We start from the raw sequence: 81,644 nt of genomic DNA on the forward strand, positions 1-81,644 counted from the left end.
GGTTCTTCTTGGTCGAACAACCCATCTACCAGGGGCTTCACCAGTTCGTCAGCCCAACTGCCAAGCTGACGCAGCAGGTTGGAAAAGCCTCAATGTCCGGCAATACCCCCACACGCATTTCTCTCCCCCGAGGACTTGAAGCGGGGATCACTGTGCACTTCGGCACCGCACGAAGCCACTCGCTGTGCAGGACTTCCCTTCGCCATTTCCGCCCTCGCCATAGATTCAGCGATGTCCGCGGACGGAACCGGCCTGCCGGTGCCGTGACTTGAGAATTCCGAGAGCTTACCGCGGTCGGCGATCTCCACCACTTGTCAAGCATAGATGTAGCAGGGGGAAACGAAAATGAGCCTGAAGTCCAAGCTCGCCAAGGCCGGTGTCGTGGCTGCCGCCGTACCGGCGCTGGCGCTCGCCACCACGGGCAGCGCGTACGCCGACGGGTACAAGATCACCTGGAACTCGAGGGGCACTGGTCACTGCCTTCTCTGGAACGGGAGCGCTGACCACGGCTACCAGCTCAGTAACAACTACTGGTGCGTGAACACCAACGACGGCTCCCAGGGAGACACATGGGATGATGTCCAAGGGGGCCTGGAGGACCAGACCGGCGAGTTCTGGGCGGAGAAGGTCCACGGCACCAACGTCTGTCTCACCGCCTACTGGGCTCCCAAGGACTCCAACACCGGCGCGGCGTACCTGGAGAACTGCAGCGGACCCGTCAACTACTACGAGCAGTGGAAGGAAGTGTGGGTCGGCAACGGCTTCCACCTGGTGAACCGCGAAACCGGCGCGTGCCTGGACGGCAACGGCAGCGGGAACATGTACACCACGCCGTGCGACCCGTACAACAAGAACCAGTACCAGATCTGGTACTGACGGAGCATCGGATGCCGCCCCGCCCTCTCGACAGGAAGAGGGCGGGCGTCGTCATCCACCCTGTCGCGGGGAAACCGAGCACCGTCCCCCGCGCGGCGTCGTACTCTCCCCCCATGCCCATCACGCTCACTGTCCTCGGTACCGCCTCCCCGCACCCGGGCCCGGACCGTCCCTGCTCCGGGTACCTGGTCTCCGGCGGCGGTGCCGAGGTGTGGGTGGACGCGGGGCCGGGATCGTTCGCCGCGTTGCAGCGGTACACGAACCCCGCCCGGCTCACCGCGATCTGGATCTCCCATCTGCACGCCGACCACAGCGCCGACCTGCTCTCCGCCGCCTACGCCTTCGCGTACGGCGGGATGACCCCGGCCGCCCCCGTCCCCGTGTACGCCCCGCAGGACTGCGCCCTGCGGCTGGGCGGCTTCTTCGGGCGGGCGGACGTCGACTTCCTCAAAGAGGTCCTCGAATTCCGGCCTCTCTACGACGGCCACGACGTCCGGCACTGGAACCTCCGGCTGACCACCCGCGCCGTCGCCCACGGCACCGAGGCGTACGGGCTGCGCGCCGAGTGCCAGGGCAGTGTGCTCGCGTACTCGGGAGACAGCGGGCCCTGCCCCGCCCTCACCCAACTCGCCACCCGCGCCGACCTGTTCCTGTGCGAGGCGGACATCGACGCGCATCACGGAGGCGAACAGGTGCATCTGACCCCGGAGGACGCGGGGCGGGTGGCCCGGGAGGCGCATGTGCGCGAACTGCTCGTCACCCATGTGGGGCCCGGCCTCACCCGCGAGGAGGCCACCGCCCGCGCCGCCGAGTACTCCGACCGGCCCACCTTCGCCGCCGTCGAGGGTGACGTCCGGACCTTCTGAGCGGGCAACCCCCCGTCGGACGGCGGCTCCCTGCCCTGTATCATGCTCCTGACCACGGGCAGTACGAACACCGGCGTGACGGTGAACTGTCGGCAACAGGCAGGTGTGCGAGGCCCGTTCGGACCCCGCGAAACCCATGGCTTGATATCGATCGGGCAACGAGTCTCGCGCTACCCATGGTGACGCGCGTAGAAAACCTGTCATGCATAAATCACTTCGCATCGCGGCCGTCACCGCCGCCTGCGCCCTCGCCGCCGGCGCCCTGTACGGCGCCGGCGCGGCCACGGCCGACCAGTCGACGGCCAACTCGACGCAGGAGCCGTACAACATCGGCCAGCTGGTCAAGGACATCGACGCCTACTACGGCACCCACGCCGACGCCAACGGTGTCTACCAGGCCTCTTCGGACAGCCAGTACGCCCAGGACCTGGCGGACATCGACGCGGACGCCAAGCGCTACATCGACAAGGCGGCCCGCAAGGCCCAGCGCTGGGGCGAGAAGCCCGCCGTCGTCTTCGACATCGACGACACGCTGCTGCTCAGCCTCGACTACGAGAAGCGCTACAACTACACGTTCAACCCCACCACCTGGGCCGACTACGTGAACCGCGCCGACCGCCCGGCCGTCTTCGGCAGCCCCGAGCTGGTGCAGTACGCCGAGTCCAAGGGCGTCGAGGTCTTCTACAACTCCGGGCTCGGCGAGTCCCAGCGCGCCGCCGCCGTCGCGAACCTGAAGAAGATCGGTGTCGACGTGAACCTCGACACCGACCACATGTTCCTCAAGGACAAGGCCAACCCGCCGGCCTACCTGAGCGACTGCGCCACCCCGGGCAACTGGACCTGCACGACGGTCCAGTACAAGTCGGGCACCCGCGAGCACATCGAGGACGACCTCGGGTACACGATCATCGCCGACTTCGGCGACCAGTACTCGGACCTCGACGGTGGTTACACCGGCCGCACCTACAAGCTGCCGAACCCGACGTACTTCGTGTCCTGACGCGCTCGGTCAGTCAGCCGTGGGCGGCTTCGCGCCGCCCACGGTGGCGTTGACGGCTGTGCCCACGGGTCTCTCCTCACAGCGGTCTGTACGGGTAGTCGAACGGTGTACGGGGATTCGAACCACATTCCGTAACACGGTGAAAACCTGAAACGGGTTCTGTGAGGGAACAATCCAGCCAGCATCCGCACACTGTTCAACTGGCAATGAGGAGTTGGCCATGTCCCAGACGCAGAAGGTGGACCAGCGGCCGGGCGCCCTGCCACCTGCCCGCAACGGACTCGACCGGTACTTCAGAATCTCCGCACGGGGATCCGGCTTCGGCCGGGAGATACGCGGCGGCTTCGCCACGTTCTTCACGATGGCCTACATCCTTGTCCTGAATCCGATCATCCTGGGCAGCGCCAAGGACAAGTACGGCCACTCCCTCGACACCGGCCAACTCGCCACCGCCACCGCGCTGGTGGCCTGCGTGATGACCGTCGCCATGGGCATCGGCGGCAACCTGCCGCTCGCCATCGCCGCCGGACTCGGCCTCAACGCCGTCGTCGCCTTCCAGCTCGCCCCGCTGATGACCTGGTCCGACGCGATGGGCCTGGTCGTCCTCGAAGGCATCGTCATCTGCGTGCTGGTGCTCACCGGACTGCGGCGGGCCATCATGGACGCGATCCCGCATCAGCTGAAGCAGGCCATCGGCGTCGGCATCGGCCTGTTCATCGCCTTCATCGGCTTCGTCGACGCGGGCTTCGTCAGCCGCATCCCGGACGCCGCGCACACCACCGTGCCCGTGCAGCTCGGAGCCGTCGGCCGTCTCACCGGCTGGCCCGTGCTCGTGTTCTGCCTCGGCGTGCTGCTGACCGTCGCGCTGCTCGCCCGCAAGGTGAAGGGCGCGATCCTCATCAGCATCGTGACCATGACGGTGGTCGCGATCGTCATCAATGCCGTCGCGGACATCAAGAGCTGGGGCCTGACCACCCCGAAGGTCCCGGACAAGCTCGTCGCCGCCCCGGACTTCGGGCTCATCGGTCACTTCAACCTGTTCGGCGGCTTCGCGAAGGCCGGCGTGCTCACCACCGTCCTGCTCGTCTTCACCCTGATCCTGTCGGACTTCTTCGACGCCATGGGCACCATCGTCGGCATCAGCGCCGAGGCCGGGCTGCTGGACGAGCGGGGGCAGGTGCCGGGCATCGGCCGCGTCCTGTTCATCGACGGTGCCGCCGCCGTGGCCGGCGGGCTCGGCTCCGCCTCCTCCAACACCGCCTACATCGAGTCCGCGGCCGGCGTCGGCGAGGGCGCCCGCACCGGCTTCGCCAACCTGGTCACCGGCGGAATGTTCGGCCTGGCGCTCTTCCTCACCCCGCTGCTCACCATCGTCCCGCTCCAGGCGGCGGCGCCCGCGCTGATCGCGGTGGGCTTCCTGATGATGACCCACGTCAAGCACATCGACTGGGACAACTACGAGATCGCCGTCCCGGCGTTCCTCACCATCGCCGCCATGCCGTTCACCTACTCCATCACCGACGGCATCGGCGCGGGCTTCCTGGCCTACGTCGTCATCAAGACGGTCCTGGGCAAGGCGAAGGAGGTCAACTGGCTGCTGTGGGGCGTCTCGGCGCTGTTCCTGGTGTACTTCGCGATCGATCCGGTGGAGCAGATCCTCGGGGTCAAGTGAGGTCCGAGGGGGCAGCCGCTGCCGCGAACCGCCCCCTCCCGGCGCTTACTTCAGCGCCGCCTTCATCATCGCCTTCGCCACCGGCGCCGCCAGCCCGTTGCCGCTGACCTCCGAACGGGCCGCATCCGACTGCTCCACCATCACGGCGACGGCGACCTCCTTGCCGCTGGAGTCGGACTTGCCGTAGGACGTGAACCAGGCGTACGGCGTCTTGCTGTTGTTCTCGCCGTGCTGGGCGGTACCGGTCTTGCCGCCGACGGTCACCCCGTCGATCAGCGCGTTCGTACCGGTGCCGTCCTTCACCACCGTCTCCATCGCCGACTGCAACTGCTCGGCGGTGGAGGAGCTGACGATCTGCGAGGTGTCGGCGTCGTCGTAGTTCTTCAGCACATCACCGCCACCATCGGTGAGCTGCGACACCATATGCGGCGAGACCAGCTTGCCGCCGTTGGCTATGGTCGCCGACACCATGGCCATCTGGAGCGGGGTCGCGGTCACGTCGAACTGGCCGATGCCGGACAGCGCGGTCTGCGGCTTGTCCATGTCCGACGGGTACACGCTGGCGTAGGCGCGCACCGGGACGTCCTGCTTGTCGTCGTTGAAGCCGAACTTCTCGGCCATGTCCCGGACCTTGTCCTGGCCGAGGTCGACGGCCAGCTTGCCGAAGACGTTGTTGCAGGAGTACTGGAGGGCGACCCGGATCGAGGCGTTCTTGCAGGGAGCCGACTTGTTCTCGTTCACCAGCGGCCGTGTGGTGCCCGGCGGGGTGTACGGGTCCGGGCTGTCGGTCGGGTCGTCCACGTTCTTGTAGCGGCCGTCCTCCAGCGCGGCTGCCGCCACGACCAGCTTGAACGTCGAGCCCGGCGGCAGCGGCTGGCGCAGCGCGCGGTTGGTGAGCGGCTTGTCCTTGTCCGCGTTGAGGCTCTTCCAGGCGGAGCCGGCCGTGTTGGCGTCGGTGAGCGGCGTGGGGTCGTACGACGGGGTCGACACCACCGCGAGGATCCGGCCGGTCTTCGGGTCGATCGCGACGGCCGCGCCCTTGTTGCCGCCCAGCGCGGCGTACGCCGCCTTCTGTACGGCCGGGTCGATCGTCGTCACCACGTCGCCCGGGTCGGCCCGCTTGCCGGTGAGGGTGTCCATCACCGTCTTCAGCCGGCTGTCCGTCCCGTTGAGCACGTCCTTGTAGATGCCCTCCAGCTGGGTCGGGGCGTACGCCTGCGAGGCGTAGCCCGTCACCGCCGCGTACAGCTCGCCGTCCTTGTAGGTGCGCTTGTACGCGAGGTCGCCCCCCTTCGTCCGAGCGGAGCCGGTGATCGCGTCTCCGGCCACGATGATGTTCCCCAGCGGCCGCGAGTACGTCTCGATCGCGTTGCGCCGGTTCTTGTTGTCTTCCGCGAGGGCCTTGCCGTCGTAGAACTGCACCCAGGTCGCCCTGACCAGCAGAGCGAGCACGAGCAGCAGCGCGAAGACGGACGCCCGCCTGATCGTCTTGTTCATCCCGCCCGTGAAGACGACCGGGACGGGCAGGATCGTTCCCGTACGCCCGGATTTCTCATCGCGCGTTCAGGAACCAGCTCCTAGAGCCGCCGCGTCGCCAGGGCCAGCCGGTCCCGGGCGTCGAACAGGGTGTCCTTGATCATCTGTTCGTGGGTCGGGGTCAGCCGGGCCACCGGGACCGAGCAGCTGATCGCGTCGCGGGCCGGGGTGCGGTAGGGGATCGCGACGCCGAAGCAGCGCAGGCCCAGCGTGTTCTCCTCCCGGTCGACCGCGAAGCCCTGCTCCCGGACCTGGTGCAGCTCCTCGATGAGCTTCTCCCGGTCGGTGATGGTGTGCTCGGTGAGCGCGGGCAGGGTCTGAGGCAGCAGCTTGCGCACCTGCTCGTCGGTGTACGTGGCGAGGATCGCCTTGCCGAGGGAGGTGGAGTGCGCGGGCAGCCGGCGGCCGATCCGGGCGAAGGGACGCAGATAGTGCTGGGACTGGCGGGTGGCGAGGTAGACGACGTTCGTACCGTCGAGGCGGGCCAGGTGGATGGTCTCCGTGGTGTCGTCCGACAGGCGGTCCAGCGTCGGGCGGGCCGCCGCCACCACCTCGTCGCCGTCGATGTACGACGTGCCGACCAGCAGCGCACGCACCCCGATGCCGTACCGGGTGCCCGTCGCGTCCGTCTCCACCCAGCCCAGTTCCACGAGCGTGCGCAGCAGCATGTAGAGGCTGGACTTCGGGTAGCCGACGGCCTCCTGGACGGCCGCGAGGGAGTGCATCCCGGGCTTGCCGGCGAAGTACTCGAGCAACTCGACGGTCCGCACCGCGGACTTGACCTGCGCCCCGCCTGTCTCGCCTGCCGTCATCGCCCCTTGACCCCTTCAAACGCCGGGAAATAGTCTCCGAGCAGCGTATTCATCATCAGAGACAGTGTTCAGCATATCGAACACTGTCTCTGGCCGACCTGGGCAATGCGGCCTTGACTGGAGGGACCCGCGGTGGCAGCTGCACCAGTCTGGAGTGTCGACCCGCGCACCGGGAAGCAGCGCGAACAGGTTGCGGTCGAGGCCACAGCCCAGGAGGTGGACGAGGCCGTCGAGGCGGCCCACGCCGCGCGCGGCGCCCTCGCCGACCGCACGGTCCGCGCCGCCTTCCTGCGCTCGGCCGCCGCGGGCCTGGTCGCGGCCCGGGACCAGCTGGTCGAGGCCGCCGACGCCGAGACCGCCCTCGGCCCGGTCCGGCTGACCGGTGAACTGGCCCGCACCACCTATCAGTTGCGGGCCTTCGCCGGCATCGTCGACGAGGGCGCCTTTCTCGACGTCGTCATCAACCACCCCGACGACACCGCCACCCTGCCCATCCCGGACCTGCGCCGCTACAAGGTCCCGCTCGGCGTCGTCGCCGTCTACTCCGCCTCCAACTTCCCCTTCGCCTTCTCCGTCGCCGGCGGCGACACCGCGAGCGCGCTGGCCGCGGGCTGCCCGGTCGTCGTCAAGGCCCACCCCGACCACCCGGCCCTGTCCGAGCTGGTCGCCAAGGTGCTGCGCCGGGCCGCCGCCGAGCACGGCATCCCCGCGGGCGTCGTCGGCCTCGTCCACGGCTTCGGGGCGGGCGTCGAGCTGATCCGGCACCCGAAGACCGCCGCCGCCGGCTTCACCGGTTCGGTCCGCGGCGGCCGGGCCCTCTTCGACGCCGCCGCCGCGCGCCCGGTGCCGATCCCGTTCCACGGCGAGCTGGGCTCGCTCAACCCGGTGATCGTGACCGAGGCCGCCGCGGCCGAGCGTGCGGAGGCCATCGGTGCCGGGCTCGCCGGGTCCATGACCCTCGGTGTCGGCCAGTTCTGCGTGAAGCCCGGCCTGGTCCTGGTGCCGGCCGGCGCGGCGGGCGACGGCCTGGTCAAGGCCCTCACCGACGCCGTCAGCGACACCGAGGCCGGGGTGCTGCTCGACCACCGCATGCGGGACGACTTCCTCTCGGGCGTGGCCGAGCGCGGCGCACTGCCCGACGTCGAGTCCCCGGTCACCCCGGGCGCCGGCGGCGCGCACACGGTCAGCGCCGGGTTCCTCACGGTGCCGGCGAGCAGGCTGGCCGAGGGAGGCGCGTACGACGTGCTCCTGGAGGAGTGCTTCGGGCCGGTCACGGTGGTGGCCCGCTACGAGGACGACACCGAGGCCGCCGCCGTCCTGTCCCGCCTGCCCGGCAACCTCACCGCGACGGTGCAGCTGTCGCGGGAGGAGGCGGCCGGCGCGGGCCGGGGCGCGGAGATCCTCGCCGAACTCACCCCGCTCGCCGGCCGCGTGCTCGTCAACGGCTGGCCGACGGGCGTGGCGGTGGCCCCCGCCCAGCACCACGGCGGGCCGTACCCGGCGACCACCTCCACCTCGACCTCCGTGGGCGGTACGGCCATCGAGCGGTGGCTGCGGCCGGTCGCCTACCAGAACGCCCCCGAGGCCCTGCTGCCGAAGGAACTGCGCGACGACAACCCCCTCGGGCTTCCCCGGCGGTTCGACGGGGTTCTGGAGCGGTAGCGCAGGCTCATGAAGAGAGGCGCGTCGGCGAACGGGCCTGGGCCGCGGTTCTGCCCGGAGTACTTCCCGGACGGAACCGCGGCCCAGGCCCGCTCGTCCTTCCCTGCATGATCAGTGAACGCGTGACCGGTGCCCTGGTGATCCGCACGGCCCTGCCCGCCGAAGCCGAGGTCATCGCCGATCTGCATGTCCGGGCGCGCTCGACCTACTACCCGGACGGGCTCCCGCCGGCCGACTTCGACTGGGTCGAGGCCTGGCGCGGTTCCATCGAGCGCCCCGAGGCACATGTGCTGTGCGCCGTGGAGCAGGGCCGGATCGTCGGCATCGCCTGCTTCCGTACCCCGGACGGCGCACCGGTGGAAACGGTCAAGCTGTTCCAGTTCCACGTCGACCCCGGCCACTGGCGCGCCGGCATCGGTACGGCCCTGCACGCGGCCTGTGTGGAGGAGTGGCAGGTCGACGGCAAGCGGACGGCCGTACTCGACGTCCATACGGACAACGCCCGAGCCCAGGCCTTCTACGCCCGCCAGGGCTGGATCCCCGACCCGGAGAACCCGCCGGCCGAGGGCGACCACCACCTCTTCCTGCGCTTCTCCGTGCCTGGGGAATGAACGTGGCTGATTGAACGTTCACGTACTGGGCGGAGAGAGCCTCCGTGCCCGTACGACCTGGAGAGAGCCGAAGACATGCGCGTCGAGATCTGGAGCGACATCGCCTGCCCCTGGTGCTACGTGGGCAAGGCCCGCTTCGAGAAGGCGCTGGCCGCGTTCCCGCACCGCGACGAGGTCGAGGTGGTGCACCGCTCCTTCGAGCTGGACCCGGGCCGCGCCAAGGGCGATGTGCAGCCGGTGCTCACCATGCTCACCCGGAAGTACGGCATGAGCGAGGCGCAGGCCCAGGCCGGCGAGGACAACCTGGGCGCCCAGGCCGCCGCCGAGGGCCTGGACTACCGCACCCGGGACCGTGACCACGGCAACACCTTCGACATGCACCGCCTGCTGCACTTCGCCAAGGAGCACGGCAGGCAGGACGAGCTGATCCAGATCCTGTACCGGGCCAACTTCGCCGAGGAGCGGTCGGTCTTCAGCGAGGGCGACGAGCGGCTGGTGGAGCTGGCCGCCGAGGCCGGTCTCGACGCCGAGGCCGTCCGCGCGGTGCTCGCCGACCCGTCCCGGTACGCCGACGAGGTCCGCGCCGACGAGAGCGAGGCCGCCCAGCTCGGTGCCACCGGCGTGCCCTTCTTCGTCCTCGACCGCACCTACGGCGTCTCCGGTGCCCAGCCCGCCGAGGTCTTCACCCGGGCGCTGACCCAGGCGTGGGGCGAGCGCTCCCCGCTCAAGCTCGTCGACCAGGGAGACGGCGACCGGGGCGACGCCTGCGGGCCGGACGGGTGCGCCGTTCCGCAGCAGTGAGAAACCGCAGGTCGCGGCCGATATATAAGCCGCGCTAAGCGGATCCGCGTAAAAATTCGCAATGGACGGGGAGTTCCGCGGGCCGCAGAGTGGACTCATGGAGACCACGGAGATCACGGAGACGTTCGACAGCCTCGTCCGCGCCGAGTTCACCCCGAAGAACACGTATCTGAACACTGCGAGCAGCGGCCTGCTCCCGGCGCGTACCGTGGCCGCCCTTCAGGAGGCCGTGGCGATCCGGGCCGAGGGCAGGCCGCTGGACCCGCTGTTCGAGGACGTCGAGGTCGCCCGGGCGGCCTACGCCCGGCTGGCCGGCGTCCCGGTCGCACGTGTGGCGGCGGGCGCCTCGGTCGCCGCCCAGACCGGGCTGATCGCCGCGGCCCTGCCCACCGGCGCCGAAGTCCTCACCGCCGAGGACGACTTCACCTCCGTGGTGAACCCCTTCCACATCCGCGGCGACCTCAAGGTGCGCGCCGTGCCGCTGGAGCGGATCGCCGAGTCCGTCCGCCCGGGCACCGCGCTCGTCGCGGTGAGCGCCGCTCAGTCCGCCGACGGCCGGGTCGCGGACCTGCCCGCACTGCGCGAGGCGGCCCGCGCGCACGGGGCGCGCACCTACGTCGACTTCTCGCAGGCCGCCGGCTGGCTGCCGATGGCCGCCGACGCGTACGACTTCACCGTCTCCACCACCTTCAAGTGGCTGCTCGGCCCGCACGGGGCGGCCTTCCTCGTCGTGCCGGAGGACCTTGGCGAGCTGACACCGCTGCTGGCGGGCTGGGTCTCGGCGGAGCAGCCGTGGGACAGCTGCTACGGCCCGGTCCAGGAACTCGCCCACTCCGCCCGGCGGTTCGACGTGAGCCCCGCCCTCTTCACCTTCGCCGGGCTGCGCCACTCCCTCGCCCTGATCGAGCAGCTCGGCGTGGATGCCGTGCACGCCCACGACCTGGCCCTCGCCGACCGCTTCCGCGCGGGACTCGCCACGCTCGGCCACGAAGCCCTGCCGGCCCCCGGTTCGGCGATCGTGTCGGTGCCCGGACTGGGCGATCGTCAGGGGGAGTTGAGCCGCGCCGGCATCGAGGTGTCCAACCGCGCGGGCAACCTGCGCGCGTCCTTCCACCTCTACAACACCCCTGCGGACGTGGACCGTCTGCTGGACGTGCTGTCGGGCTGAGACGAGCCCGGGCCGGAGCCTCCCGTCCCACACGAGGAGGCCCCGGCCCGGGGTTCGGGGGGAGTTGTACGGCGGCTACCTCACCGGGGTGAAGTCCCTGGCGCCGATGAACTCCGGCCTGCGCACCGGTGCCGCGAACGGCTCCACGGCCTTGTTCTCCACGCTGTTGAACACGATGAAGACGTTGCTGCGCGGGAACGGCGTGATGTTGTCGCCGGAGCCGTGCATGCAGTTGCAGTCGAACCAGGTCGCCGAGCCGGCGCGGCCGGTGAACAGCCGGATGCCGTACTCGCTCGCCAGCGAGGTCAGCGCCTCGTCGGACGGGGTGCCCGCGTCCTGCATCTGGAGCGACTTCTTGTAGTTGTCCTCGGGCGTGGCCCCGGCGCAGCCCAGGAACGTCCGGTGCGAGCCCGGCATGATCATGAGCCCGCCGTTGGTGTCGTAGTTCTCGGTCAGCGCGATCGAGACGGACACCGTGCGCATGTTCGGCAGGCCGTCCTCGGCGTGCCAGGTCTCGAAGTCCGAGTGCCAGTAGAAGCCGCTCGCGCCGAAGCCCGGCTTGACGTTGATCCGGGACTGGTGGACGTACACGTCCGAGCCGAGGATCTGCCGGGCGCGGCCGACCACCCGCTCGTCGCGCACCAGGTTCGCGAACACCTTGCTGATCCGGTGCACTTCGAAGACGGAGCGGATCTCCTTCGACTTCGACTCGACGATCGAGCGCGCGTCGGCGCGGATCGCCGGGTCGGCGACCAGCCGGTCCAGCTCCTGCCGGTAGACCTCGACCTCGTCGGGGGTGATCAGCTGGTCGATGGCGAGGAAGCCGTCACGGTCGTACGCCTGGAGATCGGCGGCCGGGATCGGGCCCGGTGTGTCCGGGGAGCCCCAGAAGACCGGGTCCTGCCGGGGCACGGTGACCTCGGTGGTGCCGCGGGTGGGGTAGAGATCGCTGACGGTGGTCATGGGATGTCACACCTCCTCGGGCTCGGTGAGCAGGGGATAGACGCCGTTCTCGTCGTGGTCCTCCCGCCCGGTGACCGGCGGGTTGAACACGCAGATGCAGCGGAAGTCCTCCTTGACGCGCAGCGTGTGCCGCTCGTGCCCGTCGAGGAGGTACATGGTGCCGGGCGTGATCGTGTGCGTCTGCCCGGTCTCGTGGTCGGTGAGTTCGGCCTCGCCCTCGACGCAGACCACGGCCTCGATGTGGTTGGCGTACCACATCGACGTCTCGGTGCCGGCGTACAGGACGGTCTCGTGCAGGGAGAAGCCGACCCGCTCCTTGGCGAGGACGATCCGCTTGCTCTCCCAGGTGCCGGACTTGGCCCTGACGTGCCGGTCGGTTCCTTCGATGTCCTTGAACGATCGGACGATCACGGTGCTGTGCTCTCTCCTGGTCGGTCTGACGGTCTGGGTCGGACGGTCGCGGTCAGACGGTCGCGGTCAGACGGTTTCGCGGACGGCGCGGGCGAGGACGCTCAGCCCCTCGTCCAGCTCGTCGGCGGTGATGGTCAGTGCGGGCAGCAGCTTGACGACCTCGCCCTCCGGGCCGGACGTCTCGATGAGCAGCCCGAGTTCGAAGGCCCGCCGGGCGATGCGCGAGGCCCGCTCCTTCTCGTGGAACTCCAGGCCCCACACGAGCCCGCGTCCGCGGTACTCCTTCACGTCGGCGAGGTTCTCCTCGGTGATGGAGATCAGCCCCTGCTCGACCTGCTCGCCGCGGGCGCGGGTCTGCTTCTCCATGGCGGAGCCGTCGGTCCAGTACGTCTCCAGGGCGGCGGTCGCCGTGACGAACGCGGGATTGTTGCCGCGGAAGGTGCCGTTGTGCTCGCCCGGCTCCCAGAGGTCCAGCTCCGGCTTGAACAGGCACAGCGACATCGGCAGCCCGTAGCCGCTGATCGACTTGGACACGGTGACGATGTCGGGCGTGATGCCCGCCTCCTCGAATGAGAAGAAGGCGCCCGTACGGCCGCAGCCCATCTGGATGTCGTCGACGATCAGCAGCATGTCCTGCCGCTCGCACAGCTCCTTCAGAGCGCGCAGCCACTCGGGCCGGGCCACGTTGATGCCGCCCTCGCCCTGCACGGTCTCCACGATGACCGCGGCGGGCTTGTTGAGGCCGGAGCCCTGGTCCTCCAGCAGCCGCTCGAACCACAGGAAGTCCGGGACCGTGCCGTCGAAGTAGTTGTCGAACGGCATGGGTGTGCCGTGCACCAGCGGGACGCCGGCCCCGGCCCGCTTGAAGGCGTTGCCGGTCACGGCCAGGGAACCGAGGGACATGCCGTGGAAGGCGTTGGTGAACGACACGATCGCCTCGCGCCCCTTCACCTTCCGGGCCAGCTTCAGCGCCGACTCGACGGCGTTGGTGCCGGTCGGCCCCGGGAACATGACCTTGTACGGCAGGTCGCGCGGGCGCAGCACCAGGTCCTGGAAGGTCTGCAGGAAGGTCCGCTTGGCCGTGGTCGACATGTCCAGGCCGTGGGTGACGCCGTCCCGGGACAGATAGTCGATCAACGCCCGTTTGAGTACGGGGTTGTTGTGGCCGTAGTTGAGTGAGCCGGCCCCGGCGAAGAAGTCGAGGTACGCATGGCCGTCCTCGTCGAACATCCGGCTGCCCTGCGCACGGTCGAACACGGTGGGCCAGCCGCGGCAGTAGCTGCGCACCTCGGACTCGAGGGTCTCGAAGACGCTGAGGTCGGGCTGGGTGATGGTCACGGTGAATCGCTCCTCAGTGCGAGGTATGGGGGGTCAACGGGCCGATGCGATACAGGACTTCGGGGTCGTGCAAGCCGTCCGGGAACAGGGCGGCGGGGAACAGCACCTCGCGGGTGAGCTGCGCCCCGTGCCGGGCGGCGTACGAGGTGAACAGCCGCTCGGAGGCCGTGTTGCCGGGCGTGATGGTGGTCTCCACGTCGGTGATGCCGTGCTCGGCGGCGAGCCGGGCGGTCAGCCCGTCCAGCAGCGCGGCGGCGACACCGCGGCCTCGCTGGGCGGAGTCCACGGCCACCTGCCAGACGAGCAGGGTGCGGGGTCGGTCAGGCCGCACGTACCCGGTGACGAAACCGACCGGCTCCCCGTCCGCCCCGCGCGCCACCGCCGAGGTGCCGGCGAAGTCCCGGCACCACAGCAGATAGCTGTACGAGGAGTTCAGGTCGAGGGTTTTCGAGTCCTTGGCGATCCGCCAGAGCGCGGCTCCGTCGGACACCTCCGGTCGGTCGATGAGCAGGTCTGCGGGTGCGGCAGTCATGCGGCACGAATTTAGCGAGGCAAATTCAGAAATGCACGGGCGTGGCGATCGGCATGACAGTAGGGCAATGCGGAATGTCCGCATTGCCCTACCAAATATCGGGACAAAAGCCCACCGTTGTGGAGTGTGTCACAGCCCGGAAATTCGCCGGAAAACTCCCCGGTTTAGCCTCGAAAAAAGCGGGCAGAAGGATACGGGAAGCTGTCGTCGGTGAATTGATGAATCGATGGTAATTGTGAAGCCTATTTGAATTCAGGCCTCGGTGATTTCACGCACGGTTCGCCGGGCCGCCTCAAGGTCCACGGTCAGGCCCCGGTCGGCCAGAGCCGTTCCCAGAGCCGCCAGGGAGCGCTCCACGGCTTCCGGGGCCGCGTCGGGGCCGTAGTGGTTGACGCGGATCATCTCCTTGGACAGGGCGCCGCCACCGGCGGACAGGGGGAGGGCCGGGTCGTGGGCCAGGGCCTGAGCCACCAGCTCCGAGGCCGCCACGGCCGGCGGGACCCGGAGGGTCGTGGCCACCGGGGCCGCGTCCGCCGCCTCGTGGACGTACGGCTCCAGGCCGCCGCCCAGGGCCACGGCGCCGGCCCGCGTGGCCAGCGATGCACTGCGGTGGCGGTTCATGACCGTGGCCGGGCCCGCCGCCTCGATCCGCTCCAGGCACGCCTCCAACGCCAGCATCTCCAGCTGGGCCGGAGCGTGCAGCAGGGCCTTGCGGCCCCCGTCGATCCAGCGCTCCTTCCAGTCGAGGAGGGAGAGGTAGGAGCGGCGCGGGGCGTTCGGGTTCGCCGCCATCCGGGTCCACGCCCGCTCGCTCACTGAGATCGCCGAGACGCCCGCCGGGCCGCCCATCGCCTTCTGTGCTCCGATCACGCACAGGTCCACGCCCCACGCGTCCGGCAGCACCGGCTCCGCCCCGACGGAGGCCACCGCGTCCAGATAGAACAGCGCGCCGTGCTCCCGCACCACCTCACCGATCTCGGCGACCGGATTGGTGTTGCCCGTCGCCGCCTCCGCGTGCACGAGCGACACGAAGTCGATCTCCGGGTGCTCGGCGAACGCCTCCCGGATCTGCGCGGCCGTCACCGCCGTGTGGAAGGGGACGGCGAGGTCGTGCACCGTGGCGCCGCAGCCGCGGAGCCAGTTGCCGAAGGTCTGCCCGTACGGGCCCGTGATCACGTTCAGGGCCACGGTGCCCGGGCCGGCCGCCGCGCGGATCGCCCCCTCCAGCGGCAGCAGCGCCTCGCCCTGCGTGATCACGACGTCCTGCCGGGTCTCCAGCAGCCGGGCCACCGGTCCTCGATGGCGGCGAAGCGCTCGGCGCTCAACGGGGGCAGGTCGAGGAGGGGGTGCGTCACGGCGGTGCTCTCTCTTCGTTCTTTTCGTTCTCTGTTCGCGGCAGTCGATCTTCGCTCGCGGGAGTCGACTCCATCGATCCTAGGTCCAAGGCCTCCATGACCATGGGTTTGATTTGAGGTACTCAAACACATCCTTATAATCGGAACCAGTAGTTCACCTGGAGGAGAAGCTCATGCACACGCTGTTCGGGCGCCGGACCCGCCTACTGGCCGCCACCACCGCGACCGCCGCGCTCGCGCTCGTCGTGGCCGGCTGCTCCTCGGACAACGGGGGCGGCAAGACCACCGTCAAGGGCGTTCACCTGGTCAAGGGCGGCCAGCTGACCACCTGCACCCACCTGCCGTACCCGCCGTTCCAGTCGGAGATCAACGGCAAGGTGCAGGGCTTCGACGTCTCCCTCATCGACCTCGTCGCCAAGAACCTCGGCGTCAAGCAGGAGATCGTCGACACGCCGTTCGAGAACTTCAAGACCGGCGCCTTCCTGAACTCCGGCCAGTGCGACCTCGCCGCCGCCGGCATGACGATCACGCCCGAGCGCAAGAAGAACGTCGACTTCTCCGACCCGTACTTCGAGGCCACCCAGGCCGTCCTGGTCGACAAGAGCAGCGGCATCAACTCGCTGGCGGACGTCAAGGCCAAGGGCAAGAAGCTCGGCGCCCAGGCACAGACCACCGGCGAGGACTACGTCAAGGGCAAGGGCTACGACCCGGTCTCCTTCGAGTCCTCCGACGCCGTCCTCAACGGCCTGCGCACCGGTCAGGTCCAGGCCGTCGTCATCGACTACCCGGTCGTCCAGGGCTGGCTGAAGGACAAGGCCAACGCGGACAAGTTCAAGGTCGTCGACAACCTCAAGACCGGTGAGCAGTACGGCTTCACGGTCAAGAAGGGCAACACGGCGCTGCGCGAGGCCATCAACAAGGCCCTGAAGGACGCCAAGGCCGACGGCACCTACAAGAAGCTCTACGAGCAGTGGATCGGCCCGTACAGCGCCTCCGTGGCCTCTCCCGCCGCCTCATGACCGATACGGACGTACAACTCCAGCCGAAGAAGAAGGGGCTGACGCGACGCCAGAAGCGTCGGCTGTCGCGCGGCATCCAGTACGTCGTCTTCGTCGCCGCCGTGATTGCCCTCGCGGTCACGGCGGACTGGGGCCGGCTGCGGAACCAGTTCGCCCAGGGCGGCATCGCCAAGCAGATGTGGCCGGACGTCATCACGCTGGCGCTGAAGAACACCGTCCTGTTCACGGTGTCCGGCTTCGTCCTCGGAATGGCGCTCGGCCTGGTCATCGCGCTGATGCGGCTGTCCACCGTGGGCCCGTACCGCTGGCTGGCCGGCATCTACATCGAGATCTTCCGCGGCCTGCCCGCCCTGCTGGTCTTCGTCTTCATCGCGGTGGCCGTCCCGCTGGCCTTCCCGGGCACGGAGATCCCCGGCGGCACCTACGGCAAGGCCGCCCTCGGCCTCGGACTCATCGGTGCCGCCTACATGGCGGAGACGTTCCGCGCCGGCATCCAGGCGGTGCCCAAGGGGCAGATGGAGGCGGCCCGTTCGCTGGGCTTCTCGCCCGTGAAGGCCATGATCTCCATCATCATCCCGCAGGCGTTCCGGATCATCCTCCCGCCGCTCACCAACGAGCTGATCATGCTCTTCAAGGACTCCTCCCTGGTGCTGCTGCTCGGTGTGACCCTGGAGGAGCGCGAACTGTCCAAGTTCGGCCGCGACCTGGCCAGTACGACCGCCAACTCCACGCCGATCCTGGTCGCGGGCCTGTGCTACCTGCTGGTCACCATCCCGCTCGGCTTCGTCGCCCGCCGTCTGGAGGCCAAGGCCACGAAGGAGATCAAGTGACCCGCCCCGAGATCCGTGTCCAGGACCTGCACAAGTCCTTCGGCGACAACCAGGTGCTCAAGGGCATCGACCTGGAGATCAACCAGGGCGAGGTCGTCTGCGTCATCGGCCCCTCCGGCTCCGGCAAGTCGACGCTGCTGCGCTGTGTCAACCTGCTGGAGGAGCCCACCGAGGGCCAGGTCTTCGTCGGCGGCACCGAGGTCACCGACCCGGACGTCGACATCGACGCCGTCCGCCGCCGTATCGGCATGGTCTTCCAGCAGTTCAACCTCTTCCCGCACCTGAGCGTCACCGAGAACCTCACGCTGCCGCAGCGCCGGGTCCTCGGGCGGGACAAGGCGACCGCCGCGAAGATCGCCGCCGAGAACCTGGCCCGGGTCGGCCTCTCCGAGAAGGCGGAGGCCTACCCCTCCTCCCTCTCCGGCGGCCAGCAGCAGCGCGTGGCCATCGCCCGCGCCCTCGCCATGGGCCCCGAGGTGATGCTCTTCGACGAGCCGACCTCCGCGCTCGACCCCGAACTCGTCGGGGACGTCCTCGCGGTGATGCGCATGCTCGCGAACGAGGGCATGACGATGATGGTCGTCACCCACGAGATGACCTTCGCCCGCGAGGTCGCCGACCGGGTCGTCTTCATGGACGGTGGCGTGATCGTCGAGGACGGCAGCCCCGAGCAGGTCATCGGCAACCCGAGCCACGAGCGCACCCGCCACTTCCTCTCCCGACTCCTCGACCCGGCGATGGCGGAGGTGGAGGAGGAGACCCCGGACCAGGTGGGGAAGACCGAGTCCTAGCTCACTATCAGGACCGAGCGGTAGCTCATTAAGGTGCGGTACATGAGCGATCACGCGGTACTGCACGTGAAGGGCCGGGTCCTGGTGGGGCCCGAGGACGTCCGTGACGAGCTGTGGGTGGTCGGGGGGCGCGTCTCCTACGACCGCCCCGCCGGGGCCCGTGACGTCCGGACCGTCGAGGGCTGGGCGCTGCCCGGCCTGGTCGACGCGCACTGCCACGTGGGCCTCGACGCGCACGGCCCCGTGGACGCGGACACCGCCGAGAAGCAGGCCCTCACCGACCGGGACGCCGGCACCCTGCTCATCCGGGACGCGGGCTCGCCCTCCGACACCCGCTGGGTCGACGACCGCGAGGACCTCCCGAAGATCGTCCGGGCCGGCCGGCACATCGCCCGCACCCGCCGCTACATCCGCAACTACGCCTGGGAGATCGAGCCGGACGAACTCGTCGCGTACGTCGCCCAGGAGGCCCGGCGCGGCGACGGCTGGGTCAAGCTGGTCGGCGACTGGATCGACCGCGACCTCGGCGACCTCTCCGCCTGCTGGCCCCGCGAGGCGGTCGAGGCGGGGATCACCGAGGCCCACCGGCTCGGCGCCCGCGTCACCGCGCACTGCTTCGCGACCGACTCCCTGCGCGACCTGGTCGAGGCGGGCATCGACTGCGTCGAGCACGCGACCGGCCTCACCGAGGACCTGATCCCCCTCTTCGCCGAGCGCGGGGTCGCGATCGTCCCGACCCTCGTCAACATCGCCACCTTCCCGCGGCTCGCGGACGGCGGCGAGACCCGTTTCCCGCGCTGGTCGGCGCACATGCGGCGGCTGCACGAGCGGCGCTACGACACCGTGCGCGGCGCCTACGACGCCGGGATCCCGGTGTACGTCGGCACGGACGCGGGCGGCTCGCTGGCCCACGGCCTCGTCGCGGCCGAGGTCGCCGAACTGGTCACCGCGGGCATCCCGCCGGTCGACGCGCTGTCCGCGACGAGCTGGGGTGCCCGCGCCTGGCTGGGCCGCCCCGGCCTGGAGGAGGGCGCCCCGGCCGACCTCGTGGTGTACGAGGGCGATCCGCGGGAGGACGTACGGGTGCTGGCGGCTCCGCGCCGGGTGGTGCTCAACGGGATGGTGATCGAGTAGGGGGAGCCGAGTGGGGGGAGCCGAGTGGGGGAAGCCGCGCAAGGGAACGCGTGTGCCCGATGATTCGAAGAAGTGTGCGGAAACTCCACTATCGAGTGAAGTAACCCAGGATCGCTGACCGTTCACCCTCCGTGCGCAAGAGTTGACGGGTCCCAAGCATGTCCCGTCTGGGGGGTCCCACACCTTGAACAGCAACAACTTCCGCATGCCCGCACGCCGTCTCGCCACCGTCGCGACGGTCACCGCTCTGGCCGCCGGTCCCGCGGTCCTGGGCGCGGGCGCCGCGCACGCGACCGCGGACCACGGCCGCGCCTCCGCCGTCGTCCTGCGCACCGGGCTCGACGTGTCCCTGCTCGACAAGACCGTCGACGTCCCGCTCGCGGTCTCCCTCAACGAGGTCCACGCACCGCAGAGCGCCGACAAGACCGTGCTGTCGGCCCGGCTCGACGGCGTGAACGGGGGCAAGCCGTTCACCGTGCTCGGCGCGGACGTCGCCAGCGCCAAGGCCACGGTGACGCACAAGCGCGCCGAGGGCTCGGTCCGCCTCGTCCACGCCAAGCTGCACGTCCCCGGCCTGCCCCTGCTGTCCCTCATCGAGGCCGACGCGGTCACCGCCCGCGCGACCTGCGAGGTCGGCAAGCGGCCCGTCGCCTCCGCGAACGTCCTCGGCGCCGTCACCGTCCTCGGCAAGCGCATCACGCTGACCGCCGGCGGACCGACCGAGGTGAAGGTGCCCGGCGTCGGCGAGGTCCGCCTCGACCTCGCCCAGCGCCGCACCACGACCTTCACGGCAGCGGCCACCGCCCTCGAACTCAAGGTCTCCGTCAACCCGTTGAAGCTGAACGTGGCCGACGTGGAGGGCACGGTCACCCTGGCCAAGGCGACCTGCAAGACACCGGTGGCCCCACCTACCGGGCATCCTGTGCCGAGCCATGACCCGGCGGCCGACGTCCGCCCGCAGGGCGCGCCCGCCCAGGCCGACCTCGCGGAGACCGGCGGCAGCTCGGCGACGCCGTACCTCGCGGGCGGCTCGCTGGTGCTGCTGCTGGTGGGCGGGGGAGTGGCGACCCTGGCCCGCCGCAAGAAGGGCTGACGGAACCCCTGGCGGGGCCGACGGGACTGGCGGGCTCAGCCCAGTGCCCGCTCCAGCTCCGCCAGGAATCCGTTCACCGTGGCCCTGTCCCGTACAGCCACCCGTACCCAGTCCTCGTCCAGCCCGGGGAACGTGTCCCCCCGCCGCACCGCGTAGCCCAGCTCGCGCAGCCGGTGCCGTACCGCGGCGGCATCCGGCATACGGACCAGGACGAACGGCCCCTCCGCCGGACCGGCCACCCGTACACCCCGGTCGGCGAAGGCGGACAGCCCCGCCACCAGGTGACCCCGGTCCGAGGCGATCCGGTGCGCCGCGTGCGCCGCCTCCGCGAGCGCCTGCGGCGCCACGCACGCCTCGGCCGCGGCCAGCGCCGGCGTGGACACCGGCCACAACGGCTGGGCCCGCTCCAGCTCGGCGATGGTCTCCGGCGCGGCCAGCACGTAGCCGATGCGCAGCCCGGCCAGACCCCAGGTCTTGGTCAGGCTGCGCAGCACGACCAGGCCGGGCACGTCCGTCCGCCCGGCCAGTGCCTCCCGCTCGCCCGGCACCGCGTCCATGAACGCCTCGTCGACCACCAACGTCCGCCCCGGACGGGCGAGTTCGGCGATCGCCCCGGCCGGATGCAGCACCGACGTCGGATTCGTCGGATTCCCGATCACCACCAGGTCGGCGTCCTCCGGGACGGCCGCCGGATCCAGCCGGAAGCCGTCCTCCGCCCGCAGCAGCACCCGGTGCACGGTGTGCCCCGCGTCCCGCAGCGCCGCCTCCGGCTCGGTGAACTGCGGGTGCACCACGGTGGGGTGGCGCACCTTCAGGGCGCGGGCCAGCAGCACGAACGCCTCCGCGGCGCCCGCCGTCAGCAGCACCCGCTCCACCGGCAGCCCGTGCCGCGCCGCCACCGCCGCCCGCGCGGCCCGCCCGTCCGGGTAGGCCGCGAGGGACGACAGTGACGCCGCGATCTCCTCCCGCAGCCACCGCGGGGGCGTGTCCGCGCGGACGTTGACGGCGAGGTCGACCAGCGCCGCCCCGCCGTCACGGATCTCGGCGTCCCCGTGGTGGCGCAGATCGTGCTCAGTGGGCATGAGCGTGTCCGTCGTGGTGGTGATGGTGGTGCGCGGGTCCGTGGTGGTGGCCGTCGTCGTCCGGGTGGAAGTGCGGCTGCTGCGGCAGCCCCACCTTGTCCGCGAAGCCCGGCAGCGCGATCCGGTACACGCACGAGTCGCAGTTCATGCGCAGATCGCCCTTGACCGCCTCCTCGTACCGCTCCATCACGAGGTCCAGCAGCTCCGGCTCGGGCCCGATGACGTCCGCCGACCGCACCTCGACCTCCGGATGCGCCGCCGCCCAGCCCTCGGTCTGCTGCCGCACCCGGTCCGGCAGGATCCCGGTGAACAGGAAGTACGGCAGGACGACGATCCGCTTGGCGCCCAGCTTCGCGCACCGGTCCAGGCCGCTCGGCACGTCCGGCGCCGCCAGCGACACGAATGCCGTCTCCACGCCCGCGTAGCCGCGCCCCTCCCACAGCAGCCGCGCCGCCTTGTGCACCTCGGCGTTGGCGTCGGGGTCGGTGGAGCCGCGCCCGACGAGCAGCACGGTGACGTCGGCCCGGTCCGCGGGCGTACGCACGGTGCCGCCGAGGGCCTCGTCCAGCCGCCGCTCCAGCACGCTCAGCAGCGCCGGATGCGGGCCCAGCGGGCGGCCGTAGGTGTACGAGACGCCCGGGTGCCGTTCCTTCTCGCGGGCCAGCGCCGCCGGGATGTCCCCCTTGGCGTGCCCGGCGGACACCAGCATCAGCGGCACCGCGGCGAACCGCCGTACGCCCCGCTCGACCAGCTCGGCGACCGCCTCACCCAGTGGCGGCGAGGACAGCTCGATGAAGCCGCCCGCGACGGGCAGTCGGGGGTGGCGGCGGCCCAACTCCCGGACGAAGTCACGGAAGGCCTCGGCTCCTGCCTCGTCCCGGGTGCCGTGGCCGGCGATGAGCAGGGCGGGCGGCGGGGTGGTCACGATGTCTCCTCGAACGGTGAAACGGGGTGGTACAGCAGGGCGTTGAGCGCGGCGGCGGCGACCGCCGAGCCGCCCTTCTCGGACACGTTGCTCACGGCGGGCAGCCCGCTCTCGCGCAACGCGGCCTTGGACTCGGCCGCGCCGACGAAGCCGACGGGCAGGCCGATGACGAGCGCGGGGGAGGCGTCCAGGGTGAGCAGCTCCTCCAGGGCGGTCGGCGCACAGCCGATCACCCACAGGGCGCCCGGCCCGACCTCCTCGTACGCGAGCCGGATCGCGTGGGCCGAACGGGTCAGCCCGGGACCGGCCTCGGCGTCCTTCAGCCGGCACACGGTCTCCCGCCGGGTGATCCCGGCGGCGACCATCTCGACGTCCACGACGACGGGCGCCCCGGCGTGCAGCGCGGCGTGCGCCTTCACCAGGCCGTCCTCGTCCATGACGAGATCGGACGCGTACTCCAGGTCGGCGGCGGAGTGGATGACCCGCTCCACCACCGCCCGGGTCAGCGGCGGGAAGTGCGAGGTGTCCAGGCGGGCACGCAGCCGCCGGAAGGACTCCTCCTCGATGGGATGGACCACACGGTTCATTTCGGCTCCTCCTGCCAGCGGTAGCCGCGCGGGGTCACCATGCGGCCCGCGATGGTGCGGGTCGCGGTGTTGCCCACGGTGACGACCGTCATCATGTCGACCGATGCCGGATCCAGTGCGCCGAGGGTGGTCACCCGGCTCGTCTCGTCCGGCCGCGAGGCGTTGCGTACGACCCCGACGGGCGTGGCGGGCTCCCGGTGCTCGGCGAGGATGCCGAGCGCCTTGGGCAGCTGCCAGTCCCGTCCCCGGGAGCGCGGGTTGTAGAAGGTGACCACGATGTCCGCCTCGGCCGCCGCGCGCACCCGGCGCTCGATGACCTCCCACGGCGTGTGCAGGTCGGACAGGCTGATGGACACGTGGTCGTGGCCCAGCGGCGCGCCCAGGATCGCCCCGGCGGCCAGCGCGGCCGTCACGCCCGGCACCCCGACCACGTCGATGTCGTCGGACGCCTCGGCGAGCGCGGGGGAGGCCATGGCGTACACGCCCGCGTCCCCGCTGCCGATCAGCGCCACCGCGTGCCCCTTGCGGGCCTCGGCGACCGCCGTGCGGGCCCGCTCCTCCTCGGCGCCGAGCCCCGACTCCAGCACCAGGGTGCCCGGCCGCAGCAGATCGCGGATCTGGTCGACGTACTGGTCGAGCCCCACCAGCACGGAGGCCCGCCGCAGCTCGGCCGTCGCACGCGGGGTGAGCAGGTCCCGGGCGCCCGGCCCGAGCCCGACCACCGCGAGCCGCCCGCGCCCCGGCCGCCGTACGACCGCGCAGGTCGCCATGGCCGGCTGCCCGTCCGCACGCTCCGACTTCCGCTTGGGCACGAGGAGTTCACCACCGCCCATCAGAGCGGCGGCCTCGGCGACCGAGGGCGTCCCGACCGCCGCGAGCGGCGCGTCCGAGGGGTTGGGCACCTCGACGGCCGCCAGCTCGTCGGCGGAGTACGTCACCAGGGGCACCCCGAGCCGCTCGGCGGCGGCCACGATGCCCGGCTCCTCGGCCTTGGCGTCCACGGTGGCGAGTTCGGCGACGGACTTCGGCGAAAGCCCCGCCTCACGCAGCGCGCCCTCGACCAGCCCCAGCACCTCTTCCGTCGGCGCCCCCTTGGAGGCGCCCACGCCGACCACCAGGGACGGCGGGCGCAACAGCACCTCGCGCTCGCCCGGTTCGACGTCCCGGTCGGTCAGCCGGATCGTGTACGCCCCCTGCGCGGCCGTCGGCAGCGGAGGCAACGGCCACGCCAACTCGGCTTCCAGGGCGACCGGTTCGCCGTCCAGCAGGGCCCGCGAGACCGCCGCGACCGAACCCTCGAAGGGGAACCCGAGCGTGTCCAGACCGGGCAGCCCGACGGAGTCCGTGGCGGTCGTCACGACCGGCTCGGCTCCCAGCAACGCGCCCACCTCGCGGGAGAGTTCATTGGCGCCGCCGCCGTGCCCGCCGACCAGCGACACCGCGAACCGGCCGCCCTCGTCCACGCACACCACACCGGGGTCGGCGGCCTTGTCGCCGAGCAGCGGGGCGAGCAGCCGTACCACCGCGCCGGTGGCGAGGAAGCACACCAACTGCTCGCACTCCGCGAACGCGGCCCGTACGGCCTCGCCCACGGGCCCGTCGTACACCCGCGCGCGCTCCGGCCACGCCGCGGCCAGCCGGTCGCGCGCCGCCGCCCCCGCCGCGGTGGCGGAAATGAGGCCGATCACTGGGACACTCCTTCATTAGACGCACTGGATGCCAGGGGTCTGACGCCCCACAGCAGGAACACAGGATTGGTCGCCGCGAGCCGGGTCACGTCCCCGGGCAGCGGCGCCAGCCGCGACGACTGGAGCAGCACTCCGTCGCAGCGGAAACCGGCAGCGGTCAGGGCCTCGCGCGCCGCCGGCACCCGGTCGAGCGCGGCCATCGCGACGACCACGCTCCGCCGCGCCCGCAGCGCGCACGCGGTGACGATGGCGGGCAGCTCGCGCCCCCCGCCGCCGACGAACACGGCGTCGGGATCGTCGTGCGGCCCGGACAGCCCGGCCAGCGCGTCCGGGGCCGCACCGTGCAGCACGCGCACATCGACGCCGTGGGCGCGCGCGTTGGCCCGGATCCGCTCGACGCCGTCCGGGGCCTTCTCGACGGCGACGACAGCCGCGCCGAGCCGCGCGCACTCCACGGCCACCGAGCCCGAGCCCGCGCCGACGTCCCACACCAGGTCGCCCAGGCGCGGCGCGAGCCGGGCCAGGGCGAGGGCCCGCACCTCGAATTTGGTGATCATCGAGTCCCGGTGCGCGAACTCGCCCTCCTCCAGGGCCCATTGGGCGGGCGGCTGAGGAACCCCGGCGACCGTGCGCACGGCACCGAGCGCCCGGTCCTCGTCCAGGCACAGCACGACACTCACCGCCGTACCCCAGTCCCGGGCCGCCGCCTCGGCGGGCGTCACGCGCTCCACGCGCTCGCGCCCGGGGTCGCCGAGCGCGCTCGCGACGACGAGGACACGGTCGTGCCCGGCGAGCGCGGCACCCAGCTCGGCCGGCCCGGACCCGGGCCCGGTCAGCACGGCGGCCTTGGGCCGCGCCCGGCAGACGTTGACGGCCGTGCGCAGGTCCCGGCCGTGCGCGCTGACCACGACCGCGTCGTCCCAGGGCAGCCCGAGCCGGGCGAACGCCGTCGCCACGGAGGACACCCCGGGCCGTACATCCAGCCGCCCGGCCCCGAACCGCTCGGCCAGCACCCGCACGATCCCGAAGAAGCCGGGGTCCCCGGAGGCCAGCACGACGACCGGCAGCTCCTTGCCGACGTACTCCGCGATCACGTCCAGCGCGGGCGCCAGCGGCCCGAGGACGACGTGCTCCACGCCCTCCGGCAGCCCCGCGGCCTCCAGGTGCCGCCGCCCGCCGACGACCAGCGCGGCACCGGCGAGCACGTCCTGCGGTACGGGCGCCCCCGTGCCCGTACCCACCACGGTGATCACGTGCTCGCACCCCGCTCGCGCAGCGCCCTGCGCGCCTCGGGGTCCGCCTTGCGGAAGCCGTGGAAGTGCCCCGGGTGGTACAGGTGCGAACGCGTCCCGTGGGCGTCCAGGGCCGGGCCGACCAGGAACAGCGTGTGCTTCCACAGCTTGTGCTCCTTGACCGTCTCCTCCAGCGTGCCGATCGTGCACTTCACGACCAGCTCCTCCGGCCAGGTCGCCTGGTAGGCGACGACGACGGGGGTGTCCGCGGGATAGCCGCCCTCCAGCAGCTCCCGCACCAGCTGGCCGCTGCGTGCCGCCGACAGGAAGATCGCCATGGTGGTGCCGTGCCGGGCGAACTCGCGCACCTCCTCGCCGGGCGGCATGGGCGTCTTGCCGCCGCCGAGCCGGGTCAGTACGACGGACTGCGCGACCTCGGGGATCGTCAGCTCGCGCTGGGCGAGCGCGGCGACGGCGGAGAAGGCGGAGACGCCGGGGACGACCTCCGTGGCGATCCCGAGCTCCGCGCACCGGTCCAGCTGCTCCTGCGTCCCGCCCCACAGCGCCGGGTCGCCGGAGTGGATGCGGGCGACCTTCAGGCCCTCGGCGTGCGCACGGCCGTAGACGGCGACGACGTCCTCCAGGGACATGGTCGCCGAGTCCAGGATCTCCGCGCCCTCGCGCGCGTGCTCGAGGACTTCCGCCTGGACCAGGCTGGCCGCCCAGATCACCACGTCCGCCTCCGCGATCGCGCGCGCGGCGCGGAACGTCAGCAGATCGGCGGCGCCGGGGCCGGCACCGACGAACGTCACCTTGCCGGTGGGGGAGTCGGCCATGGGAAGAGGTCCTCTCGTGCGGAACATCGAAGGTGAAGCGACTGTCACTGGACTGTGAACGGGCGGAATGTCAGGGTGTGGCCGGTCTGTGAACGTGCCCGATGTGCGCGCAGCCGCCTCCATCGGATAGCAAGGGCCTATGGCGGTCTTCGTCGCGCTCGGCGCGTTCCTGATGACGCTGGCCGGCGGCTGGACGGCACAGCGCGTGACCGACCGTCGCCATCTCGTCCTCGGGCTGGCCGGCGGTCTGATGCTGGGCGTGGTCGGCCTGGACCTGCTGCCCGAGGCGCTGCACGCCGCGGACCGCGAGGTCTTCGGCGTACCGGCGGCCCTGCTGCTGTTCGTGGCCGGCTTCCTGCTGGCCCATCTCGTGGAGCGGACGCTGGCCGCGCGCCAGGCGTCCCACGGCGGCGACGAGCACGGCCACCGGGCGCCCGAGGTGGGCCTGACGGCGGCAGCCGCCATGGTCGGCCACAGCGCGATGGACGGGGTGGCGATCGGCGCGGCCTTCCAGGTGGGCGGCGGCATGGGCGCCTCCGTGGCGCTCGCCGTGATCGCGCACGACTTCGCCGACGGCTTCAACACCTTCACCATCACGAGCCTGTACGGCAACGCGCGCCGCCGGGCGATCGGCATGCTCGTGGCCGACGCCTGCGCACCCCTGGTGGGCGCGCTCTCGACCGCGTTCTTCCACCTGCCCGAACCGGTGCTCGGAGGCTACCTCGGCCTCTTCGGCGGCGTACTGCTCTACCTCGCCGCCGCAGAGATCCTCCCCGAGGCCCACCATGAGCACCCCGCCCGCTCCACCCTGCTGTGCACGGTGGCCGGCGCGGCCTTCATCTGGCTGGTGGTCGGCATCTCCGGCGGCTGACCGCAGCGGCCTCACAGCTTCCCGCCCCGCCCGCCGTCGCGCCGCGGCGGCGCGATCAGCGTGGAGAGGTACGGCAGCGGGGCCCCGTCGAGGTCGGAGGCGGGCCGGATGGACTCCTCCTCCAGCCCCAGCGCCGACCCCCACACCGCGTCCCCGGTCCGCCCGGTCTCCCGCAGCGCCTCGGCGACCTCGGCGGCCTGCCGCCCGAACTTGTACGCCACGACCGTCCCCGGCCCGGCCAGAGCCTCCTTCAGCACGGCCGACCCCGCCGTCACCGGCACCAGCGTCAACGGCTCGGTGCCCTCGGTGAGCACGGCACCGGAGCGCGCCGCGAGATCCTGCATGGCGGTGATGCCCGGCACGGTCTCCACGACGACACCGGGAACCAGCTCCACGATGGTCTGCGCGAGATACGTGAACGTCGAGTACACGTTGGGGTCGCCGATGGTCGCGAAGGCCACGGTCCGGTGCTGCCCCAGCAACTCGGCGACCCTGGCGCCCGCCGCGTCCCAGGCGGCCTCCCGCCGCGCCCGGTCGGCGCGCTCGTTCAGCGCGAACACCACCCGGACGACGTTCTCCGCGGGCACGTAGTGCAACACGGTCGCCTCGGCCCGACCGGGCTCGCCGCCGTCCTTTCCATCAGATGCGGCCATCACGGGTACGACGACGACGTCGGCCGCGCGCAGCGCGTTGACCCCCTTGACGGTCACCAGCTCCGGATCCCCGGGACCGACCCCGACCCCGACCAGCCTGCTGCTCATGACGTCCGGCACCTCTCCACGAACCGACGGGCCACACCGGGCTCGGCCGCCCAGTGCGTGTGCAGATAACTCGCGTGCACACCCTGCTGTACAAAACCTTCGACCCGCCGCACCGGGGTCCGCAGGCCCCAGGCGGGAGCGGCACCGGCGCCGGGCTCGACGACGGTGCGATGAAACTCGTGCCCGCGCATCCGCGTCCCGGCGACGGCCAGCACACTGTCCCCGACGGCGACGGCGTCCCGGTAGCCGAGGGTCAGCCGTTCACTCATCCGCGCGGTGGCGTCCAGGACCCCGCACATGGGGCGGCCGTCCAACTCCCGGCAGAGGTAGAGCAGTCCGGCGCATTCGGCGGCCACGGGCGCGCCGCTCAGGGCCAGTTCTGCAACGGCCTTGCGCAGCGGTTCGTTGGCGGACAGCTCGGCGGCGTACACCTCGGGGAAACCGCCGCCGATGACCAGACCTGCGGTGCCTTCGGGCAGTTGCTCGTCCCGAAGCGGATCGAAGGTGACGACTTCGGCGCCGGCGGCGGTGAGCAGCTCGGCGTGCTCGGCGTAGGAGAAGGTGAACGCGGGGCCGCCGGCCACCGCAACCACCTCACGCTTCTCCGTTCCGATGACGGGCGGTTCCCACGGAGCACACGACAACGCTCCCGCACTCCGCGCCAGTCCCAGCAGGGCTTCGAGATCACACCCTTGCTCGACCTGCGCGGCCATGGCTGCCACAGCATCCACCGCGTCGGTCCGGCGTTCAGCGACCGGCACCAAACCCAGATGCCGAGAAGGCGTATCCACCTGAGCCGCCCGCCGCAGCACACCGAGCACGGGCACACCCGCCGAGTCCAAGGCCTCCCGAAGCAGCTCCTCATGCCGGTCGGACCCGACCTTGTTCAGGATCACGCCCCCGACCCGCACCTGAGGATCCCAGGAAGCGAACCCGTGCACCAGCGCCGCCACCGACCGCGACTGCGACGACGCGTCCACGACCAGCACCACCGGCGCCCGCAACAGCTTGGCGACATGCGCGGTGGAGGCCAGCTCCCCCTCACCCGCCGCCCCGTCGTACAGCCCCATCACGCCCTCGACGACGGCGAGGTCGCACCCCCGCGCCCCGTGCAGGAACAGCGGAGCGACCAGCTCCGGCCCGCACAGGTACGCGTCGAGGTTGCGCCCCGCCCGCCCGGTCGCGAGCGCGTGGTACCCCGGGTCGATGTAGTCCGGCCCGACCTTGTGCGGGGACACGCTGAGCCCCCGCGCGGCGAACGCGGCCATCAGACCCGTGGCAACGGTGGTCTTGCCGCTGCCCGAGGAGGGCGCGGCAATGACCAGCCGAGGCACCGCCGACATCACCACTCGATGCCCTTCTGGCCCTTCTGCCCCACGTCCATGGGGTGCTTGACCTTGGACATGTCGGTGACGAGGTCGGCGAAGTCCACCAGCTTCTCCGGCGCGTTACGACCCGTGATCACGACATGCTGAGTACCGGGCCGGTTCCGCAGCACCTCCACGACCTCGTCCGTGTCCACCCAGCCCCAGTGCATCGGGTACGCGAACTCATCCAGCACGTACAGCCGGTACGTCTCGGCCGCCAGGTCCCGCTTGACCTGCTCCCAGCCCTCCCGGGCCTTCTCCTCGTTGTCCATCTGAGCGTCCCGCTGGACCCACGACCAGCCCTCGCCCATCTTGTGCCAGTCGACGGTGCCGCCCTCGCCGGAGGCGCCGAGCACCCGGAGCGCGTTCTCCTCGCCGACCTTCCACTTCGCCGACTTGACGAACTGGAACACCCCGATGGGCCAGCCCTGGTTCCAGGCACGCAGCGCGAGCCCGAACGCGGCGGTCGACTTGCCCTTGCCGACCCCCGTGTGGACGACGACCAGCGGGCGGTTGCGCCGCTGCCGGGTCGTCAGACCGTCGTCCGGAATCACACTCGGCTGTCCCTGCGGCATTACGCGGCCCTCCTCGAAGTCCCCTGCACATCCCTGACCAGCCCGGCGATCGAGTCCGCCCGCAGCTCGTCCAGCGTCACCGCCGTACCGCCCAGCTCACCCGCGAGCTGCCCGGCGAGCCCCAGCCGCACCGGCCCCGACTCGCAGTCCACGACCACGGAGGCGACCTGCTCGGCCGCGAACAGCCGGGCCGCACGCCCGGCGAGGGCGACGGGCTCCGGGCCGCCGGTGGCCCGCCCGTCGGTCACCACGACGACCAGCGCGCGGCGCGCCGGATCCCGCAGCCGCTCCACGCGCAGCACCTCGTGCGCCTTGAGCAGCCCGGCGGCCAGCGGCGTACGGCCACCGGTGGGGAGCCGCTCCAGCCGGGCCGCCGCCGCGTCCACGGAGGACGTGGGCGGCAGGGCGACGTCCGCCGAGGCGCCCCGGAAGGTCACCAGGCCCACCTTGTCCCGCCGCTGATAGGCGTCCAGCAGCAGGGACACCACGGCGCCCTTCACGGCGCTCATCCGCTGCCGGGCCGCCATCGAACCGGAGGCGTCCACGAGGAAGAGGACGAGGTTCCCCTCGCGGCCTTCCCGCGTCGCCTGGCGCAGATCGTCCCGCCGGATAACCAGCCCCGGCCCCGACCGCCCGCGCGCCCGCTGATGCGGGGCGGCGGCCTGCACGGTCGCGGCCAAGTGCAGCTTGGACAGCGTCCCTTGGGGCCGCCGGGCCCCGGTGGTCCGCCCGTGCTCGGTGCGGGCGCGGGAACGCCGCCCCGCCGCCCCCTCACCGATGCCGGGCACGCTCAGCACCTTGGTGCGGAACGGCTCGGCGGCCCGTGCCGGCGACTGCTCCTGCCCGCCGGAGGCCTGCGGCTGCCCGCCCTCACCGGCCTCGGGCTGCGCGGCGCTTGCGCCGTCGCCCTGGGGACCGCTCTCGGGCGCCGGCTGCCCACCGCCGCCACCGGGCCCGTCGGGACCGGGATCGTCGTCCGGATCGTTCTCGTCCGAGCCCCCGAACTGCTCCAGCGTCTCGTCCAGCTTGTCCTCGTCGAGACCCGGCGCGTCGAACGGGTTCCGCCGGCGCCGGTGCGGCAGCGCGAGCAGCGCGGCCTGCCGGACGTCCTCGGCGAGCACGTCCGTCCGCCCGGCCCACGCGGCGAGCGCGGTCGCCGTACGCGCCATCACGATGTCGGCCCGCATGCCGTCCACCTCGAAGGCGGCACAGGTCGCCGCGATCTGCCGCAGCGCCCCGTCGCCCAGCCGCACCTGCGCCAGCAACTCCCGTGCGGCCACGATCCGTTGCCGTACGGCGGCCTCCTCGCCGGCCCAGCGTGCGGCGAAGCCGGCCGGGTCGTCGTCGTACGCCAGCCGTCGCCGCACGACCTCCACCCGCTGCTCGGGCTCCCGCGAGGCGGCGACTTCGACCGTCAGCCCGAACCGGTCGAGCAACTGGGGCCGCAGCTCGCCCTCTTCGGGGTTCATCGTGCCGACGAGCAGGAACTTCGAGGCATGCCGTACGGAGACGCCCTCGCGCTCGACGTACGAGGCCCCCATCGCCGCGGCGTCCAGCAGTAGGTCGACCAGGTGGTCGTGGAGGAGGTTGACCTCGTCCACGTACAGGATCCCGCGGTGCGCGTCGGCCAGTAGACCCGGCTCGAAGGCCTTCACGCCCTCGGCGAGCGCCCGCTCGATGTCGAGCGCGCCGACCAGCCGGTCCTCGGAGGCGCCGACGGGGAGTTCGACCATGCGCGAAGGCCGCTGAGCGCCCGGCCCCGGCTCGTGCGGACCGTCCGGGCAGGACGGGTCCGGCGCCGCCGGGTCACAGGAGAACCGGCACCCGGCGACGACGGCCACCTCCGGCAGCAGCGCCGAAAGGGCCCGTACGGCTGTCGACTTGGCGGTGCCCTTCTCGCCGCGCACCAGCACACCGCCGACCGCCGGGGACACGGCGTTCAGCAGCAGCGCGAGCCGCAGGTCGTCCTGGCCGACAACGGCCGTGAAAGGGAAGGGAGTTGTCACTGGTCGCCCTCCAAGTCGCCTTCCAGCTCCAGGTAGGTGGCGCGCAGCCGCTCAAGCGTGTCCGCGTCCGGCTCGGCCCACAGCCCGCGGTCCGCCGCCTCCAGCAGCCGCTCGGTGATGCCGCGCAGCGCCCACGGGTTGGACTTCTTCATGAAGTCCCGGTTCTCCGGGTCGAAGACGTACTCCGCGCTGAGCTTCTCGTACATCCAGTCGTCGACCACGCCCGCCGTGGCGTCGTAGCCGAACAGGTAGTCCACGGTCGCCGCCATCTCGAAGGCGCCCTTGTAGCCGTGCCGGCGCATGGCCGCCATCCAGCGCGGGTTGACCACACGGGCGCGGAAGACGCGGTGCGTCTCCTCGCCCAGCGTGCGGGTCTTCACCTGGTCCGGGACCGCCGAATCACCCACGTACGCCTCGGGGTTGGCGCCGGTCAGGTGCCGGACCATCGCGACCATGCCGCCGTGGTACTGGAAGTAGTCGTCCGCGTCGACCAGGTCGTGCTCGCGGGTGTCCACGTTCTTCGCCGCAACGGCGATGCGCTTGAACGCGGTCTCCATGTCCCCGCGCGCCGCCCGTCCGTCGAGCCCGCGCCCGTATGCGTAACCGCCCCACACCGCGTACACCTCGGCGAGGTCCGCGTCCGACCGCCAGTTGCGGGCGTCGATCAGCGGCAGCAGGCCCGCGCCGTACGCGCCCGGCTTGGAGCCGAAGATACGGGCGGTCGCGCGCCGCCGGTCGCCGTGCTCGGCGGTGTCCTCGTCGGCGTGCGCCCTGACGAAGTTCTGATCGGCGGGCTCGTCCAGCTCCGCCACCGTCCGCACCGCGTCGTCGATCAGCCCGACCACGTGCGGGAACGCGTCCCGGAAGAAGCCGGAGATGCGGACCGTGACGTCGATGCGCGGCCGGCCCAGCTCCGCGAGCGGGATCACCTCGAAGCCCGTCACCCGGCGCGAGGCGTCGTCCCAGACCGGGCGGCAGCCCAGCAGCGCCAGGATCTCGGCGATGTCGTCGCCCTGGGTGCGCATGGCCGACGTACCCCAGACGGTGAGGCCGACGGAGTTCGGGTACTCGCCGGTGTCCTGGAGGTAGCGCTGCACCAGCGAGTCGGCGAGCGACTGGCCGACCTCCCAGCTCAGCCGGGAGGGAATGGCCTTGGGGTCGACCGAATAGAAGTTCCGGCCGGTCGGCAGGACGTTGACCAGGCCGCGGGTCGGCGAACCGGACGGGCCCGCCGGGACGTAACCGCCGTCCAGTGCCTTGAGGATGTGGCCGATCTCGTCCGTCGTGCGGGCGAGGCGCGGCACGACCTCGGTGCAGGCGAACTCCAACACTGCGACCGCGTCCGGGAGTTCGGTGCCGAGCACCTCGCGGACGAGCGGCGCGCTCTCGGTGACCGCCCAGTCGCGGGCCTCCATGGCCTCCGCGATCCGCCGGCACAGCTGCTCCAGCAGGTCGATCGTGTCGGCGGCCGTGCGGGACGGGCCCTCCACCAGGTCCGTCAGCTCCACCGGCACCTTCACCGGCGCGCCCGGCTCCGCGAGCAGCTCCTTCTCGACGAGCCCGAAATGCTCGGCCAGCGAGGCCCGCAGGCCCGGCAGCGCGTTCGCCTGGCCGCCCCACACCTGGGAGGCGCGCAGCACGGCGAGGACCAGGTTCACGCGCGGCTCGGCGACCGGACCGCCGCCGAGGATGTGCAGGCCGTCGCGGATCTGCACGTCCTTGATCTCGCACAGATAGCCGTCGATGTGCATGACGAACTCGTCGAAGTCGTCGTCGTCCGGCTGCTCGTCCACGTGCAGGTCGTGGTGCAGCTCGGCCGCCTTGACCAGCGTCCAGATCTGGGCGCGGACGGCCGGGGCCTTCGTCGGGTCCAGGTCGGAGACGAGCGCGTACTCGTCCAGCAGCTGCTCCAGCTTGGCCAGGTCGCCGTAGGTGTCGGCACGGGCCATGGGCGGTACGAGGTGGTCGACGACGGTGGCGTGGCCGCGGCGCTTGGCCTGGGTGCCCTCGCCGGGGTCGTTCACGATGAACGGGTAGATGAGCGGGAGGTCGCCGAGGACGGCGTCGGGCGCGCATCCGCCCGAGAGCCCGAGACCCTTGCCCGGCAGCCATTCCATCGTGCCGTGCTTGCCCATGTGCACGATGGCGTCGGCGCGGAAGCCCCCCTCCGATGTCGCAGCCTCCAGCCAGCGGTAGGCCGCCATGTAGTGGTGCGACGGCGGCATGTCGGGGTCGTGGTAGATCGCGATCGGGTTCTCGCCGAAGCCGCGCGGCGGCTGGATCATCACGACGACGTTCCCGAACTGGAGGGAGGCGAGGACGATGTCGTCGCCGTCCACGTACAGGCTGCCCGGCGGCTCGCCCCACGCCTCCAGCATGGCGTCGCGCAGCTCGGGGTCGAGCCGGTCGAACCACGCCCGGTAGTCGGCCAGCGGCACGCGCGCGGGCGCCGCCGCCAGCTGGTCCTCGGTGAGCCACTCGACGTCGTGGCCGCCGGCCTCGATCAGCCGGTGGATCAACTCGTCACCGTTGTCGGGGTATTCGGTGAGGCTGTAGCCGGCGTCCTTGAGGGCGTCCAGGACGCGGACCGCCGACGCGGGCGTGTCCAGGCCCACCGCGTTGCCGACCCGCGAGTGCTTGGTCGGGTAGGCGGTGAAGACGAGCGCGAGCTTCTTGTCGGCGTTCGCCTTGTGCCCCAGCCGCGCGTGCCGTACGGCGATGCCGGCGACGCGCCCGGCCCGCTCGGGGTCGGCGACGTACACCGGCACGTCGTCCGGGCCCTGCTCCTTGAAGGAGAACGGCACGGTGATGAGCCGTCCGTCGAACTCCGGAATCGCGACCTGCATCGCCGCGTCCATGGGGGACAGGGCGGCGTCGGACTCGTCCCAGGCGCTCTTCGAGGAGGTCAGGCAAAGGCCCTGCAGCACCGGCACGTTGAGGTCGGCGAGGGCTCCGATGTCCCAGGCCTCCTCGTCGCCGCCCGCCGAGGCCTGCGAGGCGTGCGTGCCGCCGGCCGCGAGGACGGTGGCGATCAGAGCGTCGGTCCGGCCCAGGATCTCGTACAGTTCGGCGTCCGCGCCGCGCAGCGAACCGCAGTACACGGGAAGGGCGTTGGCGCCCTGCGCCTCGATCGCCTCGCACAGCGTGTCCACGAAGGCGGTGTTGCCGCCCAGCTCGTGGGCCCGGTAGAAGAGCACGCCGACCGTCGGACGGCCCTCCCGGAGCTCGTACGCGCCGTGCACGCCGTACTCCGGCATCTTGCGCGGCTCCTCGAAGCCCTCGCCGGTCAGCAGCACGGTGTCGGAGAGGAACCGGGCCAGCTCGGTCAGGTTCGCGGGCCCGCCCTCGACCAGGTACTTCAGCGCCTCCGCCACCACACCCGCCGGGACGGACGACTCGGCCATCAGCTCGGCGTCCGGCACGGCCTCGCCGCCCAGCAGCACGGTGGGGATGCCGGAGGCCCGGAGCGCGGCCAGCCCGTCCTCCCAGGCGCGCTTGCCGCCCAGCAGCCGTACGACGGCCAGGTCCGCGCCCTCGATCAGCCCCGGCAGCTCGGCGGCCACGTCGACGCGGGTCGGGTTGGCGATCCGGTACGCGGCGCCGGAGGCCCGGGCCGCCAGCAGATCGGTGTCGGCGGTCGACAACAACAACACTGTGCTCATGCGGGCGCTCCCGGTGGAATGAAGGGCAGTCCTTGTGGCGCGCCCGACTCGATGAGCCGCCAGAGCGCGTCCGTGTCCGCGTGCTGTTCGATGAGGTCGCCGAGCCGGTCGAGCTGCTCCTCGCGCAGCGCGGCGAACGAGGTATCGGGGGCCGGCACGAAGCGGCGGCCCGCGGCGGCGGCCACCTCGCGCAGGAAGGCCCGCCGGAAACCGTCCGACTCCAGGGAGCCGTGCCAGTGGGTGCCCCAGGTCTGGCCGACCCGGCAGCCGTCCAGGCTGTGTCCTTCGTCATCAGAGATGAACGCTTCTCCACCCTCGACGGAGGCGACCCCGTGATGGATCTCGTACCCGTCGACGCGCTCGCCGAGGGCTTCCCCGGTCGGACGCGTGAGGGTCTTCTCCCGGGCGAACCGCACCCGCACGGGGAGCAGGCCGAGCCCTGGGACGGCACCGGCGCGCGACTCGACCTCGTCCTCGATGTGCTCGCCGAGGATCTGGAAGCCGCCGCAGACGCCGAGGATCGGACGTCCTTCCGCGGCCCTCCTGACGAGGGCCTCCGCCAGCCGCCGCTCCCGCAGCCACTCCAGGGCCCGTACGGTCCCGCGCGTGCCCGGGACGACCACCAGGTCGGCGTCGGCCAGTTCCTCCGGCCGGTCCACGAAGCGCACCACGACGCCCGGTTCGGCGGCGAGCGCGTCCACGTCCGTGAAGTTGGACATCAGCGGGATCGCGCAGACGGCGACCCGAAGGACGTCCTCGCCGACGGGCGGGGCGACGTTCGACTCCCGCACGGTCCCGCGCAGGGAGACACGCAGCCCGTCCTCCTCGTCGATGCCGAGCCCGTGCCGGAACGGCAGCACGCCGTAGGTGTGCCGACCGGTGAGCCCGTGCAGCATGTCCAGCCCCGGCTCCAGCAGGCCGACATCGCCGCGGAACTTGTTGACCAGGAACCCGGCTACCAGCTCCTGGTCCTCGGGCGAGAGCAGGGCGACCGTGCCGAAGAAGGAGGCGAAGACGCCGCCGCGGTCGATGTCGCCGACGACGAGCACGGGCAGCCGCGCGTTTCGCGCGATGCCCATGTTGACGATGTCGGTCCGCCGCAGATTGATCTCGGCGGGCGAACCGGCCCCCTCACAGATCACCGCGTCATACGTGCCCCGCAACTCGGCCAGACAGTCCAGGACCGTGCCGAGGAGCTTCTGCTGGCGCCCCCCGTGGTACCCGCGTGCGCTCAGCTCGCCCACCGGCTTGCCGAGCAGCACCACCTGGCTGCTCTGTTCGCCGCCGGGCTTGAGCAGGACCGGGTTCATCAGCGCGGTCGGCTCCACGCGGCAGGCCTGCGCCTGCATGGCCTGCGCCCGCCCGATCTCCGCGCCCTCGCGGGTCACGAAGGAGTTGAGGGACATGTTCTGCGCCTTGAAGGGCGCGACCTTGACGCCCTGGCGCACCAGCCACCGGCAGATCCCGGCCGTCACGACGCTCTTGCCGGCGTCGGAGGTGGTGCCGGCGACGAGGAGACCCCCGTTCACTTCCCACGTCCCTTCAGGCTGTTGACGAGGAGGCGCCCGGCGACCGTGGTGCCGAGCGCGAGCAGGCCGACGCGGCGGGAGAGCCGTACGGCCCGGCCGATGTCGGGGACCTGGACGGCTCGTCCGGTGTCCCCGCCCAGCACGGGCCGGTGCTCGACGCGCCCGCCGTAGGAGAGGGTCCCGCCGAGCCGCACGCCGAGGGCGCCCGCGAACGAGGCCTCCACGGGCCCGGCGTTGGGGCTCGGGTGCCGGCCCGCGTCCGCCCGCCATGCCCGGACGGCGCCGCGCGGGTCGGGTCCGGCGACCGCGGCGAGTACGGCGGTCAGGCGGGCGCCCGGCCAGCCGGCGAGGTCGTCGAGGCGGGCGGAGGCCCAGCCGTAGCGGCGGAAGCGGGGGGACTTGTGACCGACCATCGCGTCCAGGGTGTTGACGGCCCGGAACCCGAGCAGCCCCGGCACCCCGCCGACCGCGCCCCACACCAGGGCGCCCACGACCGCGTCGGAGGTGTTCTCGGCGACCGACTCGACCACCGCGCGCGCGATCCCGGCGGCGTCGAGCGCCTGCGGATCCCGGCCGCACAGATGAGGCAGCCGCGCCCGTGCCGCCTCGGTGTCCCCGGCCTCCAGGGCGCGCCCGATGGCACCGGCCTCCCGGGCCAGCGAAGTGCCCCCGACCACGGCCCAGGTGGCGGCGGCGGTCAGTGCGACGGTGGCGGCGGGGGAGCGGCGTACGGCGCGCTCGGCCGCGGCGCCCAGCGCGACGGCGCCGCCCGCGCAGACGGCGGTGTGCAGCGCGCCCCAGCCGCGGTGGTCGTGCCACAACGCGCCTTCCACGGCGGTGGCCGCCCGTCCGAACGCGGCGACCGGATGCCCGCGGCGCGGATCACCGAGGAGCAGGTCACCGAGGAGCCCGGCGGCGGCGCCGTAGGCGTAGGAGCGGCCGTACGCGCGAGAGCGATCGGCACCCATCGGTTCAGCCGGTCACGGAAGCGACGGCGGTTGTGGCGGTGGTCCTCGATCTGCGGCCGAGCATGGCGATATGTGTCCTCACTCAGGGTGTCCACGCCCTGGTTCGACGAGATCCGGCGGTGAGAGTTCCTGGCTCCCGGGGTGTTCTTCCCCGGTGACAGTGGCGGGACCGCGCCGGATTCGCACCGGCTTCCTCTCTTGCCGCCGTACATGGCCTGGGCAGTCCACCACGCGCCCGGAACGGCCGTCAACTTGCCGTTGACCTGCACGGGGAGAGTGTGCTGAGGCCCACATGGACGGCGTGCGGGCATGCGTAAGGCTCCTCTCCGGAGCGAGCCGGTGAGGAGCCTTACGGGGCCTTGCTGAGCCTTACGGGACCTTGCGGACGGTCGGTCAGGCCTTGTGCATGATCAGGTAGATGCCGTACGCCACCGCCGCCGCGCAGGCCGCGAAGCAGACGTAGGCGCCGGTCACGGCGAGGGCGGCGGAGTTGCCCTGTGCCGCGGCCCTCTCCCTGCGGGACAGGCCGTTGACGCCGAGCGTGAACAGGGCCACCAGGCCGACGGTGAACGCGAGGCTGACGCCGAAGACGGAGCCGAGAGCCGCCCAGTCGATCTTCATGATGCTTCCTTAGTAACCGGGGTTGCTCGGGGTCAGGCGGTGGCCGACAGGTCCTCGGCGACCGTGCCCGCCGGGGGCGGGGTCACGGCGGCGATGGCGGTGGTCACCACGCCGGCCGGCTCTGCACTGTCGGTGTCGTTCACGTTGCTGTGGTCCACGACCTCGCGGCGGGAGAACTTCCAGATCGCGGCGCTCGCGGCGACCAGGAAGACGCCGACGACGGCGGTGCCCCAGTCACCGAGGTCGGTGAGGGACTCGGCGCCCGCGCCGACCAGCGCGGCGGCCGGGAGGGTGAGCACCCAGGCGACGGCCATCCGGGTCGCGGTGGACCAGCGGACCACACCGCCCTTGCGGCCCAGGCCCGCGCCCATCACCGAGCCGGAGACGACGTGGGTGGTGGAGAGGGAGAAGCCGAGGTGGGAGGAGGCCAGGATGGCGGTGGCGGCGCTGGTCTGCGCGGCGAAGCCCTGCTTCGGCTCCAGGTCGGTCAGGCCCTTGCCCATGGTGCGGATGATGCGCCAGCCGCCGATGTAGGTGCCGAGCGCGATGGCCAGGCCCGCGGAGAGGATCACCCAGGTGGGAGGGTTCGAGCCGGGGGCGATGGAGCCGCCCGCGATCAGCGCGAGCGTGATGATGCCCATCGTCTTCTGCGCGTCGTTGGTGCCGTGCGCGAGGGAGACCAGTCCGGCGGAGGCGATCTGGCCGGCGCGGTAGCCCTTGCGGGTGGCCTCGGCGTCGGCGTTGCGGCCGATGCCGTAGGAGAAGCGGGTGGCGAGCATCGCGGCGCCGCCGGCCACGATCGGGGCGGCGACCGCCGGGAGCAGGACCTTGGTGACCAGGACGTCACCGTGGACGGCGCCGAAGCCGGCGGAGGCGACGGTGGCGCCGATCAGGCCGCCCATCAGGGCGTGCGACGAACTGGACGGCAGCCCCACCAGCCAGGTCAGCAGGTTCCAGAGGATCGCGCCGACCAGGGCGGCGAAGATGACCTCGGGGCGGATGCCGTTCTCGTCGACGAGCCCCTTGGAGATCGTGTTGGCGACCTCCACGGAGAGAAAAGCGCCTACAAGGTTGAGTGCGGCGGACATGACCACCGCGACCTTGGGCTTGAGCGCACCGGTCGAGATGGTCGTGGCCATCGCGTTGGCGGTGTCGTGGAAACCGTTCGTGAAATCGAACGCGAGTGCGGTTACCACCACAATCGCGAGGATCAGCGAGAAGCTTTCCATTTACCCAGGCAATCTTTCGAGGTCATTGGCTGTTGGACCGTAGGCAACCTGGGTGAACGGAAGGTGAACTGGTGTAGGCCTCAGGGTTGCCGCAACGGCGTGTCAGGGTTCCGGTCGCCCCTCTCGCCCCAGGCGTCCCTTGGCTGCTGGCCGCGCGCGAAGTCCCGCAGCCGGGCCGCCGAGCCGTGGAAGAGATTCTGGTCACCCGGCAGCCCGCCCCCGGTGCCGTACTGCCAGAACGTCCACTCCTGCCAGCCGCCCGGCAGCTCCCCGGGGCCCGAGGTGCCGTGGCGGGCGATCCACAGGGCATGGTCCGCGGCGAGGGCGCGGCTGTCCCCGGTGCAGGCCTCCCACCAGTGGGCCGTCGTGTAGATCACCGGCCGGCGGCCCGTCTCCCGCCGGACCTCGTCGCTGAAGGACCGGATCCAGCGGACCATCTCCGCGCTGCTCAGCCCGTAGCACTCGTCCTTCTTGTCGTACGGGTTGTACTCGATGTCGAGCGCCGGCGGCAGCGTCCAGCCGTCCGCCCGCCAGTCGCCGCCGTGCCGCACGAAGTACGCGGCCTGCTGGGCGCCCGAGGACGTGTCCGGCAGCGCGAAGTGGTACGCCCCCCGGATCAGCCCCGACTGGCGCGCGCCGTCGTACTGCCGGTCGAAGTAGGGGTTCTGGTAGTCCGTGGACTCGGTCGCCTTCACGTAGACGAACCGCGCGCCCTTGGACTCGGCCTCCGGCCAGTCGACATGCTCCTGATAGGACGAGACGTCGTGCCCCCGGGGCAGGCCCGCCATCTCCTGCGGCGGCCCGGTGTACGCCGTCGCGGTGCCCGTGAGGGCGAGTGCGGCCGTGGCTGCTGCGAGGACTCCGGCGCCACGGCGGAAGGGTGTGCGGTTGCGAGCCATACGTCTTCCCGGGGTCGAGCGGGCGGGGTCCTTCCACCCGGTGGGCAGGAAAGATCATTGAATGCCGGGCGGCGGGGGGATCGGCGTCGTCCGCGGGCGTTTCGCGCCCCTGTCCGCCCGTTCGGGGGTACGGCTGGCAGGATCGCCGCATGGCTGAAGAGCAGGGGCAGACGGAAGAGCGGCACCCAAAGACGGCGGACGTGGCGAGCGTCTGGGCGGAGCTGACGGCGACCGCCCGCCGGACCGTCACCGACGGGCTGGTGGTCGGCACCTCCGGGAACGTCTCCGCGCGCGTCGGGGACCTCGTGCTGGTCACGCCGTCGGGCGTGCCCTACGACCGGCTCACCGAGGACGACGTCACCGGCGTCGACCTCTCCGGCCGGCAGGTGCTCGGCACGCTCGTGCCGACCAGCGAGCTGCCCATGCACCTCGCGGTCTACCGCACCACCCACGCGCGTGCCGTCGTCCACACCCACGCCGTGCACGCCACGGCCGTCTCCACCCTCGTGTCCGAGCTGCCGCCGATCCACTACATGACCAGCGCCCTCGGCGGCCGGGTCCGCGTCGCCCCCTACGCCACCTACGGCACGGACGAGCTGGCCGGCAACATGCTCCGCGCCCTGGCCGGCCGCTCCGGCTGCCTCCTGCAGAACCACGGCACGATCACCCACGGCGCCACCCTCGACCAGGCCTACGACCGCACCGCCCAGCTGGAGTGGATGTGCCGCCTGTGGCTGACGGCGTCCTCGGTCCCGGGCCTGACCCCGTCCCTGCTGACCGAGACCCAGCTGACGGAGGTGGCGGAACGCCTGAAGGGATACGGCCAGCGCGGCTGACCTCCGGCGCCCCGCCCCACTCGTTCGGCTGGCCGGTGCCGGGAACCCCCACGACACTGGACGGGTGCGCACCGTCAAAGCGACAGCCGCCGCGGTCACCGCGGTCCTGGCCGCCGGCGCGGCATCCGTCGCCGCCGGCCGGATGGCCAGCGACGCCGCCCTGAAGGCGCCCGCGGGCCGCCCCCTGCCGACCGAGCCCCGGCTGACCGTGCACGCCACGGCCGCCGGCCAGATCGCGCTCACCCGCGACCTGGCCTCCCTGCGCCCCGGCCGCTACGGCCTCTCCGGCGACGGCTCGCACGCGGTCGTCGGCCCCGTCCTGGCGACGGCCCAGCACACCGCCGACACCGTCGTACGCCGCCTCGAACGCGTCACGCACGGCACCTTCGCCCCCGGCGACGCGGTGTGGCTCACCCCGAACGTGTACGTCGGCAACCCGGACACCGCCCTCGGCCTCGACCACGCCGACGTCGACATACCCGGCGAACTCGGCGCCCTGCCGGCCTGGTTCGTGCCGAACTACCGGGACACCTGGGTGATCGCGGTGCACGGCCTGGGCACCACCCGCGAGCACGCCATGAACCTCATGGGCTTCCTGCACGAGCGCCGCATGCCGGTCCTCGCGCTCGCCTACCGCGGCGACCTCGGCGCCCCGCGCCCACCGGACGGGCTCAACCATCTCGGCGAGACCGAGTGGCGCGACGTGGACGCGGCGATCCGCTACGCCGTCCGCTACGGCGCCCGCCGGGTCGTCCTGCTCGGCTGGTCCACCGGCGCCACCATGGCCCTGCGCGCCGCCGAGCACTCCGTGGTGCGCGAGCGCGTCGCCGGGCTGGTCCTCGACTCGCCGGTGCTCAGCTGGGAGGCCACGCTGCGCGCCCTCGCGCAGGCCCGCCACACCCCGGAGCCGCTGCTGCCGCTCGCGGTGCGGGCCGCGCAGGGCCGGGCCGGACTGCCCGCCGACCAGGTCACCGAGCTCGCCGACCCGGCCTGGATCACCGTGCCCACCCTGATCATCCACGGCCCGGACGACACCGTGGCCCCCTGGCGGTACTCCCGCCGCCTCGCCGCCCGCAGCCCCGAGCGGGTCACCCTCCACACCGTGCCGGACGCCCCGCACGCGGCGATGTGGAACGCCGACCCCGCGGCGTACGAGGAACGCCTGCGCCGGTTCCTGACCCCGCTGATGTAGACGGGTCCCGGCCGTTCCGTTTAAGGCTGTACGACCTGCCCGTCAAGGCCGTACCACCGGGCCTGCGAGGCCGAACGACTGGCCGGAGCACGTCTCCTCTCCCGCCCCCGCACCCCGTGCGTTGGCCAGCCCCGTAGCCCCCCGTGACATTCCGTTTGGGTTTTCGGACCGTCAACCGGAAGACTGCACCCGTGACGTCCCGTATCCCGCGCGACTCCAGGCTCCGACTTGTCCGCCCGCGCCCCCTGGCCGCCGCGCCCAGAGCTGTGAACCAGCGGCGCTCGCGGCGCCCCGCGCCCCGGCCGCCCGAGGGCACCCCGGCCCCCGCCGAACTGGCCCGCATGGCGCGCACCGGCCTGGCCGGCGCGGTCCGCGTCGCCCGCTGGGCCGACACCGCCCTCGGCCCCGGCCGCACCGGCGCACGGGCCGACGGCAAGGCCACCCTCTCCGGCGCGACCGCCGATCGCGCAGCGGCCGACCTGGGCCTGACCACCGCTCAGATCCGCGCCGACTGGGACATCGCCCGCCTCGCCGGACTCGTCGAGGTGCACGGCGACAGCGCGCGCCCCGGCTGGCGGCTGCGCGCCTGGGACCGGGACGACAGCGCCGTGCTGCGCGGCTGGGTCGCCCTCTTCGACGCCTGGTCGCTCGCCTACCCGGAACCGGCCGACCACGAGCCCGCCGCGGTCGCCGAGGTCGTCTCGGCCATGCCCCAGGTGCTCTCCTTCCTTCAGCTGTCCGCCGGTCCCGTTCCGGTCGAGCAGTTGCTGGACCTGCTCCAGCAGCGGGTCACCGAGCTGCGCACCGAACGCTGCGAGGTCCCCTACGAGCCCGGCACCGAGGAAGAGCCCGCGCCCGCCGCCGACACCCCGCTCGACCCCCTGCTCGACTGGGCCCTCAAGGCCCTCGCCTCCGTCGGCGCCCTGACCTACGGCACCGGCCAGGCCACGCTCACGGCGCTGGGCAGCTGGGCGGTATGGGTCAAGCTGGAGCAGATCTGCGTGGCCGCGCAGAGCCCGGCCGGCAACATCGAGCAGTCCGCCGAGGACATGCTGCGCGGCTGCGCCCAGCTCCGCCCCAACGCGGCCCGCGCCGAGTACCGCGCCTGGCTCGCCGCCCGCCCCGTGGGCGGCGCCGTCGGCGAACTCGTCCACGCCGCCCGGGGGGACGACGCCCTGCTGCGCGGTCTCGCCTTCGAGGCGCTGCGGGTCGTCGGCGCTCCCGCCGAGCCCGATGTGCGCGCGGTCGTGGACGAGCCCGCCCTGCGGCCGTACGCCCTGCTCTGGCTCGCCGAGCACGACGGGGTCGACCCCGAGGACGCCCACGAGGTCCTCACCCGGGAGGAGGCCACCTGGCTGTGGGTGGACACCGCCGCCGCGGTCGCCGACCACGGCGAGGCGCCGATGCTGGTACGGCACCTGGAGTCCGCGGTGCAGGCCACCGTCCCCGCGCTGCTGGACGAGGTCCGCGCCGTCGGCCATCCGCGCACCGTGCAGGTCCTGGTCGCCCTGGCCGCCGCCCACCCCGACCCGGCCCTGGCCAAGGCCGTGCGCCGAGCCGCGTTCCAGGTGCACACCGGGGGATAGCCCCGGGGACAGCCCGGGGACGGCCGGCCGGGGATCAGCCGGCCGAAGACTCAGGCGCCGATCTCGGGGGCGTACGTCCCGAAGCTCCAGACGTTGCCCTCGGCGTCCCGGGCCATGTAGTCCCGCGAGCCGTAGTCCTGGTCCGTCGGGGGCATGAGGATCTCCACCCCGTGGTCCACCGCCCGCTGGTGGTGTGTGTCGACGTCGTCCACGACCACGTACACCCCGGCGGGTCCCGCGTCCTTCATCGTCGCGTCGAAGAGGCCGCCGCGGCCCTTGGAACCGATCATCACCGCGCCGTTGCCCTGGACCAGCTCGGCGTGCATCACCTTGCCGGCCTCGGTCTCGTACACCGACAGCTCGGTGAAGCCCAGCGCCTCGGTGAGCTGCTTGATCGCCGCCTTCGCGTCCGCGTACAGAATCGTGGGGTAGACGCTCGGCCGTCCGCCGCCCGTGCCTGCCATGCCGATCACTCCTTCGCGCGTCGGTTTCATGCCTCGCCCGCAGTGTTGCACCCGGCACCGACAACGCGTCCGCGAATCGTGTCGCAGGGCCCCGGACCCCCGCCCCGGGACTACGCTCTGCGCCGTTCCGTGGCCCTGGATGTGCCTGCTGGATGTGCCTGAGCGAAGGGGGGAGCGGTGACCGCTCTGCCGCACGGCACGGACGTCAGGGACAGCGCCCCGGAGCCCTGCGCCCCGCACGGCGCCGACACCGGTCCCTCCTGCGGCCTCTCCCGCCCCAGCCTCCTCGCCGGCCTTCTCCTCGCCGGCTGTCTCCTCGGGGCCGCCCACCACATCCGTCCCGCCCCGTACGGAGACCGCCTCGCCACCCGCGTGGGCGCGCAGCCCGCGGTGCGGACCGGCGGGTGGGCGGCGCGGGTCCGCGGGGACGCCGTCGAAGGCCGGCCGGCCCAGGGCGGGGTGCCGGGCTGGCGGTACGCGCGCGAGGGGCGCCGGCCGCTCTACGTGCTGCCCGCGCGCGGGGACACGATCGCGCTCTGGGACGACGGGCTCGTCACCGCCACCGACGGCCGCTCCGTGCGCTGGCACCGCGCCCTGCCCGACGCCGACGAGTGGCTGCCGGCCCAGGGCGGCACCGGCGTCCTGCGCCCCCTCGGCCGCGGCATCCTCGCGGTCGTCACCCCGCACCGCGTCACCGCGTACCGCACCGCCGACGGCGACCTGCGCTGGGTGCTGCCCGCCCACCGGGACTGCGCGTTCCGGCCCGAGCGCGCCCTGCGCCGCGGCCCGGCCCTGCTGATCGCGCAGCCGTGCCCGTCCGGCGCCTGGACCGGCCAGCTCGTCGCCGTCGACGGCCTGGGCCGGATCACCCCGGACCGCACCCCCCTGGGCAACGACCTCGCCGGCCGGAGCCCGGCACGCGCGGACCCAGAAAAACCGCTTGCACAGCCCCGTTAGAATTACTCCATGGCCATTCTCCTCGCGCATTAGACGGCGGGAACGTCCTCAGCCGCCCACCCGCCCCTCCTGTACGCCCTGGAGTCTGTCCGTGATCTCCGCCTCCGGTATCGAGCTGCGCGCCGGTGCCCGCATCCTGATCGAGAGCGCCACCTTCCGCGTCGCCAAGGGCGACCGCATCGGTCTCGTCGGCCGCAACGGCGCCGGCAAGACCACCCTCACCAAGTGCCTGGCCGGCGAGGGCATCCCGGCCGCCGGCCAGATCGCCCGCTCCGGCGAGGTCGGCTACCTCCCGCAGGACCCCCGCACCGGCGACCTCGACGTCCTCGCCCGCGACCGCATCCTCTCCGCGCGCGGGCTCGACGTACTGATCCGCAAGATGCGCGAGAACGAGCAGCGCATCGCCAACGGCCTGGGCGCCACCCGCGAGAAGGCCCTCAGGCAGTACGAGCGCCAGGAGACGGAGTTCCTCACCAAGGGCGGGTACGCCGCCGAGGCCGAGGCCGCCACCATCGCCGCCGCGCTCAACCTGCCCGACCGCGTGCTCGGTCAGCCGCTGCACACGCTCTCCGGCGGTCAGCGCCGCCGTGTCGAGCTGGCCCGCATCCTGTTCTCGGACGCCGACACCCTGCTGCTGGACGAGCCGACCAACCACCTCGACGCCGACTCGATCGTCTGGCTGCGCGACTACCTGAAGACGTACCGCGGCGGCTTCATCGTGATCTCCCACGACGTCGACCTGGTCGAGACGGTCGTCAACAAGGTCTTCTACCTGGACGCCAACCGCGCCCAGATCGACGTCTACAACATGGGCTGGAAGCTCTACCAGCAGCAGCGCGAGGCCGACGAGAAGCGCCGCAAGCGCGAGCGTGCCAACGCCGAGAAGAAGGCCGCCGCGCTGAACGCGCAGGCAGACAAGATGCGCGCCAAGGCCACCAAGACGGTCGCCGCGCAGAACATGGCCCGCCGCGCGGACAAGCTCCTCTCCGGTCTCGAGGCCGTCCGCCAGTCCGACAAGGTCGCCAAGCTCCGCTTCCCCGAGCCCGCGTCCTGCGGCAAGACCCCGCTCATGGCCGAGGGCCTGTCGAAGTCCTACGGCTCGCTGGAGATCTTCACCGACGTCGACCTGGCCATCGACAAGGGTTCGCGGGTCGTCATCCTGGGCCTGAACGGCGCGGGCAAGACCACCCTGCTGCGCCTCCTCGGCGGAGTCGAGCAGCCCGACACCGGCGAGGTCGTCCCCGGCCACGGCCTCAAGCTCGGCTACTACGCCCAGGAGCACGAGACCCTCGACCCGGACCGCACGGTCCTGGAGAACATGCGCTCGGCCGCCCCCGACATGGACCTGGTCGAGGTCCGCAAGGTGCTCGGCTCGTTCCTGTTCTCCGGGGACGACGTCGACAAGCCGGCCGGGGTCCTCTCCGGCGGCGAGAAGACCCGTCTCGCCCTCGCCACGCTGGTCGTCTCCTCCGCGAACGTCCTGCTGCTGGACGAGCCGACCAACAACCTCGACCCGGCCAGCCGCGAGGAGATCCTCGGCGCCCTGCGCACCTACAAGGGCGCGGTCGTCCTCGTCACCCACGACGAGGGCGCCGTGGAGGCGCTCCAGCCGGAGCGGATCATCCTGCTGCCCGACGGCGTCGAGGACCTGTGGGGTGCCGACTACGCGGATCTCGTCGCCCTGGCTTGATCGAAAGCCTGATCCACTGCGTATGGATCATTCGGCCGATCCGTGATCCATCATCTGTGTGAGATCTCCTCGTATCGGCGTGTGTCGTACACCGATTTTGCGGCCGATCCCAGCAATGCCAAGGGATCGGCCGCTTCACGTCCCTGACCTGGTACTTCGCGAATCCACTCGTTCAGCCCCATGGACACCAGCCGGTGGAACAACAGATTCCGTATGTGGGGATGCGCTCCTGTCGTCACAACGATGTCTCACCGACCTTGCCGAATGGGTGGCCATCGCGCCCTGGAGGGGTGATCATGAGGAGACCAGAGCGCACTTCCCATGAGGAGGCACGGGTGGCCGAGACTCTGAAGAAGGGCAGCCGGGTGACCGGCGCCGCGCGCGACAAGCTCGCGGCAGACCTGAAGAAGAAGTACGACTCCGGTGCGAGCATTCGAGCACTGGCCGAGGAGACCGGCCGCTCGTATGGCTTCGTACACCGGATGCTCAGCGAGTCGGGCGTCACGCTGCGTGGGCGTGGCGGAGCGACCCGGGGCAAGAAGGCCGCGACGCCCTGACTCCGGGCGGCCCACCGGCTTCGATGGTGCCACCCGGTCGACAGACCGACCGGCCGGGTGGTTACTGTGCAGTCACTTGAGCGTGCCGACGGCATGCGTGATGACAGCACCCCCATCGGAGGCGCCCCATGGCTTCGCCCGACCAGGACCTCGCACCTGTACTCGACAAGGACGGCGTACGGCTCACCGTCGACGACACGCTCGCCACGGTGACGCTGACCAACCCGGCCAAGCGCAATGCGCAGAGCCCCGCCCTGTGGCGGGCGCTCGCCGAGGCCGGGCGGCAGCTGCCGGGCTCCGTCCGCGTCGTGGTGCTGCGTGGTGAGGGCAAGTCCTTCTCCGCCGGGCTGGACCGACAGATGTTCACCCTGGAGGGGATCCCGGGCGAGCCGACCTTCACCGATCTGGCGCGCCGTGACGACGCCGGACTCGACGCGTCCATCGCCGAATTCCAGGAGGCTTTCACCTGGTGGCGGCGGAACGACATCGTGTCCATCGCCGCCGTCCAGGGTCACGCCATCGGGGCCGGCTTCCAGCTCGCGCTGGCCTGCGACCTGCGTGTCGTCGCGGACGACGTGCAGTTCGCCATGCGCGAGACCGCCCTCGGCATCGTTCCCGACCTGACCGGCACGCATCCGCTGGTCGGCCTCGTCGGGTACGCCCGCGCGCTTGAGATCTGCGTGACCGGGCGTTTCGTACAGGCCGAGGAGGCGGTGGCCTCCGGCCTGGCCAACCTTGCCGTGCCCGCCGCCGAACTCGACGCGGCGGTGGGCGACTTGGCCGTGGCACTGTTGGCTGCGCCGCGGGATGCGGTGGTGGAGACGAAGGCGTTGCTGCGTGGGGCTGCTGACCGTACGTACGACGAGCAGCGTGCGGCTGAGCGTGCCGCTCAGGCTCGGCGGTTGCGGGACCTGGCCGGCGTCGGCGAGTGAACCCTGTGGTGGGCAGGCGCCCCCCATCGCCCTGCGGAACGACTGCCCACAGCGGGGCAGCAGTTATTCGACTGCCGTGACGAGTACGGCCACCGTCGGCTGATCCTTCAGTGCGTCGCGCACTGCCGCGCGGACCTGCCGAGCCACGTCCATGGCCCGGTGGTCCGCGCTCACGGCCAGCTCGACCCGGACGTGCCGGTGGGGCAGCGAGACACCGTCCGTGCGCTCCTCGATGCGCACGGCCCGGCCCAGCGCCCCTGTCGGTCGGGTCACCCCGGCGACCGCGAGCGCCGCGGCGACCGCGCGGGACTCCTCCGGGTCCGTGGTCTCCCGGGCGGCCGGCGGGCGGGGCGGTCGTACCTCCTCGTCCTGTCCCTCCGCGTCGCCCTCCTCCAGCAAGTCCGTAACCCGTAGGTCCACCACCGTCACCGCGAGCCCCAGACGTTCCGACGCCGCCGTCGCGAGGAACGACCGCAGTCTGGACGCCGTCTCCGGCAGGGGCTCGGTGGCCGTGGCCGCGAAGTCCGCCGTCACACGCAGTGGGCCCGGTGGCAGGGCGCCCGGTGGTGGGGGTACGGCCGGCTCGTGGACGTCCTCCGGGTCGGTGAGCGTGATCCGCAGTGTGCCGAGCCGCGCACCCGGCACCTCGTTCGCCGCCTGTCGCAGGACCGCCCCGGCCGCCCCCTCCGTGATCCACGCGCCGTCACGCGGGCCGCCGAGCGGCAACAGCCTGCCCGTGGCCTGTGTCCACCGATCCGCCGTCATTGCACCAGCCTGCCGCATCCCCGGCGCGCAACGGGGCATCCTTGCTTACGGTGGTCGGAGGACGACGACCGAGAGGGACGTACGGCCATGACGGACATGACGGACCCGAACCGGACCACGAACGTCGAAGAGCCGGAGGGGCAGACGCGCAAGGCCACCCGGCGTGGCGGCGGCGATCCGGCGAGCCGGGGACGGACCACCATCGCCGACGGTGTCGTGGAGAAGATCGCCGGACTGGCCGCCCGGGACGTGGTCGGCGTCCACGCGCTGGGCAGCGGATTCTCCCGCACCTTCGGAGCTGTGCGCGACCGTGTGCCGGGCAGTTCCAAGTCGGTGAGCCGAGGCGTGAAGGCAGAGGTCGGCGAGGTGCAGACCGCGCTCGACCTGGAGATCGTCGTGGACTACGGCGTCTCCATCGCCGATGTCGCCCGGGAGGTGCGCGAGAGCGTGATCGCCGCCGTGGAACGCATGACCAGCCTGGAGGTCGTCGAGGTCAACATCGCGGTGACCGACGTCAAGCTGCCCGAGGAAGACGACGAGGACGAGGAGCCGGAGCCCCGGATCCAGTGAACCCCGGCACCGCACAACCGGACTGACGAGTCGAGGAGCGCCGCAATGAGCATGGCCGTGGTCGGCATGATCGCCGGAATGGCGCTGGCCTTCGCCGGGTACTTCGGCGGCTTCGGGGCGTTCCTGCTGGTGGCGGCGCTGGGCGCGATCGGGTTCGTCGTCGGCCGGTTCCTGGAGGGCGACCTGGAACTGGGCGACTTCTTCCGCACCCGCGACGACCGGCACGACCGGCGGCGGTGACCCCGTGAGCGCCGGCACCGGCATGGAGCGCTCGCCCCTGACCCAGGTGCCGCCTGGGGAGCGCGGCGCCACCCGGATCGCCGACCGGGTCGTCGCCAAGATCGCCGGGCAGGCCGCCCGCGAGGCGCTCGCCCCGCTGCCGCCCGGCGCCGCGCCCCCGCACGCCACCGTCGTCGTGCACCACGGCTCCGCCCGCGTCCGGGTCCACCTGGAACTCGACTACCCCTCGGACATCGGCGCCCGATGCGCTGCGGTGCGTCGCCAAGTCGTCGAGCGGGTGGGCGCGTTGGTGAGCATGACGGTGCCCGAGGTCGCCGTACACGTCGAGCGGCTGCACCTGGCACCGGCCCCCGGAGCGGCACAGGGGAGGACGCCATGAGCGAGCCCCGCGGCACCGAGTCCGCCACCACCCTCGACAAGAACCCCGGCACCGGCCAAGGGACATCCGCCGACGGCACCGGCCGCTTCTGGTCGGCGCGTCGGATCCCCGCGGCCGTCACCGCCGCACTGCTCCTGGCCGGTACGGGCGTCCTCCTGTACGACATCGCCGCCGTGCGCGCCCACCGGCCCGCCATGCGCTGGCGGCGCGAGCTGGCCCGGCAGCTGGCCCAGCGGCCCCTGGACGACACCTGGGTGCTGACCGGCGCGGGCGTCGCCGCCGCCCTCGGACTGTGGCTGATCGTGCTCGCCGTCACCCCCGGGCTGCGCGGCCTGCTGCCGCTGCGGCGCCCGCACCCCGACGTGCGCGCCGGACTCCGCCGCGACGCGGCCGGACTGCTGCTGCGCGACCGGGCGATGGAGGTGTCCGGCGTACGAGCGGTACGGGTGCGGATGCGCCGCAGGAGGGCCGACGTCCGCGCGGTCTCGCACTTCCGCGACCTGGACGACGTACGCGCCGATCTGGACGTCGTGCTCGGCGACGCGATCCGCGGTCTCGGGCTGACCGACCCGCCCGCGCTGTCGGTGCGCGTGGCCCGGACCGGACGGAAGGGGTGAGCCCGGTGCGCAAGGGTGGCGTGAACCGCGTACTGCTGGGGCTGGCCGGCGTGCTGCTGCTCGTACTGGGCGGCTCGGTGCTGGCCGTGGGGCTGGGCGCGCCGCCGCCCTCCTGGTGGATCCACACCGGACCGCACGACGTGCTGCTCAGCCGGGCCGAGCGCACCCGCTGGCGGGATGCGGGCTGGTGGTGGCCGACGGTCATCGCCGCCCTGGCCGTCGTGCTCCTGCTCGCCCTGTGGTGGCTGACGGCGGTCCTGCGCCGGCGCCGGCTGACCGAGGTCGTCGTCGACACCGGCGACGGCGAGGCCGCCCTGCTGCGGGGCCTCGCCCTGGAGAGCGCACTCGTCCAGGACGCGGCCCGACAGCCCGGCGTGGCCCACGCCGAGGCCCTGCTGTGCGGGCGTCGTACGGCGCCGTCGGCCCGCGTCTGGCTCCAACTGGAACCGGGCGTGGACCCGGCGACGGCCCTGGACGACTTCACGGCCCAGGCGCTCAAGCACGCCCGCGAGTCCGCGGGGCTGCCCTCGCTACCGGCGGAAGTACGCCTGCGACCGGTCAAACACCCTGCGGAGAGGGTCACTTGACGACCCTCGGAACCCGTCAGAACCCGTGCCGCATCCCGCCGTCCACGGGCAGCATGACCCCCGTCAGATAGGACGCGGCCGGAGACAGCAGGAACGCCGCGGCCTTCCCGAACTCCTCCGAAGTCCCGTACCTCCGCAACGGAATCCGGGACTCGCTGGCAGCCCGCGTGGCCTCGGGATCCGCGGACAGCCCGTCCAGCTCGCGCACGCGGTCCGTGTCGATACGGCCCGGCAGCAGCCCCAGCACCCGGATCCCGCGCGGCCCCAGCTCGACCGCGAGGGACTTCGCGAAGCCTGCGAGCCCCGGTCGCAGGCCGTTGGAGATGGTCAGCCCCGGAATCGGCTCGTACACCGAGGCGGACAGCACGAAGCCGATGACCCCGCCGGCCTCCAGCTCCGCTGCTGCCGCCCGCGCGAGCCGCACCGCGCCGAGGAACACCGAATCGAACGCGCTGCGCCACTGCTCGTCGGTGTTGTCCGCGACGAACCCGGGCGGCGGTCCGCCCACGCTCACCAGCACGCCGTCGAAGCCGCCGAAGTGCTCACGGGCGGCGGCGATCAGCCGCTCGGCGGCCCCGGGGTCGGCGTTGTCGACGGCCACCCCCACCGCGTTCGCGCCCAGCTCGGCGGCGGCCTCGGCGACCCGCTTGTCGTCCCGGCCGGTGACGACCACCTTCGCCCCGTCGGCGACGAGTTCCCGCGCGGCGGCGTTGCCCAGCCCGCGCGTGGCTCCGGTGACGACGTACACCCGGTCCTTCAGTCCAAGATCCATGGCCCCTATCCTGCCTCCTCGCCCCCGTGCAGGGTGAGGGCGGTGTTCACCAGGGCGATGTGGCTGAACGCCTGCGGGAAGTTGCCCACCTGGCAGCCGAGCCCCGGGTCGTACTCCTCGGCGAGCAGCCCCACGTCGTTGGTGAGGCTCAGCAGCCGCTCGAACAGCGCCCGGGCCTCGTCCGTGCGGCCCGTCAGGTGCAGGGCGTCCGCGAGCCAGAACGAACAGGCGAGGAAGGCGCCCTCGCCGCCCGGCATCCCGTCTACGCCGACGGCGTCGGTGTCGTAGCGGCGCACGAAGCCGCCGTCGCCCAGGTCCGCGCGGATGGCGTCGACCGTGCCGATCACGCGCGGATCGTCGGGCGGCAGGAAGCCGACGCGGGGGATCAGCAGCAGGGCGGCGTCCAGTTCGCGGGAGCCGTAGTACTGGGTGAAGGTCCTGCGCCGGGGGTCGTAGCCCTGCTCGCACACCTCCCGGTGCACCTCGTCGCGCATCGCCCGCCAGCCCGCGAGGTCGCCGTCCAGCTCCGGGTGCTGCTCCAGCGTCCGTACGGCGCGGTCGGCGGCCACCCACACCATCACCTTGGAGTGCACGAACTGGCGCCGGCCGCCGCGCACCTCCCACAGTCCCTCGTCGGGCTGCCGCCACGCCGACTGAAGGAACGTCATCAGCGCCCGCTGGATCGACCACATGTGCGGCTTGGTGGGCAGGCCGGCGCTGCGGGCCAACGACAGCGAGTCCATGACCTCGCCGTACACGTCCAGCTGGAGCTGGTCGACGGCGCCGTTGCCCACGCGTACGGGCCTGGAGTCGGCGTAGCCGGACAGCCAGGGCAGCTCCCACTCCGGCAGCCGTCGCTCGCCCGCGAGCCCGTACATGATCTGGAGGTCCGCCGGGTCGCCCGCGACCGCGCGCAGCAGCCAGTTGCGCCAGGCCTCGGCCTCCTCCAGGTAGCCGGCGGAGAGGAGGGCGCCGAGGGTGAGCGTGGAGTCGCGCAGCCAGCAGTAGCGGTAGTCCCAGTTGCGCACACCGCCCGGCTCCTCGGGCAGCGAGGTGGTGGCCGCGGCGACGATCCCGCCCGTCGGGGCGTAGGTGAGGGCCTTGAGCGTGATCAGGGACCGTACGACGGCGTCCCGGTACGGCCCGTCGTAGCGGCACCGGCTCGCCCAGTGCCGCCAGTCGTGGACGCTGTTGCTCAGCGCCCGATAGGGGTCGACGAGCCGGGGGCGCGGCTCGTGCGAGGGGTGCCAGGTGAGCACGAACGCGACCCGCTCGCCCTCGGCGAGGGTGAACTCCGAGTGTGTGCTGAAGTCCTCGCCCCAGGTGCTCACGGGCGGTTCGGTCCGCAGCCACACCGAGTCCGGTCCGGCGACGGCGACCCGGTGGCCGTCCGAGCGGCGCATCCACGGGACGATGGATCCGTAGCCGAAGCGCAGGCGGAGTGTGCTGCGGACGGTGACGCGCCCGCTGACGCCCTGCACGATGCGTACGACGTCGGGGGCGCGGTCGCGCTGCGGCATCAGGTCGGTGACGCGCACCGCGCCCTCGGCGGTCTCCCACTCGGTGTCGAGGACGAGGGTGTCGGGCCGGTAGCCGCGGCGTGTGCAGGTGTCCGCTCCCTTGGGCGCGATCCGCCAGTAGCCGTTGTCCTCGTCGCCGAGGAGCCGGGCGAAACAGGCACCGGAGTCGAAGCGGGGCAGGCACAGCCAGTCGATCGAGCCGTTCCTGCCGACCAGCGCGGCGGTCTGCTCGTCGCCGATCACGGCGTAGTCCTCGATGCGCGGGGTCACGGGTTCCGGTTTCCCGCGGGCCGTGGGGGCCAATCAGGAGGTGCGCCGGGGGAGTGACCCGGCGCGGTGCTCACACGGCGGCCGGCTCGGTCTCCTCCGACTGCTCCTTGGCCGCGGCCTCCGCCCGGTCGCGGACCTCGCGCCGGACCAGGACCCACCAGCCGAACGGGACGGCCGCGGCGAACAGCCACCACTGGATCATGTACGCGTAGTTCAGCGGGGCGTCCTCACGGCCCGGGTCGGAGATCTGCTGCGGCAGGCCGCCCTTCGGTTCGGGCGCCGTCTGCTCGATGTAGCCGCCCAGCACCTGCGCGCCCAGCCGCTGCGCCTGCTGCTCGCTGCTGATCAGCATGATCTGCCGGTCCGGCAGCCCCCGGACGTTCTTGATGCCGCTCGCCGCGGTCGTCTCGTCGGCCTTCAGCCGCCCGGTGATCGTGACCTGGCCGGCCGGCGGGGCGGGGATCTTCGGGAAGGCGGTCTGCGAGCCGTCGGCGGGGATCCAGCCCCGGTTGACCAGCACCACCTTGCCGTCCGTGAGGACGAGCGGGGTCAGGACGTGGAAGCCGACCTCGTCGTCGGAGTTGGTCCGGCGCCGGACCACGACCTCCCGCGCGGTGTCGAAGCGGCCGGTCGCGCTGACCGTGTGGTACTTCTCGGTGCGGGTCACGGCATGACCGGGGGAGGTCAGCTGTTCCACGGGCACCGGCTTGGCGTGCAGCGCCGCGGAGACCAGGTCGTTCCGGGCGGTGCGCTCGTTGTACCGGTGCTCCTGCCAGAAGCCGAGCCTGATCATCGTCGGGATCAGGGCGATCGCGACGAGAGTGAGGATCACCCACTGGCGGGTCAGCAGGAAGCGGTAGCGGTGCACCCCACGACGGTACCTCCGGGCCGTGGGGTGCATTCAGGCGGGTACCGGGTCACACCCGGTCGACGATTCCCACCTTCCCGGCCGCGCGGGCGCAGTGGGCGCCGCAGTAGAAGTTGCCGTCGGCCTCCGCGCCCTGGCCGATGATCGAGACCTTGCAGTGCTCGCAGATCGGGGCCATGCGGTGGATCGCACAGGAGAAGCAGTCGAACACGTGGACAGCACCCTGTGCGTGGACCTCGAAGGTCATTCCGTAGTCATTGCCGCAAACTTCACAATTCGCCATGCGCCACAGGGTGAGCCGCCGTCGGCCTCCGGGCGAGCGGGCGCCGGGCGAGTCGTTCGGCAATCACCCATCCGTACGGTCATTTTTCCGTGGCCGGCTCCACGTCCCGCAGCAGCTGCCCGAAGGCCGCCTCGTCCACGACCGGCGTGCCGAACTGCTTCGCCTTGACCACCTTGGAGGTGCCCGAGTCGGGGTCGTTGGTGACCAGCAGGCTGGTCAGCCGGGAGATGCTGGAGGCCACGTGCAGCCCCGCCTCCGTGGCCCGGTCCTCCAGCAGCTCGCGCTCGATGGAGGTGTCCCCGGAGAACGCCACCCGCATGCCCTGCTTCAGGCGCTTGCCGTCCTCGTAGCGGCCGGGGTTGGGGTAGGGGCACGCGGGCCGCTTGCGGGACGGGCGCCAACTGGTCTGCCGGTAGCCGCCGTAGCCGCCCGACGCCTGCCGTGGCACGGGCCGGTCCGACCACTCCGTCAGCGGCCGGCACTCCAGCAGCGGCAGCCGTACGCCGCCCGCCGCCGCGGCCCGCAGGCTGGGCCGGAACGCCTCCGCGAGGACGCGCGCGTCGTCCAGCGCGTGGTGCGCCCGCTGCTGGACGACCCCGAAGTGCGCGGCCAGCGACTCCAGCTTGTGGTTGGGCAGCGGCAGCGCCAGCTCCTTGGAGAGCGCGATGGTGCACAGCCGCTGCCGCACCGGCGCCTCGCGCTGTGCGCGCGCGTACTCCCGCGCGATCATCTGCCAGTCGAAGACGGCGTTGTGCGCGACGAGCACCCGGCCGTCGAGGCGGGCGGCGAACTCCTCGGCGATGTCCGCGAACAGCGGCGCCCCTTCCAGCACCTCGCTCGTCAGACCGTGTATCCACACGGGTCCCGGATCGCGCTCCGGGTTGACGAGCGTGTACCAGTGGTCCTCGACCTCGCCGCGCGCGTCCAGCCGGTAGACGGCCGCCGAGATGATCCGGTCGTCCCGGGCCAGGCCGGTGGTCTCCACGTCAACGACCGCGTATCCCTTCGGATACGCGGCCGGCCACTGGGTGGGGGAGGACACTGCGGTCGCACGGTCTTCGAGCATGGTCACTGAGGATACGGGCCACGACTGACAGTGCCGTCCCGCAGGTGCCGCCGGCCGCCCGCGCACCCGCCCTGCCGCTCGGACACCGCACACGCGTGCGTGCCGCGCGTCACCCCAGTGCGGCCACCAGATCCCCGGCCGTCAGCGGGTCCAGGCCGCAGCCGTCGGCCGGGCCCGGCAGCAGGCGGTACAGCGCGCCGGTCGCGCCCTCCGGCGCCACCCCGCCGTGCACCAGGGCGAGCAACACGTGCTTCTTCGCCGCCGCTTCGGCCGCCCGCGCGTCCGCGTCCGCCGCGTCCCGCGCGCCCTCCCGGCGCTCCGGCTCCGCCAGGGCGCGCACCCGGGCGGCGAACGCGGTGTCCGGCTCGCCCGCGTGACGCCGGTAGTGCCACAGCTCGTCGGTGGCGCCCGTACCGTCCGCGCGCCGGACGACGGTCACCTCGTCGCTCCGTACGGCCGCGTGCCACACCGCGAGGTCCCACAGGGTCGTACGGCCGCTCGCGAAGTACTGGAACAGATCCCGGGCGACCCGGCCCAGGTCGGCGCTGTGCCGGTACACGTTGTGGAAGCCGTCGGCCGACGTCAGGTGCAGGTCCGTCCACAGGAACGTACGGTGACGCAGGTCGACCAGCATCGGCACATGAATGCGCGAGTCGCCCTCCAGGTCGTAGCGCTGACGCACCGTACGCGGGTGGTACCCGGCGCCGCGCGCCCCCTCGGCGGCCGACGGGAGCGCCATGAAACCGGCGAACGCGTCGAGCAGTTCCTCGAACGGGACGTTGTTGAAGCTGAAGACGACCGGCACCGCGTACCGCACGCCCAGCTCCCCGAGCGCGGTGAGGTCCAGGTCGACGTACTCGGTCGCGCCGTCCGGCGCCGGCGCCGAGGTCAGGTCGCCGGAGTGGACGGCCCACCGGTCGCCGTACACGAGGTTCGTGTAGTCGCACAGCCCGGCGAACTCCCACTTCTCGTCGTACAGCGCCACCGACAGGTCCAGGTCCACGCGCTGCCGCGCGGGCTGCGTCCAGTGCAGGAACAGCCGCAGCACCTCGCCCTCGGGCAGCGGCTGCGTGCTGCCGCGGGGGACCGACACCAGCGCCTTGGCGGCGGCGCGCTCGGCGGACGGCACCGCGAGACCGGCCAGCGCCCCGTCGAGCACGGCCAGGTCGAAGCGGGGCTCTGCGGCGAGGCGGCGCAGCGCCTCGGCCTCCAGCAGCGCGCACGCGCGCGTGGTGACCGCCTCGGCCAGCGGCGCCCGCGTCTCGTCGAGCGTGAACGCCCGCGTCACCTGCCCGCGCGGGAAGAACACCCGCCGCTCGCCGGGCAGATGCCGGATCCGCATGCGGCCCAGCGCGGCGAGCAGCGGACCGGGCCCCGCCTTGGGCAGCGCACGCCGCAGGACTTCGGCGAACTCCTCGGGCAGGACTTCGAGTTCGCGCAGCCGCAGCAGGTGGTCCAGCCGGCGCAGCAGTTCACCCGGCCGCTGCGCGAGCAGGGCCAGGGCGGTGTCCGCGTCCCGCTCGGACAGCGCCTGTTCCACGCGCGCGCCCCAGCCGGCCGCCCTGATCCGGCCGCCGTCGGCCCGTACGGCCTCCGGGTGCTCGGCGGCCGTACGCAGCAGGGCCTCGCCCAGCGCGCCGGTCGTGCCGGTGTTCCGCAGCACGGCGAAGGCAAGGGCCGCGCGCGGGTGGCGGGTGTGGTGCTCGAACGGGTGCAGGAGCTCTGCGGCCCGCTTCCACGGGCCCGGGTGGCGCAGCACGTCCTCCATGAGCGACGGCACCGCGAGAGAGTCCAGCAGGAGCAGCAGCCGGGCACGCAGCGGGCGAGGCAGCGAGCGCAGCCGCGGCGGCTGCAGCAGGTCTGCCACGCCGCCGGACCACACGCACAGCAGCCGCAGCACGTCCGTCGCGGTGGTCAGGTGCGCGCCGAGCAGCTCGGTGGCCGCCCCGCGCGTGTGCCGCTCGCGCAGCAGCGTGCCGAGCACGAGAGCCTTGGTCTCGCGGACCGGGATGTCGTCCGGGAACCAGTCGAGGGCGGCGGGCGCGTGGTCCAGCAGCACCTTCAGGTCGTCACGGTCCTGCGGCGGCAGAGGAGTGCGCCGGGCCAGCAGGGTCCGCAGCGCCCGGACGGTGTCGGCCGCGGCGTCGTTGCCGTGCGCGAGCGGCTTCAGCGGGCCCACCGGCACCTCACGCGGGCGGCGCGGCTCGCCCGGCACCAGGAAGGGGTCCGCGGAGTCGATCCGGCGGCGGCAGAGCGGGCAGCCGGTGTAGTCCGTGCCGTCCCAGCAGGCGCGGCACACCAGGTGCGCACACGGCGCCACGGGGTCCACGCTGCCGACGGTGCCGCACAGCACGCAGGGCTGGGCGGGCCACTGCAGCAGCAGCGCGAAGACCCGGTCGACGTACAGCTGGAACGTGTCGTCGGGCACGGAGGCCGGGAAGCTGCGGAACAGGGGCATGTGGGTGCGGTCCGCGCCCAGTTCGGCGTCCAGGTGCCCGATGAGCTGCCGGCCCGCGTCCGCGAGCCCGGCGGGGCCGAGCCAGGCGAGCGCCGCGCGGAGCTGCGCCGTGAGCGCGAAACCCCGGTCGAGCAGCTCGGCTTCGAGGGCGACGAGCCCCTCCGCCGTGGACGGGTCGCCCGGGCGTGGTCCGGCCTGGTCGACGTAGACGGTACGAAGGCGGCGGAGCAGCACGGACGCCAGTGCGGACAAGCGGAATCCCCCGGAGAAACAAGACGATTGAGGCGAAGGCGGAGAGTGGGCGCGCTGCGATTCCAGGACAGGGAGAGAAGGAAGCACGCCTGCGGAGCCGCCCCCGCGAACCAGAACGGTAGTCAGTCCGCGAGCGCGCCCGCCACTGGATTTCCGCGCGCTTGGTTGCGTGGCTGCGCGCTTGCGGTGACGCCGCGTCGGGGAGCGTCGGTGCCGGACCGGTGCGGCTCGGGGTGCGATCCTCCGTGCTGTGACGGAACCAACCCACGACGAGGCCCACGGGGGCGCGCTGGGCTCCCGGCTGAACTGGCTCCGGGCGGCCGTGCTGGGCGCGAACGACGGCATCGTCTCCACGGCGGGACTCGTCGTCGGCGTGGCCGGCGCGACCGCGGAGCGGGCCGCCCTGCTCACCGCCGGACTGGCCGGGCTGCTCGCCGGGTCGATGTCCATGGCGGCGGGGGAGTACGTCTCCGTGTCCACCCAGCGGGACTCCGAGATGGCCGCGCTGGCCTTGGAGAAACGGGAACTGCGGGAGCAGCCGGAGGCCGAACTGGCGGAGCTGACCGAACTGCTGGAGCGGCGCGGTCTGTCCCGGGAAGTGGCCCGGGAGGCTGCCGAGCAGCTCACCGAGCGGGACGCGCTGAAGGCCCACGCGCGCGTGGAGCTGGGCATCGACCCCGACGACCTGACCAACCCCTGGCACGCGGCCTGGGCGAGCTTCCTGGCCTTCACCGTCGGCGCGCTGCTGCCCCTGCTGGCCATCGTCCTGCCCCCGTCCGCCTGGCGGGTCCCGGTCACCGTGGTCTCGGTGCTGGCCGCGCTCGTCCTCACCGGCTGGAGCAGCGCCCGGCTGGGCGCGGCCACCCGGCGGCGGGCGGTGGTGCGGAACGTGGTGGGCGGGGCGCTGGCGATGGGGGTGACGTACGCGGCGGGCAGCCTGCTGGGGGCGGCGGGGGTGTAGGCGGCGCCCAGGCCCCCGCAGCCCGCTCCCCGCCCTCGGTGAGCGGCCCGCCACGGCGACGGCGTACGGTGAAGTGCGCGCTCGACCACCCCCTGAGCGCCCCGCACAACCCTGTACGACCCCGTACGACCCCGTACGACCTCGCACGAGAAGGACCCTCGCCATGCGCGCCACCACCATCCACGCCCCGTACGACATGCGCGTGGAGGACGTACCCGAGCCCGTGGTGCAGCTGCCCACCGACGCCGTGGTGCGGGTGCTGCGCGCGTGCATCTGCGGCAGCGACCTGTGGGCCTACCGCGGCGAGGCGGCCCGGCAGCCGGGCCAGCGGATCGGGCACGAGTTCCTCGGCGTGGTGGAGGAGACCGGCTCCGAGGTGGGCACCGTCCGCCGCGGTGACCTGGTGGTCGCGCCCTTCATGTGGTCCGACGGCGTCTGCGACTACTGCCGCGAGGGCCTGACCACGTCCTGCGAACACGGCGGCTTCTGGGGCTCCGTCGGCTACGACGGCGGCCAGGGCGAGGCCGTGCGCGTGCCGTTCGCCGACGGCACCCTCGTCCAGCTGCCCAAGGAGGCGGCCTCCGACGACCACCTGCTGTCCGCCCTGCTGACCCTCTCCGACGTCCTCGGCACCGGCCACCACGCGGCCCTCGGCGCGGGCGCCCGCCCCGGAACGACGGTCGCCGTCGTCGGGGACGGCGCGGTCGGCCTGTGCGCCGTGCTGGCCGCCAAGCGGCTCGGCGCCGAGCGGATCATCGCGCTCGGCCGGCACGAGGTCCGTACCGACATCGCGCGCCGCTTCGGTGCCACCGACGTCGTCGCCGAGCGCGGGGACGCGGCCGTCGAGGCGGTCCGCGAACTGACCCGCGGCCAGGGCGCGCACGCCGTGGTCGAGGCGGTCGGCACCGAGCAGTCCATGCGGACCGCCGTGAACATCACCCGCGACGGCGGCGCCATCGGCTTCGTGGGCGTGCCGCACGGGAGCGGCACCGGCCTGGACCTCGGTGTCATGTTCGACCGGAACATCGCCCTGCGCGGCGGCGTCGCCCCGGTTCGCGCCTACATCCCCGACCTGCTGCCCGACGTCCTCGACGGCACCATCGACCCCTCGCCGGTGTTCGACATGACCGTCGGCATCGAGGGCGTGCCTGACGGCTACAAGGCGATGGACGAGCGCACCGCGCTCAAGGTGCTCGTCACCAACGGCTGAGATCAACGCCGGCGACTGAGATCAACGCCGGCGTCAACATCAGGATCAACAGTTGATCACGTCCAGCGGGCGGCCTCCGACCCCCACGGCACCGGGGGCCGCGCCCAGTCGGCGGGGCCGCCCGTGAAGGACACCGGGGACAGGGCGTGCCGCAGCCGGCCGAGCGGGCCGTCCGTCTCGGCGAGCCACGCGTCCGGGCCCGCGTAGGGCTCGCCCGCCGCCGTGGCCGTGGCCTCGGCCGGGCGGATCTCGTCCGTCAGCCAGCGGGCCGTGCGGGCGAGCGCCAGCCGGACGAGCCTGCCGCCTCCGTCGTACGACTGCTCGGTCAGCGCCCGCAGCACGCCCGCCGCCAGCAGATAGCCGCTGCCGTGGTCCAGGGCCTGCGCGGGCAGCGCGCCGGGCTGCCCGGCCGTGCCCTCGGTCGCCGCGATGCCGGTGGCGACCTGCACCAGGCTGTCGAAGCCGCGCCGCGCGCGCCAGGGCCCGTACGCGCCCCACGCCGACACCTGCGCCACGACCAGACCGGGGCGCCGCTCGGCCAGGGCCTGCGGCGCGAGCCCGAACCGGTCCAGGGCCCCCGGCCGGTAGCCGGTGACCACCACGTCCGCCGCGGCGAGCAGCTCCTCGAAGGTGTCCCGGCCGGCGGTGAGGTCGAGAGTGGCGGACCGCTTGCCGAAGCCGGTGTCGGCGTGCTGGTCGGGGAGTTCGGGCAGCCATGGGGCGTCCAGGCGCAGCACCTCCGCGCCCAGCAGCGCCAGGGTGCGGGTGGCGACCGGACCGGCCAGGACCCGGGTCAGGTCGAGGACGCGCAGCCCGGCCGCGGGGAGCAGGGGAGCGGTGGCGGGGTCGAGCGGCGGCAGCACACGCGCGGGTGACGTATCCAGCCGCTCGCGCTCGACCAGCGGCCGTGTGGCCAGCTCGGCGGCCTGCTCGTGCGCGGCCCACTCGCGCGGGGTGCGCAGGGCCACGGCGAGGCCGCCCGCGCGGTAGACGGTCTCCTCCACGTCCAGGGCGGAGCGGGCGGCGAGCCGCCCGGCCAGCTCCTCCGCCGAGGCGTCCTCGGGCAGGCCCAGCGCGGCGAGCAGCCGGGCCCGGTGGTGCGGGTAGTTGGCGTGGGTACGCACCCAGCCGTCGGCGGTCCGCCAGAACCGTGACAGCGGCGCGAAGGCGACCGGGGCGCGCCCGTCGACCAGCAGGTGTCGTTCACTGTGGAAGGCGGCGGCGACCGCGCCGTCGTCGACCCGGACCCCGGGCACCTCGGTACGGCCGGTCCGCCGCGCTCCCAGCTCGGCGGCGGCCAGCGCGCACGCACCGACACAGGCCCGCGCCAACTGCCGTACGGGGAGGCGGGCTTCCAGGGCCTTGGGGCGCTCAACAGTCGACACGTGGGAAACCAGGGCGGGATCGCCGCCCAGTGCAGTCCATGCAGTCGTGATGTCTGTCATGACTGCACTATGCATTATTGATTCAATCAACCTATGGATGGGGCAGGCGGACCGGACCGGTCCCCCGGTCCGGTCCGCCTGTCGGTGTGGAAATCCCTGTGGTGAGCGGTTACTTGACGGCGCGCAGCGCGTCGACGACGCCGAAGCCGTAGAAGCCGTTGACCCGCGGGCCGCCGGTGCAGGTCGCGTCCACGACCCCGTCGCCGTTGTAGTCGTACGGCCCGTCCGGGCAGCCCGGGTTGTTCGCCTCGGCCTTCAGCAGGGCCTGCAGCTGGAACGGAGTGGCGTGCGGGTGGGCCGACTTCAGCAGCGCGGCCACCGCGGCCACGTGCGGGCCCGCCATCGACGTGCCCTGGAGGAAGCCGTACTGGTTGTTCGGCAGCGTGGACAGGATGCGGCCGTTCTTCGACGGCGTGTCCGGGATCTGGTACTTGTCGCCGCCCGGACCCGCGACGTCGACGACGCCGTTGCCGTAGCTGGAGTAGTACGACTTGACGCCCTTGACGCCCACCGCGCTCACCGTGACGACGCCCGGCAGCTGGGTCGGCACGTCGAAGCACTCGTGCGGGTCGACCGTCCGGGTCGCGGCGGTCGAGTCGTCGGGGCTGGAGGTGTCGGAGATGGCGTCCGCGTCCAGGTCGTGGTTGGAGTTGCCCGCCGAGGCCACGTTGAGCGTGCCCTTGACCTGTGCGTACAGCTGGGCCCTGTTGACCGCGTCAACGATGGCACGCTGATCGGGGTCGTCCATGCAGTTGTACATCCACGGGTCAACGTAGTAGCTGTTGTTGGTGATATCCACGCCGTGGTCGGCGGCGAAGACGAAGGCGCAGACCACGCTCTCCGGGTAGAACAGCTGCGTCGAGTCGGGCTGGGCGACGGTGATGCTCGCGACCTTCACGCCGGGCGCGACGCCCGCGACGCCGATGCCGTTGCGGGCCGCCGCTATCTCGCCCGCCACATGCGTGCCGTGGTAGTGGCTGGCGTCCGCCGGCCGCCACGCCCCGTACGTCGTGTCCGCCTTGCCGCTCACGCAGTTCGCCGACTGGGAGGCGGAGAAGTTCGGGGCGATGTCCGGATGGGTGTCGTCGACGCCCGTGTCGATGACACCGACGGTCACGTGCGGGCTGCCCGGGTTGATCGTCGCGGCCTTGTCGGCGCCGATCGCCCGCAGGTCCCACTGGTCGGCCTCGAGGGGCTCCTGGCCCGCCGTGGCGCTCTCGGCGGCCTTCGCGGCCTCGGCCCGCGACAGGAGCTGCACGCTGCCCTCGTCCGTCGTCCCCGCCGCGGTCAGCGGCGCGGTGCGGGTGGCGCCCGCCGACTGCACCCCGCGCACCTGACGCATCTGCTTGCCGAAGTCCGGGTTCGCGGAGTGGACGACGATCACGCCGATCTGGTCGTAACTCGCCACGACCGTGCCGCCGTTGCGGGTGATCTCCTGCTGCACCGACTCGATCGTGCGCTGGTCCGTGCTGGTGTTGACGACGTACGCGAGGTTCGGGCCGTCCGCCGTCGCCGTCGGGGCCACGGGTGCCGCCGCCGCGAGCTCCGAGGGCAGGAAGCCGAGCGAGACGGTCAGCGACAGCACGACCGGCACGGCGAGCGCGAGCCGCCGTCTGGAGCGCAGATGAACCATGGGATCTCCACATCATCCGGAATGAGAAACCGCCCGGACACAGGTACTGAACGGGCAGGTACATGGCGAGTGGTGCAGTGGCGAAGCTATCTCCGTCCACGCGATCTCCGGAAGAGCCCGACGGACTTGAACCGCTCCGCGCGTGGCGCCGTGACCGTGGACGAGGGGCCCAGCAGGATCGTGGCCCCGCCGGAATCACGATCAGGAGTCGACTGATCACTCCCAGTCATGTGATTCCTGTCCGTGCGAGGCCAGAAAGCGCCTGTCCGCAACACGAGGAGACTCCGTGGCCACCGAGACACCGCCCCCCTCCCGAGCGCAAGCACCCCTACCCTCCGCCGAGGAGTTCGCCGAGGTACAGCAGAGCGCGGAGTTCGGTGAACTGCGCCGCGCACACCGCTCGTTCGCCTTCCCGCTGACCGTCGCGTTCATCACCTGGTACCTGCTGTTCGTCCTGCTCTCCAACTACGCGGAGGGGTTCATGGGCACCAAGGTGGCCGGCAACGTCAACATGGCCCTCGTCCTGGGTCTCGCCCAGTTCCTCACCACGTTCCTCATCGCCTGGTGGTACGCGCGCCGCGCCGCCGCCACGCTCGACCCCAGGGCCGAGGCCATCAAGTCCCGGATGGAGGGCGGAGCATGAGCCCGACGCAGCACACCCTGCTGGCCGCCGGCGAGGCGAGCCAGCACCGGCCGCTGATCATCACCCTGTTCTCGGTGTTCGTCGCCGCCACCCTCGTGATCACGGTCTGGGCGGGCCGCCAGACCAAGGACGCCGCCGACTTCTACGCCGGCGGACGGCAGTTCACCGGCTTCCAGAACGGTCTTGCCGTCTCCGGCGACTACATGTCCGCCGCGTCCTTCCTCGGCATCGCGGGCGCCATCGCCCTCTTCGGCTACGACGGCTTCCTGTACTCCATCGGCTTCCTCGTAGCCTGGCTGGTCGCGCTGCTCCTGGTCGCCGAGCCGCTGCGCAACTCCGGCCGCTACACCATGGGCGACGTGCTCGCCTACCGGATGCGCCAGCGGCCCGTCCGCACGGCCGCCGGCACCTCCACCATCGTCGTCTCGATCTTCTACCTGCTCGCCCAGATGGCGGGCGCGGGCGTCCTGGTCTCCCTGCTCCTCGGCATCACCAGCGACGGCGGCAAGATCGGCATCGTCGCCCTGGTCGGCCTCCTGATGATCGTGTACGTCACCATCGGAGGCATGAAGGGCACCACCTGGGTGCAGATGGTCAAGGCGGTGCTGCTGATCGCGGGTGCCGTGCTGCTGACCTTCCTGGTGCTGCTGAAGTTCCACTTCAACGTCTCCGACCTGCTCGGTAAAGCAGCCGACAACAGCGGCAAGGGCTCCGCGTTCCTCAAGCCCGGCCTGAAGTACGGCGCCACCGGCACCACCAAGCTGGACTTCATCTCCCTCGGCATCGCCCTGGTCCTCGGCACCGCCGGCCTGCCGCACATCCTGATCCGCTTCTACACCGTGCCCACCGCCAAGGCCGCCCGTAAGTCGGTCATCTGGGCGATCGGCCTGATCGGCGCCTTCTACCTGATGACCCTCGCCCTCGGCTTCGGCGCCGCCGCGCTGATCAAACCGGACGAGATCATCACCTCCAACAAGGCGGGCAACACCGCGGCCCCGCTGCTCGCCCTGCACCTGGGCGGAGTGGACTCCGACTGGGGCGCGATCCTGCTCGCCACGATCTCCGCGGTGGCCTTCGCGACGATCCTCGCGGTGGTCGCCGGGCTGACCCTGGCCTCGTCCTCCTCCTTCGCGCACGACATCTACGCGAACGTCATCAAGAAGGGCCAGGCCACCGAGAAGCAGGAGGTCGGCGCGGCCCGCTGGGCCACCGTCGGCATCGGCGCGGTGTCGATCGTCCTCGGCGCCCTCGCCCGCGACATCAACGTGGCCGGCCTGGTGGCCCTCGCCTTCGCGGTCGCCGCCTCCGCCAACCTGCCGACCATCCTCTACAGCCTCTTCTGGAAGCGGTTCACCACCGCGGGCGCCCTGTGGTCGATCTACGGCGGCCTGGTCACCGCGGTCGGCCTGGTGCTGTTCTCGCCGGTGGTGTCCGGCAAGGAGACCTCGATGTTCCCCGGCGTCGACTTCCACTGGTTCCCGCTGGAGAACCCCGGGATCATCTCCATCCCGGTCGGCTTCCTGCTGGGCGCCGTCGGCACCCTGCTGTCGAAGGAGGTGCCGGACGCCGGCAAGTACGCGGAGCTGGAGGTGCGGTCCCTGACGGGCACCGGAGCGCACTGAGCTTCGTACGACGGCCGCGTCGTCCAGGACTGTACGGTCCTACGACGCGGCCTCGTCCCACCTCGTGGGATCGGCAGCTGTCGTTGTCACTGGTCTCACGTAGGCTCGCAGATGACGGAACTGGTGACGGAACGCGAATGGTCCGGAACGAGGGAGGGGGCCCACGTGCTCATCGACACCTACGGCCGCGTGGCCACCGACCTGAGGGTCTCGCTCACGGACCGCTGCAACCTGCGCTGCACCTACTGCATGCCCGAGGAGGGCCTGCAGTGGCTGGCCAAGCCCGACCTGCTCACGGACGACGAGATCGTCCGGCTCGTCGACATAGCGGTGCGGCTGCTCGGCGTCGAGGAGGTCCGCTTCACCGGCGGCGAGCCCCTGCTCCGCCCCGGCCTGGTCGGCATCGTCGAGCGCGTCGCGGCCCTCGCCCCGCGCCCCCAGACGTCCCTCACCACCAACGGCATCGGCCTCAAGCGCACCGCGACCGCGCTGAAGGCGGCGGGCCTGGACCGGGTCAACGTCTCCCTCGACACCCTCCGCGCGGACGTCTTCAAGACCCTCACCCGCCGCGACCGCCACAAGGACGTCCTCGAAGGCCTCCAGGCCGCCCGCGACGCGGGCCTCACCCCCGTCAAGGTCAACTCGGTCCTGATGCCGGGCCTGAACGACGACGAGGCCCCCGACCTGCTGGCCTGGGCCGTGGAGCACGACTACGAGCTGCGCTTCATCGAGCAGATGCCCCTGGACGCCCAGCACGGCTGGAAGCGCGAGGGCATGGTCACCGCCGGGGACATCCTGGCCTCCCTGCGCACCCGCTTCGACCTCACCCCCGAGGGCTCCGAGGAGCGGGGCTCGGCACCCGCGGAGCGCTGGCTGGTCGACGGCGGACCGCACCGGGTCGGCGTGATCGCCTCCGTCACCCGCCCGTTCTGCTCGGCCTGCGACCGCACCCGCCTGACCGCCGACGGCCAGATACGCACGTGCCTGTTCGCCACCGAGGAGACCGACCTGCGCGCCGCCCTGCGCTCCGGCGCACCCGACGAGGAGATCGCCCGCATCTGGCGCCTGGCGATGTGGGGCAAGAAGGCGGGCGCGGGCCTGGACGACCCGTCGTTCGTCCAGCCGGACCGCCCGATGTCGGCGATCGGCGGCTGAACCTACTCCCCGTCCTCCCACTCCTCCAGCAGTACAACGTCCTTCAAGAACCCGCGAATCCCGAGGAACTGCGAAAGATGCTCGCGGTGCTCCTCGCAGGCGAGCCACGTCTTGCGTCGCTCCGGAGTGTGGATCTTCGGGTTGTTCCAGGCCAGCACCCACACGGCCGCGGCGTGGCAGCCCTTGGCGGAGCAGAGGGGGGTCTCGTCACTCACAGGTTCGTCTCACAGAACAGGCGCCGGAGCGGGCGCAAACAAGGCGACGCCGAGCAGCCACGGGGGGAGCTGCCCGGCGTCGGTCCGTCGCTCCGACGGGGGATGCGGAGCGCGTACGCAGTATGTCACGGGTAACCCATCGCCCGGCACCGGAACTACACGATTGATCTGAGCTTTTCTTGAGCTTGACAAGCGGTCACGAATCGGTGTCCCCGCGCATCTCCGCCGTGGGCTCCGCCGGACCTTCCTGCGGCACGGACTCCGCCCACGTCTCTTGGGCCCGCGGCGGCGCGATCATCGGCCGCACCGGCGCCGGGACGAACGTCGACGGCAGGTTCGGCGGCCGTTCCCGGCCCGCGTTGGCGATCACCACGGCGACGTAGGGGAGCAGCGCACCGGCCACCAGGGCCACGATCGCGACGTGCCGTTCGACGTTCCACAGCGTCGCCGCGAGGACCACGGAGATGGTGCGGATCATCATCGAGATGACATAGCGCCGCTGGCGGCCCCGTACGTCCTCGGCGAGCCCCGTCCTGGCTCCGGTGATCCGGAAAACCTGAACGCCGTTGTCGCGCCGCTTCCGCTTCACATTCCACCATCCGCCCGCATCGGACTCTCCCCCGGCCCGAACCGCCGTCCACGCCCGGCCGGGAACCGGGCCAGGACACGTCTCACATTACGCCGCGCGTGACCGGCCCACGAGACCGGGTCCGGCCTCCTGGCTGCGCGAACGCCCTCCACCGTGACGCGTACGAGGGATCCCGACATGCGCCGAACGGCGCAGCGGCCGAGACTGACGGTGATGCTCACGTCGAGCCGGACGAGGAGGCAGCCATGAGTTGGTTGTGGGCGATCATCGTCGGATTCGTGCTGGGCCTCATCGCGAAGGCGATCATCCCGGGCAAGCAGCACAGCCCCCTCTGGCTGACCACCATCTGCGGCATGCTCGGCGCCGCGGTCGGCAACGCGATCGCCCGTGCCTTCGGCGTCGCGGCGACCCCCGGCATCGACTGGAGCCGGCACGCCTTCCAGGTCGTCGCCGCGGTCATCATCGTCTTCGCGGTCGACATGCTCTACGTGGCGACGCTGGGCAAGAAGAAACAGCAGGCCTAGCCGTGGCCTAGCCGTGGCCTAGCCGGACAGCCGTACGCCTGAGGGCGGCCCCCCTCGTGGGAAGCCGCCCTCAAGCGTGTCTCAGGCGTCTCTCAGTCTCAGACGGACGTGACCTCGACCGCCGCCAGATTCTTCTTCCCGCGCCGCAGCACGAGCCACCGCCCGTGCAGCAGATCCGCCTCGGAGGGCACCGCGTCCTCGGCGGTGACCTTCACGTTGTTCACGTAGGCCCCGCCCTCCTTCACGGTCCGCCGCGCCGCGGACTTGCTGGCCACCAGGCCGACCTCGGCGAACAGGTCCACCACCTGGCCCAGCTCGGTGACCTTGAGGTGCGGCAGCTCGGACAGCGCCGCGGCCAGCGTCCGGTCGTCGAGGTCCGCCAGCTCGCCCTGGCCGAACAGCGCCTTGGACGCGGCGATCACGGCGGCCGTCTGCTCGGCGCCGTGCACCAGCGTCGTCAGCTCCTCGGCCAGCGCGCGCTGCGCGGCACGGGCCTGGGGGCGCTCCTCGGTCTGCTCCTCCAGCTCCTCCAGCTCCTCGCGGGACTTGAAGGACAGGATGCGCAGGTAGCGCGAGATGTCCCGGTCGTCCACGTTCAGCCAGAACTGGTAGAACGCGTACGGCGTCGTCATCTCCGGGTCGAGCCAGACGGCGCCGCCCTCGGTCTTGCCGAACTTGGTGCCGTCCGCCTTGGTCATCAGCGGCGTCGCCAGCGCGTGCACGCTCGCGTGCGGCTCCAGCCGGTGGATCAGGTCCAGACCCGCCGTGAGGTTGCCCCACTGGTCGCTGCCGCCCTGCTGGAGCGCGCAGCCGTACCGCCGGTAGAGCTGGAGGAAGTCCATGCCCTGCAGGATCTGGTAGCTGAACTCCGTGTAGCTGATGCCCTGGTCGGACTCCAGGCGCCGGGCCACGGAGTCCTTGGTCAGCATCTTGTTGACGCGGAAGTGCTTGCCGATGTCCCGCAGGAACTCGATCGCGGACAGGCCCTCGGTCCAGTCGAGGTTGTTGACCATCACGGCCGCGTTCTCGCCCTCGAAGGACAGGAACGGCTCGATCTGGGCGCGCAGCTTGCCCACCCAGCCGGCCACCGTCTCCGGGTCGTTCAGCGTGCGCTCCGCGGTCGGGCGCGGGTCACCGATCAGGCCCGTCGCGCCGCCGACCAGCGCCAGCGGCCGGTGCCCGGCCTGCTGGAGCCGGCGCACGGTCAGCACCTGCACCAGGTGCCCCACGTGCAGCGACGGCGCCGTCGGGTCGAAGCCGCAATAGAACGTGACGGGACCGTCCGCGAGCGCCTTGCGCAAAGCGTCCTCGTCGGTGGACAGGGCGAACAGCCCACGCCACTTCAGCTCGTCGACGATGTCCGTCACGGTTCTCGTGTCTCCTCGATGATCTCTGGGCAGTCGGGTGACAGCCGACTACGAGGTTATACGCCCTGACTGACAGAGCTCATATTGAAATCGGGGATGCGCAGCGGGGGCATCGCGGCCCGGGTGAACCAGTCGCTCCACTCACGCGGCAGCGTCTTCTCCGTACGCCCGGCCTCCGCGGCCCGCCCCAGCAGGTCCACCGGCGACTCGTTGAACCGGAAGTTGTTCACCTGACCGGTCACCTCGCCGTTCTCCACGAGGTAGACGCCGTCCCGGGTCAGGCCCGTGAGCAGCAGGGTCGCCGGGTCGACCTCGCGGATGTACCACAGGCAGGTCAGCAGCAACCCGCGCTCGGTGGCCGCGACCATCTCCTCCAGGGAGCGGTCCTCGCCCCCGTCCAGGATCAGGTTCCCGCCCGCCGGGGCGACCGGCAGCCCGGTCAGACCGGCGCTGTGCCGGGTGGTCGTCAGATGCTTCAGCTCGCCCTGGCCGATCCACTCGGTGGGGTGCACCGGCAGCCCGTTGTCGAACACCGACTGGTCGCCGCCCGAGGAGTGCGCGACCACGAACGGCGAGGACTCCAGACCGGGCTCGTTCGGGTCGCTGCGCAGCGTCAGCGGCAGCTCGGAGAGCTTCTCGCCCATGCGCGTGCCACCGCCCGGCTTGGAGAACACCGTCCGGCCCTCGGCCGCGTCCCGGCCCGACGCCGACCACAGCTGGTAGATCAGCAGGTCCGCCACGGCCGTGGGTGGCAGCAGCGTCTCGTACCGGCCCGCCGGCAGCTCGACGCGCCGCTCGGCCCAGCCCAGGCGTACGGCCAGCTCCGCGTCCAGCGCGCCCGGGTCGACGTCCTTGAAGTCCCGCGTGGACCGGCCGGCCCAGGCGGAGCGGATACGGTCCGGGGACTTGGCGTTCAGCTCCAGCGTGCCCGTCGGCTGGTCGTGCCGCAGGCGCAGGCCCGTGGACGTACCCACATACGTGGACACCAGCTCGTGGTTGGCGAAGCCGTACAGCTCCCGGCCGCCCGCACGCGCGCGTGCGAAGGCCTCGCCGAGCGCCGGGGCGAAGTCGGCGAACACGGCGGAGGAGGTCTCGGCCGGTGCGTCGGTGAAGTCCGGTGACTGCGGCACGCCGGTGACGAGCGGCTGCGCGTCCTCGGCGGGGCCGGCCCCGCGCGCGGCGGCCTCGGCGGCGCGGACCAGGGGTTCCAGGTCGTCGGCGGTGACGGCCGACCGGGACACGACCCCGGACGCCGTGCCCTCCTTGCCGTCGACGGTGGCGATGACGGTGAGCGTGCGCCCGCGCGTGACGCCGTTCGTGGTCAGCGCGTTGCCCGCCCAGCGCAGGTTGGCGGTCGAGTGCTCGTCGGCGATGACGACACAGCCGTCGGCCCGGGACAGCGCGAGAGCCTGCTCGACGACCTCGTGCGGCTTGTTCGCCTTGTTGGTGGGCGCGCTCATCGACCGGCCTCCTGCGTGGTGTTCAGAATGTTGACGCCCTTGAAGAGGGCGGAGGGGCACCCGTGGGACACGGCGGCCACCTGTCCGGGCTGGGCCTTGCCGCAGTTGAAGGCACCACCGAGGACATAGGTCTGCGGCCCGCCCACGGCAGCCATCGACCCCCAGAAGTCGGTGGTCGTCGCCTGGTAGGCGACGTCCTTCAGCTGCCCGGTGATCCGCCCGTTCTCGATCTTGAAGAAGCGCTGTCCCGTGAACTGGAAGTTGTAGCGCTGCATGTCGATCGACCAGGACCGGTCGCCGACGACGTAGATGCCCCGGTCGACGCCGCCGATCAGGCCCTCCGTGGACAGCCCGGCCGGGTCCGGCTGGAGCGAGACGTTCGCCATGCGCTGCACCGGCACATGGGCGGGGGAGTCGGCGTACGCGCAGCCGTTGGACCGGTCGAAGCCGGTCAGCTTCGCGATCCTGCGGTCCAGCTGGTAGCCGACCAGAGTGCCGTCCTTCACCAGGTCCCAGGACTGGGCCTCGACGCCCTCGTCGTCGTACCCGATGGTCGCGAGGCCGTGCTCGGCGGTGCGGTCACCGGTGACGTTCATCAGCTCGGAGCCGTACTTCAGCTTGCCCAGCTGGTCGAAGGTGGCGAAGGAGGTGCCGGCGTAGGCGGCCTCGTAGCCGAGGGCGCGGTCCAGCTCGGTGGCGTGGCCGATGGACTCGTGGATGGTCAGCCACAGGTTGGACGGGTCGACCACCAGGTCGTACAGACCGGGCTCCACGCTCGGCGCGCGCATCTTCTCGGCGAGCAGCTCCGGGATCTGCTCCAGCTCGGCGTCCCAGTCCCAGCCGGTGCCGGTCAGGTACTCCCAGCCGCGGCCGGCCGGCGGCGCGATGGTCCGCATGGAGTCGAACTCGCCGCTCGACTCGTCCACGGACACGGCGGTCAGCTCGGGGTGCAGCCGCACCCGCTGCTGGGTCGTCACGGTCCCGGCGGTGTCGGCGTAGAACTTGTTCTCGTGCACGGTGAGCAGCGAGGCGTCCACGTGGCTCACGCCCTGCGCGGCCAGCAGCCGAGTGCTCCACTCCGCCAGCAGCGCGGCCTTCTCCTCGTCGGGCACCGAGAACGGGTCGATCTCGTACGACGAGATCCACGTCTTCTCGGCGTGCACCGGCTCGGCGGCCAGCTCCACGCGCTCCTCCGACCCGGCGGCCTTGATCACCTGGGCGGAGAGCTTGGCCATCGCCACGGCCTGCGAGGCGACCTTGGCGGCGGCGTCCAGGGTCAGATCCACCCCGGACGCGAAGCCCCACGTACCGCCGTGCACGACCCGGACCGCGTACCCGAGGTCGGTGGTGTCGGACGATCCGGCGGGCTTGGCGTCCCTGAACCGCCAGGACGCGCTGCGCACCCGCTCGAACCGGAAGTCCGCGTGCTCGGCCCCCAGCGCCCGCGCGCGGGCGAGCGCGGCGTCGGCCAGGGCCCTTAGCGGCAGCGCCGTGAAGGCTTCGTCGATGGAATGAGGCACCGAGGTCTCCCTGCTGTTGTGGCCTGTCGGGTCCGATCATGTCGCGGGAGCGGCCCGGCGGACCACAGGTTTCGCCCTGGTACCGGCGCTTTCTGTAGGGATCCGACAGTGACGGCTGCGAGCCACTGTCGGTGCCCGCTTGCCCGAGAGCGCGCCGCTACCGATAGGTTTTCGATGAAGCCGCCTGTCATGAAGTGGTGAAGATGCTGCTCGGACGGGTTGTCGGACATCTGCAGACCGCTATCGAAAGGGTGATCCGTTGAGCCGCTCGGTTCTCGTCACCGGAGGCAACCGGGGCATCGGCCTCGCCATCGCCCGCGCTTTCGCCGACGCCGGCGACAAGGTCGCGATCACGTACCGCTCGGGTGAGCCCCCAGCGGGCTTCCTTGCTGTCAAGTGCGACATCACCGACCCCGAGCAGGTGGAGCAGGCCTACAAGGAGATCGAGGACCAGCACGGTCCGGTCGAGGTCCTGATCGCGAACGCCGGCGTCACCAAGGACCAGCTCCTGATGCGCATGTCCGAGGACGACTTCACCTCGGTCATCGACACGAACCTCACCGGCACCTTCCGCGTCGTGAAGCGTGCCAACCGCGGCATGCTGCGGGCCAAGAAGGGCCGTGTCGTGCTGATCTCCTCCGTCGTCGGCCTGCTCGGCTCGGCGGGGCAGGCGAACTACGCCGCCTCCAAGGCCGCCCTTGTCGGCTTCGCGCGCTCCCTCGCCCGTGAGCTGGGCTCGCGCAACATCACCTTCAACGTCGTCGCGCCAGGCTTCGTCGACACCGACATGACGCGCGCGCTCTCCGATGAGCAGCGCGAGGGCATCATGTCGCAGGTGCCGCTCGGCCGTTACGCGCAGCCGGAGGAGATCGCCGCGACGGTGCGGTTCCTCGCCTCGGACGACGCCTCGTACATCACTGGAGCCGTCATCCCCGTTGACGGCGGACTGGGAATGGGTCACTGATCACCATGAGCGGAATCCTCGAGGGCAAGCGCATCCTGATCACGGGTGTGCTGACGGAGGCGTCCATCGCCTTCCACACGGCCAAGCTGGCCCAGGAGCAGGGCGCCGAGATCATCCTGACCGCGTTCCCGCGGCCCACGCTGACCGAGCGCATCGCCAAGAAGCTGCCGAAGCCCACCAAGGTCATCGAGCTGGACGTCACCAACGACGAGCACCTCGCCCGTCTGGCCGACCTCGTCGGCGAGGAGCTGGGCGGCCTCGACGGCGTCGTCCACTCCATCGGCTTCGCCCCGCAGGACGCGCTCGGCGGCAACTTCCTGAACACGCCGTTCGAGTCGGTCGCCACCGCCATGCACGTCTCGGCGTACTCCCTGAAGTCGCTCACCATGGCCTGCCTGCCGCTGATGCAGAACGGCGGCTCGGTCGTCGGCCTGACCTTCGACGCGCAGTTCGCCTGGCCGCAGTACGACTGGATGGGCCCGGCCAAGGCCGCTCTGGAGGCGACCAACCGCTACATGGCGCGCGACCTGGGCAAGCAGAACATCCGCTGCAACCTGATCTCGGCGGGCCCGCTCGGCTCCATGGCCGCCAAGTCCATCCCGGGCTTCAGCGAGCTGGCCTCCGTGTGGGACAACCGCTCCCCGCTGGAGTGGGACCTGAAGGACCCGGAGCCGGCCGGCCGTGGCATCGTCGCCCTGCTGAGCGACTGGTTCCCGAAGACCACCGGCGAGATCATCCACGTCGACGGCGGTCTGCACGCCATCGGCGCCTGATCGCTGCCGAACAGTCTCGACCGACGGACGAGGCCCGCACCCCTCAGGGTGCGGGCCTCGTCCCATGAAGCGGGCCGAACGGTGAGCATCACCCGTTCGGCGTACTCGGCCGGGCGGCGCCGCAGTCCAACGGCGCACTCTGGATGAAGCGTTCACCCCGCGCATCCCTCCGCAGCTCGGCCGAGGAGGTCCCCTTGTGCGCCTGTCCCGCAGCCTGGCCTCGGTGACCGTGGCCGTGGCCCTCGTGCTGACCCTGCCGTACGACGCGCTGCCCCACGCGCGCGTGAGCGACGGCAAGCCGCCCGCGCCCAGCCTCTTCGGCGCGGCCTGCCGTACCTCCGTCCGTGGCTCCCACGTGGTGGCCTACTGCCACAATCCCTATGTCGACACCGATCGCGTGCGCCTGCACATAGAGTGCGCCCGCTGGTGGGACATCGACACCGACAGCGCGCCCGTCGACACCGGGCCCGCCATGACCGTACGGCTGACCGGGCGGTGCTGGCAGGAGGTCCGCTCGGCGTGGGTCAGTCACCAGAAGGAGCACTGAACCGGTCCGGACGGCACAGGAACGGATAGCTCGCGGCCTCCAGTGCGGCGGCCTCCGCGTCCCCCGCGCGGATCGCGTCCAGCAGCCGGGTGTGGTCCATGTGCGTGCCCGGCCTCAGCTCCGCGCCGACGTCCGCGCGCAGCCAGTCCCGCAGCACCTCGCCCAGGTCGGCGTACATCGCCGTCATCACGTCGTTGTGGGAGGCGGCCACCACGCCCAGGTGGAAGGTCGCGTCGGCCGCCACGAAGGCCTCCGCGTCACCGCTCTCCCAGGCCTCCTCGCGCCGCCGCAGCAGCGCATTCAGCTGCTTGAGGTCCTTCTCGGTGCGCCGCTCGGCGGCCAGCTTCGCCGCCGCCGACTCCAGCGTGGAACGCAGCTCGGCGATGTGCCGCGGGTCGGCGTCGGCGAACCGGCGGTGCATCACGCCGGCCAGCTCGCTCGTCGCGACCACGTAGGTGCCGGAGCCCTGCCGGATGTCCAGCAGGCCGTTGTGCGCGAGCGCGCGGACCGCCTCGCGAACGGTGTTGCGGGCTACGCCGAGCTGCTCGACCAGCTCCGGCTCGGTGGGGATCCGCGAGCCGACCGGCCACTCACCGGAGGCGATCTGATTGCGCAGCTCCGCGATGACCTGCTCGGACAGCGCCGAACGACGCGGGTGGCTCAGAGGCATGGCAGACCTTCGCACGACAGTCCCGGGCGGGCAGCGCTCGGGGATGGACAACCAATCATCCTATGATTCTATGATGGGCCCCATGGCTAGTGAGGAAACCAGGACGAAGGAAACCGGGACGGCGGCAACCCGGACGGCGGAAGACCGGGGAGCGCAGGCCCGGACCGCGGTGACGGCGGCCCCCACGCGCGCGTGGGCGACCCGTCTGGTCGTCGTCGGCATCGTGCTTTCCGCGCTGAACCTGCGTCCTGCCATCACCAGCCTCGGCGCGCTCCTCGAAGAGGTCCGCGACGGGCTCGGCATGAGCGGCAGCGTGGCCGGACTGCTCACCTCCGTGCCCCCGCTCTGCTTCGCCGTCTTCGGCGCCACCGCCCCCCGCCTGGCCCGCCGCTTCGGCCCGGCCGCCGTGGTGTGCGCCGGCATGGCCGCCATCGCCACGGGCCTGCTGATCCGGCCCTACGCCGGGAACGCGGCCGGATTCCTCGGCGCCACCGCGCTCGCGCTGATGGGCATCGCCGTCAGCAATGTGCTGATGCCGGTCATCGTCAAGCGCTGGTTCCCGGACCGGGTCGGCTCCATGACCGGCCTGTACTCGATGGCCCTCGCCGCCGGCACCTCCCTGGCCGCCGCGGCCACCGTGCCCATGACGGACGCGATGGGCGGCAGCTGGCAGTCCGGACTCGCGGTGTGGGGCGCGCTCGCGCTCGCCGCCGTACTGCCGTGGCTGCCGCTCGCCCGGGACCGGGGCGCGGCCCCCGCCCAGGAGCCGGTGCGCGCGGAGCAGGACCGGCCCGCCCCGCTGCGCCTCACCCGCAGCCGCACCGCCTGGGCGCTCGCCCTCTTCTTCGGCCTCCAGGCCACCGGCGCCTACGTCACGATGGGCTGGATGGCGCAGATCTTCCGGGACGCCGGCGTCCCGGCGGGTACGGCCGGACTGCTGCTCGCGGTCACCATGGTGATGGGCGTGCCGCTGGCCTTCGTCATCCCGCGCCTCGCCACCCGGCTGCCCCACCAGGGCCCGATCGCGCTGGCCCTGGGCGTCTGCGGCCTCGCCGGATACGCCGGTCTGTACTTCGCGCCGGTCGGCGGCGCCTGGGCCTGGGCCCTGCTGCTCGGCATCTCCAACTGCGCCTTCCCGCTGGCCCTGACGATGGTCGGCATGCGGGCCAGCAGCGGGCCGGGCGTGGTCCAGCTGTCCGCGTTCGCGCAGAGCACCGGCTACCTGATCTCCATCCCGGGCCCGCTGCTGGTGGGCGTGCTCTACCAGCACAGCGGCGGCTGGGGGCTGCCGATCGCCCTCATGGCGGGGCTGATGCTGCCGCAGATGGCGGTGGGCTTCCTGGCCGGCCGGAACCGCACGGTGGAGGACGAGGCGGCGGCACGCTGACCGCCGGACCCCGGGGGAGTGGGCGCGGGCGAAGGGTGCGAGACTGGGCGGCATGCCCGTGCTCGACCCGAACCCGCAGAACAGCCAGAAGAAGATGCTGCTCGTCTTCGGCGCGTTCTTTGCCATCTTCGTGATCATCGCCGTCATCGCGACGATCGCGGCCCCGTGACCTCGTGATCTCGTGACCCCGTGCCTCCCCGGCCCCGCGACTCGGTGACTCCGTGAACCGGTCGGCCGGGCCTCCGGCGGCGGATGGTGGGGTTAACTCCACCATCCCCTAGGGGGTGAGGGTCAGGGTCAAGTGGGTGGATGCCCGGATGGGTTGGCGGCCCCGGATTCCGTAGCTTCGAATGGTGACCGCGCCAGGCGGCCACGGACCACTCGAAGAGCCACGGAGGCGATCATGCCGGCCCGCACCCACTCCCGCCCCCGTCAGGCGACCACGGGCGGCGTCGACATCCGGCTGCCCTGGTGGGCCCTGGCCCTGCCCGCGCTCGCCTTCGTCGCGCTGCTCGGGCTGATACTGAACCCGTCGGACGCCCACGCGGCGAGCGGCGACCCGGCGATCACCCACCTCGTCGAGCGCGCGCAGGAGCTGCTCGCGCGCTGAGAAAGTGCCTCGGCAGCGGTGAATCCGCATGTCAACTCCCTGCGCCGCATGGCCTGTTTCATGCGAAGCTGGGTCCCATGAGCGCCGCAGAACCTCGCACGATCGTCCTCCTCCGGCATGCGAAAGCCGACTGGCCCCAGGTGACCGACCATGACCGCCCGCTCGCCGAGCGTGGCCGGATGGACGCCGCGGTCGCCGGACGCAAGCTGGCCGACACCGGTATCACCTTCGACCTGGCTGTGTGCTCCACCGCGATCCGGACCCGCGAGACCTGGAAGCTCGCCGTCCACGAACTGGCCCACCGGCCGAAAACCGTCTACGAGGAGCGGGTCTACGAGGCCTCGCCCGGCGAGCTGATCGCCGTGCTCAACGAAGTCCCGGACGACGTGCGGAACGTGATCCTGATCGGCCACAACCCGGGCGTGCACGGCCTCGCCGAGATCCTGGCCGGAGCGGCCGAGGACGACGCCCGCGAGCGGATGAACGGCCGTGGCTTCCCCGCTGCCGGCTTCGCGCTGCTGGCCTACGACGGCCCCTGGAAGAGCCTGGAGCCCCACGTGGCCACGCTCGCGGACTTCTGGGAGCCCTCCGACTGACCGCACAGACGGCAGGAGGGCCCGGTACCGCAATGATGCCGGGCCCTCCTCGCAGCCGGGGTACGACCTCCGGCTCACTCCTCGTCGTGCGTGTCCGCCGCCTCGACCTCTTCGCGGGTGATGCCCAGCAGATAGAGGACCGTGTCCAGGAAGGGGAAGTTCACCGCCGTGTGCGCGGCCTCGCGGACCACCGGCTTGGCGTTGAAGGCGACGCCCAGACCGGCCGCGTTCAGCATGTCCAGGTCGTTGGCGCCGTCACCGATCGCCACCGTCTGCGACAGCGGCACCCCGGCCTCCGCGGCGAACCGGCGCAGCAGCCGGGCCTTGCCCGCCCGGTCCACGATCTCCCCGGTGACCCGGCCGGTCAGCTTCCCGTCGACGACCTCCAGCGTGTTGGCCTGGGCGAAGTCCAGCCCGAGCCGCTCCTTCAGATCGTCCGTGACCTGCGTGAACCCACCGGAGACGACTCCCACCTGGTAGCCGAGCCGCTTCAGCGTGCGGATCAGGGTGCGCGCGCCCGGCGTCAGCTGCACCTCGGCGCGGACCTTGTCCACCACCGAGGCGTCCAGCCCCTTCAGCAGCGCCACGCGCGCGTGCAGCGACTGCTCGAAGTCCAGTTCCCCGCGCATCGCCGCCGCGGTCACCTCGGCGACCTCGTCCTCGCAGCCGGCGTGCGCGGCGAACAGCTCGATGACCTCGTCCTGGATGAGGGTGGAGTCCACATCCATGACCACCAGCCGCTGGGCGCGCCGGTGCAGGCCCGCCGAGACGACCGCGATGTCGACACTCAGTGCCGCCGCGTCGGTCACCAGGGCCGTGCGCAGCGGCTCGGTCTCCACGCCGGAGACGGCGAACTCCACCGCCGTCACGGGGTACTTGGCGAGCCGGAAGATACGGTCGATGTTGCCGCCGGCCTTGGCGATCCGGGCGGCGATGGCAGCCGTCGACTCGGCGGAGAGGGGGTGACCGAGGACGGTCACCAGGGAGCGCCCGTGACCGCGCGGACGGTTGTCGCCGTGCCCGGAGATGATCTCTGCCTGCATCTTCATCGACTCGGCCCAGCTGTGCACGGTGGCCCTGAGGTCGCCCTCGAGGCCGGCCGGGGGCTCGGTCACCAGGGCGCACAGCACCAGGCGGCCCCGGGTGACGACCTGCTCGATGTCGACCACGTCGACGAAGTAGGCGGCCAGGGTGTCGAAGAGGCCGGCCGTGATGCCCGGCCTGTCCTTGCCGAAGATCTTGACAAGGAGGGTGGGGACCTCAGAGGTCTGCGAAGCGGCGGTCTGCGAAGCGCTCATGGTGTCACCACCGTATCCGGCACCCAGTGCCTTGCGCCGGAGAGGTCCGCCTGCCGGACACGGAACAATGAGTGTCGGTCCGGTGACACGGATCTTGCCACTGGGAGACTGCCCGGCTGGGCGCCCGGCCGGGCGGCCTGCTTTAGGCCCTGTCGTCAAATTCCCGCCTGCCGCGCGGCGTCTGGCACGCACATCTGCCGCGTTGTCGTCAGTCGCCGACGCTCCCCCACGCTCGGCTTCGCTCGCGCGGGGGGACCCCCATCGTCGACTCCCTCCTCCGCCTTGC

Annotated in this window: 78 protein-coding genes, 1 pseudogene and 1 riboswitch; of the genes and pseudogenes, 39 read left to right on the forward strand and 40 right to left on the reverse strand. The window is 72.0% G+C overall.

The window, feature by feature from the left end; genetic code table 11:
* The first annotated feature begins 345 nt into the window (after nucleotides 1–345).
* The 4 genes from ACWD35_RS35550 to ACWD35_RS35565 all read left to right on the forward strand — a co-directional run bounded on the left by ACWD35_RS35550 (nucleotide 346) and on the right by ACWD35_RS35565 (nucleotide 4,414).
* Complete coding sequence (locus tag ACWD35_RS35550; protein WP_451355483.1) at nucleotides 346–876, forward strand: hypothetical protein; 531 nt, start codon at nucleotides 346–348, stop codon at nucleotides 874–876.
* 113 nt (nucleotides 877–989) lie between these two features.
* Nucleotides 990–1,742, forward strand: a complete 753-nt coding sequence (locus ACWD35_RS35555) for an MBL fold metallo-hydrolase (protein WP_451355484.1) — start codon at nucleotides 990–992, stop codon at nucleotides 1,740–1,742.
* Nucleotides 1,743–1,944: 202 nt separating this feature from the next.
* Complete coding sequence (locus tag ACWD35_RS35560; RefSeq protein ID WP_451355485.1) at nucleotides 1,945–2,742, forward strand: HAD family acid phosphatase; 798 nt, start codon at nucleotides 1,945–1,947, stop codon at nucleotides 2,740–2,742.
* A gap of 220 nt (nucleotides 2,743–2,962) precedes the next feature.
* Nucleotides 2,963–4,414, forward strand: a complete 1,452-nt coding sequence (locus tag ACWD35_RS35565; protein WP_451355486.1) for an NCS2 family permease — start codon at nucleotides 2,963–2,965, stop codon at nucleotides 4,412–4,414.
* A 45-nt stretch (nucleotides 4,415–4,459) separates the two neighbouring features.
* On the opposite strand, the gene ACWD35_RS35570 is transcribed toward ACWD35_RS35565, so the two are convergent.
* Together ACWD35_RS35570 and ACWD35_RS35575 are read right to left on the reverse strand one after the other, a co-directional pair.
* The gene (locus ACWD35_RS35570; RefSeq protein WP_451355487.1) at nucleotides 4,460–5,911 is read right to left on the reverse strand and encodes a peptidoglycan D,D-transpeptidase FtsI family protein; all 1,452 of its coding nucleotides are present in this window, start codon (nucleotides 5,909–5,911) and stop codon (nucleotides 4,460–4,462) included.
* A gap of 80 nt (nucleotides 5,912–5,991) precedes the next feature.
* A complete protein-coding gene (locus tag ACWD35_RS35575) occupies nucleotides 5,992–6,762 on the reverse strand; it encodes an IclR family transcriptional regulator (protein ID WP_451355488.1) in 771 nt (256 codons plus the stop codon).
* Nucleotides 6,763–6,894: 132 nt separating this feature from the next.
* Between ACWD35_RS35575 and ACWD35_RS35580 the strand changes: the two genes are divergently transcribed.
* The 4 genes from ACWD35_RS35580 to ACWD35_RS35595 all read left to right on the forward strand — a co-directional run bounded on the left by ACWD35_RS35580 (nucleotide 6,895) and on the right by ACWD35_RS35595 (nucleotide 11,004).
* Nucleotides 6,895–8,424 carry an aldehyde dehydrogenase (NADP(+)) gene (locus tag ACWD35_RS35580; RefSeq protein WP_451355489.1) on the forward strand — a complete coding sequence of 510 codons (1,530 nt, stop codon included), beginning with the start codon at nucleotides 6,895–6,897 and terminating at the stop codon, nucleotides 8,422–8,424.
* Nucleotides 8,425–8,531: 107 nt separating this feature from the next.
* Nucleotides 8,532–9,035 carry an N-acetyltransferase family protein gene (locus tag ACWD35_RS35585; RefSeq protein ID WP_451355490.1) on the forward strand — a complete coding sequence of 168 codons (504 nt, stop codon included), beginning with the start codon at nucleotides 8,532–8,534 and terminating at the stop codon, nucleotides 9,033–9,035.
* Between the two features lie 75 nt (nucleotides 9,036–9,110).
* Complete coding sequence (locus ACWD35_RS35590) at nucleotides 9,111–9,836, forward strand: DsbA family oxidoreductase (protein ID WP_451355491.1); 726 nt, start codon at nucleotides 9,111–9,113, stop codon at nucleotides 9,834–9,836.
* A gap of 61 nt (nucleotides 9,837–9,897) precedes the next feature.
* On the forward strand, nucleotides 9,898–11,004 hold the full coding sequence (locus tag ACWD35_RS35595; protein ID WP_451355492.1) for an aminotransferase class V-fold PLP-dependent enzyme: 1,107 nt from the start codon (nucleotides 9,898–9,900) through the stop codon (nucleotides 11,002–11,004).
* 75 nt (nucleotides 11,005–11,079) lie between these two features.
* On the opposite strand, the gene thpD is transcribed toward ACWD35_RS35595, so the two are convergent.
* The 5 genes and pseudogenes from thpD to ACWD35_RS35620 all read right to left on the reverse strand — a co-directional run bounded on the left by thpD (nucleotide 11,080) and on the right by ACWD35_RS35620 (nucleotide 15,603).
* Complete coding sequence (gene thpD, locus ACWD35_RS35600) at nucleotides 11,080–11,967, reverse strand: ectoine hydroxylase (protein ID WP_451355493.1); 888 nt, start codon at nucleotides 11,965–11,967, stop codon at nucleotides 11,080–11,082.
* 6 nt (nucleotides 11,968–11,973) lie between these two features.
* The gene (locus tag ACWD35_RS35605; protein ID WP_451355494.1) at nucleotides 11,974–12,378 is read right to left on the reverse strand and encodes an ectoine synthase; all 405 of its coding nucleotides are present in this window, start codon (nucleotides 12,376–12,378) and stop codon (nucleotides 11,974–11,976) included.
* Nucleotides 12,379–12,444: 66 nt separating this feature from the next.
* On the reverse strand, nucleotides 12,445–13,716 hold the full coding sequence (ectB, locus tag ACWD35_RS35610) for a diaminobutyrate--2-oxoglutarate transaminase (RefSeq protein ID WP_451355495.1): 1,272 nt from the start codon (nucleotides 13,714–13,716) through the stop codon (nucleotides 12,445–12,447).
* A 13-nt stretch (nucleotides 13,717–13,729) separates the two neighbouring features.
* Nucleotides 13,730–14,248 carry a diaminobutyrate acetyltransferase gene (gene ectA, locus ACWD35_RS35615; protein ID WP_451355496.1) on the reverse strand — a complete coding sequence of 173 codons (519 nt, stop codon included), beginning with the start codon at nucleotides 14,246–14,248 and terminating at the stop codon, nucleotides 13,730–13,732.
* Nucleotides 14,249–14,500: 252 nt separating this feature from the next.
* Nucleotides 14,501–15,603 (reverse strand): annotated as a pseudogene (locus tag ACWD35_RS35620) (pyridoxal-phosphate-dependent aminotransferase family protein).
* Between the two features lie 173 nt (nucleotides 15,604–15,776).
* Here ACWD35_RS35620 and ACWD35_RS35625 point away from each other — a divergent pair.
* The 5 genes from ACWD35_RS35625 to ACWD35_RS35645 all read left to right on the forward strand — a co-directional run bounded on the left by ACWD35_RS35625 (nucleotide 15,777) and on the right by ACWD35_RS35645 (nucleotide 20,470).
* Entirely contained in the window at nucleotides 15,777–16,622 is an 846-nt protein-coding gene (locus tag ACWD35_RS35625; protein WP_451355497.1) for a basic amino acid ABC transporter substrate-binding protein, read from the forward strand.
* Nucleotides 16,619–17,452 (forward strand): amino acid ABC transporter permease, encoded by an 834-nt coding sequence (locus ACWD35_RS35630; protein WP_451355498.1) that lies wholly within the window; start codon nucleotides 16,619–16,621, stop codon nucleotides 17,450–17,452. Before ACWD35_RS35625 ends, ACWD35_RS35630 begins: the two co-directional genes overlap by 4 nt.
* Nucleotides 17,449–18,243 (forward strand): amino acid ABC transporter ATP-binding protein, encoded by a 795-nt coding sequence (locus ACWD35_RS35635; protein WP_451355499.1) that lies wholly within the window; start codon nucleotides 17,449–17,451, stop codon nucleotides 18,241–18,243. Before ACWD35_RS35630 ends, ACWD35_RS35635 begins: the two co-directional genes overlap by 4 nt.
* Nucleotides 18,244–18,285: 42 nt before the next feature.
* Nucleotides 18,286–19,377 (forward strand): amidohydrolase family protein, encoded by a 1,092-nt coding sequence (locus ACWD35_RS35640; RefSeq protein WP_451355500.1) that lies wholly within the window; start codon nucleotides 18,286–18,288, stop codon nucleotides 19,375–19,377.
* Between the two features lie 184 nt (nucleotides 19,378–19,561).
* Entirely contained in the window at nucleotides 19,562–20,470 is a 909-nt protein-coding gene (locus ACWD35_RS35645; protein ID WP_451355501.1) for an SCO1860 family LAETG-anchored protein, read from the forward strand.
* A gap of 35 nt (nucleotides 20,471–20,505) precedes the next feature.
* Here the strand turns inward: ACWD35_RS35645 and cobC are convergent, their stop codons facing one another.
* The 6 genes from cobC to cobM are packed head-to-tail and all read right to left on the reverse strand — an operon-like array spanning nucleotide 20,506 to nucleotide 26,820.
* A complete protein-coding gene (gene cobC, locus ACWD35_RS35650) occupies nucleotides 20,506–21,552 on the reverse strand; it encodes an Rv2231c family pyridoxal phosphate-dependent protein CobC (RefSeq protein ID WP_451355502.1) in 1,047 nt (348 codons plus the stop codon).
* Nucleotides 21,542–22,477 (reverse strand): sirohydrochlorin chelatase, encoded by a 936-nt coding sequence (locus ACWD35_RS35655; RefSeq protein ID WP_451355503.1) that lies wholly within the window; start codon nucleotides 22,475–22,477, stop codon nucleotides 21,542–21,544. The genes cobC and ACWD35_RS35655 overlap by 11 nt, the downstream gene beginning before the upstream one ends.
* The gene (locus ACWD35_RS35660) at nucleotides 22,474–23,064 is read right to left on the reverse strand and encodes a precorrin-8X methylmutase (protein ID WP_451355504.1); all 591 of its coding nucleotides are present in this window, start codon (nucleotides 23,062–23,064) and stop codon (nucleotides 22,474–22,476) included. The genes ACWD35_RS35655 and ACWD35_RS35660 overlap by 4 nt, the downstream gene beginning before the upstream one ends.
* On the reverse strand, nucleotides 23,061–24,752 hold the full coding sequence (gene cobJ, locus ACWD35_RS35665; protein WP_451355505.1) for a precorrin-3B C(17)-methyltransferase: 1,692 nt from the start codon (nucleotides 24,750–24,752) through the stop codon (nucleotides 23,061–23,063). The genes ACWD35_RS35660 and cobJ overlap by 4 nt, the downstream gene beginning before the upstream one ends.
* Nucleotides 24,749–26,005, reverse strand: coding sequence for a precorrin-6y C5,15-methyltransferase (decarboxylating) subunit CbiE (gene cbiE / locus ACWD35_RS35670; protein WP_451355506.1), 1,257 nt, complete (start codon nucleotides 26,003–26,005; stop codon nucleotides 24,749–24,751). The genes cobJ and cbiE overlap by 4 nt, the downstream gene beginning before the upstream one ends.
* A complete protein-coding gene (cobM, locus tag ACWD35_RS35675) occupies nucleotides 26,002–26,820 on the reverse strand; it encodes a precorrin-4 C(11)-methyltransferase (RefSeq protein ID WP_451355507.1) in 819 nt (272 codons plus the stop codon). The genes cbiE and cobM overlap by 4 nt, the downstream gene beginning before the upstream one ends.
* A gap of 139 nt (nucleotides 26,821–26,959) precedes the next feature.
* Between cobM and ACWD35_RS35680 the strand changes: the two genes are divergently transcribed.
* Entirely contained in the window at nucleotides 26,960–27,691 is a 732-nt protein-coding gene (locus ACWD35_RS35680; RefSeq protein ID WP_451355508.1) for a ZIP family metal transporter, read from the forward strand.
* Nucleotides 27,692–27,702: 11 nt separating this feature from the next.
* Here ACWD35_RS35680 and cobI read toward each other — a convergent pair whose 3' ends face one another.
* The 10 genes from cobI to ACWD35_RS35730 all read right to left on the reverse strand — a co-directional run bounded on the left by cobI (nucleotide 27,703) and on the right by ACWD35_RS35730 (nucleotide 41,308).
* Nucleotides 27,703–28,464 carry a precorrin-2 C(20)-methyltransferase gene (gene cobI, locus ACWD35_RS35685; RefSeq protein WP_451355509.1) on the reverse strand — a complete coding sequence of 254 codons (762 nt, stop codon included), beginning with the start codon at nucleotides 28,462–28,464 and terminating at the stop codon, nucleotides 27,703–27,705.
* Nucleotides 28,449–29,795 (reverse strand): cobyrinate a,c-diamide synthase, encoded by a 1,347-nt coding sequence (locus tag ACWD35_RS35690; protein ID WP_451355510.1) that lies wholly within the window; start codon nucleotides 29,793–29,795, stop codon nucleotides 28,449–28,451. The genes cobI and ACWD35_RS35690 overlap by 16 nt, the downstream gene beginning before the upstream one ends.
* Complete coding sequence (gene cobO / locus ACWD35_RS35695; protein WP_451355511.1) at nucleotides 29,795–30,394, reverse strand: cob(I)yrinic acid a,c-diamide adenosyltransferase; 600 nt, start codon at nucleotides 30,392–30,394, stop codon at nucleotides 29,795–29,797. The genes ACWD35_RS35690 and cobO overlap by 1 nt, the downstream gene beginning before the upstream one ends.
* Nucleotides 30,394–32,400 (reverse strand): putative cobaltochelatase, encoded by a 2,007-nt coding sequence (locus ACWD35_RS35700; RefSeq protein WP_451355512.1) that lies wholly within the window; start codon nucleotides 32,398–32,400, stop codon nucleotides 30,394–30,396. Before ACWD35_RS35700 ends, cobO begins: the two co-directional genes overlap by 1 nt.
* Nucleotides 32,397–36,062 carry a cobaltochelatase subunit CobN gene (gene cobN / locus ACWD35_RS35705; RefSeq protein ID WP_451355513.1) on the reverse strand — a complete coding sequence of 1,222 codons (3,666 nt, stop codon included), beginning with the start codon at nucleotides 36,060–36,062 and terminating at the stop codon, nucleotides 32,397–32,399. The genes ACWD35_RS35700 and cobN overlap by 4 nt, the downstream gene beginning before the upstream one ends.
* On the reverse strand, nucleotides 36,059–37,591 hold the full coding sequence (locus ACWD35_RS35710; protein WP_451355514.1) for a cobyric acid synthase: 1,533 nt from the start codon (nucleotides 37,589–37,591) through the stop codon (nucleotides 36,059–36,061). The genes cobN and ACWD35_RS35710 overlap by 4 nt, the downstream gene beginning before the upstream one ends.
* The gene (locus ACWD35_RS35715; protein ID WP_451355515.1) at nucleotides 37,588–38,559 is read right to left on the reverse strand and encodes a cobalamin biosynthesis protein; all 972 of its coding nucleotides are present in this window, start codon (nucleotides 38,557–38,559) and stop codon (nucleotides 37,588–37,590) included. Before ACWD35_RS35715 ends, ACWD35_RS35710 begins: the two co-directional genes overlap by 4 nt.
* A 103-nt stretch (nucleotides 38,560–38,662) precedes the next feature.
* A riboswitch (cobalamin riboswitch) is annotated at nucleotides 38,663–38,804 on the reverse strand.
* Nucleotides 38,805–38,952: 148 nt separating this feature from the next.
* Nucleotides 38,953–39,180, reverse strand: coding sequence for a hypothetical protein (locus ACWD35_RS35720; RefSeq protein WP_451355516.1), 228 nt, complete (start codon nucleotides 39,178–39,180; stop codon nucleotides 38,953–38,955).
* Between the two features lie 32 nt (nucleotides 39,181–39,212).
* Nucleotides 39,213–40,409, reverse strand: coding sequence for an anion permease (locus ACWD35_RS35725; RefSeq protein WP_451355517.1), 1,197 nt, complete (start codon nucleotides 40,407–40,409; stop codon nucleotides 39,213–39,215).
* Nucleotides 40,410–40,489: 80 nt separating this feature from the next.
* Entirely contained in the window at nucleotides 40,490–41,308 is an 819-nt protein-coding gene (locus tag ACWD35_RS35730; protein WP_451355518.1) for a lysozyme, read from the reverse strand.
* Nucleotides 41,309–41,457: 149 nt separating this feature from the next.
* On the opposite strand from ACWD35_RS35730, the gene ACWD35_RS35735 reads away from it, so the two are divergent.
* From ACWD35_RS35735 to ACWD35_RS35745, 3 genes are all read left to right on the forward strand, one after another.
* The gene (locus ACWD35_RS35735; protein WP_451355519.1) at nucleotides 41,458–42,144 is read left to right on the forward strand and encodes a class II aldolase/adducin family protein; all 687 of its coding nucleotides are present in this window, start codon (nucleotides 41,458–41,460) and stop codon (nucleotides 42,142–42,144) included.
* A gap of 64 nt (nucleotides 42,145–42,208) precedes the next feature.
* Entirely contained in the window at nucleotides 42,209–43,336 is a 1,128-nt protein-coding gene (locus tag ACWD35_RS35740; protein ID WP_451355520.1) for an alpha/beta hydrolase, read from the forward strand.
* Between the two features lie 191 nt (nucleotides 43,337–43,527).
* The gene (locus tag ACWD35_RS35745) at nucleotides 43,528–44,922 is read left to right on the forward strand and encodes a hypothetical protein (RefSeq protein WP_451355521.1); all 1,395 of its coding nucleotides are present in this window, start codon (nucleotides 43,528–43,530) and stop codon (nucleotides 44,920–44,922) included.
* 50 nt (nucleotides 44,923–44,972) lie between these two features.
* Here ACWD35_RS35745 and ACWD35_RS35750 read toward each other — a convergent pair whose 3' ends face one another.
* Nucleotides 44,973–45,386: a VOC family protein gene (locus ACWD35_RS35750; protein WP_451355522.1), complete on the reverse strand. Its 414-nt coding sequence runs from the start codon at nucleotides 45,384–45,386 to the stop codon at nucleotides 44,973–44,975.
* A 177-nt stretch (nucleotides 45,387–45,563) separates the two neighbouring features.
* Between ACWD35_RS35750 and ACWD35_RS35755 the strand changes: the two genes are divergently transcribed.
* The 4 genes from ACWD35_RS35755 to ACWD35_RS35770 all read left to right on the forward strand — a co-directional run bounded on the left by ACWD35_RS35755 (nucleotide 45,564) and on the right by ACWD35_RS35770 (nucleotide 49,522).
* On the forward strand, nucleotides 45,564–46,343 hold the full coding sequence (locus ACWD35_RS35755; protein WP_451355523.1) for a hypothetical protein: 780 nt from the start codon (nucleotides 45,564–45,566) through the stop codon (nucleotides 46,341–46,343).
* Nucleotides 46,344–46,434: 91 nt separating this feature from the next.
* Nucleotides 46,435–48,033: an ABC-F family ATP-binding cassette domain-containing protein gene (locus tag ACWD35_RS35760; protein WP_451355524.1), complete on the forward strand. Its 1,599-nt coding sequence runs from the start codon at nucleotides 46,435–46,437 to the stop codon at nucleotides 48,031–48,033.
* A gap of 335 nt (nucleotides 48,034–48,368) precedes the next feature.
* Nucleotides 48,369–48,590, forward strand: coding sequence for a helix-turn-helix domain-containing protein (locus ACWD35_RS35765; protein ID WP_451355525.1), 222 nt, complete (start codon nucleotides 48,369–48,371; stop codon nucleotides 48,588–48,590).
* Between the two features lie 128 nt (nucleotides 48,591–48,718).
* Nucleotides 48,719–49,522 carry an enoyl-CoA hydratase/isomerase family protein gene (locus tag ACWD35_RS35770; protein ID WP_451355526.1) on the forward strand — a complete coding sequence of 268 codons (804 nt, stop codon included), beginning with the start codon at nucleotides 48,719–48,721 and terminating at the stop codon, nucleotides 49,520–49,522.
* Between the two features lie 63 nt (nucleotides 49,523–49,585).
* Here the strand turns inward: ACWD35_RS35770 and ACWD35_RS35775 are convergent, their stop codons facing one another.
* Nucleotides 49,586–50,287 (reverse strand): nucleopolyhedrovirus P10 family protein, encoded by a 702-nt coding sequence (locus tag ACWD35_RS35775; RefSeq protein WP_451355527.1) that lies wholly within the window; start codon nucleotides 50,285–50,287, stop codon nucleotides 49,586–49,588.
* Between the two features lie 96 nt (nucleotides 50,288–50,383).
* Between ACWD35_RS35775 and ACWD35_RS35780 the strand changes: the two genes are divergently transcribed.
* Genes ACWD35_RS35780 through amaP form a run of 5 tightly spaced genes read left to right on the forward strand, consistent with a single transcriptional unit; the run spans nucleotide 50,384 to nucleotide 52,680 of the window.
* Nucleotides 50,384–50,857, forward strand: a complete 474-nt coding sequence (locus tag ACWD35_RS35780) for an Asp23/Gls24 family envelope stress response protein (RefSeq protein WP_451355559.1) — start codon at nucleotides 50,384–50,386, stop codon at nucleotides 50,855–50,857.
* A 45-nt stretch (nucleotides 50,858–50,902) separates the two neighbouring features.
* Complete coding sequence (locus ACWD35_RS35785) at nucleotides 50,903–51,097, forward strand: hypothetical protein (protein WP_451355528.1); 195 nt, start codon at nucleotides 50,903–50,905, stop codon at nucleotides 51,095–51,097.
* Nucleotides 51,098–51,119: 22 nt separating this feature from the next.
* Nucleotides 51,120–51,476, forward strand: a complete 357-nt coding sequence (locus ACWD35_RS35790; protein ID WP_451355560.1) for a hypothetical protein — start codon at nucleotides 51,120–51,122, stop codon at nucleotides 51,474–51,476.
* Complete coding sequence (locus tag ACWD35_RS35795; RefSeq protein WP_451355529.1) at nucleotides 51,473–52,093, forward strand: DUF6286 domain-containing protein; 621 nt, start codon at nucleotides 51,473–51,475, stop codon at nucleotides 52,091–52,093. The genes ACWD35_RS35790 and ACWD35_RS35795 overlap by 4 nt, the downstream gene beginning before the upstream one ends.
* A gap of 20 nt (nucleotides 52,094–52,113) precedes the next feature.
* Complete coding sequence (gene amaP / locus ACWD35_RS35800; RefSeq protein ID WP_451355530.1) at nucleotides 52,114–52,680, forward strand: alkaline shock response membrane anchor protein AmaP; 567 nt, start codon at nucleotides 52,114–52,116, stop codon at nucleotides 52,678–52,680.
* A gap of 16 nt (nucleotides 52,681–52,696) precedes the next feature.
* On the opposite strand, the gene ACWD35_RS35805 is transcribed toward amaP, so the two are convergent.
* The 6 genes from ACWD35_RS35805 to ACWD35_RS35830 form a co-directional block, all read right to left on the reverse strand.
* Nucleotides 52,697–53,452, reverse strand: a complete 756-nt coding sequence (locus tag ACWD35_RS35805) for an SDR family oxidoreductase (RefSeq protein WP_451355531.1) — start codon at nucleotides 53,450–53,452, stop codon at nucleotides 52,697–52,699.
* A 5-nt stretch (nucleotides 53,453–53,457) separates the two neighbouring features.
* Entirely contained in the window at nucleotides 53,458–55,242 is a 1,785-nt protein-coding gene (locus ACWD35_RS35810; RefSeq protein WP_451355532.1) for a glycoside hydrolase family 15 protein, read from the reverse strand.
* Nucleotides 55,243–55,312: 70 nt separating this feature from the next.
* A complete protein-coding gene (locus ACWD35_RS35815; protein ID WP_451355533.1) occupies nucleotides 55,313–56,110 on the reverse strand; it encodes an SURF1 family cytochrome oxidase biogenesis protein in 798 nt (265 codons plus the stop codon).
* A gap of 49 nt (nucleotides 56,111–56,159) precedes the next feature.
* Nucleotides 56,160–56,393 carry a hypothetical protein gene (locus ACWD35_RS35820; protein WP_451355534.1) on the reverse strand — a complete coding sequence of 78 codons (234 nt, stop codon included), beginning with the start codon at nucleotides 56,391–56,393 and terminating at the stop codon, nucleotides 56,160–56,162.
* A 79-nt stretch (nucleotides 56,394–56,472) separates the two neighbouring features.
* Nucleotides 56,473–57,459 (reverse strand): DEDDh family exonuclease, encoded by a 987-nt coding sequence (locus tag ACWD35_RS35825; RefSeq protein WP_451355535.1) that lies wholly within the window; start codon nucleotides 57,457–57,459, stop codon nucleotides 56,473–56,475.
* 109 nt (nucleotides 57,460–57,568) lie between these two features.
* Nucleotides 57,569–60,169 carry an MXAN_6230/SCO0854 family RING domain-containing protein gene (locus ACWD35_RS35830; protein WP_451355536.1) on the reverse strand — a complete coding sequence of 867 codons (2,601 nt, stop codon included), beginning with the start codon at nucleotides 60,167–60,169 and terminating at the stop codon, nucleotides 57,569–57,571.
* A gap of 250 nt (nucleotides 60,170–60,419) precedes the next feature.
* Between ACWD35_RS35830 and ACWD35_RS35835 the strand changes: the two genes are divergently transcribed.
* Nucleotides 60,420–61,130, forward strand: a complete 711-nt coding sequence (locus ACWD35_RS35835; RefSeq protein WP_451355537.1) for a VIT1/CCC1 transporter family protein — start codon at nucleotides 60,420–60,422, stop codon at nucleotides 61,128–61,130.
* Between the two features lie 163 nt (nucleotides 61,131–61,293).
* A complete protein-coding gene (locus ACWD35_RS35840; RefSeq protein ID WP_451355538.1) occupies nucleotides 61,294–62,340 on the forward strand; it encodes a zinc-dependent alcohol dehydrogenase family protein in 1,047 nt (348 codons plus the stop codon).
* A gap of 56 nt (nucleotides 62,341–62,396) precedes the next feature.
* Here ACWD35_RS35840 and ACWD35_RS35845 read toward each other — a convergent pair whose 3' ends face one another.
* Both ACWD35_RS35845 and ACWD35_RS35850 read right to left on the reverse strand, forming a co-directional pair.
* Nucleotides 62,397–63,785 (reverse strand): CoA transferase, encoded by a 1,389-nt coding sequence (locus tag ACWD35_RS35845; protein WP_451355539.1) that lies wholly within the window; start codon nucleotides 63,783–63,785, stop codon nucleotides 62,397–62,399.
* A 109-nt stretch (nucleotides 63,786–63,894) separates the two neighbouring features.
* Nucleotides 63,895–65,418, reverse strand: coding sequence for a S8 family peptidase (locus ACWD35_RS35850; RefSeq protein WP_451355540.1), 1,524 nt, complete (start codon nucleotides 65,416–65,418; stop codon nucleotides 63,895–63,897).
* A 286-nt stretch (nucleotides 65,419–65,704) separates the two neighbouring features.
* Here ACWD35_RS35850 and ACWD35_RS35855 point away from each other — a divergent pair, with 286 nt between their 5' ends.
* The 3 genes from ACWD35_RS35855 to moaA all read left to right on the forward strand — a co-directional run bounded on the left by ACWD35_RS35855 (nucleotide 65,705) and on the right by moaA (nucleotide 68,838).
* The gene (locus ACWD35_RS35855) at nucleotides 65,705–66,061 is read left to right on the forward strand and encodes a DUF485 domain-containing protein (protein WP_451355541.1); all 357 of its coding nucleotides are present in this window, start codon (nucleotides 65,705–65,707) and stop codon (nucleotides 66,059–66,061) included.
* Nucleotides 66,058–67,683, forward strand: a complete 1,626-nt coding sequence (locus tag ACWD35_RS35860; protein ID WP_451355542.1) for a solute symporter family protein — start codon at nucleotides 66,058–66,060, stop codon at nucleotides 67,681–67,683. Before ACWD35_RS35855 ends, ACWD35_RS35860 begins: the two co-directional genes overlap by 4 nt.
* A 165-nt stretch (nucleotides 67,684–67,848) precedes the next feature.
* Complete coding sequence (gene moaA, locus ACWD35_RS35865; protein WP_451355543.1) at nucleotides 67,849–68,838, forward strand: GTP 3',8-cyclase MoaA; 990 nt, start codon at nucleotides 67,849–67,851, stop codon at nucleotides 68,836–68,838.
* Between the two features lie 2 nt (nucleotides 68,839–68,840).
* Here moaA and ACWD35_RS35870 read toward each other — a convergent pair whose 3' ends face one another.
* Together ACWD35_RS35870 and ACWD35_RS35875 are read right to left on the reverse strand one after the other, a co-directional pair.
* Entirely contained in the window at nucleotides 68,841–69,053 is a 213-nt protein-coding gene (locus ACWD35_RS35870) for a hypothetical protein (RefSeq protein ID WP_451355544.1), read from the reverse strand.
* A gap of 196 nt (nucleotides 69,054–69,249) precedes the next feature.
* Nucleotides 69,250–69,642 carry a DUF3099 domain-containing protein gene (locus ACWD35_RS35875; protein WP_451355545.1) on the reverse strand — a complete coding sequence of 131 codons (393 nt, stop codon included), beginning with the start codon at nucleotides 69,640–69,642 and terminating at the stop codon, nucleotides 69,250–69,252.
* A gap of 245 nt (nucleotides 69,643–69,887) precedes the next feature.
* Between ACWD35_RS35875 and ACWD35_RS35880 the strand changes: the two genes are divergently transcribed.
* Nucleotides 69,888–70,166 carry a GlsB/YeaQ/YmgE family stress response membrane protein gene (locus ACWD35_RS35880; RefSeq protein ID WP_451355546.1) on the forward strand — a complete coding sequence of 93 codons (279 nt, stop codon included), beginning with the start codon at nucleotides 69,888–69,890 and terminating at the stop codon, nucleotides 70,164–70,166.
* Nucleotides 70,167–70,264: 98 nt separating this feature from the next.
* Here ACWD35_RS35880 and tyrS read toward each other — a convergent pair whose 3' ends face one another.
* The 3 genes from tyrS to ACWD35_RS35895 are packed head-to-tail and all read right to left on the reverse strand — an operon-like array spanning nucleotide 70,265 to nucleotide 74,513.
* Entirely contained in the window at nucleotides 70,265–71,533 is a 1,269-nt protein-coding gene (gene tyrS, locus ACWD35_RS35885) for a tyrosine--tRNA ligase (protein WP_451355547.1), read from the reverse strand.
* A gap of 56 nt (nucleotides 71,534–71,589) precedes the next feature.
* Complete coding sequence (locus tag ACWD35_RS35890) at nucleotides 71,590–72,993, reverse strand: metallopeptidase TldD-related protein (RefSeq protein ID WP_451355548.1); 1,404 nt, start codon at nucleotides 72,991–72,993, stop codon at nucleotides 71,590–71,592.
* Complete coding sequence (locus ACWD35_RS35895) at nucleotides 72,990–74,513, reverse strand: TldD/PmbA family protein (protein ID WP_451355549.1); 1,524 nt, start codon at nucleotides 74,511–74,513, stop codon at nucleotides 72,990–72,992. The genes ACWD35_RS35890 and ACWD35_RS35895 overlap by 4 nt, the downstream gene beginning before the upstream one ends.
* Nucleotides 74,514–74,772: 259 nt before the next feature.
* On the opposite strand from ACWD35_RS35895, the gene fabG reads away from it, so the two are divergent.
* From fabG to ACWD35_RS35910, 3 genes are all read left to right on the forward strand, one after another.
* On the forward strand, nucleotides 74,773–75,477 hold the full coding sequence (fabG, locus tag ACWD35_RS35900) for a 3-oxoacyl-[acyl-carrier-protein] reductase (protein ID WP_451355550.1): 705 nt from the start codon (nucleotides 74,773–74,775) through the stop codon (nucleotides 75,475–75,477).
* A 5-nt stretch (nucleotides 75,478–75,482) separates the two neighbouring features.
* The gene (fabI, locus tag ACWD35_RS35905; protein ID WP_451355551.1) at nucleotides 75,483–76,250 is read left to right on the forward strand and encodes an enoyl-ACP reductase FabI; all 768 of its coding nucleotides are present in this window, start codon (nucleotides 75,483–75,485) and stop codon (nucleotides 76,248–76,250) included.
* Between the two features lie 196 nt (nucleotides 76,251–76,446).
* Nucleotides 76,447–76,797: a hypothetical protein gene (locus tag ACWD35_RS35910; protein ID WP_451355552.1), complete on the forward strand. Its 351-nt coding sequence runs from the start codon at nucleotides 76,447–76,449 to the stop codon at nucleotides 76,795–76,797.
* Here ACWD35_RS35910 and ACWD35_RS35915 read toward each other — a convergent pair.
* A complete protein-coding gene (locus ACWD35_RS35915; RefSeq protein ID WP_451355553.1) occupies nucleotides 76,775–77,467 on the reverse strand; it encodes a FadR/GntR family transcriptional regulator in 693 nt (230 codons plus the stop codon). The genes ACWD35_RS35910 and ACWD35_RS35915 overlap by 23 nt on opposite strands.
* Before the next feature lie 82 nt (nucleotides 77,468–77,549).
* On the opposite strand from ACWD35_RS35915, the gene ACWD35_RS35920 reads away from it, so the two are divergent.
* From ACWD35_RS35920 to ACWD35_RS35935, 4 genes are all read left to right on the forward strand, one after another.
* Nucleotides 77,550–78,854 (forward strand): CynX/NimT family MFS transporter, encoded by a 1,305-nt coding sequence (locus ACWD35_RS35920; protein WP_451355554.1) that lies wholly within the window; start codon nucleotides 77,550–77,552, stop codon nucleotides 78,852–78,854.
* Nucleotides 78,855–78,906: 52 nt separating this feature from the next.
* A complete protein-coding gene (locus ACWD35_RS35925) occupies nucleotides 78,907–79,023 on the forward strand; it encodes an SGM_5486 family transporter-associated protein (RefSeq protein WP_451355555.1) in 117 nt (38 codons plus the stop codon).
* A 234-nt stretch (nucleotides 79,024–79,257) separates the two neighbouring features.
* Entirely contained in the window at nucleotides 79,258–79,464 is a 207-nt protein-coding gene (locus ACWD35_RS35930) for a hypothetical protein (protein WP_451355556.1), read from the forward strand.
* A gap of 77 nt (nucleotides 79,465–79,541) precedes the next feature.
* Nucleotides 79,542–80,060, forward strand: coding sequence for a SixA phosphatase family protein (locus tag ACWD35_RS35935; RefSeq protein ID WP_451355557.1), 519 nt, complete (start codon nucleotides 79,542–79,544; stop codon nucleotides 80,058–80,060).
* 74 nt (nucleotides 80,061–80,134) lie between these two features.
* Here ACWD35_RS35935 and serB read toward each other — a convergent pair whose 3' ends face one another.
* On the reverse strand, nucleotides 80,135–81,358 hold the full coding sequence (serB, locus tag ACWD35_RS35940; protein ID WP_451355558.1) for a phosphoserine phosphatase SerB: 1,224 nt from the start codon (nucleotides 81,356–81,358) through the stop codon (nucleotides 80,135–80,137).
* Nucleotides 81,359–81,644 lie beyond the last annotated feature (286 nt).

Source organism: Streptomyces sp. NPDC002671 (assembly GCF_053592475.1).

Bases quoted from the DNA above. Each gene is read 5' to 3' on its own strand.
- ACWD35_RS35550 (WP_451355483.1), top strand. From the start codon at position 346: ATGAGCCTGAAGTCCAAGCTCGCCAAGGCCGGTGTCGTGGCTGCCGCC.
- ACWD35_RS35555 (WP_451355484.1), top strand. From the start codon at position 990: ATGCCCATCACGCTCACTGTCCTCGGTACCGCCTCCCCGCACCCGGGC.
- ACWD35_RS35560 (WP_451355485.1), top strand. From the start codon at position 1,945: ATGCATAAATCACTTCGCATCGCGGCCGTCACCGCCGCCTGCGCCCTC.
- ACWD35_RS35565 (WP_451355486.1), top strand. From the start codon at position 2,963: ATGTCCCAGACGCAGAAGGTGGACCAGCGGCCGGGCGCCCTGCCACCT.
- ACWD35_RS35570 (WP_451355487.1), bottom strand. From the start codon at position 5,911: ATGAACAAGACGATCAGGCGGGCGTCCGTCTTCGCGCTGCTGCTCGTG.
- ACWD35_RS35575 (WP_451355488.1), bottom strand. From the start codon at position 6,762: ATGACGGCAGGCGAGACAGGCGGGGCGCAGGTCAAGTCCGCGGTGCGG.
- ACWD35_RS35585 (WP_451355490.1), top strand. From the start codon at position 8,532: ATGATCAGTGAACGCGTGACCGGTGCCCTGGTGATCCGCACGGCCCTG.
- ACWD35_RS35590 (WP_451355491.1), top strand. From the start codon at position 9,111: ATGCGCGTCGAGATCTGGAGCGACATCGCCTGCCCCTGGTGCTACGTG.
- ACWD35_RS35595 (WP_451355492.1), top strand. From the start codon at position 9,898: ATGGACGGGGAGTTCCGCGGGCCGCAGAGTGGACTCATGGAGACCACG.
- thpD (WP_451355493.1), bottom strand. From the start codon at position 11,967: ATGACCACCGTCAGCGATCTCTACCCCACCCGCGGCACCACCGAGGTC.
- ectA (WP_451355496.1), bottom strand. From the start codon at position 14,248: ATGACTGCCGCACCCGCAGACCTGCTCATCGACCGACCGGAGGTGTCC.
- ACWD35_RS35625 (WP_451355497.1), top strand. From the start codon at position 15,777: ATGCACACGCTGTTCGGGCGCCGGACCCGCCTACTGGCCGCCACCACC.
- ACWD35_RS35630 (WP_451355498.1), top strand. From the start codon at position 16,619: ATGACCGATACGGACGTACAACTCCAGCCGAAGAAGAAGGGGCTGACG.
- ACWD35_RS35640 (WP_451355500.1), top strand. From the start codon at position 18,286: ATGAGCGATCACGCGGTACTGCACGTGAAGGGCCGGGTCCTGGTGGGG.
- cobC (WP_451355502.1), bottom strand. From the start codon at position 21,552: ATGCCCACTGAGCACGATCTGCGCCACCACGGGGACGCCGAGATCCGT.
- ACWD35_RS35660 (WP_451355504.1), bottom strand. From the start codon at position 23,064: ATGAACCGTGTGGTCCATCCCATCGAGGAGGAGTCCTTCCGGCGGCTG.
- cobM (WP_451355507.1), bottom strand. From the start codon at position 26,820: ATGGCCGACTCCCCCACCGGCAAGGTGACGTTCGTCGGTGCCGGCCCC.
- ACWD35_RS35680 (WP_451355508.1), top strand. From the start codon at position 26,960: ATGGCGGTCTTCGTCGCGCTCGGCGCGTTCCTGATGACGCTGGCCGGC.
- ACWD35_RS35690 (WP_451355510.1), bottom strand. From the start codon at position 29,795: ATGTCGGCGGTGCCTCGGCTGGTCATTGCCGCGCCCTCCTCGGGCAGC.
- cobO (WP_451355511.1), bottom strand. From the start codon at position 30,394: ATGCCGCAGGGACAGCCGAGTGTGATTCCGGACGACGGTCTGACGACC.
- cobN (WP_451355513.1), bottom strand. From the start codon at position 36,062: ATGAGCACAGTGTTGTTGTTGTCGACCGCCGACACCGATCTGCTGGCG.
- ACWD35_RS35715 (WP_451355515.1), bottom strand. From the start codon at position 38,559: ATGGGTGCCGATCGCTCTCGCGCGTACGGCCGCTCCTACGCCTACGGC.
- ACWD35_RS35720 (WP_451355516.1), bottom strand. From the start codon at position 39,180: ATGAAGATCGACTGGGCGGCTCTCGGCTCCGTCTTCGGCGTCAGCCTC.
- ACWD35_RS35725 (WP_451355517.1), bottom strand. From the start codon at position 40,409: ATGGAAAGCTTCTCGCTGATCCTCGCGATTGTGGTGGTAACCGCACTC.
- ACWD35_RS35730 (WP_451355518.1), bottom strand. From the start codon at position 41,308: ATGGCTCGCAACCGCACACCCTTCCGCCGTGGCGCCGGAGTCCTCGCA.
- ACWD35_RS35735 (WP_451355519.1), top strand. From the start codon at position 41,458: ATGGCTGAAGAGCAGGGGCAGACGGAAGAGCGGCACCCAAAGACGGCG.
- ACWD35_RS35750 (WP_451355522.1), bottom strand. From the start codon at position 45,386: ATGGCAGGCACGGGCGGCGGACGGCCGAGCGTCTACCCCACGATTCTG.
- ACWD35_RS35770 (WP_451355526.1), top strand. From the start codon at position 48,719: ATGGCTTCGCCCGACCAGGACCTCGCACCTGTACTCGACAAGGACGGC.
- ACWD35_RS35775 (WP_451355527.1), bottom strand. From the start codon at position 50,287: ATGACGGCGGATCGGTGGACACAGGCCACGGGCAGGCTGTTGCCGCTC.
- ACWD35_RS35780 (WP_451355559.1), top strand. From the start codon at position 50,384: ATGACGGACCCGAACCGGACCACGAACGTCGAAGAGCCGGAGGGGCAG.
- ACWD35_RS35785 (WP_451355528.1), top strand. From the start codon at position 50,903: ATGAGCATGGCCGTGGTCGGCATGATCGCCGGAATGGCGCTGGCCTTC.
- ACWD35_RS35790 (WP_451355560.1), top strand. From the start codon at position 51,120: ATGGAGCGCTCGCCCCTGACCCAGGTGCCGCCTGGGGAGCGCGGCGCC.
- ACWD35_RS35795 (WP_451355529.1), top strand. From the start codon at position 51,473: ATGAGCGAGCCCCGCGGCACCGAGTCCGCCACCACCCTCGACAAGAAC.
- ACWD35_RS35805 (WP_451355531.1), bottom strand. From the start codon at position 53,452: ATGGATCTTGGACTGAAGGACCGGGTGTACGTCGTCACCGGAGCCACG.
- ACWD35_RS35820 (WP_451355534.1), bottom strand. From the start codon at position 56,393: ATGGCGAATTGTGAAGTTTGCGGCAATGACTACGGAATGACCTTCGAG.
- ACWD35_RS35825 (WP_451355535.1), bottom strand. From the start codon at position 57,459: ATGCTCGAAGACCGTGCGACCGCAGTGTCCTCCCCCACCCAGTGGCCG.
- ACWD35_RS35840 (WP_451355538.1), top strand. From the start codon at position 61,294: ATGCGCGCCACCACCATCCACGCCCCGTACGACATGCGCGTGGAGGAC.
- ACWD35_RS35845 (WP_451355539.1), bottom strand. From the start codon at position 63,785: ATGACAGACATCACGACTGCATGGACTGCACTGGGCGGCGATCCCGCC.
- ACWD35_RS35850 (WP_451355540.1), bottom strand. From the start codon at position 65,418: ATGGTTCATCTGCGCTCCAGACGGCGGCTCGCGCTCGCCGTGCCGGTC.
- ACWD35_RS35860 (WP_451355542.1), top strand. From the start codon at position 66,058: ATGAGCCCGACGCAGCACACCCTGCTGGCCGCCGGCGAGGCGAGCCAG.
- ACWD35_RS35880 (WP_451355546.1), top strand. From the start codon at position 69,888: ATGAGTTGGTTGTGGGCGATCATCGTCGGATTCGTGCTGGGCCTCATC.
- ACWD35_RS35890 (WP_451355548.1), bottom strand. From the start codon at position 72,993: ATGAGCGCGCCCACCAACAAGGCGAACAAGCCGCACGAGGTCGTCGAG.
- fabI (WP_451355551.1), top strand. From the start codon at position 75,483: ATGAGCGGAATCCTCGAGGGCAAGCGCATCCTGATCACGGGTGTGCTG.
- ACWD35_RS35915 (WP_451355553.1), bottom strand. From the start codon at position 77,467: ATGCCTCTGAGCCACCCGCGTCGTTCGGCGCTGTCCGAGCAGGTCATC.
- ACWD35_RS35920 (WP_451355554.1), top strand. From the start codon at position 77,550: ATGGCTAGTGAGGAAACCAGGACGAAGGAAACCGGGACGGCGGCAACC.
- ACWD35_RS35925 (WP_451355555.1), top strand. From the start codon at position 78,907: ATGCCCGTGCTCGACCCGAACCCGCAGAACAGCCAGAAGAAGATGCTG.
- ACWD35_RS35930 (WP_451355556.1), top strand. From the start codon at position 79,258: ATGCCGGCCCGCACCCACTCCCGCCCCCGTCAGGCGACCACGGGCGGC.
- ACWD35_RS35935 (WP_451355557.1), top strand. From the start codon at position 79,542: ATGAGCGCCGCAGAACCTCGCACGATCGTCCTCCTCCGGCATGCGAAA.
- serB (WP_451355558.1), bottom strand. From the start codon at position 81,358: ATGAGCGCTTCGCAGACCGCCGCTTCGCAGACCTCTGAGGTCCCCACC.